Here is a 110,978-nt window from a genome sequence, read left to right on the forward strand (position 1 = left end):
TCAGCCGCACTTCGCCGCCATTGGCGTTGAATCCGCCGACCCCCTTGTTGACGGTGTTGGCCTGAAGCTCGGCATTATCCGAAAGCTTCAGCCGCGCGCGGGGTATTGCGCTGCCCTCGATAACCTCTTCCGCTGTCGGCCCGTAATCCGCGCCCAGCCGCGGCGAGGTGACGGATTCACGGCAAACCACGATCTCGGGATTGAAGGGATCGGGTTCTTCCTTCGCGCATTCGGTCGGCGTCGGCGCGAGCGGGGTAAGGTCGATGACAAGGGATCCGTCCGCGCGCTCTTCGGTCGGCAAATGCGGCTCGACGATCTCGGTGATCGGTGCATCCGGCGAAGGCGGCGGCGGTACGTCGATCAGCATTCCGCCCTCTCCTCCTAATCGAATTCGAAACCCGCAGCCTTCGCTTCGGCGATGATCTCGGCGCCGGTCTTCATCGCACTTTCCTGAGCTATATCATACCAGTCGGGTTTCTCGTCGACGAAAATCTGGTGCTTGATCGGGAAGCCTTCAGGCAGGTCGAACAGCCCTGCGAGGAACGTCCGGTTTCCCGTCGGCAGAAATATGTACCACAGGTTGCTGCCGCAGGTCTTGCAGAATGCGCGTTCGGCCCAGTCGCTCGATCGATAGGTCGCGATCGACTCCTCGCCCGCGAGGCTGAAATCCTCGCCTTCGACCCCCGCATAGAATGCCCCGCCCCAGCGCTGGCACATGTCGCAATGGCACACATCGACCTCGCGATGCATTCCGGTGACGGTGATCTGCACCGCGCCGCACAGGCAGTGCCCGGCGATCGGCTCTGCCAAGTGCGGGGCCTCACTCATAGCGGGACGCCGGGCTCGTGCTTGGACGTGCGGATCGTCAGCGAGGTCTTCACGCTTTCGACATTGGGTGCGGGCGTCAGCTTACCGGTGAGGAATTCCTGGAAGCTTTGGAGGTCCTTGCTCACGATCTTGAGGATGAAATCGATTTCGCCGTTGAGCATGTGGCATTCGCGAACCTCGGGCAGGTCCTTCATATGCTCCTCGAATTCGCGCAGCGCGCTCTCCGCCTGGCTTTTGAGGCTCACCATCGCGAAGACGGTGATGGCAAAACCCAGTTTCGAAGGATCGAGATCGGCGTGATAACCGCGGATGACCCCGTCTTCTTCGAGCCCCCGGACGCGGCGCAGGCACGGTGGCGCGGTCAACCCGACGCGCTGCGCCAGTTCGACGTTTGTCACTCGCCCTTCGGCCTGCAATTCCGCCAGCAGGCGTTTGTCGATCTCGTCCAGATTGGCCATTGGTGGTTAACTCCCCGACACATAAGCGGAAATCCTTGTTCCCGCCGCTAATGCTGTAACCCTCAAACGTAAGAACACGCCCGCAAGCATGCGCGCGATGCTAATATTATTATGTCTGACAGCAATTGTCCCGCTTTGCAACGCAGGGACACTGTTCACCTGTAACATTCTCCCCATGCTGGTAGAGCGACGATGGAGTCGGTGCGCCCGAAGGATGGTGCGCGCCCATAGGAGACCGGAACCGCGATGTTCTTCGACGACCGCCTTGCCACCGTCCTGCGCCAGCGCGCAGCGAGCGAGGCGGGCGCGCGCACGCAGTTCCGGCAGCTGCTCGACATCCTCGGCAATCGCAAATTTCCCGGGCAGGACGAACGCAGCAGCAGCCTCGTTGCCGCAGCATGGCTGCGGATGGATGCCCTGGCGGAGCAAATCCCGGTCAAGGACCGCGCAGCGATGATCCGCGAGCCCGGCTGGCGGTTTCGCAGCCCGGAGCTGGCAGCCCATCTGGCCGAACACGAACCCGACGTTGCCTCCGCCGCGCTGAACCGCGCGCAGCTGACCACCGAGGATTGGGGCGCGCTGATCCCGCGCCTGCCGGTGCGTGCCCGCGGCTTCCTGCGGCTCCGACGCGACTTGCCGGTCGATACAGAGCAGTTGCTCGAACGGCTGGGCGTCTATGATCGCGGCCTGCCCTCCCCGGCGGCGGAAAATGTGCCAGACCAGCCTGCCGTCACGCCTCCTGTCGAGGCAAAGGCCGAAGCCGAAGCTCGAGGGAGGCGCGAGACCGAGCCTCCTTCGCGTGCCGAAACGCCTTACGACCCCGACGACACCGGGCGCAGCGAAATCTCCGCGCTGGTCGAGCGGATCGCTCAGTTTCGCCGCAGCCGCGACGTTTCTGCTGCCGACGCCGAGCGCTCGCCCAAGCTGCCCTTCGGCCACCCGCATGAAGACGGCGAGCCGGGCTCCGAGCGGCGCGTCGGCGCGTTCGGTTTCGCAACCGATGCGGCGGGGCGCATCGAATGGGCCACCGGAGAGGTCGACGCGATGGTGATCGGGACCCGGCTGGCGCGCCCGCCGGTGCTGGGCGGCCATGACGACGAAAGCCCGCTCGAACGCGCCTTCGTCCGCCGCCAGCCGATCGTAAAGGCTGCGATGCATTTGCGCGGCGCCCCCGCGATCGAGGGTGAATGGCTGGTCGACGCCCAGCCGAGCTTCACCGATGACGGCAATTTCGCCGGCTATGTCGGCCGTTTCCGGCGTCCTGCCGGGACCGGCTCCGATGCCTCCAGCGCTGCTGCGCGCGAGGCCGACCGCATCCGCCAACTGCTCCACGAGCTGCGCACACCGGTCACGGCGGTGCAGGGCTATGCCGAAGTGATCCAGCAGCAATTGTTCGGGCCCGCCCCGCACGAATATCGCGCGCTCGCCGCCGCAATCGCCGCCGATGCCGCGCGCATCCTCGCCGGGTTCGAGGAACTCGACCGGCTGGCAAAGCTCGAGACCGGTGCGATCGCAATCGAAGCAGGCGAGGCCGATCTTGCAGCCATCGTGCAAGCGACGACCCGCCAGCTGGCGCAAGTGCTCGGCACGCGCAACGCGGGTATCCAGCTTGGCACAGTGCCGGAGGAACCGTTGAAGGTCGCGCTCGATCCGGCTGAAGCCGAAGGGCTGGTGTGGCGCCTGCTCGCGACGCTCGGAGGGAGTTGCGACTCCGGCGAGATGCTCGCGGCCGAAATCGAGGCGACGAAAGGCACGGTTGAATTGACCTGCGCGCTACCCGCCCAACTGCGCGCCGTGGAGGATATTTTCGCCGCCGAGGCCAAGCCGGTCGGGGCGGCGGTGCAGGCGGGCCTGTTCGGCGCCGGTTTCGCGCTGCGGCTCGCGCGGGCCGAGGCGCGTGCTGCGGGCGGTGGCCTTGATGTGGGCGATGAGGCGGTGACGCTCACCCTGCCGCTCTTGACCGGCGAAGGGGCGCTGCCTAGCCCGATGGAGCGCGAGGACCCGGGCGACGCCGCCTGAGCAACTCCGATCCGGGGGATGATCCGAAATGGCTACGGCATCGATGCTGGAACCGCCCGCCAAAGGCTCGCAAGCGAGCTTCGCAAGCGATTTCGGCCAGCGCGTGCTGCTGACGGTCGACACCGAAGAGGAATTCGACTGGGAGGGCCCCTTCACTCGTGATCGCCATGGGCTCGATCATGTTGCCGCGATCCCCCGCTTCCAGGCATTCTGCGAAGAGATCGGTGCGCATCCGGTCTACCTTGTCGACTGGCCGATCGTGCAGGACGCGCGCTCGGTCGAGATCATCGGCGATGCGGTGAAACGCGGCACGGCCGATATCGGCGTGCAACTCCACCCGTGGGTCAATCCGCCGTTCGAGGAAGAGGTTAATTCACGCAATTCCTATGCAGGAAACCTGCCGCGAGAGCTCGAGGCGGCAAAATTCAGGACACTGCGCGATGGCATAGAGCAGGCGTTCGGAAAGGCGCCGCTGATGTATCGCGCCGGTCGCTACGGCCTCGGCGAGCACACCGCTGAATTGCTCAAGGACACGGGCATCGCGATCGACACTTCGGTGCGTTCGCTGTTCGATTACAGCCCGCAGCACGGAGCCGATTACACCCACCACCCGCTCGCACCCTATTGGGTCGACGAGGACCGCAGCCTGCTCGAGCTGCCGGTCACGAGCGTCTATTGGGGCGTGCTGCGCCAACTCGGCAAGCAGATCCAGCGGCTTCAACGGCATGTGCCGACCTTCTATTCGGCGCTTTCGAAATTCAGCCTGCTCGAACGCATCGCGCTCACACCCGAAGGCGTAACCAGCGAAGAGGCGCTGCGCGGGATCGACATCGCGCTCGACGATGGCTTGCCGCTGCTGGTCTTGTCGTTCCACAGCCCGAGCCTCGCGCCCGGCTTCACGCCCTATGTAAGGACCGAAGCCGACCTGGAACGGCTCTACGAGTGGTTTCGCACCGTCTACGCCTATCTCGACCGACGCGGGGTTCGCACCGCCAGCGTCGCCGATGTCATCGCGGCGGTGGAACGCTGAATTTTCGCGGGACAGCCCCGCGCTTCGTGCTTGTGTCACGCGGTGCGCCGCTGTAGGGGCCGTGCTCGTTCGCTCGCGGATACTAATGGGCCTGTAGCTCAGCGGTTAGAGCTGGCCGCTCATAACGGCTAGGTCGCGGGTTCGAATCCTGCCGGGCCCACCACACCCGACACGGGACGCGCGCGAACGGACGAGACGAGAGTCGGGGAGTGGCGCAGCCTGGTAGCGCACCTGTTTTGGGTACAGGGGGTCGCTGGTTCGAATCCAGTCTCCCCGACCATTCGTCTCAGTTTTTCGGCACGAACCGCACTGCAGCCCCGCCCGATGACGCGAGCCCCGCTTCGAGCACCGTTGCGGCGGTCACCTCGCGTTCCTCGATCACGTAGTCGTAGGGATTGGTGTCCCAATGCGCGTTCGGGCCATCGCGATAGATCTGCGCGGTGTAGGTCACGCCGGGCGTGAGGAAGGTCAGCGGAATGTCGAGATCGCGCGGCGTCTCGTCGGTCACAGCGCCGAGGAACCACTCCTCGCTGCCGCGCTTCTGCCGCGCAATCGCGACATATTCGCCCACTTCACCCTGCAAGGCGATGCTTTCCTCCCAATCGGCGGCGACATCCTTGATGAACTGGAAGGCATCGGGCCGCGCGAGGTAGTTCTCGGGCAGGTCGGCCGCCATCTGCAGCGGCGAGTACAGCACAACGTAGAGCGCAAGCTGCTTCATCAGCGTTGTCTGCGGCCGGTTCGAGGGATCGCCGCGCTGCATGTCTTCGCGAAGCGGCGGCTTCTCGTTCGGCCTCAAATCGAAGATGCCGGGGGTGAAATCCATCGGCCCTGCGAGCATCCGCGTGAACGCCAGCGTCGATACGTGCGAGGGCGGATTGGGCGGCGAGCCCCAGGCGTTGAATTCCATCCCGCGCGCGCCTTCACGCGTCATCCAGTTGGGATAGGTGCGGCGGAGGCCTGTATCCTTCACCGGCTCGTGCGCATTGATCGATATGCCGCGCTCGGCAGCGGCCAAAACCGCACGCAGGTGATGGCCCACCATGAACTGGCTGTCGTGCCATTCATACTGCTTCACGCCATCCGCGTCGTAGCGCACGATATCGCCCGCATCGGCGACATATCCGGTCTTGACCTGCGTCACCCCGACCCGCTCGTAGAGATCGAAGGCGGCGTCCATCTGCGCTTCGTAATTGGCGACATTGCCGCTCGTTTCATGGTGGCCGATGATGCGCACGCCCTTGGACTGCGCGTAGGCGGCTAGAGCCTCGAGGTCGAAATCGGGATAGGCCTCGGTAAAGCTGAACAGCTCGCCATTGTTGAACCAGTCGCCATCCCAGCCGGTGTTCCAGCCTTCGACCAGCACGCCCGCGAAGCCGTTTTCGGCAGCGAAATCGATATAGCGCCGCGTGTCCTCGTTGTTCGCGCCGTGGATGCCGTCATTGCCCCAGGTGCGGTCGCGGATGTGCATGGCCCACCAGATGCCGACATATTTGCCCGGCTCTACCCACGAAACGTCGCCAAGCTTGTTCGGCTCGTTGAGGTTGAGGATGATATCCGAGTTGATCAGGCCGGGCGCATCGGGCGCGATCTGGATCGTGCGCCACGGCGATGTGAACGGGGCTGTGGTGTGAACCTTGATCCCGTCCGATCCGGGGCGCAGCGCGGCTTCGAAACTGCCGGGGCGCAACGCGAGCAGCGACATGCCCGAGTAATCGACCAGCGCCGCCTCGTGGATCGCGATATGAAGGCCCGACGGCTGGCGGAAGGTTACCGGCGTGTGCGCATCGTCGACCACAGCGGCGGTGCCGGTACGATAGATGTATTCGTAGCGATTGAACTGGCGGCTCGGCGTCCACCACGCCTTCGCATCGGGGCCGATATTGAACTGGGTCAGCTCGTCGGTGATCCGCAGATCGCCTTGCAGAGCGTCCTGTTCGGGAATGAAGTAACGAAAGCCCACCCCGGTATCGAACACGCGGAACCGCACATGCATGTTGCGACGCGGGCCGCTGGTCGAGATGAATGCAACTTCAAGGGCATTGTAATGGTCACGCACCAATCGACGCTCGCCCCAGGGCTGCTCCCAGACTTCATCAACCAATTCGATCTCGGTTGCCGCGCCGATCTCGAGATCGTCCTCGAAGCCGTGATGATCCGCGAACAGCAGGCCAAGGCGCGCGGCGGGCATAACGACTTCGCCGTCATAGGAGACGGTGTAGGTCGCGTGTCCGCCCTCATCCGAGACGGTGACTGTTATGCGACCATCGGGCGAACTGACATCGATCCCCTGGGCTCGCAGCGGCAGGGCGGCTGCGAGCAGCATGGCGAGCATGGCAATGGCCTTGAGCAAGCGTGTGATCATGGTTTTCTCCCGGATTTCGGTCACTCGGCTTCGCGGAAAATGCGGTAGCCCCATGGCTGGAGCGAGACGCCGTAGGCATCGCCCTCGTTCGGTCCGAAAACCGCTTCGGTCCCGTCGAGCGCATTGGTGTAGGTGCCCTCGTGCCGCGCCTTCTCGAAGGTGACGTCCTGCGCGCGCGGCGAGAGGTTGAAGATCGCGAAGACGCGATTGCTCTCCTCTCCGCGCACGAAGCTCAGCACATCGGCGGGCGCGCTGTTCGGCACATCGACATAGGGCGCGCCGTGGCGGCCGTTCCACAATGCCGGTTCCTCGGTCTTGAGTGCGATCAACGTGCGCAGCAGGCCATCATAGCGGCCCTCCTTCCACTCGATCTCGTCTTTCTCGAAGAAGGCCAGCTGTCTGTCGAGATCGGCCTCCTGCCCGTTATAGATAAGCGGCATGCCGGGGCCGACGAAGCTCAGCGCGATCGCCGCCTCATACGCAGGACCGTAAATCTCCGAGGCCACGCCGTCCCACGAATTCTGGTCGTGGTTGTCGGTGTAGTTCATGCGATATGCGGCGTGCGGCCAGCTGACCTTCTGCGTGATGTAGTAGTCGCGCATCGTGGCCGCGTTGCCCTCGCCCTCGGCAACCTGCTGCAACCTGTCCTTCCACGACCAGCCATAGGTGGCATCGAATGCCTTCGCGTGCAGATCGATTGCGTCCCACTCTGCGAGCATGAAGACCGGCTTGATAGCGTCGAGCTCGGCGCGCGCGGTCTCCCAGAAGTCGAGCGGGACATAGCCTGCGACATCGGCGCGATAACCGTCGATATCGAATTCGCGCACCCAGTAGGCGAGGCTTCCGGTCATGTATTCGCGCAGGCCCGGCTGCGAGTAATCGAAATCGACCACGTCGGACCAGTCGGTGCCCTCGGGCGGCATCATCTCGCCTTCGGGATTGCGCGAATACCACTCGGGGTGTTCCGAAACGAGCGCATTGTCCCACGCCGAATGGTTGGCGACCCAGTCGAGGATCACCTTCATGCCGAGCTCGTGCGCCCTGTCGACGAAGGCGCGGAATTCCTCCTCGGTGCCGAGATCGGGATTGACCGCGCGATAATCCTTCACCGAATAGGGACTGCCCATCCCGCCCTTGCGCTTCTCCTCGCCGATCGGGTGGATCGGCATGAGCCACACGATATCGACCCCCAATTCTGCGAGCCGCGGGAGTTGCTCCTGCGCGGCGGCGAAGGTGCCTTCGGGCGTGAACTGCCGCGTGTTCATCTGGTAGAGCACCGCATCGCGGGTCCACTCGGCATTCTCGAATTCGACGTAAGGCTGCGGCTCGTAGCTGGTTGTCGCCGGGGCGGAATCGCAGCCGGCAAGGACCATCGCCGCGCCAGCAGCGATAAGGAGTTTTGCGAGTTTCATCATTGCGTCTCCGCCAGCCGTTCCTGCATCTCTCTCACCGCGCTCGCCCCGTCGGTGACGAACAGGGTCGCGATCGCCGCCAGCACGAACGACACCCCGCCGATCGCCATCGCGTAGATCGGTTGCCCGTCGAAAAACGCGCTCAGCAGGAAACCGAGCAGCGTCGCGGCAATCAGCTGCGGCACGACGATGAAGATGTTGAAGATGCCCATGTATATGCCCATTTTCCGCGCCGGCACCGAGCCTGCGAGGATCGCGTAGGGCAGCGAAACGATCGAGGCCCAGGCAATGCCGAGCCCGATCTGCGAAACCCACAGCAGCGCCGGATCGCGGATCACGATCATCAGCGCGAAGCCGACTGCGCCGATCGCAAGGTTGAGGCTGTGCAGCATGCGCCGGTCGATCTTCGCCGCGATAAGCACGAACCCGAGTGCGGCTGCGGCCGCAAGCCCGTTGCGCACCGAACCCATCAGGCTCCACCAGTCGGCCCCGTCCTGATAGCCCTGCGTCGTCGGATCGGGAGCGGCGAAGTGGAAATCGGTGACGGCGGGCGTGCCGTAGATCCACAGCGCGAACATCGCGAACCAGCTGAAAAACTGCACCACGGCGAGCTGGCGCATGGTCCTGGGCATGGCGAACAGGTCGTTGACGACTTCCATGAAGCCGTTGTCGTCCATCTCGTTCGTCCGCAGGAAGCCCGCCGCGATCTGGATCACTCCGAATGCCGCGATTAGACCGGCGAGGACGTGAAGCTCTTTCGCCACTTCGATCTCGCCGAGCCATTCTGGGCGCGGATCGCCGCGCGCGTAGAGGATGAAGGCGGCGAATGCGGCTCCGATCACGATCCACACGAGACCGCCCATGAAGAACTGGCCTGCGAGCCGCCGGACGGTCGACACCGGTTGCGGCACGATCCCGAGCGCCTCGTGACGCGCTTTTTCGAAGGCGGCGATCTGCTCCGGGCTATACTCCTTGCTGCTGAAGACCGTCCACATTACCGCCAGCAGCAGCGCCCCACCCCCGATATAGAATGCCCATTGGACCGTTTGCGGGATCTGTCCCGCAGGCGCAGTGTTCGACAGCCCCATCCAGTTGGTCATCACCCACGGCAGCGCGCCCGCGATGACCGCGCCGATGCCGATAAAACAGCTCTGCATGGCATAGCCGCGGGTTCGCTGGCGGTCCGGAAGGTTGTCACCGACGAAAGCGCGGAACGGCTCCATCGTGATGTTGAGCGAGGCGTCCATGATCCACAGCATCCCCGCCGCCACCCACAATGCGGGCGAATTGGGCATGATGAACAGCGCGAGGCTGGCGAGGATCGCACCGATCAGGAAGTAAGGGCGGCGACGCCCGAACCTTCCCCATGTGTTGTCGGACATATGGCCGATGATCGGCTGGATGATCAGTCCGGTCATCGGTGCGGCGATCCACAGGATCGCGAGCTCGTCGACCTGCGCGCCTAGGGTCTGGAAGATGCGGCTGACATTGCCGTTCTGGAGTTCGAAGCCGATCTGGATGCCGAGGAATCCGAAACTCATGTTCCAGATCTGCATCGGGTTCATCGCCGGCTTGCGCCCGGTCAGGCTGGACGAATCCATTTGCATTGCCAAATCCCTCTCCCGCCCGTTGCGCACGCTTCCTACGTGACTTACGGGCCTCTTTCACCCTATCACAGGGCGCACCCGGCGCACTCTCCATGCGCTTCGGGCAGACAGTGTGCCTTTTCTGCAAAAATTTGCAAGAATCTTTGTGGATTGGGGAGAGCAATCGCCAAAGCATTCGTATGTTCTCCAATGAAGCCACTGATTTTACATGTCTTCATTGCAAGCGCAGGATCGATCTCTGTCGTTTACAAAGATTTGCAAAATATCGCGGATGATGGCATTCAGTTTTGCAGGAGGGGTCAATGCTGAGACGAATCTTGCTGCCTGCAGCGGCCGCCTGCATCGGCATCGCCGGTGCGGCGTGGGCGATGAAAGAACCGCCGGCTGCGGAAGAGAGCTTCCGCGACCGCGCACCCGAGGATGAGGTGGTCTATTTCGTCCTTCCCGATCGCTTCGAAAACGGCGACCCGTCGAACGACACCGGCGGGATTGCCGGTGATCGCTTGACGCACGGTTTCGACCCTTCCCACAAGGGCTTCTACCACGGCGGAGACCTGAAAGGGCTGACCGAAAAGCTCGACTACATCCAGGGCATGGGCGTCACCGCGATCTGGTTTGCGCCGATCTTCGAGAACAAGCCGGTCCAGGGGCCGGAAGGCAATGAGAGCGCGGGCTATCACGGATACTGGGTGACCGATTTCACCAGCATCGACCCGCATTTCGGCACCAACGCGGAATTCAAGGCTTTCGTCGAGGCTGCGCACGCTCGCGGGATGAAGGTCTATATGGACATCATCACCAACCACACGGCGGACGTGATCCAGTACGCCGATGGCGACTATTCCTATCGCAGACTCGCCGACTATCCCTATTCGCGCCGCGCCTCGACCGGGGAGCCGATCAATCAGGGCTTCATGGGCGACGACGTGCTGACGGTGGAGAATTTCGCGCGGCTCACATCGCCCGATTATGCCTACACCCCGGTCGTCCCCGAAGCCGAAAGACAAGTCAAAATCCCCGCCTGGCTCAACGATCCGATCTATTACCACAACCGCGGGAGCACGACTTTCAGCGGCGAGAGCAGTCGCTACGGCGACTTCGCCGGGCTCGACGATCTCTACACCGAACACCCGCGCGTGGTGGACGGCATGATCGAAATCTACGCCAGCTGGATCACCCGCTTCGGCATCGACGGCTTTCGCATCGATACCGCTAAGCACGTAAATCCCGAATTCTGGCAGAAATTCGTCCCCGCCATGCTCGAGACGGCCGAGGCCGAGGGCATTCCCAACTTCCATATCTTCGGGGAAGTCTATTCGGACAGCCCGAACAGCGGCTTTCTTGCGCAGTTCACCAACCGCGACGGATTCCCCGCCGTGCTCGATTTCGCCTTCCAGGCGGCGGTGCGCGATGTCGTCGGCGGCAACCAGCCCCCGGCGGTGCTGGTCGACATGTTCGCAGGCGACGTGAACTACGAGGGCGGCGAAGACGCTGCCCTCGCCATGCCCACCTTCCTCGGAAATCACGACATGGGTCGCTTCTCGACCCTCGTGAAATCCGCAAATCCCGGCATTTCGCAGGAAGAATTGCTGGCCCGCACCCTGCTCGGCCACGCCATGCTGATGAGCTTGCGCGGATCTCCGGTAATCTATTCGGGCAGCGAGCAGGGCTTCGTCGGCGATGGCAACGATCAGGCCGCGCGTGAGGACATGTTCCCGAGCGCGACCGCAAGCTACAACGACAACGACCTGATCGGGACTGATGCGACGACGGCGGAAGCCAATTTCGACACCGCCCACCCGATCTACATGCTGGTCCGCGACCTCGCCGCAATCCGCGCCAGACACCCTGCCTTGCGGAGCGGCAGGCAGGTCGTGCGCAGCTACAATGACACCGGACCCGGCCTCGTCAGCTTTTCGCGCTTCGATCCTGAGACCGGCGCGGAGTACCTGCTTGCATTCAACACGTCGGGCGAGAAGCTCGGGGCTTCAACCGCCATCGGCTACACTGCCCGCTCGATCGAAACCCTTCACGGCACCTGCCCGGATGCTGTTGACGCCCCGGGCAGCCTCAAGCTGCAGCTCGCACCCTTCGGCTGGTGCCTCGCCCGCCTATCAGAGACAGATAAATGAACGAGACGCTGCCGATGACCGGCAAGATGAATATTGCCGCAAACGACGACTGGTGGCGCGGCGCTGTGATCTACCAGATCTATCCGCGCAGCTTTCGTGACACCAATGGCGACGGGATCGGCGACCTGCGCGGGATCGTGAAGGGCCTCGACTATATCGCGGATCTGGGCGTCGACGGCATCTGGATTTCGCCCTTCTTCACCTCTCCGATGAAGGATTTCGGATACGACGTCGCCGACTATTGCGGGATCGATCCGAGCTTCGGCACCTTCGAGGATTTCGACGCGATCATCGCCAAGGCGCACGATCTCGGGCTGAAGGTCATCATCGATCAGGTCTATTCGCACACGTCTGACGAGCACGCGTGGTTCCATGAGAGCCGTCAGGATCGCACCAACCCCAAGGCCGACTGGTATGTCTGGGCCGATCCCAAGCCCGACGGTTCGCCCCCGTCCAACTGGCAATCGGTGTTCGGCGGCTCGGCGTGGCAATGGGACGGCCCGCGCCGCCAGTATTACCTGCACAATTTCCTGGCCTCGCAGCCGGACCTTAACGTCCATAACCGCGAGGTTCAGGACGCGCTGCTCGATGTTGCGCGGTTCTGGCTCGATCGCGGGGTGGACGGGTTCAGGCTCGATGCGCTCAATTTCTCGATGCACGATCCGCAATTGCGCGACAATCCGCCTTCGGGCGTGCCGATGGAGCGAGTCACCCGCCCCTTCGACATGCAGGACAAGGTCTACAACCAGAGCCACGCGGATATTCCGGCCTTCCTCGAACGCATCCGCGCGACGATCGACGGGTATTCGGGGCGCTTCACGGTGGCCGAGGTTGGCGGCCCCGATCCGCTTGCCGAAATGAAAGCCTTCACCGAGGACGGCAAGCGGCTCGATTCCGCGTATAATTTCGACTTTCTCTACGCCCCCGAGCTTACGGCAAACCGCGTCCGCAGCAGCCTTTCCAACTGGGACGGCACGCCCGGCGAAGGCTGGCCGAGCTGGGCGTTTTCCAACCACGATGCTCCGCGCGCGATCACCCGCTGGGCGCAAGATGGCGATGTCGACCGAATGGCACGGCTTTCGATGCTCCTGCTGCTATCGCTGAGGGGCAACCCGATCATCTATCAGGGCGAGGAACTGGGCCTGCCGCAGGGCCATGTCGCCTTCGAGGATCTGCAGGACCCCGAAGCCATCGCCAACTGGCCGCACACGCTCGGGCGCGACGGGGCCCGGACGCCGATGCCGTGGGAAGCCAACGCGCCGCAGGCGGGTTTCTCGAACGCGAACCGGACCTGGCTCAAGCTCGACGAAGCGCACAAGGAGCGGGCAATCGATCGCCAGCGGAGCGATCCCGGATCGATGGTGAGCTACACCCGCGAACTGCTGGCGCTGCGCAATTCGCTTCCCGCGCTTGTCGATGGCGCGAGCCGCTTGCTTGACACTCCCGAGGAGATCGTCGCATTCGTCCGGACATCGGATCAAGGCGATGTGCTGTGCGCATTCAATCTCGGCGAGCAGGCGATTGATTGGGCGCCGCCGGAGGAATTTGCCTCAGCCAGGATGGTTGCCGATCAGGACACCGTGAACGGCGGCAACGCGATTCGCGATCGGATCGAAGCCCGATCCGGCTATTGGGCGAAATAGGGGAACGACCGGCGGCATGCAGGGAAGCGACACCAAGGCGAAGAAGAATGCGCGGTTGGAAGACATCGCGCGCGAAGCGGGCGTGTCGATTTCCACCGTGTCGCGGGCGCTCAACGACAGCCCTGCGGTAAAGCGCCGGACCAAGCAGGAAATCTGGAAGATCGCGCGGGCGCACGATTACGATTTCCGCAGCACCATGCCCAATGGCCCGGTGGGCGCAGAAGCGACCATCGCCGTCATCGTTCCCGCCCCTCAGGCGCGCGACTCCCGCGTCGCCGACCCGTTTTTCCTCGAATTGCTGGCCGGCATCACCGAGGCCGCACGCGATCGCAACGCCGATCTCGTCATCAGCCATATCTTCCCGCGCTCGGACGAAGATCTCGAATTCGCGATGACCACCAGCCGCGCGACCGGCATGATCTTTATCGGCCAGAGTTCGCTTCACAATGCCTTCAACGCGCTTGCCGATCGCGACGACCGTTTCGTGGTCTGGGGCGCGGAATTTCCCGACGCCAAATACTGCTCGGTCGGATCGGACAATGTCGCGGGCGGGCGCCGGGCGACCTCGCACCTCCTCAGGCTGGGCCGCAAGCGCATCCTGTTCCTCGGTGACACCGAGGCTCCCGAGGCCGAGCAGCGGTTTCGCGGATACCGCCAGGCGCTGGATGAGGCCGGCGTCGCGCTCGACGACGCGCTCACGATCCCGGCGCATTTCGACGTGCAATCGGGCGAGGCCGCGACACGTTCGGCGATCAATCGCGGGATCGAATTCGACGGCATCTTTGCCGCATCCGACCTGATCGCGATCGGCGCAATCCGCGCGCTAACGCTGAGCGGCCGGTCGGTCCCCGAGGACGTCTCGGTCGTCGGGTACGACAACATTCCCGCCGCGCGGCTGGTCACCCCGCGCCTTACCACCATCGATCAGGACACCAACCTTGCCGGGCGGATGCTGGTGTCGAAGCTGATCGATACGCAGGGCGGACAGGCGACCTCGGAGCGTCTCGAAACCAGCCTGCTTATTCGGGACAGTTGCGGAGGCTGAAATGGCGCACAACGCCCGAGCCCTGAAGACAATCGCCATTGTCGGAGGCGGGAGCGCCGGATGGATGACCGCGGCGGCGCTGAGCGATGCCCTGGGCGAAAGCTGCGCTATCACACTCATCGAATCCGAAGCGATCGGCACCGTAGGGGTAGGCGAAGCGACCATCCCGCCGATCCGCCAATTCAACCAGCGGCTGGGCATCGACGAGGCGACTTTCGTCAAGGAGACTGCCGGGTCCTACAAGCTCGGCATCCAGTTCGTCGACTGGTCGCGGCTGGGGCACTCCTACTTCCATCCCTTCGGCCAATATGGCGCCGAATTCGATACCGTGCCTTTCTACCACTACTGGATGCGCGAGAAGCTCGCGGGGCGGATCGAGGGGCCGATCGACGAGTTCTCGATGTGCTGGGCGATGGCAAAGGCGGGCAAGTTCGCGCACCCGCAGGCCGATCGGCGCAGGATCCAGTCGACCTTCGATTATGCCTATCACTTCGATGCCGGGCTCTACGCCGCCTTCCTGCGCAAATACGCCGAAGCGCGCGGGGTCACGCGGATCGAGGGCCGCGTGGTCGATGCCACGCTGCGCGCCGAAGACGGCTTCATCAAGAGCGTGACGCTAGACAGCGGCGAAGAGATCGAGGCCGAATTCTTCATCGATTGCAGCGGCTTTCGCGGGCTCCTGATCGAAGACGCGCTCAAGGCCGGTTATGAAGACTGGCGCCACTGGCTGCCGTGCGACCGCGCCGTCGCGGTGCCCTGCGCCAAACAGGCGGAAATCACGCCCTACACCCGCTCGACCGCCAAGTCCGCCGGGTGGCAGTGGCGTATCCCTCTCCAGCACCGCACTGGCAACGGCTACGTCCATTGCAGCGATTTCATCGACGAATATCAGTCGACGACCGAGCTGATGACCTCGCTCGACGGCGAGGCGCTCGGCGATCCGCGCACGCTGCGCTTCGTCACCGGGCGCAGGCGCAAGTTCTGGGACAAGAACTGCGTCGCGATCGGGCTGTCGGCGGGCTTCATGGAGCCGCTGGAGTCGACCAGCCTGCATCTCATCCAGTACGGCATCCTGCGCCTGATCGCGCTGCTGCCCGACACGCAGATGTCTCCGCTGCTGGCGCGGGAGTACAATCGCCAGACCATCGCCGAATACGAGCGCATCCGCGACTTCCTGATCCTGCACTACAAGGCGACCACACGCGGCGATTCCGAGCTGTGGCGCTACTGCGCGAACATGGCGATCCCCGACAGCCTGCAATACAAGATCGACCACTTCCGCAATCACGGAATGCTGGTCGCCGACGAGCGCGAACTGTTCGCCAACCCCAGCTGGATCGCAGTCTATCTCGGCCAGGATATCGTCCCCCAGCGCGCGCCCGCGCTGGCCCAGATGCGCGACGTGGTGCCCGTTGCCGACCGCATGAGGGCGATCCGTGATGCGATGCGCGAGGCGGTGGCGGAAATGCCCGCCCACGCCGATTTCCTTGCGCGGCACTGCGCCTCTCCGCTCGCCGTCTGATAGGGCACAAAAAAAGGGCCCGCCGTTTCCGGCGAGCCCTCCTTGGAGAGTTGCGACCCAACTCTGTTAGAACGATTTCTTGACGGTGAAGTTGAATGTCCGCCCGTAAATCTCGTGGCGGCTCGGGAAGGTGCCGACTTGATTGCCCGAGGCACTGAACAAGTCGTTCTGTGTCACGAACGGTTCGTCGGTCAGGTTGAAGACCTCGAACTGGAAGCCAAGCCCTTCGAGGACCCCAGCGCCTTCCTGGAACGTGTAGCCGATCTGGGCGTCGACAATCGTCTCGCTCAGCGCATCCGCGCCGCTCAGGCTCCCGTCGAAGTTCTGAACTTCGGACAGGAAGCCGCTGCGGTAACGTGCGCTGACCTTGGCCTGCAGACCGTTCTTGTCGTAAAACAGATCGGCCGACCACACCTCTTCCGAATAACCGGGGATCGGCAGGAAATCCTCGTTCTGGTCCTGCACTTCGGCTTCTGCCAGCGTGTAGCTGAAGCTTCCGCCGAACCCGTCGAGCGCGGTGGTCAGATCGGCGAAGTCGAGCCGGAATGTCGTCTCGATCCCGTAGATCGACCCGCTGCCGAAGTTGACCGGGCCGGAAAACGATCCCGTCGACAATTCGGGTGCCGTGTTGAGGATCGAACCGAAGCCGGCATTGACGATTTGCTGCTCGAGATCGATCGTCTCATTGAAATCGATAACCCAGTCCGACAGATCCTTGTAGAAGGCGGCGATGACCAGCGCCGACCCGCGCGAAATGTACCTTTCGAACGAAAGATCGAATGCCGTTGCTTCGTAAGGTTGCAGGAACGGGTTTCCGCCACCCAGGTTGAAACAGACCACCGACGGCGGATTGAAGGCAAGCACCGTATCCGGAATCTGATCGTTGTCCGTGTCCGCGCACGCGAGCGGATTTGTCGAAATATCCTGGTTGGCTGCCAGCTGGTCGAGCCGTGCGCGAGTAATCGTCTTCGCCGCGGCAACCTTGAAGAAGGTGCCATCAGCGACCTCGAAGCTGAGGTTCAGGTTCGGCAGCCAGTCGTCGTAAGAGTCCTCGACGAAATTGACGCCGCCCCCGATCGTGCCGGTCGACGACTGCTCGGTATCGGCGTATTTCAGGCCGATATTTCCACGCAGCGGGACATCGCCCAACATCGTGTCGATATTGGCCTGAATGTAGAAATTGTGGACTTTTTCGTTGACCGTCCACTGCGTGTCGAAGGTCGCCTTTTCGACAGTGTAGGTGCCATCGGTCAGGAAACTCGAAGGATCGTAGGCGAGGATATCGTTGCCGAGATCCTTCGTATCGGTGGTGCCGACAATCGCGCTTGCGGGAAGCATGAACGCACCGTTCACGAAGGCTCCCGATTGGCGCAGGAAGCTCTCGTTCGAATCGAAATTCTTCTCGCGGTCGGTGTACAGCCAACCCACCTGGATGCTGTCTAGGAAACCGCCGTCGAATTCCCATTCGGCCTCGGCACGCAGCTGGTGCAGTTCGTCCTGGATGATCGGCTGCTTGATGAAACCGACCTGACCCCAGCCGCCCGGATCGGTGAGCAGGACGTTGGCGGGATCGGTGTAATCGAGCAGGCCGTCGATCGTGTATTCGCCGTTTTCCGGGAAGGTGAAATTCAGCGTGTCCTGCGCACCCGAGCGGGCCGGACCCGTGCCTGCGTAGCTTTCGTAGTCGATGTCGTTGCGATCGAGCTTCGAATAGCCGTAATCGACTACGAAGCTGAGATTGTCGCTCACAGCGAAATCGACGTTGATACCGGCGGCCCAGATTTCGGATTCGTTGCCTTCGGTGTCGGTCCGAAGGATCGGGACGACTGCCGAATATTGTGCGCTGTCGGCAAACGGGCCGGAGCCTTGCGCGCCGTCGAAGCTGGCGCCCGACCACGAAGCGATCGGCGTTTCCGTTCCGCGGAAAATCCCTGAATCCTTGGTGTCGCTGTAAAGACCGTCGAGCGTAATCGCGACGCGGTCGCTCGGCTCGAATTGCAGCGTGCCTGCGACCGAGACGCGTTCGAATTCGCGGCTGACCACGCCCTGGCGGGGGTTGTCTGCCGGATAGATAAGGCCGTTCGCATCGCGCGAGACCTGGAACTGGTTGGTCTTCAACTCGCGGCTGATGAACTGCGTCGGGTTCGACTGCACGGTTGCGCCGATCGCCCAGCCCAGCGTGCCAGAGGCATTCTGGTCGATGTAGGACGCGAAGAAGCGATATCCGTCGTCGGCGAAATCGGGGTTCAGGCTGCCCTGGTCGTTGAGCACGTAGCGTGCCGAGACGTTGATCGTGCGCTCATTGAAATCGAGCGGCCTCACCGTGCGCAGATCGACCGCACCGGCGATACCGGTCGCCGCGAGACGCGCGTCGGCGGTCTTGTAGACGATACCCTGCCCGATGAGTTCGGACGGGAACTGGTCGAATTCGATGCCGCGATTGTTACCGGCGGAAACGACTTCGCGGCCGTTGAGCAGCGCGAGCGAGAAATCCGGGCCGAGGCCGCGGATCGAAATCTGCTGCGAGCGACCGCGAACACGCTGCGCGGTGACGCCGGGCAGGCGAGCCAGCGAGTCTGCGATCGAGAGATCGGGCAGCTGCCCGATATCCTCGGCCGAGATCACCTCGACGATGGAATTCGCTTCGCGCTTGGCATCGAGCGATGTCTCGATCGACGCGCGGATCCCGCTGACGATGATGACGTTGCCTTCATCCTCGGCGACATCTTCGGTTTGAGTGTCCTGGGCAACGGCAGGCATCGCCGTTGCCATCATGGCCAGTCCGGTCGCCGCTCCGCAGAGCAGCCGGGCATTGGCAGAGTAACGCTTAAGTCCCATTCAGTCCTCCCCAGGCATCACGCTTGGTACGTGTTTGCAGTTTTTTTCATAGCGGAGAAAACCGATAAGGTAAATCGCCAATCTCTGACTGGCCGAACTCCCCTTAAATATCTATTTTTCCTCTACCTTTCGGCGTTCGTATGCGAATATGGGACTTGTAAGCACCGGGCCCACGCGAACTATCAACAATTTGTGGCACTCCGGTCACACTTTTGCGCTCCATATCCCGCAAAACACCCTAAATCCGGCGGAGGAGCTCTGCTAACAAATGCATTTTAACGTCTATTTTTCAGCATTTTAATGGTATCTTGTTGGCAATCGGCTGCGCACTTGATACCGTCAAAACAACACGGGAACGGAGCGCAGCAGGCGAATTTGCAAATGGGAAGCTGGGCGATTTCACCGACTGGTGCGCAGGCCGGAACCTTTTCCCAGCAAAATCATAATTTTGTCACGATCCACGACTTTCTTCAGTCGCCGGATACTGCGATGAACAGTGCTTGTTTGCAAAATTTTGCAAAGATCACGCCGCAATATCCCGGTATCCGCGCTCCGCTCGATTCGGCTGTCGCCGATGCGTGGCTGCGGCAGCTTTCGCCTTTGATGGAGGACACATTCGGCAAGGCCGGAAAAGGTTGGGCGATCCAGGCGTGGTATTCAATCGTGACGACGCCTCCTCGCGACCTCGTGCCGCTGCAGTGCTTTCCGCATGTCGACGGAACCGATCCCGACCAGCTCGCAATGATGCTTTACCTGCATCAGACCGGTCACGGCGGCACCGCGTTCTTCCGCCACCGATCGACCGGGTTCGAAGCGCTGACCGACGAAACCTATCCACGATACGCAGCCGCGCTTCAGGACGACGTCCGCAAGGCGGGCTTGCCCCCTGCCCGCTACGTCACCGACGGCGCGCCGCACTTCGAGCGGATCCATGCGACCAGCGGCGCCTTCAACCAGGCGGTGTTCTATCGCGGCAACCTGCTGCACTCCGGGATCATCGACAACGACGCCGAACTATCCGCCGATCCGCGCACCGGGCGCTTGACTATCAACGCCTTCTTCCGGCCATTGTAGCCCATGGGTGAATCCAAACTTCAGAAACTGGTGATCGTCGGAGGCGGTACCGCAGGCTGGATTGCCGCCGCCGCCTTCGCCCGGCTGCTGGGCAGGACGATCGAAATCGAGCTGGTCGAATCCGATGCGATCGGCACGGTCGGTGTCGGCGAGGCGACGATCCCGCAGATCATCCGTCTGAACGGAATCCTCGGCCTCGACGAATACGATTTCCTCAAACACACCCACGGCACGTTCAAGCTCGGTATCGAGTTCGTCGACTGGGGGCGGATAGGCTCAAGCTACCTGCACACGTTCGGGGATGCGGGCCTCAACCTCGCAGGGGTGCCATTCCACCAATACTGGAAACGCGCCTCTGCGACAGGGCATACCAAGGACCTTTGGCACTATTCGCTGCATCGTCTCGCCGCCGATCAGGCGAAATTCGGCAAGCTTGACCGCGTCGGCAGCACGGCCATGACCGGCCTCGCCTATGCCTATCACTTCGATGCCGGGCTTTATGCGAAATATCTGCGCGCTTTTGCCGAACAGCTCGGCGTCACCCGCACCGAAGGTATCGTCACATCGGTTACGCGCGATCCCGAAAGCGGCGACATCGACTCGATTACTCTCGAGGGCGAACGCGAGGTTGCGGGCGACTTCTTCATCGACTGCACCGGCTTTCGCGCCCTGCTGCTCGGCGAGGAGCTCGGCGTGGGCTATCGCGACTGGTCGAAATGGCTGCCTTGCAACAGCGCGCAAGCGGTGCCGAGCGAGCGGCTCGATACGCTGGTGCCCTATACCCGCGCGACGGCAAAGCCCTCGGGCTGGCAATGGCGCATCCCGTTGCAACACCGAACCGGCAACGGCCATGTCTATTGCAGCGGGTTCATCTCCGATGAGGAAGCCGGCCAGACCCTGCTCGCTGGGCTCGACACCAAGCCGCTCACCGATCCGCGCCCGATCCGGTTCACAACCGGTCGGCGCGAGCGCTTCTGGTCGCACAATTGCGTCGCCATCGGACTGTCGAGCGGTTTTCTCGAACCGCTGGAATCGACAAGCATCCACCTCATCCAGTCGCATGTCAGCCGCCTGATCCAGCTGTTTCCACGCGGAGGCGGCGGCAGCGCCGAGCGCGACGAATACAATCGCCGTTGCGCTCAGGAATTCGAGCAAATCCGCGACTTTCTGATCCTCCACTACAAGCAGACCGAGCGCGATGATTCCGAATTCTGGAACTATTGCAGCCACATGGATGTGCCGGACAGCGTCAGCCACAAGCAGGAGCTGTTCGCGTCGTCCGGACGCGTCGGGCGCGATGCCGACGATCTCTTCCGCGAAGCGAGCTGGGTCCAGGTGATGCTGGGCCAAGGGCTCACGCCCGCCAGCCACGATCCGATGGCCGATTCCATGTCTGACGCGCAGCTCGACGAATTCCTCGGCAACGTCCGCACGGTGATCGAAAAGGCCGTGCATCCGCTCCCCAGCCATGAGCAGTTCCTGGCGCAGCACTGCCAATCGGTGTGACCGGTTGATCGATGTTTTGGGCCTGATCGCGAAGGGTTTGCCGCCCTGCGACGTTAGGCCAACCATTGCGACCATTTGCGACACCCCTGTACGTGACACGCCGATCGTTGGGGTTCACAGTGGTTCTTAAAGGAGCAGCACAGGATTGCGCGAGATCGGCCATGAGCACGACCCACATCGCTCTCAATCGCTTCGGCTACGGGATAAGGAAGGGCAAAGTTGTCCCTGACGATCCCAAACGCTCGCTGCTGCGTGAAATGGATGCTTTCGAGGCCTCGCCCGCCGCGCTTGCCGGACGCGAGGACACATCCGACAGGGCTGGTGAAATCCTCGAGACGCTGCGCCTCCAACGGCTCGAGCGCCGAGCGATGCGCCTTCGGACGATGGCGGACGACGCAGTACAGCAGGTGTCCGAGAAACAGCTGATGGCCGCACGGGAGCGTGCCGGGCCACTGGCGGATTTGCCCGAGGACCTGCGCAACGCGTTTCTCGATGGCGGGCGCATCGTGCGCCGCGACATCGCGCTGAGGATCAACATAGCTGTCGCCAGCGATACTCCCTTTATCGAGCGGTTGGTCCACTTCTGGTCGAACCATTTCAGTGTCAGCGCACGCAAAGCCGGAACCCCGCATCAGGTCGGCAACCACGAATTTTCGGCGATTCGTCCGCGTGTGCTGGGAAAGTTCTCCGACCTGCTCAAGGCCGCCGTTCTCCATCCGGCGATGCTGATCTACCTCGACCAATTCCAGTCGATCGGACCGAATTCGATGGTCCAACGCCGCTTTCGTCGACGGGGACTCAACGAAAACCTGGCGCGCGAGATCATGGAACTGCACACGCTCGGCGTGAACGGCGGATACAGCCAGGATGACGTGACCGGGTTCGCCCGCGCGCTCACCGGCTGGTCGATCTCCGGCCTCGCCCGGCTCGATCGCATCGCGCAGCCGCAGCCGGGCGGTGCGGTGTTCGCAGTTGTCGCGCACGAGCCGGGCACCCGCACCATCCTCGGCAAGACCTATCGCAGCGAGGGCGCGCAGCAAGCCCTCGACGTGCTCGACGATCTCGCGACCCACCCTTCGACGGCCCGCTTCATTGCGACCAAACTGGCGCGACATTTCGCGGGAGACGAGCCGCCGGAAAGCCTCGTTTCGCGGCTCGAAAACGATTTCAACCGGACCGGCGGCGATCTCGCCAGCCTCACCCGAAGATTGGTCGAAGCACCCGAATGCTGGACCGTCGGACCCGTCAAATACCGCCAGCCGCAGGAATGGCTGATATCTGTGCTTCGCTTCGCCGGGGCAGGAGCTCTCGAGGATCGCCGGATTGCCAACGCGCTTAAGCAATTGGGGCAGTTGCCATGGGGAGCGCCCTCGCCCGCCGGCTACGACGATATCGAAGGCAGCTGGGCCGGACCCGATGCCTTGTTTCGCAGGGTAGATCTTGCCGAAAGGATCGCTCGTATCGTTCCGGCAGACGGGCTGTTGCAACGCGCCGAGCGGGCGTTTCCCGATGCTTTGAGCGACCACACCAGGCTCTGGCTCAGCCGGGCAGAAAGCGACGGTCAGGCGCTCGGCCTTCTGCTGGTCTCGCCTGAAATGATGCGGAGGTAACATGGCGACCAAAAGCTCCATCACCCGCCGGGCCGTGCTTGCGGGAAGTCTGGCCGGATCGATCGCGCTCGGAGCGCCCCGGCTGGCCTTCGCCAAGGGTTCGGGTACGCGGAACCTGCTGTTCGTGATCCTTCGCGGCGCGGCGGACGGCCTCGCGATGCTCGCTCCGGTCGGCGATCCGGATTTCGTCCGCCTCCGCGAACGGGCCTTGCCCGACTACGAAGGCGCGCGACGCGCCGACGGCTTCTTCGCGATACATCCCACATTGGAGAACATCGGCGCTGCCTATTCCGCGGGACAGGCGCTGTTCGTCCATGCGGCGGCCACATCCTACCGCGAACGCTCGCACTTCGATGGCCAGAACATGCTCGAGACAGGGGCCGCAGTGCCCTATGCCAAGACCGACGGGTGGCTCAATCGCCTCGTCGCCCTCAAGGCTGAAGAGACCGGGCAGGTACCGAGCGCGCTGGCGATCTCGCCGACGATGCCGCTGGTGTTGCGAGGGGAAGCGCCCGCATCGAATTATGCCCCTTCCGCCTTGCGCGGGGCGAGCGAGGATTTCCGCTCACGTGTCGGGCAACTCTACGCCGAGGATCCGCAGCTTTCCGGCCTATGGGAGCAAGCGCTCGAGACGCGCGAAATGGCCAACGACAGCGATATGCGCGGATTGCAGGATGCTCAGCGGGCGGGCGAACTGGCCGCCTCGCTGATGCGCGAAGATGCCGGGGCGCGCATCGGGGTTATCGAAATCGGCGGTTGGGACAGCCACGCCAACCAAGGGGGCATCTTCCGCCGCCAGGCAACACAGCTCGATACGCTGCTCGGGGCCTATCGCGCGGGGATGGGAGCGCGCTGGCAGGATACGATGGTTTTGGTCGCAACCGAATTCGGGCGCACGGCGCGCTTCAACGGCACCAACGGCACCGATCATGGGACCGGCGGAGCGGCAATCGTGATGGGCGGCAATGTAAGAGGAGGTAGGACGATCTCGGACTGGCCCGGACTCGCCAATCACCAGCTCTACGAGGGGCGCGACGTGAAGCCCACACTGGCCTTGCAAAGCCTGTTTGCAGGAGCCGCTGCGGAACATCTCGGGCTCGATGCGAAGCCGACGATGAAACGCCTGTTCCCCGACCATGCCGACGCGCCACTGACGGGCATCGCCCGCAGCTGACACAGCCTATTCGGCCGGCTGCGGTATCGCGTCGTCCGCTTCGATTTCCGGCTCGGCCTTGGCCTTCGCGCGGTCCAACCGGTGCAGCAGGAAAAATGTCAATGCGGCACCGACCAGCGGCAGGTAGAAATGCATCAGCCGCCACGTGCTCATCGCGGGGACGAGCACACCCATCGCCACGAAAGGCGCGAACAGCAGCAGGAAGGCCGCCTCCGCACCGCCCGCGCCGCCGGGCGTCGGGACAATCGAGCTGATCGTCTGGACGAGGTATTGCAGCAACCAGAAGAGCGCCGGTTGCCATTCCACCCCGAACGCCGCGAGCACCAGTCCGGCGATCGAGAACCGCACCACCCACTGCAGTGCGGAGAAGCCGAGGTTCACCAGCGCAACGCCCTTGCCGCGCTTGAAGACCGCCAGCCAATCCTCGGCGATCTGGAATATCCATCCTTTGACCCGCCGGGAAAACCGCCGCGCCCAGTCGCGCACGCTGTTGCCCATCAGACCGCCTGCGATCACCAGCGCAAGCACCGCCAGCGTCACCAGCACCCACAGCACGACCATGCTCGCGGTCCGTAGCGAAGCATCAAGCCTGGCGAGCAGCTCGGGATCGGAGCTGAAGAATTCGAACATCGCAAACCCGGTGATGCCGAGACAGGCGGCAAGCATACCCACCAGCAGGAAGGTGTCTTCTGCCGCCTGGAACGATATCAGCGTCACCGAGCGGCGGGAATCGACCCCCTCGCCCATCAGGAACAGCATCTTGATCGGCATGCCTCCGGTCGCCGATGGCGTCACCGAGTTGGCCACCATCGTACCTGTGATCACCTTGAGCGAGCCGCGAAAGCCGAGCTTGAGGTCGAGAAACCGCGCCCAGATCGACAGCCGCACCGAATTGGCGATCATCGGCACGAAGACCAGCGCGGCGACCAGCCACAGCATGCCCGGCTGCTTCACCTTCTCGCTGATGTCGATTCCGCCCAGCGAATAGACCAGCACCGCGACGTTCCCGAGCGCGACGATCGGAAGGATCGAAAGCGCAATCGTGAGCGTCCTGCGCGGCAGGTTGCGCAGATGATCGACCGCCGGGTCTTCCACCCGGGTCGTTTCGTTTTCGCTAGGGTTGGTTTGGGTCACGATGCGAAGCTCAAGGCGCGTTTCAATGGCTCGGCGATGGACCCATTCCGGCGCGCATCGCGTGCCTTCAACGCCTCGACATATTCGACATTAATCAGTTGTTCGAATGTTTGCTGCCAGCGGTTGTGCGAATTGGCAAGCTCGATCGAACGCTCGCGCATTCCCGCATAGTCGCCGCGCCATACCTTTACGACGTTCTGGGCCATGGCCACGCAATCGTCGACCGGGCCGAGCGCACCGGTGCCGTCGGGCACACGCTCGGGCATCGCGCCGCTGGCGACGCCGACCACCGGAAGTCCCGAAGCCTGCGCCTCGAGCACCGAAATGCCGAAAGTCTCGTCCGCCATGCCGCTGACATAGATGTCGCAGCTGGCGAGCGCCGTCGCGAGATCCTTGCGATTGGTGATGTAGCCCGGAAATGCGACCGGCAGCCCCTGCGACTGTTCGATCAGGCTTTCGCGCAGCTTGCCTTCGCCCAGCAGCACCATCCCCGCGCCCAGTTCGGGCGGCAGGTTCTTGAACATCTCGACCAGCGTGTATGCGCGTTTCTCGTTGTCCAGCCGCCCGGCATAGATCAGCAGCGGCCCCTTGCCTTCGGGCAGGCCGACCTTGCGGCGATAATCGGGATCGCGATGAGCCGGCGAAAACTGGTCGACATTCACGCCCAGGCCGAGGACGCCGGTGTTTGTCTGACCGACTTTGTTGATCATCCGCTCCGCCTCGCGGTTGAGCGTGTAGACCCGGTCGAACCGGTTGTACGTCATCCAGGCATAGAAATAGCCGACGTTCTTGAAGAAAGTCGCGGGGTAGTGGCCCGACAGATCCTTCATCACGCGGTAGATTTGCGCGTTGGGAAAATCGGTCCGGTAACCGGCTACGAGCGCAGTATCGGGATATTTCCAGCGATGCCGGATCGCCAGCCACGGCAGGACCCACGGGCACTGGCTTTCAATGATGTTCGGCATGTATTCGCGCAGCAGCTCGAACACGGCGTCGTTGCGGTTGATCCAACGGTAATTGGGGCTTCCCCACACTTGCGGCGCGCCGACCTCCGCAAAGATCGTGCGCCCTTCGACAGTGATCTTGTCTTCGGGCCCCGGCACGATCTGGAGCAGGCGGTGCCCGGTATTTTCCTGGAAAAAGCGCTTCTTTTCCTTGAGGTAGGTGGATATCCCGCCCCCGCCACTTGCCGACCAGCTTTGCGTCAGATCGCAGATCAGGGTGTTCTCGGGCAGGCTCTGCACGCCCGCCGAGGTCGTTGCCCCGGAAGCGACCGCATCGTCCATGAACGGGAGCGATGCGCCCAGAACCGCATCGTCCAATTCGGACTGCCCTTCCACGTTATCGATGGGACTGCGGTTCCGCGTCATATGAGACCACTGTTCTTTCTTAGTTGCGTCGAACACACGACCGGATCGGCGCGCGTCCCCTACAAATCGCACGCTCTGGCGTCAAATTTCCGCGGCTAGATAGGGCCGGACGCCCGAAGTTAAACCCCGGCGCCGACAAAGCGACGGATTGTCGCGTCTTACTGCTCCATCACGGGCGGCGCACTTGGAATGACCCCGCCGGTCAGGATCGAACGCGGTTCGTTGGCGAGGATTCCGACCACCATCGTCCAGACCGCGACATTTTGGCGAAGCTGCGCCTTGTCGATCTTGTCGAGCGTGTCGTCGGGGGTGTGGTGAAGGTCGAAATAGCGCGTCCCGTCCTGCTGGAGGTCGATGATTGCCGCCTTTTGGTCGCGCGCGATGTTCAGATCCGCGCCGCCGCTTGCGCGGATGGTCGAATCGGCCACGCCGAAACGGGCGATGGCCTTGGCAATCTTCGCGTGCAGGCCGGGATTGGTCTCGCGGAAATTGCTCTCGAAGCGCCAGATCCGGTCGGCTCCGAGATCGCTTTCCAGCCCGACAGCGATCGGCTCGTCGATATGGGCCGCGCTGTAGGCGATCGAGCCGTAAAGGCCGACTTCCTCGGCACCCGCCATCAGGATCCGCACGGTGCGCAGTTGCCGGCCATAGGCAGTCGCGTGTTTGGCAGCGGCAACTATGATCCCGCAGCCCGCACCGTCATCGAACGCGCCGGGGGAGTTCCACCAGCTGTCGATATGGCACGCGAGCAAAACCGGCGGCAGCTCGGGATTTCGGCCAACTATCTCGGCGACAACATTGCCGCTCTGCTGCTTGCCGATCATTCGCGGATTGAGCTCGAGCTCCAAGATCACCGGTGCATCGCCGGCGCGAGCGAACATCCTTTCCAGGTTTTCAGCGTCCGGCACGCTCAGCGCTCCCGCCGGGATCGGGTCCACGCCTTCGGGGAAGCGCGTGACTCCGGTATGCGGGTTGCGGTGATAATCGGTGCCGATCGACTTTATCACGATGCCCGCTGCGCCCTTGCTCGCCGCAATACCGGGTCCGACGAACCGTGCCCCTCCATAATAGCCGTAATGCGATCCGTCCTGCGCCGGCCGCATTTCGTGGCTGACATAAGCGATCTTGCCCGCAAGGCTGCCTGCCGGGGCCGCCTGCAGATCGTCGAGCGTCGGGAAAAACACCAGTTCCGCGGTCAGCCCGCCTGGGGGCGTCGCGGCGCTGTTGCCGAGCGGCTGTATCACGAAATCCTGCGTGAACGGCGCAGTCACCCGAGCGCGGTGGATGTCTCCAGGAACCCAGGTGTCCATCTCGAACGGCTCGACCGCGACATTCGTGAAACCGTTCGATCCAAGCCACCGGACAGCCCAGTCGCGACCGCGCTTTTCCGCCTCGGTCCCAGCCTGTCGCGGGCCGACCTCGGTGGTGATCCCCTCGACGAAATCCCATGCAACCTCGTCGCGCTCCAGTGCGGCCTCTGCCTGATCTTCCAGCGAAGGAGCGGGCGGGGGAACCGCGATGGCTGCAGTGGCCGAAAGCGAGAGCGCGGCGAGCGCGAAGACGGTCTTTTTCATAGGCAGGCAGCTAGGCAAGGGCGCCGACGCTGTAAACCGGTAATGCGGTCGGTCCGCTAGGCCGCGCTCGTAACGCGCTCTTCCAAATCGCGTCCAGAGGCATGGATCGGCTCGACACTTCTTCCACGCCTTTCACCGGCCACGACCACCCTGTCGCGGCCTGCCTCCTTGGCCTCGTACAGCGCCTGGTCGGCACGGGAGAAGGCGCGCGCATACCCCTCTCCGCGATTGATCGCCGTCACCCCGAAGCTCGCGGTCAGACGGACATCTTCGCTGATGCCTTCATGCGCCATCGCGGCCCATGACTTGCGCAAGCGCTCCGCAAGCCCCTCCGCTTCCCTCGCCGTACAATCCCAAACGAGGACGCAGAATTCTTCGCCTCCGATGCGACCGGCGTGGTCGGTGTTGCGGATCGTACGGGCGATGAGTTCCCCGAAGGTTGCGATCGCGCGATCACCGACCTGATGGCCCCAGATGTCGTTGACCTGCTTGAAATGGTCGATGTCGGCGAGGATCAGGCTCAGCGGCGTCTCGACTTCTTCGCTCTCGCCCAGCGTGCGTTCGACCCGCTCTTCGAACCCGCGACGCAAAGGAAGACCCGTCAGCGCGTCGCTTTGCGAGCGCAATTGCAGATCGCGAATCTGGTCAGAGAGGACGGCTGCGAGAACGGCAGATGCGAGCAACAGGGTCATGATCGCCGCGCTCGCCGTAAGGATCGCATAGCCGACGGACTCGCGATACTCGGTGGCCGTCATCGCACCTTCCATCATGATGACGACGACCGGTCGAACGAAGAACTGCGCAGCGATCAGCGCGAACAGCCAAACCAGCACCCGATCGACTATCGCGCGCGAGCCGGCTTGCGCAAGCAATTGCGCTGCCATTACGAACACGATGCCGCAGGCCGCATTGACCACAAACAGGCTGGCAGCGAAGCTCTCCACGCTCACGGCAATCGCGTTCAGGATGCCGACGAAGACCGCCGTTGCCAGCCAGGTCTTGAGCGGGGTCGATTTGCCCAGGCGGGTGCAGGCCGCCCACGCGAAGGAAATGCTCGCCAGCAGGCTAAATGTGTGCATGCCCACCCGCGGCAGAAGCGCCTCGGGGTTTGGCGTGAAATGGTTTATCGAAAGGCTCACGCCGATCGCCAACGGGGCGAGCACAAAGCCCAGCAGGTATCGCTTCCCACGGTCCCTCAACCACAGGATCAGCGCGCCGACCGCGAATATCAATGACATCCCGGGATTGATCAGCCCGAGCACCTGTTCCGGCACGTACGACCCCTTTGAAAATCAGGATTTTCTCGTAGCAGGGGCGGGTTAAGGCACCGCTAACCGCGACTACGGGTCCCAAGCCGCCTTGCCCTTGCCCCGCGCGCGCACTATTTGCCCTGGCAAGCAATCTCTTCCAGACTTCCGACCGACAAGGACGACCCCAAATGGCCGCGCAATACGCCTATGTCATGAAAGGCATGACCAAGAGCTTCCCCGGTGCTCCCAAGCCGGTGCTCTCGAACATCAACCTGCAATTCTACCAAGGTGCAAAGATCGGCATCGTCGGCCCCAATGGCGCGGGCAAATCGACCCTGATGAAGATCATGGCCGGGATCGACACCGATTTCTCGGGCGAGGCATGGCCGGGCGAGAACATCACCGTCGGCTACCTGCCGCAGGAGCCGGAGCTCGACACCTCGAAGACCGTGCTCGAAAACGTAAAGGACGGCGCCCGCGAAACCGCCGACCTCGTCGAACGCTACAACGCGGTCGCCGCGCAGATGGCCGAGCCCGATGCCGATTACGAGAAGCTCGGCGATGAAATGGCCGATCTTCAGACCAAGATCGACGCGGTCGATGGCTGGACGCTCGACAACCAGCTCGAAATCGCGATGGAAGCGCTGCGCTGCCCGCCTTCGGATGCCAGCGTCGAAAACCTTTCGGGCGGTGAAAAGCGCCGCGTGGCGCTCACCCGCCTGCTGATCCAGAAACCCTCCATCCTGCTGCTCGACGAGCCGACAAACCATCTCGACGCGGAATCCGTCGAATGGCTCGAAAACCACCTCAAGGAATATGCCGGCGCGGTGCTGATGATCACCCACGATCGCTATTTCCTCGACAATGTGGTGGAATGGATCCTCGAGCTCGATCGCGGCTCCTACTACCCGTATGAAGGCAACTACTCGACCTATCTCGAGAAGAAGGCCAAGCGGCTCGAGCAGGAAAGCCGCGAAGAGAGCGGCAAGCAAAAGGCGCTCAACCGCGAGCTCGAATGGATCCGGCAGACGCCCAGCGCGCGCCAGACCAAGTCGAAGGCGCGTATCCGCAAGTTCGAGGAACTGCAGGAAGCGCAGGGCAACCGCACGCCGGGCAAGGCGCAGATCGTCATCCAGGTGCCCGAGCGGCTGGGCGGCAAGGTGATCGAGGCGAAGAACATCACCAAGGCCTATGGCGACAAGCTATTGTTCGAAAACCTCTCCTTCATGCTGCCCCCGGGCGGGATCGTCGGCGTGATCGGCCCCAACGGCGCGGGCAAATCGACGCTGTTCAAGATCATCACCGGACAGGAAACCCCCGACAGCGGCACGATCGAGATCGGCGACACCGTGCGCCTCGGCTATGTCGATCAGTCGCGCGACGACCTGACGCCGACTAATAACGTGTGGGAGGAAATCTCCGACGGGCTCGATTACATGAAGGTCAACGGCCACGACATGTCGACCCGCGCCTATGTCGGCGCGTTCAACTTCAAGGGGCAGGACCAGCAGAAGAATGTCGGCAAGCTGTCCGGCGGCGAACGCAACCGCGTCCACATGGCCAAGATGCTCAAGCAGGGCGGCAACGTCCTGCTGCTCGACGAACCGACCAACGACCTCGACGTCGAAACGCTCGGTGCGCTCGAAGACGCAATCGAGAACTTCGCCGGCTGCGCCGTGGTAATCTCGCACGACCGCTTTTTCCTCGACCGCCTAGCGACGCACATCCTCGCGTTCGAGGGCAACTCGCACGTCGAGTGGTTCGAGGGCAACTTCGAGGCGTATGAGGAAGACAAGCGGCGCAGGCTTGGCGACGCGGCTGATCGGCCTACGCGGTTGGCTTATAAGAAGCTGACGCGTTGACGAAAAAGGGGCGGGTTTCCCCGCCCCTTGGTTAGGCTAAGAGCCAGATCGCGATAGCGGTCCATCGGATGACGGCTGCAATATTGACCGTAGTCTTAACTTCTACCTCGACTTGGAATTTCGGCATAACCGATCTCCCAGGCCGCGGCGCGCCGCCGACGTGAAAGGTTGACGGAATTCGCGACTACGTTTCGGATATCCTCCGTCAGTAGCTTCCGGGCTGACCACGACACACGCGTATGCTTCGGTCTGGCGGTTTGGTGCGCGGAGCCAATTCGACGGTCCACCGGACCGCTAAGGAACTGGGAATACCGCCCGCCTCTCGATCCAAAAATCGGTGGCCGTTTACCAGACGCTCCGCTTCAGACCGGATTTCTTGCTTAGACGAACTGGAACATGCTGGCAACATGAGTACAAATTGCTTGGGGATTGTTTATGGCGTCACCCCGGACTTGATCCGGGGTCCCGCTACTTGCTTGTTTGCGCAAAGTAAGAAGTAAGCGGGATCCCGGCTCGGGGGCCGGGATGACGTTGGGGAGAATTCTCACATCAATTGATCGAACCGGTCGTCCCAGCTGGGGTTGGACTTTTCGACCAACTCAATCTTCCATTCTCGCCGCCAGCGTTTGAGGCGCTTTTCGAAGGCGATTGCCTCTTCGATAGTCGCAAACCGCTCCGCCAAGACCAACCGCTTCAATTCATACTTGGCGCAGAAATCCGAACCGCGCCCCTCTCGGTGCTGCGTTACCCTCGACGCCAGGTCCGCCGTCACGCCCACGTAGATCATGCCTCGATAGCGGTCCGCCATCATGCAAACCCAACCGCCATGTGCTTCGCGATACATTTCAGATGGTTGAGGGCAAGCGGGACCCCTGGTCAAGCCCGGGGTGACGAGAACTGCGATACGTGTATCCTCCGCCCCATGTCGCAAAGCCACGCCATGACCAAAGCCGCATCGTTTCGCGTCGCTGGCGTGTTCAGCCTGCTCGCGCTTGCGCTCATGCTGATGGGGTCTGGCGTCATCCTGTCCTCCAAGGGCACGGCGGCGCAGGATCCGCTGGAGGTCTCCTCGGACCCCGCTACCTTCACCGCCATCCTCGAGGCCGCCAATCCGGCGCTGCGGACGGCGTTGTTCCTCGACGGATTGTTCGCGCTCTCCTATGCGGGCGCGGTCGTGTTCGCGGTGCTCGCCCTTTACGATCGCTGCCCGCTCGCCGCCTGGGCGAGCGGGCTCGGGATTATCGCCACCATGCTGCTCGATATCTCCGAAAACCTGATGATGATGGGCTCGCTCGGCCTTGCCGGTGCGGGGCAGGAAATCACCGGCGAGCGGATCGCGCTGCATGTGTTCGTGTCGGGCATGAAGCTGCACCTCGCGGCGTTCTCGCTCGTCGTGTTCACCTTCATTTTGCCGAAGGACGGGCTGGTCACGTGGCTGATGCGCTGGGGCGGGCGGACGATCATGCCCATCGCCGCGATCCTCTTTGTCACCGACGCTTTCGGGATGAGCGCGAACGCCTCGTTCGGCGTGTTCCTCGCGATGACCGGCGGGTTCGCGCTGCAGGCGATCCTGATGTTTCGCGAGGCGCGCGATCAGGAGCGGGCAGGGTGACCGCCACGCACTGCATCATCCATGGCAAGGTCCAGAGCGTGTTCTACCGCGACTGGACGGTCGCGACCGCGCGTTCGCTCGGCATCGCCGGCTGGGTGCGCAACCTGCCCGATGGCACGGTCGAGGCGCAGCTCGAGGGCGAACGCGAAACCATCGCCCGCATGATCGAGGCCATGCGCGGCGGCCCTCCCCGCGCCGCACCCACACACATCGACACGCGCGAAGTGCCGGGCGAAGGCTTCGACACGTTCGAGCGGCGTTGAACACGCTTTACTCGCCGTTAACCATACACGGTGCATCCCCTCTCCTCGTCAGGGGCAAGCAACCGAGGGGCACGCGTCACCGTGTGGGACGTCGCGACAATTCCGGGAGTGTTCGAGGCGGTCGGGGTCGATCCGCTCGCGGGGCTTGTCGCCGCTGCCGGAGGCGCGATCCTGCTGGCCGGGCTGCTCATGCGCCCCGCCCGCGCCCGTGGCGATGTCCGCACCGGACAGCACGCGCTTTCGGGCCTGTTTCGCCGCGATACGCTCGAAACCGAGCTTGCCGGGGTCTGCGCCCAGCGCTCGCGCCGCGACACCGTCCATAACGTTGCCAGTGTCCTGCGCGGGGCCGAGACAGATGCGCAACTGATCCGCGAAGTGCAGGTGTGGCTGGAGGGCGAAGGCTTCATCCTTCTCGATCCGCCTGCCATCAGAGGTCCGGAACCCGTCGCGACCGGGGACTACGATGAATACGAGGAAGTGCTGCTCCTCCCCGCCCCGCAAGCCAAAGCCGCCTGAGCGCTCAGGGGGAAACCCACCGGCCTTTCCACTCGCCTCCCTCGCGCTCGAATTGCGCGCGGACATGGCCGGTGTGCGCGAGGTAGAACCAGTCGAGCGCTTCGAGTTCGACCAGCAGCACTGCGAAATTGTCCCACGCGGGATGCAAGTCCTCGTCGCTTGGCTCGACGCCTTCGAATGCGGCGGGCAGCCCCGAGGTCGGCACCTGTGACACCGCGCCCGGTCCTTTGCCGAGATAACAGCGCTTGGCGAAATTGGTGCCCTTCTCCCACGCGGCCTGCGTCACCGGATCGTCGCGCAGGATGCGGCCCGTGCCGCGCACCCTGATCTGCACCTTTGCGCCTTTGTCGTAGAACAGCACCGCCATGCGCGGATCGGCTTCGATCGCGGCGACCTTGGGCGCGCGGGTGTCGGTGTGGAAGCGCAGCGTCCACGCCTCGGCGTCGAATTCGCGCAGCACCATCGTACGCGCATCGACATCGCTGGTGACGACTGCCGGGGTGTGCATCGGGACCTTGCGGTCCTTCGCCGCGCGGATCAGGCGGTTGGCGCAATCGCGGCGGACGTCTTCGAGAGTTTCGAACATGGCGGCGGCAATTGGACCTCTTGCGCGTGCCGTCAAGCCGTTAATAAAAACCGTCCTCAACATTAACGGCAGTCTAAACGACCGGTTAAGGCTCGTGACAGCGACTCGTCTCTAGAAGGTGGGGTATCAAAGCGTATCAAGACGTATCAATCATGCCGTGAGTGGTGGGGCGGCGACACAGGAGGCACTCATGAACCTATCCCTTTTGCTCAAGGGTAGTGCGCTGTCCGCCCTCGCATTCGCGTTGGCTCTGGTCGCACCGCCCGAGGAAGCGCAGGCCGCGACCGCTTCGGTCGAAGCCGGCGCCGAAAGCGATTCCGCCCAACCCGAGGGCCGCCGCGACCGACGCGGGGAGCGCCGCAGCGAACGGCGTCAGGCACGCTCGCAGAACCGTGGCCAGCGCGCACAGGCCCGTCAGGAAAGCCGCCCCCAGCGACAGCGTGCTGAGCGGCCCGCGCGGCAGCGACAGGAAACCAGGCGCGATCGCGGCCAGCGGCAGGAAGCCCGCCGTGCAGTCCAGCGCCGCGTCGAGCGCGTCGATGCTCGCGATCGCTGGCAGACCCGCGGCGAGCGCGCACGTCAGGTCGGTCGCCAGAGCGAACGCAGAGCGGATCGCGTCGACCGCCGCAGCGAACGCCGGGCCAACCAGGTCGAGCGTCGTGGCGATCGCCGCGCCGAACGCTTCGAACGCAGAGGCCGTGACGGGGTTGCCAATCGCGTCGACCGCCGCAGCGAGCGTCGGGCTGATCGCATCGAACGTCGCGGCGATCGCAATGCGAACCGTATCGAACGGCGCGGAGACCGCCGGGCCGACAGGATCCGCAATAACCGCTATGCCGACGGACGCCGCGACCGGTCCTACGGCGCCGATCGCCGGGCTGATCGTCGCCGCGACTTCCGCCGCGACCAGCGTCGCGATGGCTACCGGGACGGTCGCCGCTATCGCGACCAGCGCGGTGACCGCTATCGGGACGGCCGCCGCTATCGCGACCAGCGCTACAGCTACGGTCGCGGCTATCGGGACGGACGGCGTGATTTCCGCCGCTGGAACCGCAAGTGGCGCAACAACCACCGCTACAATTGGTCGCGCTATCGCCACGCGAACCGCAGCATCTTCCGTCTCGGCCGCTATTATGCACCTTACCGGTCGCACTATTACAGCCGGATCCGGATCGGCTTTTATCTCGATAGCCTGTTCTTCAGCTCGAGATACTGGATCAACGACCCGTGGGCCTATCGCCTGCCCGCCGTCTACGGCCCCTATCGCTGGGTCCGCTATTACGACGACGTGCTGCTGGTCGATATCTACACCGGCGAAGTGGTCGACGTGATCCACGACTTCTTCTGGTAACGAGACCGGAATCAATATCGAGGCCCCTGCCGGAGCGATCCGGCGGGGGCTTTCGTTTTGCTTTCTCCGCGCATTTGCACCGCGAGCGCGAGTTGGTAAGCAGCGCCGATGAGCAAGACCGAGACGATTCCGGACCAGGCCGCGCTGAAGCGGTTGGGCAAGAGCGTGAAGGAGCGGCTGGAGGCCGACCCGGGCGTATACCGCGTCCCCACCGATCTCGCCGATCTCTACGCCATCGGCGATTTCCTGAGCCTTTCCGAATGCGAGCGGCTGTGCACCATGATCGACGAGGTCGCGCGCCCGTCTTCGTTGCACGAGGTCGGGTACGAAACCGGCTTCCGCACTTCCTATTCGGGCGATCTCGATCCCGAAGACAGCTTCGTGCGCGGCATCTCGCGGCGGATCGACGACCTGTTGGGGATCGATTCCACTTTCGGCGAGGCGGTGCAGGGGCAACGCTATCTCCCGGGCCAGCAATTCAAGCCGCACAATGACTGGTTCTATGTCACCGAGCGATACTGGGAGCTCGAGCAAGCGCGCGGCGGGCAACGCAGCTGGACCGCCATGGCCTATCTCAACGAGGTCGAGGAAGGCGGCGGCACGCATTTCACCGAAATCGGCATCAATATCGAACCCAAGCCCGGCGTGCTGCTCGTCTGGAACAACGCCAAGCCCGACGGCAGCCCCAACCTCGACACCATGCACGCGGGCACTCCGGTGGTGAAAGGCAGCAAATACGTCATCACCAAGTGGTATCGCACGCGCACCTGGCGCTAGGGCTCAAGAACGCGCCAGAGCCTCCGCGATGAGTTTGCGGCTCGGCTCGATCCCGTAAAGCGCGATGAAGCTGCCCATGCGCGGCCCCTGCTCGCTCCCGAGCAGCGTTTCGTAGAGCGCCCGGAACCAGTCGCGCAGGTTCTCGAACCCGAATTCCTCGAGCTTGCCGATCTCGTAAACCAGCGTCTGGATATCCTCCGCGGACGTTCCCGGCTGCACTTCAGCTAGCCCGGCATCGAGCGCCTTGAGCGCCGCCACTTCGCTGCCCACCGGCGCACGCTTCTTCAGCGTCGGGGCGATGAAATCGCGGTTGTAGGCGATCGCCTTGTCGACCAGCAGGTCGAGCGCCGGGTGCGCAGCCGGATCGGCATCGTCGATATAGCTGCCGAGATAGGACCACACGGCCTCGCGCGTCGCTTCGGCACCGAGCACCCCGACGAGGTTGAGCAGCAGGCTGAACGGCACCGGCAGGCTGTCGCCCGCGCCCGGCGCCTCGGCGCCCTCGAACCCGCCATTGGAGCGGGCGAGGTGCCACACGGGATTGCCGAGCTGCTTGTCGAGCGGCTGTTCGGCCAGCCGCTCGCGGAATTGCCAGTAATCGTCGATCGCGCGCGGGATCACCCCCGCATGGAGCTGCTTGGCGCTCTTCGGGTTGGGGAAGATGTAGAAGCCAAGGCTCTGGTCGCTGCCGTATTGCAGCCATTCCTCGATCGACAGGCCGTTGCCCTTCGACTTGGAAATCTTCTCGCCCTTTTCGTCGAGGAACATCTCGTAGATCAGGCCATCGGGCTTGCGCCCCCCCAGCACCTTCACGATCTTGCCCGACTGCACTCCGCTGTCGGTCAGGTCCTTGCCGTACATCTCGTAATCGACGCCGAGCGCGTACCAGCGCATCGCCCAGTCGACCTTCCATTGCAGCTTGGACATGCCGCCCAATGCCGATTGTTCGACCTCGCTGCCGTCCTCGTCGGTAAAGCGGATGATCCCGGCCTCGGCATCGACCACCTCGACCGGAACCTGCAGCACGCGCCCGCTGATGGGCGAGACCGGGAGCACCGGCGAATAGGTCTGCCGCCTTTCCTCGCGCAAAGTCGGCAGCATGATGTCGAGAATGTCCTGGTTCTTGCGCAGCACCTGCCGCAGCGCGTCGTCGAAGCGGCCCGAATTGTACATGTCGTTCGCGGCGACGAATTCGTAATCGAATCCGAACCGGTCGAGGAATTCGCGCAGCATCGCATTGTTGTGCGCAGCAAAGCTCTCGTGCCCGGCCTCGAAGGGGTCGGGAATGCGTGACAGCGGCTTGCCGAGATGCTCGGCCAGCATGTCGGCATTCGGGACATTGTCGGGGACCTTGCGCAGCCCGTCCATATCGTCCGAGAACGCGACGAGGCGCGTCTTGCCGTCTTCGGGCTTGGCGCCAATCATCGCTTCGAACGCGCGGCGCACGAAGGTGGTGCGCAGCACTTCCTGAAACGTGCCGATATGCGGCAGGCCGCTAGGCCCGTAGCCGGTTTCGAACAGGATCGGCGAGCCATCCGGCTTTGCCCCATCGGGATAGCGCTTCAAGAGGCGCTGCGCTTCCTGGAACGGCCAGGCCTTGGAATTGCGGGCGGCGTCGATGAGATCGTTCATGGTCATGGTGGTGCGGGCTTTCGTGGATGGAAAAGGATGTTGCAAGCGTCGCGGCATTTCAGCCGAAGCGAAGTTGACAAAGGTGACACGGTGTCACCCGTGTTTTCGCACCCGTTTTCGCAGCAACATCATCATCTTAAGCCCTGAAAGTCGAAGTTGACACTTCACCGAAACAAAAACCGAAGCGTTTATCCTGGGTCCCGGTTCCCTGAATAGCGGCAACGGCCGCTGTAGGACAGGGACAATCAGAACCAAGCGCGCAGGCCCACGAGCAGTTTCAATCCGTCCGGATCCTCGCCATTCGCCCGCGCCAGATCGGCGGTGCCGAAGGTTTTCGCTTCGTATTCGACGCCGATATAGGGGGCGAATTCGCGTTCGATCTCGTAGCGCAGCCGCACGCCCGGTTCGACCTTTGTGATCCCGGCAGCAATCTCGCGCTGCGGGATATCCTGGGCGCTGGCTTCAATCTCGATCCGTGGCTGGAGGATCAGGCGCTGGGTGATCTTCTGGTCGTATTCGGCCTCGATCCGCGCGGTGAGGTCCCCCTCGTCGGACAGGAACAGCGCGCCGTCGACATGGAACATGTAGGGCGCAAGGCCCTGGACGCCGAGCACAAGATGCCCGCGCGTATCGGGTTCCGGATCGAAGCGCACGCCTGCCTGCAGGTCCCAGAACGGGCCGATCGCGCGGCTGAAGAGCGCCTGCACCTCGGCGTCTTCGAGCTCGCCCCCGAACTCGCCCTCACCCTCGGTCTTGAGCACGAAGCGATTGATGTCGCCGCCGTACCAGGCCTGCGCATCCCAGACGTAGCCGGTGTCGCCGCCATCGGTGGGCACGCGCGCCTCGAGCCGCTCGACCATCACCATGCCGGTCTTCATCCCGCCGTTTTCCTGCGCAAGTTGCCGGCGCGCCGAAGCCATCGCCTGCTCGCCCCAGATCGCGTCGGCGGCGTGGCGCGGCCCTTCGAAGGCGCGCTGCGGCACCGCGCTTTCGGGAGCGGCTCCGGGAGCGGACTTGTCGCCGCCCATGTCGTGTTCCGAATGATCCATCTGGTCGCCCATGTCCTCCATGGGCTTTGGCTCCGCCTCGTCTTTCTTTGGCGGGCACTGCTCGGGCGGCAGGTGACCCATCGCGCAATGATCCATCTCCGCCTCGGGCTGCTGCGCCTGCGGCTTGTGCGCCGAATGGTCCTGCGCAGAAAGCGGCGCTGCAATCAAAGCGGCGCCGGCAAGGAACAGGGCACGCATCACGCCTTCCCTTCGGCCGGGAACGGTCGCACGGTCACGACCTGCATCATGCCCGAATGCATGTGGTAGAGCAGATGGCAGTGAAACGCCCAGTCGCCCGGCTCATTCGCGGAGAGATCGAAGGTCGCGGTGCTTCCGGGCTGCACGACCAGAGTATGCTTCAGCGGCTGGTGCATGTGATCTGCGCCGTTGACCAGCTCGAAGAAGTGGCCGTGCAGGTGGATCGGGTGCGCCATCATCGTCTGGTTGACGAGCTTGACCCGCACGCGCTCGTCGAAGCCGAAACGGATCGGATCGTCGGTGACGGCGGTGAATTTCTTGCCGTCGAAGCTCCACATGTACCGTTCCATATTGCCGGTGAGATGGATCTCCATCTCGCGTTCGACCTCGCGGTGCGGGTTCATCTTCGCCGCCTTGAGGTCGGTGTAGCGCAGCACGCGGTGATCGACTGTGTCGAGGCCTAGGCCGGGGAAATCCATCCGGTCCATCGGCATCGGCGCGATCATGTCGACGCCCGCGCCGACCTTGACATCGTCGGGAACGAGCGACTTGTCGCGCATCGAATGGTCCATTCCGCCCATGTCGCCCATGTCATGCCCCATCGCGGCATGATCCATCATCCCCATGTCGGTCATGGTCAGCGTCGGGGTTTCGCGCAGCGCCGGCGGAGTGGCGATGTGCCCCTTGTGGCTGGTCAGGCTGGCGATCCCCATGCCCGAGCGGTCCATCGCCTCGGCAACGAGCGCGTGGCTGCCGTCACCCGGCTGCACGATTACGTCGTAGGTTTCCGCCGTGCCGATCTGGAATTCGTCGATCTCGACCGGCTCGACGTCCTTGCCGTCGGCCTGGATCACCGTCATCGGCACGCCGGGAATGCGCACGTTGAAGAAGGTCATGGCCGAGCCGTTGATGACGCGCAGGCGCACCCGCTCGCCCGGCTTGAATTCAAGCTGGAGATCGTCCGCCGGGCCGTGGCCGTTGATGAGGTAGGTGTAGGTCGAGCCGGTGACGTCCGCGATGTCGCGCGGATTCATCCGCATCTGGCCCCACATCCGGCGCATTTCGCCCGACATTTCGCCTTCGGTCGCGGTCATCATCTGGCGGTTGAAGTAATGCTCGCCGACCTTGAGCTTGCGCATGATTTCGTGCGGATGCACCGGCGTGAATTCGCTGAGCAGCACCACATAGTCGCGGTCGTAGCGCGGGTCCGGCTCGGCCGGTTCGATCACCAGCGGACCGTAATGCCCCGCCTGCTCCTGCAGGCCCGAGTGCGAATGCCACCAATATGTGCCGTGCTGGCGGATCGGGAATTCATAGGTGAAGCGCTGGCCCGGCTTGATCCCGGGAAAGCTCACGCCCGGCACACCATCGAACTGGAACGGCAGCAACAGGCCGTGCCAATGGATCGAGGAGTCCTCATCCAGGTTATTGGTGACGTGCAGGCGCACGTCCTGCCCTTCCCTGAGGCGGATCAGCGGCCCCGGAACGGTGCCATTGACCGCCATCGCGTGCCCCGAACGCGCACCAGTGGTGAAATGGTGATCGCCGATCGCAAGCTCGATATCTTCGCCCGAAAGCTCTCCGAACCCGCGCTTCGCATGGCTGAGCGACGCGCCCCTGGCCCAGGCGGGCATGGGCAGCGAGGTCGCGGCGGCGAGGCCGGCGGTGCTGGCGATGAAATGGCGGCGATTGATGGTGCGGGACATAGGGGAAATACGTTCACTTGTGCAGATCGGCTTCACCCCATATATACCCCCGCAGGGTATTTCAACAGGATCGAATGCAATGTCGGATGCAAAGACCGCAAAACTCAATCGCCTCAACCGCATCGCCGGGCAAGTGCGCGGCGTCGCGCAGATGATCGAGGACGATCGTTATTGCATGGACATCCTGCACCAGATGGCGGCGATCAAATCGGCGCTCGCCAAGGTCGAAAGCCAGGTCCTGAAGGACCACGCCGCCTGCTGCGTCAACGAAGCGATCGCCAGCGGCGACGAGGCCGAACAGCGCGCCAAGTTCGAAGAGCTGGTCGACCTGCTCGAAAAGCGTCGCTGACCGCGCTTACCCGCTAGTTTCGAGCCGGGCGATTTTGCCGCCCTTCACCGTGTATTCCGAATAGGAGCAGCACCGCTCCCCGCCATCCTCGAAGACATAGCTGACGGTGATGTACACGCGATCGCCGTTCATGCCGCTTTCGACGATCTCGACGCGCGGCGCGCCGGGCACGAAATTGTACGAATAGAGCGCGCGGATTTCCTGGCGACCGCTGGCGACGATCCCGTTGGCAACCACAGTCGCATCGGCGGTGAAGGTCGAAACGAAGCGGTCGAGATCGCCCGAACGATAGGCATCGACATGCTCCTGAACAGCGCGGGCCTTTGCAGCCTGCGCGTCGTCTTGCTGTGCGAAGACGGCGGGTGTCGCAAACAGCATCGCCGCTGCGGCGGGTATCATCGCTGAACGCACAATGTCCTCCCTTGAGGCAAGCAGCCCGGTCACGAGTAAGCATCAGACCAAAAGGTTTATTTCTCGTTCTCCCGTCAATCCAGCGGGTTGGCCGGACACGCCGCCGATGAAGCGTGAACTCGTCCCAACCGTCAATGCTCGGGAGCAATTGTATCAAGGGCAATTCGATTGCTCGCCCCATTCTTACGTATCAAAATCTGCAGATCATTCATTCATTTCGAATGAAGACCGGATTTTCTACATACGTAAAAGTATCTATGAAATTGCGGAATCATGAAGATTCATCTTTGACTCCACAATTGAGACATATTTTCATTTTCTAATAGTATTAGCGATTCGTTCGACTCGCTTTATTGCAAGTAAGGGGAATAATTATGTCTGACGCTTATGAATTCGACGACAAGGCAGTCCAGCACGCTTTGGATGCTGCTGCCGCTCATAATGAAACGATGGGCACGATGGGTTCAGATGGCACGCCCAACATCATGCATGGGGGCGAATATTCGGCACTGGCGGAGTGCATCGAAGTAACCGTTGGCGACCACAAGGTTTGCCTCAAACTGCCGCTGGGCATCGGCAAGGTCTGCATCCCGATCCCGGTTTCGGTACCGAATGGAACGCTCGCCAAGGCTTGCCTGCACATTTGCACCACGTTCGGAATACCGACCGGGGTGAAAGTGACGGTCTCCGTGGGCGGCGTCACGATCATAACCAAGAAGTTCGGCAAGTGCTGAACATGAGTTGAGGAACAGGCGGCGCGGTTTCGGCTGCGTCGCCAAACCTCCTGCGTAACTGCAGCCGACCGTTCTCCCATCGCAAGGCAATTGACCGAGCAAACCTCCCGGCCGAGCGTTTACTTTTCGTTCTCGTTTGCGCATTCCTGACAATGTGAACACCCCGCCCCAGCCCTCCACTCAACCGCTGCCCTTGCCCGCGCTCCATGCGAGCCATGGCGGCAACTGGCTGCGTCCGCCGAACGGCGAGACCGGAGCGGTATCGAAGGGCGATGCGATCATGGCCGCGGCGGATACTCCAGTGCTGCTGCTCAATGCCCCGCTGGTCGCCAACCGGCTCGGCTATCCCGACCTCTCGGGGCTCGACCTGCTCGAATTGTTCGCCTTTGTTCACCCGGCCCGCTTCTGCGTCCCGACACCCCGGGGTCTCGCTGAAGCGCTCGAGATCGACGAGCCGCAAGGCGATGAGGATGTGCCCGCTTTCCTCCAGCGCGCCGGCGGAGCGCTGGTGGCAGCCTGCGAAGACCCCGAATGGTTCGAGCGGCAAGGTGCTTGGAGCACGCTGCAATCGCTCGAACGGCTTCGCTGGCCGTGGGCCCAGGTGCTCAAACCGCACATCGCGCGGCCCGAAAAGGCGGAGAAGTGGTTGTTCGCGACGCTGCCCGAATGGGAGGAAGCGCCCGAACGCGGCCCGCCGCGACAGGTCGAACTGCCGCCCGAGGACGTGCTGGCGCAGCTCGACCACCTGACCGGCGAAGGGTCCGAAAAGCGCGAAGGCCAGCAAGCCTATGCGACCGACGCGGCGCGCATCTTTGCGCCGCGCGACAAGCGCGATCTGCCGCATATCGCGCTGGCGCAGGCCGGGACGGGGATCGGCAAGACGCTGGGCTATCTCGCGCCTGCCTCGCTGTGGGCAAGCGCTTCGGGCGGGACGGTATGGGTCTCGACCTTCACCAAGAACCTGCAACGCCAGTTGCGCGCCGAAAGCCGCCGCGCCTGGCCGCCCAAGCGCCCCGATAACACGCCGCCGGTGGTGGTGCGCAAGGGGCGCGAAAATTACCTCTGCCTGCTCAATCTCGAAGACGCGCTGCAGGGCGGGTTCGCAGGTCGCCCGGCGATCCTTGCCCACCTTGTAGCGCGCTGGGCGGCGTTCACCCGCGATGGAGACATGATCGGCGGCGACCTGCCCGGCTGGCTCGGCACGCTGTTCCGCAAGCGCGGGATCGCGGCGCTCACCGACCAGCGCGGCGAATGCATCTATGCCGGGTGCCCGCACTACCGGAAATGCTTCATCGAGCGCGCCGGACGCGATAGCGCTCAGGCTGATCTCGTCATCGCCAACCATGCTCTGGTGATGGTCAACGCCGCCCGCGGGCGCGACCATGCGCAGCGCCCCACCCGCCTGATCTTCGACGAGGGCCATCACGTGTTCGAAGCCGCGGATTCGACGTTTGCCGCGACGCTTTCGGGCCAGGAGGCGATCGAACTGCGCCGCTGGATTATCGGGCCCGAGCGCAAGAACCGCGGGCGCAGGCGCGGGCTGGCCGCGCGGCTTGCCGATGTCGCCAGTTATGACGATGAAGGCGGCGAGGCGATCGAGGATGCCTGCGAAGCGGGCACGCTGCTTCCCGGCGACGGCTGGCTTCAGCGGCTCAACGAAGGCGAGCCGCTCGGCCCCATCGAAACGCTGCTCTCCGCCGTCCGCACGGCGACCTATGCCCGCGACGAGAGCGGCGGGCAGGAGGCGGGCTACGGCATCGAGACCGAAGCTTCTGGCCTGCCCGGCGAGGTGATCGAAGCGGCCGGTGCAGCGGCGGAAGCCCTTGCCGCCATTCGCACCCCGCTGATCAAGCTCGGCGGCAGACTCGAGGCGATCATGGCCGACCCGCCCGACTGGCTCGACGGGCAGGGCCGCAACCGGATCGAGGGCGCGCGCTACTCGCTGCAATGGCGGGTGGACCTGATCGGCGCATGGGAATCGCTGCTCGCACGGCTCGGCGGACCGGCAGACCCCGAGTTTGTCGACTGGCTGGCGGTCGACCGCTCGGACGCGCGCGAATTCGACGTCGCGATCCATCGTCGCTGGCTCGATCCGATGAAGCCCTTCGCCAAGGTGGTGCTCGAACCCGCGCACGGCGTAATGCTTACCAGCGCCACGCTCACCGACCGGATCGGCGCGCAACCGGGCGATCCGTGGGAGACCGCCATCGCCCGCTCGGGCGCAGCGCATGTCGAAAGCGCACCGCGCCTCACCGCAGCGGAAAGCCCGTTCGATTACGCCAGCCGCGCCGAGGTGCTGATCGTCACCGATGTGAAGAAGGGCGATCTGCCCGGCCTGGCGGGCGCCTATGCGCGCCTGATCGAGGCAAGCGAGGGCGGCGTGCTTGGACTGTTCACCGCGATCCGCCGCCTTCGTGCGGTGCATGGCCGCATCGCCGACCGGCTCGCGCGTTCGGGCCTGCCGCTTTACGCCCAGCATGTGGACCCGATCGACACCGGCACGCTGGTCGACATCTTCCGCGACGATCCGCACGCGAGCCTGCTCGGGACCGACGCCCTGCGCGACGGGGTGGACGTGCCGGGGCGCTCGCTGCGCTGCGTCGTGCTCGAAGCCGTCCCATGGCCCCGCCCCGACATCCTCCACAAGGCGCGCCGCGCTGCTTCGGATAGCGGCAGCCAGTATGACGATCGCATCATCCGCGCGAGGCTCGCGCAGGCATTCGGGCGGCTGATCCGGGGCAAGGAGGATCACGGCCATTTCGTCGTCCTTTCCGCCGCTTTCCCCAGCCGCCTCCTGTCCGCATTTCCCGAAGGCACCGCGGTGCATCGCGTCACGCTCGACGAGGCTTTGAGCCGCGTGAAGAATGGCCTGATCGGCGAAGAGCCGACCCCGCAGGTCGAGCCGGCTGGAAACATGGCCGATGAAGGGCCAGATAGGCCGGCATGATCGAACAGGCCGATTTCCTTGTCCGGGTGCTCGCAATCGGTGCGAGCCTGTTGCTGATCGCGCAGCTGGTCGCGGGTGAAGCGCGCCCCGCAATCAAGATTCCCCTGGTCGGGCTCGTCGTCGGAGTGATCGGTTATCTCATCAATTCCTCGACCGCGATTCCCGCCTCGGAGCTCGCCGATCCGCTGATCGACCTCGTTTCGATCTCTACTCCGTTCTGGATCTGGCTGTTCGCGCGGCGGCTGTTCGAAAGCGAGCCGCCCCGCCGCATCCTGATCGGCGCGGCGGTCGCACTCACGGCCGGCTGGTTCTTCGGCAATTTCGTGCCGTCGGTCGGGCGACTCCCGTTCTATTTCATCCACATCGTCGCGCTTGCTCTGATCGCCGACCTCGTCAGGGTGGCGATGCGCGATCGGCTGGACGACCTTGTCGAGCAGCGTCGTCTCATCCGCCTGTGGTTGCCGCTGTTGGTGGCGGCGCAGGCGGCCGGGATCCTGATCTACGAATTCGCCGAAGGGCCGCGGCAGGGTTCGCCCGCAATCCAGCTGGCCAATGCGGTGCTGATCCTGCTGATCACCCTGTTCGTCGGCATGGCGCTGCTGCGTACCGAGACCGAGCTGCTGCTCGAAAGCGAAGGCGATACGGACCCGGAAGAGCCTGCCCACGCGCCCGATCTCAACCCGTCCGAACAGGTGCTCTACGACAAGCTGACGAGCGCGATGGAAGACGGTGCCTATCGCGAAACGGGGCTGACGATCGCCGCGCTCGCCGACAAGCTCGATACGCCCGAACACCGGCTGCGCGCGCTCATCAACCGGCGGCTCGGCCACCGCAACTTTTCCGCATTTCTCAACCGTTATCGCATCGCCGAAGCGCGCGAGAAACTGGCGAGCCGCGAGGATGTGGACCTGCCGGTGCTGACGATCGCGATGGACCTTGGCTACAACTCGCTGCCGACCTTCAACCGCGCCTTCCGCGCCGAAACCGGCACGACTCCCAGCGAATTCAGGAAGCAATCCTTCAACGGCGAAGCGCAGGATCGCACCGAACAGAACTGAAAAAGGCCGGTCGATTTCGAAATCGACGCACATTCTTCGCCAATGAGGCGCGAAGAATACGATAGTCGTCCAGACATGTGGCTGAAACCTCTCGGGAGCATGTAATGACGACCGCACAGACCGCCCACCAGGATACATTCAGCTACGCCATGCACATGGTGGCCGAGCATTTCATGGACGTGATGTATTTCGATCTCGGGCGCTACCTTGTCGCGGCCGGGGTGCTCAGCATCCTGCTGCTCGTCTTCGGCACCTGGGCGCGCAATCGCCGAATCCAGAAACGCAGAGCAACGCGGGCGGATTACAAGCGCGAATTCCTCTCCTCGATCCGCACGGTCTTCGTCTTCGGTGTGACCACCCTCGCCACGCTGTTGGGCCGCGAAATCGGCGTAATCCATTTCAAGCTCGATCAGGTCAGCCTGTTCACTTTCGTCTGGCAATTCGCACTGATCGTTGTGCTGCACGATGCGTGGTTTTACTGGATCCACCGCGCGATGCATTCGAAGCGGCTGTTCCGCGCAACCCATCTCCACCATCACAAGTCCCGCACGCCGACGCCTTGGGCCGCGTACAGCTTCACCACTTGGGAAGCGGTGTTCGAAGCCGCCTTTATGCCGCTGTTCCTGCTTGCCACCAGCCTGATGGGGGTCGCCTATTCGGGCCTCGCCGTGCTGTTCTTCCTCTGGCACATGATCATCCGCAATGTGATGGCGCATGCGGGCAGCGAGCTGTTTCCCGCCGGTTGGGTCGACAATCCGCTGACCGACTGGATCGCGACCACAACCCATCACGACCTGCATCACAGCGACCGTGCGAATTACGGGTTCTACTTCACGTGGTGGGATCGCTGGATGGGCACCGAGCACCCGCGCTACAAAGAAGAGTTCCGCAAGAACGCCAAGCCGTTCATCATGTTCGGATCGGCCAAACCGGCGCTCCCCGAACAGGTCTGATCCAGCTGTGCGGTTCCCCGGCGGCGCAAGATAACAAGGCTGCCGCAATTGCTTTACACACGCCGTCATATCGTGTTGTGGGGATCGGGCGCCGCGCGGCGCTCGCGATGGGACCCAGGAACAGGAGTTGGAGCGGGTGACGAAAATCCTCGGATTGCTGCGCCACGCCAAATCCGATTGGGATGACGTTTCCCAGCGCGATTTCGATCGGGGTCTCAACGAGCGCGGGCGCAAGGGGGCCGAAGTGATCGGTGATCATATCCGCGCGCATGGAATCGAATGGGACATGCTGATCGCCAGCCCGGCGGTCCGCGTCACCGCGACGCTCGAAGGCGCGGTGCCCGAGTTACAAGCGATCTTCGACAAGCGACTCTATCTCGCCAGTTCGGACACGATCCTCGAAACCATCCAGGACCATGCCGCGCAGGCCGACGAAGAACCCGAGACCATCCTGATATCGGGCCACAATCCCGGCATGCAGGAAGTGCTGCTCGACCTGGTGTCGCCTGCACGCGAGAACGAGCTGTTCCGCGAAGCCTCGATCAAGTTCCCGACCGCCGCCTTCGCGGTACTCGAATGCCGGATCGACAGCTGGGCCGGACTGAAGAATTATTGCGCCGAGGTGAAGCACTTCGCCCGCCCACGCGATCTCGATCCGGAGCTCGGACCCGAAAGCTAGTCCACGATCAGCTGGCGCGGTCCCGGACCCCGTTCGCCGAGGTGATCGTCGACATTGTAGATCGCGCATTTCTTCAGGCTCAGACAGCCGCAACCGATGCATCCGTCGAGACTGTCACGCGTGCGCTGCAATTCCTCGATGCGGCGATCGAGCGTCTTGCGGATCGTCATGCTGATCTTCTTCCAGTCGGCAGCCGTCGGTGTGCGACCGTGGGGCAGCTTGGCGAACTCGGCTTCGATCTCGCCCAGTGTCAGACCCAGTTCCTGGGCAATACGGATGAAGCTGATCCGGCGGATATCGGAGCGCAGGAAACGCCGCTGGTTGCCGCCGGTGCGCACCGGCTCGACCAGCCCCTTCTCCTCGTAAAACCGGATAGCCGACACCGAAAGCCCGGTACGGCGGGCAACGTCGCCGATGGGGATGAGGTCCGTTTTGCGCAAGGTTGCCGCCATGAAAGCGCTCCTGTCGAAATTTCTTGACCTCAAGTTAGGTTGAGATTGCACGATGCTCAAGTCCAATGATTCGCACCCATCGATTTCAAGGAGCATTCCATGTCCAGAGGCCGCATCGAACACGCCAACCTCTCCGTCACCCGGCCCGAACGTAGCGCCGAGCTGTTCAAGCAATTGTGCGGCTGGGAAGAACGCTGGCGCGGAAAGTCGCAAAACGGCGGAGACACGATCCATGTCGGCGAACCGGGCAACGGCGCGAGCTATCTCGCGCTCTATACCGGCGACCATGTGACCGGAGACTACTCCAAGGGCCAGCCGCTCAACCATGTCGGCCTGCTGGTCGACGATCTGGACGATGCAGAGAAAGTGGTCGTCGCGTCTGGACTCGAACCCTTCGGCCACGACGATTACCAGCCCGGCAAGCGGTTCTATTTCTTCGACTGGGACGGGATCGAATTCGAAGTCGTCAGCTACGAAGGAGACGCCGCATGAACGAGATCATGCCCCGCGAACCGCTGTTCGGCTCTCCTCCCAAAAGCGGCGGCAAGCGCGCTCAGAGCAGGTTTTTCTGGCTCGCCGCCCCCTTCACCCAGGGCTGGTCGGTACGATCGATATTCACCTCACCGTCCCATGCCCGGCACAGCGATTTCGCCTCCTCCGGCGATCCCGAAAGCCAGCCCTCGTAGTCCGACGGGCGGAGGAGCACCGGCATCCGGCTGTGAATGCCCTCCGCCGCCGATCCCGCACTGTCGGTCATCACCATCGAATAGCACAGGCCGAATTCGTCGCTGTCGCGCCACACGCCCGCGACCGCAAACAGCTCGGAATCGGGGAGCGAGAGCCACGTGCGGGTCTTGCTCCCTTTCGGCCCCTGCGCCTCGGCCCATGCGGAGACGGGGATCAGGCAGCGCCGTTCCTCGAAGGAATAGCGCCAGAAGAAGCTGTCGAGCTTGTCGGTTCGGGCGTTGTTCACCGGCTTGGGCTTCAGCGGCTGGCCGCTCTTGCCCTTCATCACCAGCGGGAAACCCCAGGTCATCTGCCTGAGTTCACCGCTCGCCACGACGAGGCCGGGATATCCGGGATAGACCTCTTCGCCGAAGTTCGCTCCGCCGAGCGCTTCGATCGCCTCGAACCATTTGGCGACTTCGTCCTTGCCCTTGGTCATGCGGTAGAGGTTGCACATCAGGCGTTCCCCACCACGAAGCACGCCGCCGCCATCAGCGCGCCCGCCCAACGGTTCGAACGGAAGCGTTCGAGCGGGTTGGCCGGGTCCGTCGGATCCAGCGTCGCCACCTGCCACAAGAGATGCAGCGCCACCGGCAGCAGCGCCAGCACCGCGAGCCAATCGGGCCGGTAGAGCCAGATGCCGAGCCCCCACAGGCCGATGGTGGCAATGTAGAAAAGGCCGATGCCGAGGTGATATCGCTCGCCCATCCGCAGCGCCGAGGACTTGATCCCGACCAGCGCATCGTCCTCGCGGTCCTGCAGCGCGTAGATCGTGTCGTAACCGATCACCCAGCAAATGCACCCGGCGTAGATCGCGGCCAGCGCATCCCAATTGTCGAACCGCAATTGGGTCCAGCCGACCAGCAGACCCCAATTGAACACCATGCCCAGCCACCCCTGCGGCCACCAGGTGATGCGCTTCATGAAAGGATAGGCGGCGACCAGCGCGAGGCTGGCGAGAGCGACGATCTGCGCCTCGATCCGCAATTGCAGCAGCACCACGAGGCCGACGAGGCACAGGCTGAGGAGCCACGCCCACGCGACCTTCTTCGAGACTCGCCCGCTCGCCACCGGCCGTGCGGCGGTTCGCGCAACCTTTTTGTCGAGATCGGCATCGACGATGTCGTTGTAGACGCAGCCCGCCCCGCGCATCGCTATGGCGCCCAATAGAAGCCATCCGAGCAGCGGCAACTGCCACCCTGCGCCCGTCAGCCACACGCCGAAGACGCAGGGCCAGAACAGCAGCCACCAGCCGATCGGCCGGTCGAAGCGTGCGAGTTGCGCGAGGTCGCGCGGCAATTGCGGCAGACGCGCGACCAGCCCGCGATGTTCGCTGTCGGGGACGATCTGCTCGCTCACGCCGACTCCTCGCGCCGCGCTGCACGCAAACCGATCAGTGCGAGCACCAGCATCGTCACATTGCCCGCGAAATCGAGCATCCCGATCGAACTCAGCACCGGCACTTCGTAGTGGAAGTGCCAGTTGAACCAGAAGAACGGCAGCAGCAGCACGGCAAAGACCAGAAATCCGGTCGCCGACCAGCGCACCACCAGCGCCATGGTCCCGAACAGCACCGCCTGCGCTCCGAAGCACGCAACCATGAAGCGGGTAACGAAAGTGTTTTCCGAATAGTCGGGCGTGAAGGCAAGGTCGATCACATTGCCGGGAGCAAGCAGCGCCCACCCGCCGAGGATGAGGAATACGGCGGCGATGCCGAATTGTGCGGTTCGTGCGCTCATGGCTTGCTCCCTAGCCGTGCCCGCGCCTAGTGGGAAGCCATGCCCGCTACACCCGCCTGGCCGCCCCGCAGCGCACCGCGCCTGTTTGTCGAGCAACCGCTTGGCGAGGGGATTGCCGTATCGATCGAGGGCAATGCCGCGCACTATCTCGGGCGAGTTATGCGGGTGAGCGCCGGCGATGCCGTGATCCTGTGCGACGATGTGACCGGCGAATGGGCCGCGCGTGTGGTCGACGCTGGAAAACGCTCGGTTGCGCTCGAAGTGGTCGAGAAACTCCGCAACCGCGAAAGCGTGCCCGACCTGTGGCTGTGCCCCGCCCTGCTCAAGAAGGATCGTTTCGACCTCGTACTCGAAAAGGCGACCGAACTGGGCGCGCGGCGTATCCAGCCGCTCGTCACCCGCCGCTGCGTCGCCGACAAACTCAACATGGAGCGCGCGCGCACGATCACCACCGAAGCCGCCGAGCAATGCGCGCGCACCGCGCTGCCCGAACTGGCCGAACCGGTGAAGCTCGATGCGCTGCTGCGCGATTGGCCGAGCGAGCGAGCGCTATTTTTCGCCGACGAACTCGGCGGAGAGCCTGCCGCCGCAGCTTTCGCGGCGCACACGGGTCCCGCTGCCCTGATCATCGGCCCAGAAGGCGGGTTCGACGACGCCGAGCGCGACACGATCCGCGCGCATCCGCAGTCCCGCGCCATCACGCTCGGTCCGCGCATCCTGCGCGGGGAGACCGCAGCGATTGCCGCGCTGTCGGTCTGGATGGGCACTTCCGGCGACTGGAACCCTCAAGAATGACTTCGCGAAGGCAAACGCATTTTGCGCTTCCCTCTCCGAAATCGGTTGCGTAGGGCCACCGGAATGAGCACGCGCCAATCCTCCGACGCCGACGATCCGGTTATCGAAAGCCGTGAGCAGCTGATCGCCCCCATGGCGGGCGGCGAAAAGCCGGAAAGCGCATGGCGCATCGGCACCGAGCACGAAAAGCTCGTCTACAAGAAGGAGGATCGCCGCGCGCCCTCCTATGACGAGCCTTGCGGCATCCGCGACCTGCTGATGAACCTCACCGAATTCGGTTGGGAGCCGGTCGAGGAAGGCGGGAAAGTGATCGCGATGAAGGGCGAGGACGGGACCGTCAGCCTCGAACCCGCAGGCCAGCTCGAGCTCTCGGGCGCGCCGCTCGAAAACCTGCACCAGACCTGCGCCGAAACCGGGCGGCACCTCGCGCAGGTGAAGGAAATCGGCGAGCGCTGCGGCGTCGGCTATCTCGGCCTCGGCATGTGGCCCGACAAGACCCGCGAAGAGCTGCCGATCATGCCCAAGGGCCGCTACGAGATCATGATGCGGCACATGCCGCGCGTCGGCAGTCTGGGCCTCGACATGATGCTGCGCACCTGCACGATCCAGGTGAACCTCGATTACTCGTCCGAAGCCGACATGGTGAAGAAGTTCCGCGTCGGCCTCGCACTGCAACCGCTGGCGACCGCGCTGTTTGCCAACTCGCCCTTCACCGAGGGCAAGCCCAACGGCTACCTTTCCTATCGCAGCCACATCTGGTCGGACACCGATCCGCATCGCACCGGCATGCTGCCCTTCGTGTTCGAGGACGGCTTCGGCTACGACCGCTGGGCCGAATACATGCTCGACGTGCCAATGTATTTCGTGTTCCGCGACGGAAAATACATCGACGCGGCGGGGCTCTCTTTCCGCGATTTTCTCGACGGCAAGCTCTCGGTCCTTCCCGGTGAGCGTCCGACCGCAAGCGACTGGTGGGATCACCTCTCTACTGCCTTTCCGGAGGTCCGCCTGAAAAGTTTCCTCGAAATGCGCGGCGCCGATGGCGGGCCGTGGAGCCGGATTTGCGCGCTACCGGCGCTGTGGGTCGGCCTGCTCTACGATCAGGGCGCGCTCGATGCGGCGTGGGATCTCGTCAAGGACTGGTCGATGGAAGAACGCGAGCGGCTTCGCAACGAAGTGCCCAGGCTCGCGCTCGCAACCAAATCGCCCGACGGCGGCACCTTGCAAGACCTCGGCAAGGAAGTGCTCAAGATCGCGCATCAGGGCCTCGCCTCGCGCGCACGCCTCAACGCCAGCGGCGACAACGAAACCGGCTATCTCGAAACCCTCGACGAGATCGTCAGCACCGGGAAAGTCCCCGCGCAGCGCCTGCTCGATGCCTATTACGGCGAATGGGGCGAAGACGTCACACGGGTCTACAAGTACAGTTTCTGACGGGAGGAAACCTATGCTGTTCGTACTCGCCGAAGCCCGGCTGGGAGAAGGCGCGCTCGATGCCGGACGCGAGGCGATGGCGACGATGATCGAGGCATCGCGCGCCGAGGAAGGCTGTATCGGTTATTCCTACGCGCTCGATGTACTCGATCCGAACAAGCTGATCATCGTCGAGAAATGGGTCGATAACGACGCACTCGCCTATCACTTCCAGACCCCGCACATGGCTGCGTTCCAGAAGACGCTATCCGGACTCGATATCGAGATCACCGAACTGGCGAAATATGAGGCGGATGACGGTTCGCCGGTGATGTAAGGCGTTATTCGGCGGGTTCTGCCACGCCGCCATGGCTCCCCGTCACCCGGCCTTTCAGCCTGCGCTTGAGGCGCGCGAGCGGCGCGGTGATGAGCCCGTGCTGCTCCATCCAGTCGTAGTATTCGCGATATTTCGGATCCTCGGCGAGCAGGTGCGCTTCCTCGGTCTTCGCGCGCCAATAATAGATCGCGTTGACCATCAGCAGAAAGAAGGTGTTGCGGATCATGTCCGCCGGAGACCCGCTGGTGACGAGGAACGGCATCACCGAGCACCACCAGTAGAGGTTCTTCGAAAGGTATGCCGGATGGCGGGTGTAACGGTACGGGCCGTTGGTCAGCACCCCGCGATAGGTGAGGTTCGAAAAGCGGATGCCGAACGCGACGGTCGCCCAGGCGTAGGCGGCGGTGAGCAACACCAGCCACGCGGCCCATACCCACAGCAGCGTCTCGTTGCCCGCCAGCCAGTGCCCCCAGCCCGCGACATTGCTCTCATAGCTCAATACCTGACTATTGCTGCCGATCAGCCCCCAGACGAACGGCGGGTAGCACAGCAGAGCAGCAATCCAGCCGCCGAGCAGCGGATTGCCCGAACGGATATGCGCATCGAGCGGGCGCAGGGTCACGAGGTATCCGACTGTGCCGATCTGCACGTCGATCACGAACAGCAGCGAGACCAGCAGCATCCCGATCTCGACCGGGTTGCTGACGATCGCAGACACGTCGGCCTCGACCACATAGGCGAATCCGCCCGGCAGGATCGAGATCATGAACGCGCCGAAGAAGCCCTTGATGATCCACGCGCGCCAATGCTTCTTGACCTGCTCGGCATCCCATCCGTCCTGTCCGAACAGCATCGCGCCGAAATGCCAAGACGCGTCGCGCGGTTCGATCATGTGACGGTCGAGGCAGACGACATAGGGGACGGCGAGCAGCGCGATCGGAAGCACCGCTACGGTGAGCACCTCCATCGCGAAGAGATATTGCCCGTCCCAATACCAGCGGCAAAGACCGTAAAGCGCAGCCAGGATCGCAAAGGTTGCCCACAATCCGACGATCTTGACCGCCGACACGGGCATGACGTCTTCGACCCTGCGCTTCAGCTTCCAGTCGATGCCGGTCGAGGGGCGCAGGTGCACCCGGTCGACGAGGACCGACCACACCACCATCGGACCGGCCGTGAACAGCATCGCCGCAAGCGAGGCATAGGGGCCCGACAACACGCCCCGCTCCGGCGAGAACTCGCCCGTGAAACCCAGCGTCTCGGCAATCAACGGGTAGGTCCGGCAGAACAGGATCCAGGCGAACAGGCCGAGCAGCCCGGCAAGGCCCACGCCCGCCGAAACATCGCTCTTGGGAAGCGTCGCGGCAGGGGCCGCCGCAGTGCTGTTTGCCTTTGCGCTCATTGCCCGAAGGCGCTTAGCGCAAAAGGGTTAACCGCACCGTGCCAAAGGATACCGCGTCCAGCGGCGGGACAGCGCCCCGCAACAGGTTAACGTCAACGCCAGGCGTGGATCGTCCCGCTGTCGTCGAGGACGTAGAGATGGTTGTCGGCGACGACCGGCGGCAAGCTTACCGGCTGGTCGATATCTGCGAACAGCTGCGACGATCCCTCGCCCGTGCTGATCTTCCAGACTTCGCCGCGTGAGCTTGCAACCCAAAGATGGCCGCCCGCGAGCACCGGACCGGTCCAGAAAATCGGGCCTTCGCGGTCTTTCTCGTCGCGGAACTGCTGCAACTGGGTGATCCAGCGCACCCGCCCGCTCGAACGGGCAATCGCCAGCAGGCGCGCATCGTCGGTCAGCGTGAAGATCCATTCGCCCGCGATCGCCGGGGTCGAAATGCCCGCAAGGTTGAGTTCCCAGATGCGCTGGCCGGTCACGAGTTCGTAGGCCGCCATCCGGCCGCCCTGCCCGAGCGCATAGACCCGGCCCGAATCGATGATCGGATCGGCATCGATATCGGTCAGCGATCCGACCTGCGTGGAGATATTCGTCCGCGCGAGCGCATCCGCCCACAGAGTCCGACCGTTTTCATAGCGGTAGGCGGTAAGCTCGCCGGAGGAGTAGCCCGCAATCACGGTGCCCTGTCCGGCTGCGGGCGCTGCCACCCCGAACACGCCCGACTGGGTGGTCGAGCCCGATTCGTCCCAAACCAGCGTGCCATCCGAAGCGTTGAGCGCGATGATCTGGTTGTCCTGGGTCATGACGTAGATCTGGCCGAAGGCGATGGTCGGCGAACCGCGCAGCGGCCCTGCGGGCTTCACCTTCCAGATCTGCTCACCGGTTGCGGCGACCAGCGCCTTGACTTCACCGGCGCCGTTGGTGGCGTAGAGACGGCCATTGTCGTAACTGACACCGCCACCGAAGGCGGAAGGACGCATGTCGTCTTCCATCACCGCATCCGAACGCCAGATCGTCGCGCCGGTGTTCTTGTCGAAGGCATGGATGGTGCCGTTGGAACCGACCGCGAAGAGCCTGTCTCCACCGATCACCGGAGCGGCAGCGAGGCGTTCGGAATTGCTCGCGCCTGCAACCTTCGCGCTCCACACTTTCGCGGGGTTTCCTGAAAGCGCGAGGTGACCGTAGGATTTGCTCGCCGAACCGCCGGCCTGCGCCCATTCGCCGTTCGCCTGCGCGGGCGGGAGGACGACGCTGACACCGACAAGCGCGGGATCGACCTGCGCCCCGCTTTCGATGCGCGACAGGATCGGGGTCCGCTCGCCTACCGTCGGGGTGGTCTTGTCCCCACCGGCGCATGCCGTGACCGTCGCGGCCAGCGCGCCTGCGACCAGTGCCGCTCTAATTCGGGAAAAGCTGTTCATCATCCGTCCGTCCAAATATTCAGTTCTTGCGACCCAACCCGCTTATTGCTGCGGTGCTGCGCCCGGTACCGGAGCCAACCCCGCTTCAGGGTCGATCCCCTCGTCCTCAAGCAGTTGATCGACATCCTCGATCGCGTCGACACCCAGCAAGCCAGCCATCTGGCGGGCGCGGATACGCAGCGTCTCGGGCGCCTCCTCGTCCTTCGCGATCTGGCCGAACAACGCGCCCGCCTCGGCGCGGTTGCCCGCTTCGAGATGCGCGATCGCGCTGAGTTCCGCGGCGCTGGCGAAAAAGGCATTGCCCGGAACCGCGAGGTCCTTGAGCTTCTCGATCACCTCGGCCGGCTCGCGATCGTCGAAATTGGTGGCGACCTCGCGGATCCGGGCGAGGTCGCGCAGAGCGGGCGGCGCGTCGGAGTCCGCGGCGATCTTGGCAAACATCGCGACAGCGGTCTCCGTGTCGTCCTGCTCGAGCGCAGCCGCCGCCTGCATGAAGCGCGCGGCCGTGCGGGGCCCGGCTTCCTCGGCATCGGTCAGCCCGGCAGCGGTCTCGCTCGCCTGGGCGAAATCGCCCGCCTGCGAAAAATCGAGCGAACGAACCAGCGTTTCGGACTGCGCCTCGAGATCGCCTTCGCGGTAATTGTCCCACAGCAGATAGCCGCCGAAACCCGCGAGGAGCAGGAACAGCAACGATCCGAGCGCCACGCCGTACTTCTGGAAAAACTGCGTCGTGTCGTCCTGCCGCACAGCCTCGTCGATTTCGCGCATGAGGACTTCATCCTCGGGCGCCATCTTGCTCTCGGCCGGCAGCTTGTTCGGATCGGGGTTTTTCGTACCTTTTGGGGTGAGCGCCACGGGGCTCTTTTCCTCATGCAATTTGCGTGTTTGCGGGCGTCTTTAGGCGGGCATTCGGCCTTCCGCAATGCCGCGCTCGCGCGTGCCGTGCGCCTCTCCCCGCCTGAATTGGCCGGCCCAAGTTGAATGCCGGGTTAAGCATCGCTTGGCGCGGCACCTAGGCCGGAGCGCCCCACTTTTCCCCGAGCGCGCCCGAATAGAGATCGGAATATCGCTTCACCATGGCCGAGACGTCGAACAGTCTGGTTGCCTTTTCGCGATTTTCACGGCCGATTTCTTCACGCAATTCAGGGGCTTCGGCAAGCTCGGCAAGCAATGCCCCGAGCGCGCCTGCATCGTTCGGTGTGGCAATGAAGGCGCGGTTCCTCTCAGCGACGGTCGACCGGATATCGCCGACATCGGGTGCCACGACCGGAAGGCTCGCCGCCATCGCTTCGACCAGCGACAGCGGAAACTGCTCGGACCGGGAGGACAGCGCGAAAATGTCGAACAGGCCGATCACGGCCGAAGGATCATCGATTTCCCCGGGCAGGTGAACCCGGTGGCTGATATCGTGATCGAGCGCGGCCTGCTGGATTACCGCTTTCTCCTCGCCTTCTCCAAAGATCACGAGGTGCCAGTTTTCGGGCAGGTCGCGCACCGCTTCGACCAGCAGAGGGAGCTGTTTGACCGGGCGCAGCCCCGCCAGCGTCCCCACCCAGCGCTCACTCTCGCGTTTGACCAAGCGCAGCCGCGAAGGGTCGGGCTTTCGGGCGAACGCGGTGGTATCGATGCCGTTGGGGATGCGGACGACGCGCTCGCGCGGCTGCTTCCATATATCCACCGCAATCGTCTCGAGCGTGGTGCTGGGCACGACGAGAGCGTCAGTATAGGTCAGCGCGATCCGCCGAAACCAGTTGCGCGTCCACTTGAGCTGGTCCGCCTCGTCCTCGTTGAAGCCGTCCTCGTGATGGATCAGCGGCGCGAGGCCATAATGGCGCCCGAAGATCGTATGCGCCATCACCGCGTCCATTGCGCCCCAGTTGTAGGTCAGGATGAGGTCATAGGGCTTCATCGCCTGCGCAAGGGTCGCCAGCCGCCCTGGGGTAGGACTACCCTTGAGCGAGGGAAAATTGGTGGGATAGGTTACTTTCGTTTGCGTGCGGTCGATCAGCTCGCTCGCACCCATCCGATCCGGCATGGCCGAAACGATGTGATGCGACAGTCCCTTGCCGAAGGCGTTGATCAGGCGCGCGCAGCGCACCTCTTTGCCGCCTGCCGAAAATGTCGAGTGGCAGTGCAGGATTTTCGGGGTTTCGTTCATCAGATCTCGGCCAGCAGGGCGTCGATCGCCTCGCGCGCTTCGGGTTCGTCAAGCGTCGGCGCATGGCCCACGCGCGGCACGGTCACGGTGCGCATATTGGGATTGCGCGCGCCCATCTCCTTTACCGTCTCCGGAGAGATCAGGTCGGAAAGCTCCCCGCGAACGAGCACCATCGGGACCTCGCCGAGAGCATCGAATCCCGCCCACAGGTTGGCCGGCGCGGCATTGCCCGGCTGCTTGAACGGCTCGGCGATCGCCATGTCGTAATCGTAGCTGATGCGCCCGTTCTGGCTGACGACGAGGGTGCGCTTGGCCATTTCGAGCCACTGGTCGAGATCGAAATCGGGAAACGCGCTCCCATGGACTTCCGCCAGCGACCGCGCAGCGTGAATCCAGGTCGGATAGCTGCGCCCCTGCCCGACATAGCCCGCGATCCGCTCCACGCCCGAAGTTTCGATCTCCGGCCCGATATCGTTCATCACGACGGCGACGATGCGGCCCGGCTTGGCCTGGGCGAGCAGCATTGTCATCAATCCGCCCATCGATGTCCCGATGGCGATGAAGCGCTCGATGCCCTCCTCCGCCAGCAGCTTTTCGACGTCAGCGACGTATTGCACCGGATTGTAGGTCGAGGAATCGGGAGCGTAATCGCTCATTCCGCGCCCGCGCATCTCCGGAACGATCACCCGCCGCGTTTCGCTCAGGTGGTCGGCCAGAGCAGCAAAATCGCGCGAGTTGCGGGTCAGGCCATGGAGGCACAGCACCGGCGGTCCGTCATAGCCGTCGGGTCCGGGATAGTCGCGAAAGTGCAGTTTCAGTCCGTCGGCGCTGGTCCAGGACCGGTCTTCGTAATTGGCTGCCATGTTGGGCGAAGTTCCCTCACAGAATTGTCCGGCATCCACGCTTGCGCATGCTGCCGCTTGCCCCCACTATCGCGGGATGCGCGCAGAACCGCAACCTTCCCGATACACTCCCGACACCGCGATCGACGAGCTTTCCGAGTGGCTCGGGTCTCCGGTCGAATCCGCCGATTTCCCCGATGCGAAAGTAAGGTTCCGCAACGATCGCTGGGCCGATGCCGTCGGCCTCGGCGTTCTCGATGACGATGCATGGGCGAAGCATTTCGGACGCTTCGATCCGCTCGACGACAACCTTTCTAAGCCACTCGCGCTCAAATATCACGGGCACCAGTTCCGGGTATACAATCCCGAGATTGGCGACGGACGCGGATTTCTCTTCGCCCAATTGCGAGACGGGGCGGGTCGGCTGCTCGATCTCGGCACCAAGGGTTCCGGCCAGACGCCCTACAGCCGCGCAGGCGATGGGCGGCTGACGCTGAAAGGCGCGGTGCGCGAAATCCTAGCAACCGAGATGCTCGAGGCGCTTGGTGTAAACACCTCCAAGACATTCTCCGTAATCGAAACCGGCGAGAAACTGTGGCGCGACGACGAGCCTTCGCCGACCCGCTCGGCGGTGATGGTGCGCCTGTCGCACTCGCACATCCGCATCGGCACCTTTCAGCGCCTGCTCGCGCATGAGGAAAGCGAGCACATGCAGTCGCTGGTCGAGTATTGCCTAAGGCAATTCCCCGGCCCCCGGCCGCCCGAGGATGCACCTGGCAGCGACGAACCGGCAGTTATCCTGATGCACCAGGTGGTCGAACGCCTCGCCGATCTCGCCGCGAGCTACATGGTTGCGGGCTTCGTCCACGGCGTGCTCAACACCGACAATATGAACATCACCGGCGAAAGCTTCGATTACGGGCCGTGGCGCTGGCTGCCGACCTGGGATCCGGGGTTCACCGCCGCCTATTTCGACCACGCCGGGCTCTATGCCTTCGGTCGTCAGCCCGAGGCTTTGCACTGGAATTGCGCGCAGTTTGCCGTCGCGCTGAGATTGCTGTCAGATAGCGAGCCGCTGGTGAAAGCGATGAACCGCTTCGGCCCGCTCTACATGGAGGCGGTCGCGCGCCGCTGGTGCTGGCGGCTGGGCGTGCAATCGCGCGGAACCGAGGCCGACACCGCGCTCGTTGCTGCCTGCGAAAAGGAGATGCGTGAGAGCGAGACCGGCCCCGACGCCTTCTTCTTCGCGCATCGCGGCGGGCGCGGCGATCCTGATGGCGAGCTTGGCGATGCGCTCGCCGAATACGAACCGGTCGAGAGCGCCCATCCCTATTGGGACGATCCCGAACCGCAGAGCATGCTGATCGACGAGGTCGAGGCGATCTGGTCGGCCATCGACGAGCGCGACGATTGGAAACCGCTTTTCGAGAAGGTGGAACAGTTGCGGCGCATGGGCGAGGCCCACGGCGAGCCTCCGGTCCCGGCCGGGCATTGCGGTTGAAGGCCGGATCATTCTGCGCAGCGGGCTAGATTCGTGTTTCCCCTATCTTTTCCCGAACTGTCGCATTACCGGATGTCGCGAGCGAGCGGGGGCTCCAAGCAAGAGCGCCGCCATCCGAGGAACACAAAACTGGGGGCCATGATCGAGGCGTGAGCGATACTACCCTGATTTCGTATGACCCTTCTACCGGCGAAGAATTGTGGCGCGGCCAGCACGGCGATGTCGATGCTGCCGTCAGCGCCGCCCGCCGGGCATGGCCCGCCTGGGCCGCAAAGCCGCTCGCCAACCGGATCGAAATGGTTCGCCGCTTCGCCAACGAAGTTCGCGCAGAGGCAGACGGCCTCGCCGAACTGATCGCCCGCGAAGCCGGAAAGCCGCTGTGGGAAGCGAAAACCGAAGTCGAAGCGGTCATCAACAAGGTGGAAATCTCGATCACCGCCTATGCCGAGCGGACCGGTAAGAAGAAGCTCGACAGCGCGCTCAACGGCACCGCCGCGCTGCGTCACAAGCCGCATGGCGTGATGGCGGTGTTGGGGCCCTACAACTTCCCCGCTCACTTGCCCAACGGCCACATCATCCCCGCGCTGATCGCGGGCAATGTGATCCTGTTCAAACCCTCGGAGAAAACACCGGCGGTCGGCGCGGCACTCGTGCGGTGCTTTCACAAGGCGAAATTTCCCGAAGGCGTCGTCCAGCTGGTGGTCGGCGGCCCGAATGAGGGCAAGGCGCTGGTCGCGCATCCGGGCATTGACGGCGTGCTGTTTACCGGTTCCGCGCAAGCGGGCATCGCGATCAACCGCAAGCTCGCCGCCAATCCGGGCAAGATCGTCGCGCTCGAAATGGGCGGCAACAACCCGATCGTGGTGATCGACACGCCGCTGCTCAAGGATGCAGCCGCGCTCATAATCCAGAGCGCTTTCACGACCGCAGGCCAGCGCTGCACCGCCGCGCGCCGTCTTATCGTGCTGGAGCACCTGTTCGAGCCGCTGATGAAGGAGTTGATCCCGCTGGTCCGGAAGGTCATCGTCGGCGACCCGCTCGGCGATCCGCAGCCCTTCATGGGGCCGGTGATCGACAACGACACCGCCGACCGGCTCGGTGAAAGCTTCCTCGCGCTGGTCACCGCGGGCGGCAAACCGCTGGCGCATTTGCGGCGCAACGATCCCGACAAACCGTTCCTCACTCCGGGGATCATCGACACGACCGATATCGAGGACCGCCCCGATATCGAGCTGTTCGGCCCAATCCTGCAGGTGATCCGGGTGCCCGATTTCGATGCCGCCATTGCCGAGGCGAACAATACGAGGTTCGGGCTCTCGGCCTCGCTGATCGGCGGCTCGCCCGATGACTACGCGCGTTTCTGGGCGAATATTCGCGCCGGCATCATCAACTGGAACCGCCCGACGAACGGCGCGTCTTCGGCTGCGCCCTTCGGGGGAATCGGGCTTTCGGGCAATCACCGCCCCGCCGCCTTCTACGCCGCCGATTACTGCGCCTACCCGGTGGCAAGCACCGAGCTGGGACAGCCGCGCGCCAGTATCGAGATCGGCCTCGAGGAGTAGGCGACCGAAGCGGTCGGGCCTATTTGGTCCAGTAGATCAGGTCGACAGCGCTCAATCCCGCAGGACCCGGACGTGCCTGCACCACGAGCGCTTCGGTCCCCGAGTCGCCGACAATCGCGCCCTCGGCATCGCGATAATAGGCAGGCTCCAACTGCGCGCGTCCAGCAAGCGCGTAGTGGTATTGCAGCACGTCCTCCATCCCGACCGGGATGAGATAGCGCACGACTCTCAGCGAGCATCCGGCATTCTCCACTCCCGCCGCTTGCTGGACCATTGCGTGCGGCATGATGCGAGCGGGATCGGGAAGGTCGGTCGCCCAGCGCAGGCCCGATCGAAGCTGGCCTATGCAGGCCCGGGGACCACCGACGGCATCGACCATGTCCGCGGCCGTCTCGATTGCCGCCAGTCTGGCGGGAGGATCGTCTTCCGAAGGATCCGGCAGATCGGGTATCGAGCCGCCTGCCAGCAATTCGACCCGTGCAGCATCGCGCGCCCGGTCCGCAAGCTCCCGGGTAGCGACCAGCGGCGGGAGAGCGTGATCGAATCGCACCGTCACCGCGGCGCTGGCCTCGTTGCGATGCGCGAGGTCCGGATCGCTCATCAGCGGGTCTGCCAGCGCACGGGCAAGCAGCGGGTCTGTCGCTGCAATTTCCGTTTCCGTGTCCGGCACTGGCTCCTCGCCGCACGCGGCGAGTGCGAGCAGCGCCAAGGAAGCGTAAAGCTTTCTGGAAGCGCAAAGAGGCAGGTTGCCGATCATTCCCGCCTCATGCCGCAACAAGGTTAATATCGGCCTTTCCCATTACGGTATCGCCGCACATGAAAACGCCCCCATGCCGGTGGCGTGGAGGCGCTTTCCGCGGCTGGTGGTTGCCGCGCCCGGGCCTTTGGTGGGAAGGGCCCAAGAGATTGGAGCGAGCGCGGGGAAAGGGAGGATACCCCGCGTCGCCCGAGTTGTTGGTTCATCTATACAGGCGCAAACATGAACGAACTGCAATCCGCCCGGAAAGTTGTCGTTCAGTTTCGGCGCGGATTTGAGCGCAAGAAAGCGCGCTTGCGCGGGATGGGCGCGGGGCCTAGGGGCGATGCTCCATGGCAAGCACACCCACAGCCCTCTCCCCGGCGGACAGCACCCAGCCATCGGGGCTTCCCGCCGCGCTCGGGGCCTACATCATCTGGGGATTCCTGCCGCTCTACCTGCTGCTGGTTACCGAAGTTCCGCCATTCGAGTTCGTCGGCTGGCGGATCATCTGGACGCTGCCATTCTGCCTGCTGATCGTCGCGCTGCGGAAACAATACCCGGCGCTTCGTCAGGCGATTTTCAATCCCCGGACAATGCTGGCGCTGCTAGCCAGCTCCGTGCTGATCGCGATCAACTGGTTCGTGTACATCTGGGCGATCATGGAGGGAGAGGTCTATGCGGCCAGCCTGGGCTACTACCTCAACCCGCTCCTCAACGTCCTGCTCGGCACGCTGCTGCTAGGGGAGCGGCTGTCGAAGTGGCAATGGCTCGCGGTCGCGGTTGCGGCCAGCGGCGTTGCGCTGCTGGCCGCAGGCGCGCTGACAACGCTGTGGATCAGCCTGACGCTCGCTTTCAGCTTCGGCCTTTATGGCGTTGTTCGCAAACAGGTTCCGGTCGGATCGCTACCCGGCCTTACCATCGAGAGCGCGATCCTGCTGCTTCCTGCCTGCGGGATAGCGTGGTGGTATGCGCAAAGCCCCGCAGGGCCATCCTTTGGTACCGACCTGGGCCTCAGTGCGGCGATCGCCTTTTCGGGCGTGGTCACCGCCGTTCCGCTGTTGCTGTTCGCGATCGCGGCCAAGCGGATGGACTATTCGACGCTCGGTTTCATCCAGTATCTCGCGCCGACGATCGTCTTCATTCTGGGTCTCACGGTTTTCCAGCAGGAGCTGAAACCGGTCAAGCTGGGCAGCTTCCTGCTGATCTGGATCGCGGTTGCAATCTTCGTCGGCGATCTCTGGTCGAAGCGCCGCAGGGCAAGAGTCGCCGCTTAACTGGCAATCCGCCAGCCGAGCACCTGCCCGGCGTGCCATGGCACGATCTCTTCATCGACCAGTGGCAGGCTTTCGGGCACGGGCACTTCGGCGCGTTCCAACGTGATCGTCTCTTTATTGACGGGCAGCCCGTAAAAGGCAGACCCGTGTAGCGAAGCAAATCCCTCGAATGCGTCGAGCGCGCCTTCCTCGTCGAACGCCGAGAGGTAGCTTTCGAGCGCATAGGGCGCGTTGAAAATGCCCGCGCACCCGCACGAGCTTTCCTTTGCCGATCGCAGATGCGGTGCGCTGTCGGTGCCGAGGAAGAATTTCGGATTGCCCGACGTCGCCGCCTTGCGCAGCGCCAGCCGGTGGGTCTCGCGCTTGGCCACCGGCAGGCAGTAATTGTGCGGCTGGATGCCGCCGACCAGCATCGCATTGCGATTGATGTGAAGGTGCTGCGGGGTGATCGTCGCCGCGACATTTTCGCCCTGCTCCATCACGAAGATCGCCGCATCGGCAGTGGTGATGTGCTCGAACACGACCTTGAGCTTGGGGAAGTCGCGCACGATCGCACGCATGTGCCGCTCGATGAACTCCGCCTCGCGGTCGAACACGTCGATCTGGTGGTCGGTCACCTCACCGTGGACGCAGAGCACGATCCCCTCGGCCTCCATCCGCTCGAGCACCGGGTAGATTTTAGCGACATCGCTCACACCGTGCGCAGAATTGGTGGTGGCGTTGGCGGGATAGAGTTTGGCCGCGGTGAAGACGCCCGCCGACGCCCCGCGTGCGAGATCGTCGGGATCGGTGGTGTCGGTGAGGTAGCAGGTCATCAACGGCGTGAAGCGCTCGCCTTCGGGCACGGCTGCGAGGATGCGCTCGCGATAGGCAGCAGCCATTTCGGCGGTCGTTACCGGCGGCGACAGGTTGGGCATCACGATCGCTCGGGCGAACTGGCGCGCCGTGTAGGGAACCACGCCGCGCATCACCTCGCCATCCCGGAAGTGAAGATGCCAGTCATCGGGGCGACGGATGGTGAGCATATCGGTCATGCGCGTCCCATAAGCGTGCTTTGGAGGGCTTTCCAGTCCCGCCGCATCGCCATAGAGCGCTTTCATGAGCACAATCGGATTTCTCGCCTGCGAAACGACGATGCCCTCCGCCGGCGAACGGCGCGGCGACGCATTCGAACACGACCTGATGATTGCCGCGCTCGAACCGGCATTTGCCGCCGAGGGGCTGGACCTGCAGGTGATCGACTGGGAAGCGCCGCTGGAGGCGTTCGACGGGTTCGAGCTGGTCATGCTCGGCACAGCGTGGAACTATCAGGATAAGGCGGAAGCTTTTCTGGCCCGGCTCGAGGCGCTTGCAGCGCGCGGCATCACCGTGTGCAATTCGCCCGAAGCGGTGCACTGGAACGCAACCAAAACCTATTTGCGCGAGCTCGCCGAAGGCGGCGCTGCGACCGTGCCGACACTTTGCCGCTCGGATGTCGCCCGCGCAGAGCTAGAAGAAGCTTTCGACCACTTCGACTGCGACCGCCTGGTGGTCAAACGCCAGGTCGGCGCGGGGGCGCTCGACCAGGAATTGATTGATCGCAACGCGCTGCCTCCACGCGATTGGCGCTTTGGCCATCGCGCAATGATCCAGCCGTTTCTCCCTGCAATCCGCGATGAGGGCGAACTCAGCTTCATCTTCATCGACGGCGAATTGAGCCATGCGCTGCGCAAGCTACCCGGCAAAGGCGATTATCGCATTCAGTCGCTCTATGGCGGGACCGAGAGCGTCCACGCGCCGGCCTCCGACGAGGCCGCGGCTGCTCGCGCAATCGTTGAGGCGCTGCCCTTCGATCGGCCGCTATATGCCCGCATCGACATGCTGCGCGGCGAGAGTGGTGCGCTGATGGTCATGGAAGCCGAGCTGATCGAACCCTATCTCTATCCCGAACAGGGGCCGGATCTGGGTGACCGGCTGGCCCGCGCGATAGCAACGAGAGTTTCTTCCAAATGACCGCCAATCGGCTGAAAAATCGAGCAATCATCAGAGTTTCACCGCGCAGCGGGGAGGAGGATGTCGCCGGCTTCCTGCAAGGTCTCGTCACCAACAATGTGACAGGCGACCTGCCGGTCTACGCCGCGCTGCTCACCGCGCAGGGGAAGGCGATGTTCGACTTTCTGGTCTGGCGCGACGGGGATGCCTTGCTGCTCGATTGCGAAGCCGAGGTGGCAGACGATCTCGCCAAGCGACTGTCGCTATACCGCCTGCGCCGTCAAATCGATATCGCCCGCGATGAAACGTTTGCCGCGTACTGGAATCCAGAGCCGTTCAAGGGTTCGTCACCCGATCCGCGTCTGCCGGGGCTCGGCCACCGCGCCGTGGCGCACGACAGCGGCGGCGAAGCCGGGGATGAAGCGTTCCTCGCACACCGCCTTTCGCTCGGCGTTCCCGAGGGTCGCGATGAGCTGGCTGACATCCTCTGGCTGGAGACCAACGCGGTCGAACTGAACGGGGTCAGCTTCGAGAAGGGCTGTTACATCGGTCAGGAAAACACCGCGCGGATGAACTGGCGGCAAAAGGTCAATCGGCGGCTGGTGGTGGTCCCGTTCGAACACTCGGACGAGAAACGGCGCAAGGCCGCCTATCCCGATCTCGGATTTGCGGTCGATCACCTGCGCGTGGCCGATCTCGACCCCGAAACCCTGCCTGAGTGGCAGGCCAGGGGGATTTCCGGCTAGCGCTGGTAATGTTCGGCGAGCGAGGCTTCTAGGTTCGCCGCCGCCCGTTCGCGCGCCGTATCGCGCGGCAGGCCCAGCGATTTCGCCAGCGCCGCGCCGATCAGCGCATCGCCAAGCGCCAGCAGCACGAGGCTCAGCGTGTCCTTGTGGACATGCATTGCGTCGGCATGGGTCTCGGCCTCGCCCGGCGCGATCTCGTCGACCAGTTCGTGAATGGTCGAAACGATCGGATTGAGCGCGTCCTCGTTGCCGGTCAGCAGCATCCAGCTGGTGAGTGCGCCCGCCCCTTCGCGGTCGAACGCGTCGAAGGCGAGGTCCACCACCTCGCGTGCCGAGCCAAGCCCCGCACGGCTCGCATGCACCGCTTCGATGATCGTTTCGCACACGGTCTTGGCGAGATGCTCGGCCAAGGCCTTTTGCAGTCCCGATGCCGAGCCGAAATGGTGCAGGAGGTTCGCGTGCGTGCGTCCGATGCGCCCCGCGACCGCTTTCAATGTGACCGATTGCGGTCCAGTCTCGATCAGCAGCGAACGCGCCGCTTCCAGCGCAGAGCTGCGCGATTCTTCGGGGGTCAGTCTCTTGCGGCTTGCCATGTGCTCTGCTCAGTAGGGAAAAGATGCTGCGCGAACAAGCTGGCCCCGCGCCACGCTTTAGGATGGCACGGGGCTGCTCCGATCCGACAATCGCAATTCACGCCGCATGTTGGGCGGCCATTCCAACCTGTTCCAAGAGCGAGAGCGCGTACTCGGCCGTCGGGGCCTTCTCTCCGCGCCCGCAGGAATGCCGCTCCACGACCCGTCCAGTAGGCTCGAATCCCAGTTTCTTCAGGACCTTGCCCGAGGCCGGATTGTCGAGGAAGTGGGAGGCGACGATCCGCTCGTGACCCAAAGTCCGCGCGATCTCGAGGACCGCACGGCCCGCTTCGGTGGCATAGCCCCGCCCCCAATGCTGGCGCGCAATCCAGTAACCCAGCTCGACTTCGCCGCTCTCCATCGAGTCGATCCCGATGCAGCCTACCAGAGCGGCGTCGCGGGCCCGCGTGATGAGGAAACGCGGGTGCATCGGATCGATCGGAAGCTGGACGAACTTGCGAGCATCTTCGGCACTGTAGGGCCATGGCGCGCGGGCGAGATTTCGCACCACGCCTTCATCGGCGATGCCGCCGAGGACGATATTCCAGTCCTCGGGCCAGGGGGGTCTCAACAGCAATCTTTCACTGCGATGGAACATCGAAGCTCTCCTCATCGGCCCCGCATCGCCCCGTTAGGGTTCATGCGTGACAATTGCATTGCGGCGAAAGGGTATTTCGCCGGATTGTGAGGGAGAAACGACAAGAGGGAGACGGGTCGGCCCCATCTCCCTCTTCGTCTGCCGGTTATGTAACCGGCTGGGACCGTCCCGCTTGGACGATCCCGTTATCGAACCGTCCGGTTATTCGGCTGCTTCCGCAATCGCGTCTACCGACACGTATTTGCGCGCTTGCTTGCCGGTGTGGAATCGCACAACGCCGTCTTCGAGCGCGAAGAGGGTGTGGTCCTTGCCCATGCCGACATTGGTGCCCGGATAGAACTTGGTGCCGCGCTGGCGCACGATGATGTTGCCGGCGACGACTGCTTCGCTGCCGAACTTCTTCACACCAAGACGACGACCCGCTGAGTCGCGACCGTTACGCGATGAACCGCCTGCTTTTTTATGTGCCATGGGTCCTGATCCTTACTTGTCTTCAGCCTTGGGCGCTGCCTTCTTGGCAGGAGCCTTCTTGGCCGGTGCTTTCTTCGCCGCGGGCTTCTTGTCAGCCGCCGCAGCCTTCGGAGCCGCTTTCTTGGCCGGAGCCTTCTTGGCCGGCGCCTTTTTGGCGGCAGGCTTCTTGGCCGTTTCCGCCTTGGCTTCGGTCGCTTCCTTCTTCGGAGCGGCGGCCTGCTTGGCCGGAGCCTTCTTCGCGCCGGTGCCGACATCGGTGATGCGCAGCAGGGTCATCTGCTGGCGGTGACCGGCCTTGCGACGGTAGTTGTGGCGGCGACGCTTCTTGAAAACGACGACCTTCTCGCTCTTGGCCTGGGCGATGATCTCGGCCGATACGGCTACCTTCGAAGCGTCGGCGATGTTGTCGCCTTCGCCTGCCAGCAGGACGTCATCCAGCGTGATCGTATCGCCGGCTTCGCCTGCGAGCTTTTCAACGGCAATCTTGTCTCCGGCGGCAACCCGATATTGCTTGCCACCTGTGCGCACTATCGCGAACATGGTCTGTACTCTCAATCTCTTGGCGTGTCCGAATGGATGCGAATTCCCCGCGTCAATCGAACGACATTGCGGCGCCGCCTGCAAGCAGCGCCGGAAAGATGGGTGCCGTTAAGGGAAACGCCGCTGCAAGTCAACGTTGGTTCGCGCACTATTTTGCGTTTCGGGCGACTCTTTTCAAGGTCGGACGCAATCGGCTTTGCGCTGCGAAACCATCGTGATATTCGCTTCCCAGACTATGGGACCGGCCACACCATCAATTCTTGCAGCGCTCTGCGCGGCGCTGCTGACCTCCGCTTGCGCGGGCAGCGGCGACAAGTACCCGTCGCTCGCGATCCGCGATGCCGAGCGGGTCCAGGGCCGGTTCACACCTGCACCACCATCGGATCGCGCTCCGATTCGACCCGTCGCATCCGCAAGCGAGATCGAAGCGCTGGTCGATCAGGCGCAGGCCTCGCACGCGCAATTCAGGTCTGCACAGGCGCAAGCCATGGCTCTCGTCGGCGAGGCTCGCGGACGAGGGATCGATACCAACGCACGGCAGCGGGCGCTCGTCGCACTCGCAGACCTTACCGCGTTGCACGGCGATACGGCCGTACCCATGTCGGATCTCGATATGCTGAACGCACAGGCTGCCACCTCTTTCGCCCCGACCGAAGCGATAGAAGCTGCGCGCGCTTCGATCCTCGCTCTGCTCGCCGAACAGGAAGGCGCGCTTGACGAACTCTGGAGTGAATTGTCGCGATGAACCTCACCTGCGCCAGTTGTCCCGTCAAAGACAGTGCCGCCTGCGCCGTCCTGACCGAAGAAGAGCGCGATGCCCTCGCCGCAGCAGGAAGGACGCGGGTGCTGAAACGCGGTGAAATGCTTTTCGCCGCGGGTGACGAGGACGCCGCTTGCGCCACGCTCGTCGCCGGCGCACTCAAGGTTTCCGCGATCGATCGCGACGGCAACGAGCAGATCCTCGCGCTGGTGCATCCATCGGGCTTTATCGGCGAGCTGTTTGCACCGTTTGCGCACCATGATGTCGTCGCGCTGACCGAAAGCAGCCTCTGCACATTTGCCCGCAAGGACATCGAGCGTGCGATCGAACAGTATCCGGCGCTTGCCCGCGCGCTGCTACGCCGGTCGCAAGAGGACCTTCTGGCAACGCGCAGCCTGCTTGAGCTGACGGCACAAGGCAGCGCCGAAATGCGGCTTGCTGCCCTGCTGCACGATTTCGCCGCCGCCGCGAGCCACACCAGTTGCCATCTCGCAAGCGAATTCGAACTTCCGCTCACGCGCGGCGAGATCGCGAACATGCTCGGACTTACGATCGAAACGGTCAGCCGCAAGCTCGGCGAAATCGAGGAAACCGGGGCGATAGCGCGCAAAGGAAAGCGCGGGATCGAAGTGCTCGATCCCGCGCTCCTTCAGGCCCTCTCCGGGCGCCAGGCTGCTCAAGCCTGAGACCACCCTCCCGGGCTATCGAAGCCCCTCGATCATACCAGGGCGGCGATGGTCACTGCAGCGCAGGCCCAAAGGACTACCAGCACCGGAAGGATCAGCATTTGGATTGCTGCGTCTCGGGGGGCGAGCCGTCCGGTGTGTGTCATGATGCCTTCCTGGGCGAACTTGCCCATGGTCAGCGGTTGGCTGTCGTTACCCTTGAGCCGGGTAAAAATCGCCGGGACGCCAAATCCGGCGACGATGAACACGGCGAAGATGACCATCGGGATCACCAGGCCCGGATTGCCGAACCCGGCGGCCATCAGCGCGATGAATGCGAAATAGCAGGCAACCGTCGTAGCATAGAACCCGGTCGGAATTCCGAAGCTGCGATCGACCTCCGGCGCTTTGCGCGGAGCATCGACAATGCGGGCTTCGCCGCGGCTGAGGTGATCGTGAACCAGTTTGCTCATGGGGCTTCTCCTTCGATGAAAGGAGAATTAGCCGGGCGATTCGCATCGCACCTTGATCGAAATCAAACCGGCGGAATTAGCCTGCTTTCCAGCGAGCGAGATCGCTGTGGTCCTGCTCGCGCGGTTCGATCCAGCGCCATTCGCCGTCCTTCAACTCGCGCTTCCAGAACCACGCTGCGCTTTTGAGGTGATCCATACAGAAATCGACCGCATCGATCGCGCCGCGGCGATGCTTTGCCGCCGCCGAGACACAGACGATCGGCTCGCCCGGATGCATCCGTCCTACGCGGTGAACCAGCAACAGACCCAAAATGTCGAACCGCTCGAACGCCGCGTCGGCCAGCTCGTTCATGCCCGGAAGGGTCAGCGGCTCGTAATGCGTCAGCTCGAGGGCTTCGACACCGTCCCCGCCCCGCACGTGGCCGACGAAGGTGCAGACCCCGCCCAGACCCGGATTGGCAGTGGTGAAGGAGCCCATCAGCTCGGCGGGATCGAACGATTCGAAAAGGAGGCGGATGTCCCGCATTCCGGCACCCTATCCGCCGCTGACGGGGGGTAGCAGAGCGATCTCGTCACCATCGACGGCCTGCAGAGCTGTCTTGTCGCCCAAGACCTTGCCAGCGCAGGCCACGTTCACCCGTTCGGAGTTCAATTGCTCGGCGACATCCGGACCGACCGATTCGAGCAATCCCGCCCAGTCGAGCGGCGCAGCGACTTTGCGGCCGTCTTCGCCCGCGATCTCGCGCAGTGGCCCCAGGAAGACGATCGTCACCGCCATCGCTCAACCGCCCGTCATCGACATGTGGCGCGGCTGAGCCGGTTCGGCGCCGCGCTCGTCCATCCGGAAGTGGTGCTTTTCGGGCTTGATCATCATCGCCTGCGCGAGCGCCTCGGCGAGATTGCGCTCGGGATCCCCGGATCGCAGCGCAGCGCGCAGGTCGACCCGCTCACTGCCGCCAAGACAGGGATAAAGCTGCCCGGTCGCGGTCACCCGCAGGCGGTTGCAGCCCGCACAGAAATTTCCCGTCAGCGGGGTGATCAGGCCGAGCCTGCCGCCGGTGTCGGCAATATCGACGTAGCGCGCGGGGCCGCCCGTCTTGTGGTCGCTGTCCGAAAGCGTCCAGCGTTGCTCAAGCCGCGCGCGGACGTCGCTCAGCGGCAAGAACTGGTCGAGCCGCTCTTCCTCGATATCGCCGAGCGGCATGACCTCGATCAGCGTTACATCGTGCCCCTGCGCGTGGCCCCAGGCGATTAGATCGGGCAGTTCCTCTTCGTTTACGCCCTTGAGCGCGACCGCGTTGAGCTTCACTCTCAGTCCGGCTTCTTTGGCCGCCGCAATTCCTTCGAGCACGCGCGGCAGGGCATCGCGCCTGGTCAACGCAGCGAATTTCTCCCGGTCGAGCGTGTCGAGCGAGATATTGACCCGTCGCACTCCGGCCCGCGCCAGCGAATCGGCATGCTCGGCCAGCTGCGTTGCATTGGTGGTGAGCGTCAGCTCCTCAAGACCGTTGCCGATCCGCCTTCCCAGTGCGTGGAACAGGTCGATGATATCTCTTCGCACCAGTGGCTCGCCGCCGGTAACGCGGATCTTGGTGACGCCGCGATCGATGAACCCGCAGGCGAGTTCGTACAGCTCCTCCAGCGTCAGCACTTCCTTGCGCGGGAGGAACTTCATCCGCTCGGGCATACAGTAGGTGCAACGCAAATCGCAGCGATCGGTGACCGACAAGCGCAGGTAGGAAATCGAACGCTTGAAACGATCGACCAGCGGCGCATCGGAGCCTCCGACGGTTATCAGGTCGGGCTGGCGAATATTCCCGGTGTTTACGGCGTCACTCATGCAGCGGACAATACTGGCCCGTGACGCCGGGCGCATTCCCCAAATATGCGAGCGTTTCGTCCAGGCCCTCGCCCGCTCCACCGATCACGTTGACTCTCTTGGGCGCGCTTTCGCGGGCCAGATCGCGCGCCAGAGCCCGGCGCCAATCGTCGTGGTCTCTGGGGGCTGGCGGCAAGATGATGGCGAGCGCATCGCTTTCGCCTTCGCGAAGGATGCTGCGCGCCTCGAGGAGATAGTCGGCAAAGAATGCGGCACTCGCCTCGATCGCGCTATCGGGCAACGACGTGACTGCGAGCACCCTTTGCATCAGTCGGCCGGACGCTCGCGGTGGAGGGTAATGCCGATCTTCTCATTCGCCTCGGCAATCGCGAGCTTGACGATCTTCACCGTCACCGCCTGAACCTTCGCGTCCTGCACAAACAGGCTTTCGCAGATGTGATCCGCCACCGCTTCGATCAGTTTGAAGTGAACGCCTTCGGGCAATCCTTCGGACATGGCGAATTTCAGATCCATGTAGTTCTTGCTCGCATCGAGCGGCGTATCGGGATCGTAACGGTCGGCGACGTCGTAGCGCGCCTGCACGGTTATCCGCAGCGGCTGCGGCTTGCCGGTCTCTTCCGAATAGATGCCGGTGAGAACATCGACTTCGAGATCGGCGACTTCGAGGGTGAGCGAATCGGTCATTGTTGTGGTCATCCGGGCGCGGCCTTAGCGGGGATTGCTCCATCGTGCGAAAATCGCGGTTGGCATAAGTCGCCGAGGTGCATCGTCGACCGGTTCTTCCCGCACGGCGAGATCGCCGAATTCGATCGTGCCGGGCAAGTGGCGCAGCTTTTCCTCGAGCAGTCCGGCAAGCGCGACGGCGCTCATCCGCACGGCGTATACGGTAAGGAACAGGAAAGCGCTGTCCTTGTCGAGAAGCTTTGCGCAATCCTCGATCAGTCCGGGCAGGCCCTCCTCAAGCCGCCATGTCTCGTTCTTAGGACCGCGCCCGAATTTGGGCGGGTCGAGAATGATCCCGTCATAGCGCCGCTCGCGCCGCACTTCCCGCGCGGCGAATTTCGCGGCGTCGTCGACCAGCCAGCGGATCGGGCGGTCCTCCATGCCGGATAGCGCTGCGTTCTCTCGCGCCTGCGCAACAGATTTCTTCGACGCGTCGACATGCGTCACCTTGCCGTGGCGGCTGAGCGCCAGCGTTCCGAGGCCGGTGTAGCCGAACATGTTCATTGTCTCGGCATCGTCGCGACCCGCCAGCTGTTCGCGCATCCAGTCCCACACCGGAGCCATATCGGGGAAGAATTGGAGGTGGCGGAACGGGGTCGGCTGGGCGGTAAAGCGGACCTCGTTCCATTCGAGTTCCCACCCTTGTTCGGGCAGTTCCTCCTCAAGCTGCCAGCGACCACCGCCGTCCTCATCCGAACCGGGAATAAATTCGCCGGCAGCGGACCATTGGGCAAGGCGGGGTTGCCAAAGAGCCTGCGGCTCCGGGCGGATGAAGCTGCAAGGACCGAATGCCTCGAACTTGCGCCCTGCTCCGCTGTCGAGCAGGCGATAGGAGTGGGCATCGGGCCAGCCGGTGCACTCCATCACCAGCGGTTGGGGCGCTATCACCGCCATCAACGCGCGGCGTGCTCGAGCACGAAATCGCGAGTCGCTTCGTAATCGCCGCCGATCTCGGTGAAGAACTCCTCGCGCCCGAACAGGTCGCCAACCCGTGCGGGCAGCGCCGGGCGCACGCCGATGGCGCGCTCGACCGCGTCGCGGAACTTGGCCGGATGCGCAGTGGCGAGGGTGACGATGGGAATATCCTTGGCGATCATCTCCGCCTCGCTCGCGGCAAGGCTGGCGTGGAGACCCACGCCTGTGTGCGGATCGATCACCTGCCCGGTCTCGCGATAGGCCCAGGCCAGCGCGCGCGAGGTCTCGTCCTGGTCGGCGCGCATACTGGTGAACAGCGCCGCCGCGCCCTGCGCCTGCGCGTTTGTGAGCCGCATCGCCTTCGACGCTTCGAACGCCGCCATCTGTTCGCCCAGCGCCTTCCCGTCTCGCCCGCCGACATCGAACAGCAGGCGCTCGAAATTCGAGCTGACCTGGATATCCATCGAGGGGGTGATCGTGGGCGTAACGCCGCCCGCCGAATAATCGCCTTCGGATAGTGCCCGGTGGAGGATGTCGTTGACATTGGTGGCAACGATCAGCCGCTCTATCGGCACGCCCATCTGTGCGGCGACATAACCTGCGAAGACATCGCCGAAATTGCCGGTGGGGACGCTGTAGGCGACCGTGCGGTCGGGCGCGCCGAGTTGCAGCGCCGAATAGAAATAATACACCACCTGCGCCATCAGCCGCGCCCAGTTGATCGAATTGACCGCGCCGAGCTTGAGCCTGCCGGTGACATCGGGATCGCGGAACATGCGCTTTACATGCGCCTGCGCATCGTCGAAGCTGCCGTCTATCGCGAGGTTGAAGACGTTGGCGGCGCGCACCGTGGTCATCTGGCGGCGCTGGACGTCACTCACGCGCCCCTTGGGGTGGAGCATTACGATTTCGACATTGTCGCGGCCCGCAACCGCGTTGATCGCCGCCGAGCCGGTGTCGCCGCTGGTCGCGCCCACGATCATCATTTGCTGGTCGCGGCGGGCGAGGAATGTCTCGAACAAATGCCCGAGCAATTGCAGCGCCACGTCCTTGAACGCCAGCGTCGGGCCGTGAAACAGTTCGAGCAGCCACTGCCGTTCATTCAGCTGCACCAGCGGAGTCACGGCCGCGTGCCCGAAATCGCCGTAGACCGTCGCGCATAGCGCATCGAGTTCGTCGTCGGTCAGGCTGCCCGCGACGAAGGGACGCATGATCGTAGCGGCGAGCGCGGGATACGGCTTGCCCCGCAGCGCACGGATTTCCGCTTCGCTCAGGCGCGGCCACTCGCGCGGCAGGTAGAGCCCGCCATCGCTGGCGAGGCCTGCCAGCGTAACGCCTTCGAAATCGAGCGCCGGTGCGCTGCCACGGGTGGAGATGTATTCCATTGTGCGAGCGCGAATAGCCGCGCGGGCGGCGCTCGGCAAGCGAGCGGAAATTTGCCCCGCCCTAGTCTTGCTTCCTCCACCGCGACCGCAGCGCAAACCCGTAGATCAGCAGCGCGGTCAGCGCGAAGAAGAACCACTGCCCGGCATAGGCGAGGTGGTTGTTGGGAAGGTCGCCTGGATCGGGCTTGGCGAGCGGTGCAAGTCCTGCGACGGGCTCGTGCAGCTGCACGCGTGCCCCATCCTGTCCGCCTCTGACGATCAGCCCTTCCACCACGCCACCATTCCAATCGGGGGCCTGTGGGCTCAGCGACCACCCCAGTTTAACATCGGCAGGTCCGCGTCCCGTCTGGCAGCGCGCGATATGCGCGTAGCCGGATTGGCCGCGAGCACTGCGGCCAGAAATCGCTTCTCGCGATAGTATTTCGGTGCATTCGAACGCAGTGGGATGGAAGAGATCATCTTCGCTGAACGCACCGCCCTCGTCTGCCGGAAACGGCTGCAATTCGCCGCTTTCCAGAGCCGCCGAGTATTGCTCGATCATCGCCGCCTTTTCGTCGGCCCTGCCCAATTGCCAGATGCCGAGCGCGACCATCACTGCCGCCGCGGCGAGCACGACGATCGTCGCAATGATCGGAATGCGCTTCATCGCGCGGTGTCTTTCTCATAGCGAGCATACAGCAAGAGGGTCTTGTAGAACCGAAGCGTGCCGATAACGACGACAACGGTGAGCGGCCCCCAGACGAGAAGCTGCAGCCACAGTGGCGGATCAAGCGCTACGTCGATCCCGATAGCGAGGCCAATCAGCAGCGCAGCCATCAACAGCGTCAGCAGACCTGCCAGCCTCGCGCCGCGCTCGTATTGTGTGAAGTCGAGCCCGCATTTGCGGCATTCGAACGCCACGCGTGCGGGAGCATCGAACAGGGTCGGTGCCTTACAGCGCGGGCACAAACCAGAAAGGGCAGCCTGGACAATTCCCGGCTGCCCCTTCTCGTGTGACGGACTTTCGTCCGTCGGCATCAATGGACCGGTGCGCCCCAGCCGCCCCAGATGTAGATGGCGATAAACAGGAACAGCCACACCACATCGACGAAGTGCCAGTACCACGCCGCGGCTTCGAAACCGAAGTGCTGGCGCGGGGTGAAGTGGCCGAGATAGGCGCGATAGAGGCATACGGCGAGGAAGATCGTGCCGATCAGCACGTGGAAACCGTGGAAGCCGGTCGCCATGTAGAACGCCGAGGAATAGGTGTTCTGGCCGAAGTTGAACGGCGCGACGCTGTATTCGTAAGCCTGGATCGCGCTGAACAGCACGCCGAGCGCGATGGTCGCCCACAGGCCCTGCTTAAGGCCTTCGCGATCACCGTGGATCAGTGCGTGGTGCGCCCAGGTGACCGTGGTGCCGGAGCACAGCAGGATCAGCGTGTTGAGCAGCGGCAGGCTGAACGGATCGAGCACTTCCATGCCCTCGGGCACGAGCGATGCGGCAGCACCGCTCTGGCCGAACAGGCTGGTGGTGGTCTGATCGGGCGTGCCCGCATTGCTCACTTCGAGCGCGGTCGGGAACAACGCAAAGTCGAAGAAGCTCCAGAACCAACCGACGAAGAACATCACTTCCGAAGCAATGAAAAGGATCATGCCGTAGCGCATGTGAAGCTGCACCACCGGCGTGTGATCGCCGCGCTGCGCTTCGATTACGACATTCTTGAACCACATGAAGAAAGTCGCGATGAGGCCGGCAAGACCGGCCCAGATCACGATCTTACTCGCAGCACCGAACAGGTCCGGGTAGAAACTCAGCACCATGCCGCTCGTAAAGGTGAGCGCCGAAATCGAGCCGATCAGCGGCCAGATATCGGGTTCGAGAATGTGATAATCGTGGTTTGCTTTGCCAGCCATGGTCTTGCTTTCCCGTCCCTTAGGATGCGTGGTCAGTCTGTGTAAGCGTTACGAGCCTGTCTCTACGGGCTCTTTCGCGCGGTGAAAAGTGTAACTCAGGGTGATCTGTTCGACGTCGGCCATGAACTCGTCTTCGAGGATCGCCGGGTCGACAAAATAGAGCACGGGCATGTTGACTTCCTGCCCGGGCTCAAGCGTCTGCTCGGTGAAGCAGAAGCACTGGATCTTCTGGAAGTACTTGCCCGCCTGCGCCGGTTCGACGTTGAAAGTCGCGGTGCCGGTGATCGCTTCCTTGCTGTCGTTGCGAGCGACGTAGGTCGCAAGGTCGCGTTGGCCGATCCGCACGGTATCGGTCGCCTGCGCGGGCCGGAAGCTCCACGGCACGTCGCGCGCGGTCGAGGCGTCGAAACGGATCGAAATCTGCCTGTTCACCCCGGCTGCGGCGGCCCGGCTTGCGTCGGCTTCGCTTGCCACCTGCGTGGTCCCGCCAAAACCGGTCACGCGGCAGAACAGGTCGTAGAGCGGCACGGCGGCATAGCCGAGGCCGAGCATCGCGAGTGCGCCGAGAATTGCCAGCGCGCCGGTGCGCAGGTTGCGGTTGTCGAGGGTTGCGTCAGCTGCCGCCATGTCAGCCTCCGATCCGCGCGATGGTGATCATGTAGAACAGGATCACGAAGAACAGCAGCGTTCCGCCTAGCACGTAGTTGCGCGCCTTCTGACGGCGTTTGATTTCGGCTTCTTCTTCGGGCGTCATGCGAACATGCCCCCCGAGATCAGGCCACCCTTCGCCAGCAGCCGGTCGGCAACCAGCGCCCCGAACAGGATGAAGAGATAGTAGATGCTGAATTTGAACAGCGTCTTTTCCGGCTTGAGCGGATCGGCACCCGAACGGTTCTCGGACAGCACCGGAACCGCAAGCGCGAGGAACAGCAGCGAGAGCGCCACCGCGACCGAGCCATAGACCCAGCTCGTACCGCCGATCAGCCAAGGCGCAATCGCGATCGGCGCGAGGAGGACCGTGTAGAGCATGATCTGGCGACGGGTCACACGCTCGCCCGCGACCACCGGCAGCATCGGGATGCCGACCTTGGCGTAGTCCGACTTCACGAACAGCGCGAGCGCCCAGAAATGCGGCGGCGTCCAGAAAAAGATGATGGCGAACAGCAGCACCGGCATCAGCGTAATTTCGCCGGTGACGGCGATCCAGCCAATGAACGGCGGGAACGCGCCTGCGCCGCCGCCGATCACGATGTTCTGCGGCGTGCGCGGCTTGAGCCACATCGTGTAGATAACCGCGTAGTAGATGATCGCGCCGAGCAGGCTGAGCGCGGCCAGCCAGTGCACCGCAACGCCCATGATCCCGACAGATACGGCCGAAAGGAAGATGCCGAAATCGCGCGCGTCCTCGCGGCGCAGGCGGCCGGTCGGCAGCGGGCGATTGGCGGTCCGCTTCATCCCTGCGTCGAGATCGGCTTCCCACCAGTGATTGAGCGCCGCCGAACCGCCTGCCCCCATCGCGATCGCGAGGATGGCGGTGAAGCCGAGCACCGGATGAATGCTGCCCGGAGCCGCCAGCAACCCGCAGATGCCGGTGAAGATCACCAGCGTCATCACGCGCGGCTTGGTCAGCGTGAAGAAATCACGCCAATCGGCCGGCATCGTTTGCGGTCTGGCAGTCGGGGTTAAAAGCGTATCCATTCGGTGTTTCGTAGCGGTCTTCTATTCGAAAGAGAGCGCGCCGATTGCAGCGCGCCCTCCCCTTGTTTGGTTAGCAGGAGGGCAGACCGGAGGTCCGCCCGTCCCTGCAATGCACGATCAGGCCGTAGCCGGCTTCTCTCCGCGCGGCGTGTGATCGTGATAGTCGTGATGATCCTCGATCACCGGTAGCGTTTCGAACTGGTGGAACGGCGGCGGGCTCGTCAGCGTCCATTCGAGCGTGGTCGCGCCTTCGCCCCACGGATTGTTCCCGGCTTTCTTGCCCGCCAGGAACGCGTAGGCGATGTTGACGAAGAACAGCACCATCGAAGCGCCCATGATCAGGTAGCCGTAGGAGCTGATTTCGTTCCAGAAGGCGAACGCTTCGGGATAGTCCGGATAGCGTCGCGGCATACCGTTCATGCCCAGGAAGTGCTGCGGGAAGAAGATCACGTTCACGCCGATGAAGAAGCCCCAGAAGTGGAGGTGCGACAGCAGCTCGGAGTGCATCTTGCCGCTCATCTTCGGGAACCAGTAGTAGAAGCCCGCGAACATCGAGAACACCGCGCCCATCGACAGGACGTAGTGGAAGTGCGCCACAACGTAATAGGTGTCGTGGAGGTTGTCGTCGATGCCGCCATTGGCCAGCACGACACCGGTCACGCCGCCTACCGTGAACAGGAAAATGAAGCCCATCGCCCAGACCATCGGCGATTTGAATTCCATCGATCCGCCCCACATCGTCGCGATCCAGCTGAAAATCTTCACGCCGGTCGGCACCGCGATGACCATGGTCGCAGCGGTGAAGTACATCTTCGTGTTCACGTCGAGGCCTACGGTGTACATGTGGTGCGCCCACACGATGAAGCCGACGACGCCGATCGCGACCATCGCGTAGGCCATGCCGAGGTAACCGAACACCGGCTTGCGGCTGAAGGTCGCGACGATCTGCGAGATCATGCCGAAGCCCGGCAGGATCATGATGTACACTTCGGGATGGCCGAAGAACCAGAACAGGTGCTGATACAGAACGGGGTCCCCGCCACCGGCCGGATCGAAGAAGGTCGTGCCGAAGTTACGGTCGGTCAGCAGCATGGTGATTGCGGCGGCCAGAACCGGCAGCGCGAGCAGCAGCAGGAATGCCGTGACCAGCACCGACCACACGAACAGCGGCATCTTGTGCAGGGTCATACCCGGCGCGCGCATGTTGAAGATGGTGGTGATGAAGTTGGTCGCACCCAGGATCGAGCCAGCGCCCGCAAGATGGAGCGAGAAAATCGCGAAGTCGACCGCCGGACCGACCGAACCCGAGGTCGAGAGCGGTGCGTAGACCGTCCAGCCGACGCCCGCGCCCGGTCCCGTGCCGCCCGGCACGAACAGCGAGAACAGCAGGCTGAAGAAACCGGCGACGGTCAGCCAGAACGAGATGTTGTTCATGCGCGGGAACGCCATGTCCGGCGCGCCGATCATCAGCGGGACGAACCAGTTACCGAAACCGCCGATCATCGCCGGCATAACCATGAAGAACACCATGATCAGGCCGTGCGCGGTGATGAACACGTTCCACATGTGGAGCGCGGTGTTGATGTCCTCCGCACCGCCCATGAACCCGGCCCACCATTGCAGGTACTGGATGCCCGGCTCGGCGAGCTCGAGACGCATGATGCCCGAGATCGCGCCGCCGACGATCCCCGCGATAATCGCGAAGATCAGGTAGAGCGTGCCGATGTCCTTGTGGTTGGTCGACATGAACCACCGGGCGAAGAAGCCCGGCTTGTGGTCCGCATGATCGTGGCCGTGATCCCCGCCATGTCCGGCGGCAGGAGCAAAGTTATCAGCGGTGGTTGCCATCGTTTAAGTCTCTCGGGTTCGTTTTTATCGTATTCGGTTCGTATCGTGCGCGATCAGGCAGCGGGCTCTGGTTCCGCTTGTTCTTCGGCAGGAGCCTCTTCGGCTGCCTCCTCCGCTCCGGGCAGCGTGCCACCCTGCGCAAGCACCCACGCCTCGAATTCCTCCATCGGCAGCGCTTCGACCGCGATCGGCATGTAAGCGTGGCGTGCACCGCACAGCTCGGAGCACTGGCCGTAATACACGCCCGGCTCCTCGATCGTCAGCAGCTTCTCGTTGAGGCGCCCGGGGACAGCGTCCATCTTGAACCACAGCGACGGCACCGCAAAAGCGTGGATCACGTCGGCTCCGGTCGTCTGGATACGCAACGGAACGCCGGCGGGAACAACCATGCGGTTGTCGACCGCCAGCTGCGCAGGCTCGCCGTTGGAGATCGCGTCGGCATCGGAAAGCATGTTCGAAATGATCTCGATCTCGCCGTGGTCGGGATAGGTGTAGCCCCAATACCACTGGTAACCGGTCGCCTTGATCGTGATCGCATCCTCGGGCGGCGTTTCGTACTGCCGCGCAAGCAGCGTGATCGAAGGGACCGCGATAATGACTAGGATGATAACCGGGACGATCGTCCAGATCACTTCAATCAGCGTGTTGTGGGTCGTCTTCGACGGAACGGGATTGGCGCGGCGGTTGTACCGGACGATCACCCACAGAAGCAGGGCGAGCACAAACAGGCTGATGATCGTGATGACCGGCAGCAGGATGTAGTTGTGCATGCCAAGCGCGTACGCACCGTCGTCCGTATATTGGTCCTGAAAGGTCATGCTGGCGAGCATGTCGTCGCGGGGATCGGTGGGCATGCCCTTGCCTTCGGTCGGCGCCATGGGCGTGTAGGCGGCAGTCGCTTCAGCCGGCTCGGTCTCGCCGGCGGGAACTTCGAGAGGCTCCGCACTGGCCGGGACTTCCGCGCCCACCACTTCCTGCGCAAACGCAGCCTGAGGCGCCATCACGGCGAGAGCCGCTGCCAGAAGTGCCATCAGTCCAAACTTCATACGGGTATGCATGTGACCCATCATAAATGTGTCCAAATCGCTTTCGATTTCAATCCCATGCTGTCCTCTTGCCGACCTGATGCGGGTCGTTTCGGACAGCGCCAATGCCGACACTGGTGTCAGCTTTGCGTGCCTATTAGCCGTGCTTGCCGAGTGCCTCAAGCGCTTCTAGGGAGAAATTTATGCAATGCTGCGTGTGACGCGCGCAAGGGCCCTTCATTTTACGCAATTTTCCGGAATCCGCTCCGCCATGAATGCAACTGCCATATCGACCTTCACGCAAGACCAGGTTCTGGAAGAGTTTCGCGCAAGCGGTGCCCTGCTCGAAGGGCATTTCAAACTCTCTTCGGGCAAGCACAGCGGGCATTACCTTCAGTGCGCGCGAGTGCTGATGAACCCGGAGCGCGCCGAAAGGCTGGCACGGGCCATGGTGGCGGGCATCCCGACGGATATCCTCGAACAGATCGACGTGGTCGTCTCACCTGCAATGGGCGGCATCATCATCGGCCAGGAAGCCGCCCGCGTGCTGAACAAGGACGCGATGTTCCTCGAACGGCCCGATGGCGTGTTCCACCTGCGGCGCGGATTCGCGCTCGAGCCGGAAGCCAAGGTCCTGATGGTGGAAGACGTGGTGACCACCGGACTTTCCAGCCGCGAGGCGATCGAGGCGGTGGCTCGCGAAGGCGGCGAAGTCGTCGCCGAATGTGCCCTGATCGACCGTTCGGTAGGCACCGTCGACCTCGGCGTGCCGTTCTACCCGCTCGCCGCGTTCGACTTCCCCACCTATGCCCAAGACGAGGTCCCCGCCGAATTGGCCGCCATCGCGATCACCAAGCCGGGCAGCCGGAAGGAGTAACCGATGAGCACATCTCTCCACCCCCACCCCTTGCGGCTCGGCGTAAACATCGATCACGTCGCGACCATCCGTAACGCGCGCGGCGGGGATCATCCCGATCCCGTGCGGGCGGCGGAGATTGTCGCGCGTTGCGGGGGCGACGGAATCACCGCGCACCTGCGCGAAGACCGGCGCCACATCCGCGACGAGGACCTCGCGCGCATCCAGGCGGCAACCAATTTGCCGCTCAATCTCGAGATGGCAGCAACGCCGGAAATGCTCGAGATCGCGCTCCGCCATGCGCCGCACGCCGCCTGCATCGTCCCCGAAAAGCGCGAGGAGCGGACCACCGAAGGCGGGCTCGACGCGGCGGGCCTGCACAACACCCTCGTCCCGATCGTCGACGAGTTGAAGGGCGCAGGCATCCGCGTATCGCTGTTCATCGAGGCGACCGAGCGACAGCTCGACGCGGCGCTCAAGCTAGGTGTGCCGGTAGTCGAGTTCCACACCGGCGAATACGCCCACGCGATCCTCGATGGCGATGCCGAGCGGACTTCGAGCGAACTGAAGCGCATCGCCGACATGGCCGCGCTTGCCGCGAAGAACGGGATCGAACCGCATGCCGGCCACGGGCTGACTTACGAGAATGTCCAGCCGATCGCGGCCATCCCGCAACTCGCGGAGCTCAATATCGGGCACTACCTCATCGGCGAGGCGGTATTCACCGGCCTCGAGGCTGCGGTGCTCAAGATGCGCGACCTGATGGACGACGCGCGCTAGGATGGACAGCAGCCCGATGGACACCGGCCAAGCCCCCGATCTCGCGCCCGAACAGAAGCGCTGGGCGTTTTTCGCCTCTACGCTGTTCCTGACTGCAGTCGGGTTCCTCGGCTACGCGCTTGCCGAGGGCGCAATGATAACCTTCGCGATAGGCTGGGTGGCATTGCAGTTTTTCGGTTTCGCCGGTGCGCTCAAATTCGGCAAGGGCGACTTTGCGCATCCATTGTTCAAGAGCCAGGTCTTCCTCCACGTCATCGCGGTAATGTTGCTCATGGCTCTCATATTCAGGGGACCCGCATGATCATCGGCCTGGGTTCGGACCTGTGCAATATCGAGCGCATCCAGAATTCGCTCGACCGTTTCGGCGAGCGGTTCGAGCACCGCGTGTTCACCGATATCGAACGCGCCAAGGCCCGGCGACGCCCGTTCACCATCGCCGGCACCTACGCCAAACGCTTTGCTGCCAAAGAGGCGTTCAGCAAGGCCGTCGGCACCGGATTCCGGCGCGGCGTGTTCATGAAGGATATCGGCGTCATCAACGCCCCTTCCGGCGCGCCCACGCTGGCGCTCAGCGGAGGGGCGGCATTGCGGCTTGAAGAATTGCTTCCATCCGGCCATGAGGCATTCATCCACCTGACCCTAACCGACGATCACCCCTGGGCGCAGGCCTTCGTCATCATCGAAGCGCATGCGCGCTAGAGCCGCTTACTCCCTCTCGAAGACAAGCAGACCGTGAACCAGACCGACAACACCTCGACCGAAACGCCGGCCACTGCCGGCAAGTCTCCTGCGCAAACCGCGCAGATCGAGGCAGACGCTGCGGAGGCGAAGGGCGAGGAAGAAGAAAAGATCAACTGGCTGGCCGAATTGCGCGGCCTCGCCATCATGCTGCTGGCGGTGCTCGCATTTCACAGCCTCGTCGCCAAGCCGTTCTACATTCCCTCGACCTCGATGATGCCGGGCCTTTGGGTCGGCGACCGGCTGGTGGTCAGCAAGTATCCCTATGGCTGGTCGTGGGCTTCGGCGAGTTTCCACCTGCTCCCGCGCGGCGAATGGCGGGTCTGGCCCGCAACACCCGAATACGGCGATGTCGTGATCCCGGTCCACCCAACCCGCGACGAGGATTACATAAAGCGCGTCGTCGCATTGCCCGGCGATACGATCGAAGTGCGCGACGGGCGGATCATCCTCAACGGCACGCCGGTCAAGCGTGAGCAGGTTCCCGACGTACGCATCCCGTTCGAACCCGAACTGATGTGCCAGAGCTATGCCGGGCCGCGACCCTGCCTCGAAAGCTTCGAGCCCTACCGCCGGACCGGCGAAGACGGGCGGGACTACTTCGAAGTCGAAACCTACCGCGAAACGCTGCCCAACGGCGCGACCTATCTGGTGATCGATCACCGAAACCAGCCGCTCGACAATTACGGCCCCTACGCCGTGGCCGAAGGCGAAGTTTTCGTGATGGGCGACAATCGCGACGAAAGCGCCGACAGCCGAGCAGCAGCCGAAGAGCGCGGACTGGGCGGAGGTATTCCGATGGAGAATATCGGCGGCCGCGCGGAGTTCATCACCTTCTCGCTCGACGGTTCGACCACCTGGAACCCGGCATCGTGGTTCTCGAGCCTGCGCGGCGATCGCGCCTGGACGACCCTGCGCCCGCCGATCGCGGAACAACCCGAAACCACAGATTGATCCCTCTGGAAACCTGACCGCCATGGCCAAGAAATTCCTCTATTTCATCGCGATCTGCATCGTCATCTTTCTCGTGGGGCGGATCGGTTACGAGATGTTCCAGGACGAGCTGGCTGAATTCGCGTTTGTGCCCTCCACCGAGTTCACCCCGACCGAACCGCTGGCGGTCAACGCGTATCAGGACCCGGGCCTGTGGTATTCCCGCCCGGGCATCGGGGTGAACGATCCGGCCCGCTGGCAGCCCGCCTATGCGCCGATGAGCAAGACCCAACTGGATAACCTCGCAGGCCTCATCGAAGGGCGTGCCGAAGCGGCAACGGGCGAGGACGCAGACGAAACGCAAACCCCCGATTTCGCGGTCTTCTTCGTCCATCCGACCAGCTATTTGAGCCGCGACAACTGGAATGCCCCGATCGGCGAAGAGGAGGCCGAACGCATCGCCCGCACCTACCTGCGCGGCATGGCAAGCCCGTTCAACAAGGCGAGCGAGATCTGGGCTCCGCGCTATCGTCAGGCGACGATGGGTGCGTTTCTCACCGACGAACCCGAAGGCCAGAAGGCGATCGACGCGGCCTATTCCGACGTGCTCGAAGCCTATCGCTATTTCCTCAGCTCGCTCGACGAAGATACGCCGATTGTGCTCGCCGGGCATAGCCAGGGGGCGCTGCACCTGATCCGGCTGCTCAAGGATGAAGTTAAAGGCTCGCCCGTGGCGGAACGGCTGGTCGCTGCTTACATCATCGGCTGGCCGATCTCGGTCGAACACGATGTTCCCGCGATGGGCTTCGGTGCCTGCACCACCGCCGAGGAGACCGGATGCATCCTGTCGTGGTCGAGTTTCGCCGAACCCGCCGATCCCTCGCGAGTGATCGAAACCTATGCCAATTCGACCGCTTTCGACGGCGAAAAGCGCGGCGACAGCACCATCCTTTGCACCAACCCGCTCACCGGAACGCGCGGGGGCTCCGCACCCGAAAGTGCCAACATCGGAACGCTCGTGCCTGAAGACAGCATGGAGAATGGCGAACTGGTGCCCGGCGCGGTACCGGCCCGCTGCGACGAGCGCGGGCTGCTGCTGATCGGCGCCCCGCCCGAGATGGGATCGTACGTGCTGCCGGGGAACAATTATCATGTTTACGATATCCCGCTGTTCTGGGCGAACACGCAGGCGGATGTGGTGCGGCGCGTGCAGGCATGGGAACCGGCAAGCTGATTACCGAAAGCGCCGCCGAATTCGGCGAAGAGCTGCCCGATGGCGGAGTGTTGCTCGGGCTCGATCTCGGCACCAAAACCATCGGCACGGCGACCTGCGACGCAGGCTGGCGTTTCGCGACCAACGGCAAGACGCTGGGGCGCGGCAAATGGACCCGCGACAAGGCGGTGCTGGCCGAGTTGATCGGCGCGCGCGAAATCAAGGGCATCGTGCTCGGCCTGCCGCGCAACATGGACGGCAGCGAAGGCCCCCGCGCGCAGGCCAGCCGCGCCTTTGCCCGCAACTGCGCGGAAGCCTTCGAATTGCCGGTGCTGCTGTGGGATGAGCGATGGTCGACCCAGAGCGCCGAGGCTGCGCTTGTCGGACAGGATATGAGCCGCGCCAAACGCGCCAAGGCGATCGACAGCCACGCGGCGGCGGTGATCCTTCAAGGCGCGATCGACCGGCTTGCAGGCGGCGTAATCTAACCCGTCAAGGCAGCCCTGCGGCGGGTCGCCACCGCGGCGACCATCAGGCTGCCCGAACTCTCACCTTTGCGCCACAACGAGTCTTCACTCACCGGGTCTCCGGCCTGCGCTGCTCTCGCCTCGAAGCTCGCCAGCCGCAACCGCTCGCTCGGGTGGGTGCGCCCGACCCAGTCGGCGAAGTCGAGCGCATTCTCAGCCCCGCTTGCCACCGCCACGCGCAGGAAGGCTTCGGTCGCGTTCGGACTGAGCACGCGGCTCACTTCGCAGCGCTCCAGGTCAAAGCCGTATTGGTCGTACCAGCACTGCGCCGGGTCGAGATGCATCACGTTGAGCGAAACCGACAGGCTCTCGGCAGGCAATTGCGAATGCACATCGACATTCGCACGGTAGAGCATCAACTTCCCCTCGCTCAGCGCGGACCGCTCGACGAACCGCAGCGATGCGGGTTCACCCGCATAGCCGGCCACGGATCCGTAGTCGTACTCGAAATAGTCGCTGCGGTATCCCGGCCCGAGATAACCGCTCGTCAAGAACGAGAAGTTATGGTCGTGCGGAACGCCGTAGACGAAACTCGATGCCCCGCTGGTGCGAAAACACAGGTCGTGCTCGGCCGGCCAGATATTCGCCCGCAGAAAGACATTGCCTCTCACCGGGCTGAGAACGATTGCCTGCGGACCGAAACCGCTATCCACTTCGCCCTCGGTTCGGCCCGCCAGCCGGTCGATCAGCAGCTCCGCGAGGAATGTTCGGTTGTTTGTGAGCCGCTCCAGCCAGACAGCCGCCTCGATGGTGCTTTGAGGATCGCGCGGATCGAATTCGAGTTCCGCCAGAGCCTCGGCGCATTCGCCAAGCGAGCACGATTGGCGGGTGGAATTTTCGATAACGTCCGGCATTACGCGGCCTCCTTGCGATGCCGAGCAAGCTGCGGGTACGAGGCGACGAGTTGCCGCTCCAGACTGGATGCGGCGCGTGCCAGCCCCTCGTCGCCATTCGATCGGATTGTCCACAGCAAACGCATGCCGCGGACCGGATCGAGCGCGAGCGCCTGCCGCGCCGCTTCCCAGCGGACATCGCAATCTTCGCAGGCATCGAGCGCGCGCTGTTCTATGGCGCTCAGGGCAGTCGCCTCGCCCATCGCTCCGAGCACGGCGAGCGCCATAACTTTCTGGCTCGCACGCTTGTCGCCGCTGGTGGTTGCGAGCAGCGTGCCGTCGGCAAGGCTGAATTCGCGCGACGGCGCTGGCCGCTCGGGCGACCGGACAAGCTGGAGCAGCAAGAGGACGTCATCGACCGCTGCGATCTGACGGGCGGTCCCGGAGCCGGAAAGGGCGATGCAGTCACCTTCGCTCCAGTCGGTCTCGATTGTCTCGATCTCCGTAGCGCCCGTCGCGACGACCCGACGACGATGGATCGTTCCGCGAGCCGCGCCCGCCAGCACCAGCTCATGGCACTCACGGTCGGAGAACAAGACGCTGGCGGGGCCAGTTGCGGGCCGAGCGGCGCGGCGCTCGTAGGCGACGAGATTCAGCGAGGCGGCACCGGACCGCAGCAATTGCACGCTCGTGAAGCCGTCGGCACACCGGTAGACATGCGGCACTTCGCCCAGCGGCTCTGTTTCGAGCGCTTCTAGGAATGCCCCGATCCAGGCCTGGGCGAGCGAACGCCCCGTGGCCTGCTCCGTAATGGTCGCGCACAGGCGGGAGCAGTCGCCCAGGGGCGCCGCCTCCCCATACCGGTCGATTTCGGTAGCGAGTTCCTCGACCTCGGTCTTGCCCCGCCATGCAACGCTCGCCTCGCGCATTCTGGCCTGCACGCGGCGCTGCGCGAGCCTGTCGCTCCGCAACGCCGCAATGTCGGGATGCACATGCATCGGCTTGCACCCGCCTCAGGCGAGGATGGCCATTGAGCCTGTGTCGTAGACATAGACCATGACGGAGACGACGGAATCCTCGTAGGTCGCCCCCAGCTGCGTGGCGGAACCGAAGAGTCCCTGTGCGGTTTCGAGGCCCGGAAGCGATGCAAGATCGATTTTTGGAAGGTCCATTGCTGTTTCCCTTTTTGGAAGCGCAGCGGCGGAATTGCCGACCACGCAAACGGGAGACTGGCCGAGCCACGATCGCGCGAGAAATTAAATGATTGTAATGCAAGCCGCAGGATTCCAAGGGTCCGGGGCATGAGCAGCCCCCTCCCCCCGTTCGATCCCAGCGAGGCAGCGAAGTTTTTCTTTCGCCATGGCCACTCGGGCTGGCTTGGTCTCAGATACTCCGATCATGCCGACAACTGGGTCGAGCTCGAGCTTCCCTGGCGCGAGGGCCTGCTGGGGGAGGCCGACCGGCATGTGCTTGCCTCGGGACCGATCATCAGCCTGATGGACATGGCGAGCGGGATGTCGATCTGGCAGGCAAAGGGCACCTTCACTCCCATCGCGACGCTCGATCTGCGGGTGGATTACCAACGCCCGGCCCGCGAGCGCAGCGCCGTCTGGGGCCGGGTCGAATGCTACCGGATCACCCGCTCGGCCGCGTTCGTGCGCGGGATCGCACACGACGGCGACCGGAACGATCCGGTCGCCAATGTCGCCGGCGTGTTCATGACGATCGACCGCGATCCGAGGCAGGGGAAAGTTCCTTCGGACAGCGACGGAGAAGGCAGCCAGGCGGGGACCGGCGATGCATGATCTCGAATTGCCCGCCTATGCGCGCGCCCTCGGCATCAGCGTTTCCGGCGAAGAGGACGGCGTACCGATCCTGACGGTCGAATTCGGCCCTGCGGTCGAGGGGCGCCCGCAGCACTACCATGGCGGAGCGACAGCCGGCTTGCTGGAAAACGCAGGCTATGCGGCGCTGCGGGCACGCCTGATCGACGAAGGCCGCGAGGCGCAATTGAAGCCGGTCAACATCACGGTCCAGTACCTGTCGGCGGGCAAGGCGCAGCCGAGCTTCGCCAAGGGCCGGATCACCCGTCTCGGTCGGCGCAATGCCAATATCGCGGTCGAAGCCTGGCAAAAGGATCGCGACCGTCCGATTGCGACCGCGATCATGAACATCCTTATGGCCTGACGATTATCGTTCCGCTTCGCGCGGTTCGATCGCCAACCCGTTTTCATCGAGCCGGAATTCAAGCGGGAGCCCTTCGACTTCGGTGTTGAGGATCACGCCGTCGCCTTCGAAGCGGATCGTCGAGCCATTCTCGTCGAGCGGGATTTCCTGGCCTTCCTCGATATCGAAAGGCTGGACAGGGCCTTCGGGATCGGGCGATGCGCTCGGCTTGGGTGCGGGCAGTGCCAGTGCGCTGCGCATGAAATCCTTCCAGATGCGTGCGGGAAGGCCACCGCCTGTCACCCCGTTCAGAGGCGAATTGTCGTCATTGCCGACCCACACGCCGACCACCAGATCGCCGGCGTAGCCGACGAACAGCGCGTCGCGATAATTCTGGGTCGTGCCGGTCTTGCCGTAATTGGCGATCGGGAGCGTGGCCGCCCTTCCCGTTCCGCGATTGATCGCCGCCCGCAGCATCTGTTCAAGATCGGCGTGCGCGCGGCTCGATACGCTGTCCTCCGAGGTGGTAAGCCACTCCCACCAGCCCTGCTCCTCCTTGGGAAAGGCGTATGGCTTTACCGGGAAGGAATTCGCCGCAACGCCGGCATAGGCCGATGTCAGTTCGAGCAAGGTCATGCTCGATGTGCCGAGCGCCATGCTTGGATCGCCTTCGGGCAAGGGCGATGTCACGCCGAGCGATCGCGCGGTGCGGATGACGTTCTCGCTGCCGACCTCGTTGAACAGCCGCACTGCGGCGACGTTGCTGGAGGAGGCGAAAGCGTCCTCGAGCGTGATCGTGTCCGAATAGCGTTCGCGCGCATTCTTCGGGCGGTAGCTTCCGTTTTCGATAGCGGTGTTGGCGATGGTGTCATCCGGCTCCCATCCGGCCTCGAGCGCGGCGAGATAGACGAACAGCTTGAAGGTGGAACCGGGCTGCCTGCGGGCCTGCGTCGCGCGGTTGAACGGCGAGGCTGCGTAGTTCTTCCCGCCGACCATCGCCACGACCTCGCCGCTCGGGCGCATGGCGACCAGTGCGACCTGCGCATCGCCCAGCGCCGCGCGGCTCGTCACCCGGCCAGCAAGCGCCTGCAACCGGGCGTCTAGTGTGGTTTCGATGACCTGGCTCGAATAGCTCGTTTCCATGCCCTCGCGCGCCATCGGCAGCGCCCAGTCGGCGAAATAGGTGCCGGTCGGAAGATCGTCGCGGGTGCGCACATCGAGCCGCGGGGCGGGGAGCGCATCGGCTTCGGCTTGCGTCAGGTAGCCGACATCGACCATCGCTCCGACCACCAGGTCCATGCGCGCCTTGGCGCGGTCATAGTGCCGGGTCGGATTGTAGCGCGACGGTGCCTGCAACAGGCCCGCAAGCATCGCCGCCTGCTCGGGCCGGAGGTTTTCCGGCTGGCGGTAGAAATAGTGCAGGCTCGCCGCGCGCAGGCCGTACTGGTTGTCGCCGAAATAGGCGTTGGAAAGGTAACGCTCGAGGATCTCGTCCTTGGTCAGCCAGCTTTCGAGCCAGAACGCGATTAGCGCCTCGCGTGCCTTGCGGGTCAGCGTCTGGTCGGGAGTGAGAAAAGTGAACTTGGCGAGCTGCTGGGTGATCGTGCTGCCACCGCCAACGCCCGTCCATGCCGCACGTGCGATACCGCGAGGATCGACGCCCCAGTGCGAATAGAACCGCCGGTCCTCGATCGCGATGAAAGCTTCGACAACGTGCGGTGGAAGGTCGGCGACCTTGACCGGCTCGGCCACCACCGCACCGCTGCGCGCAATCGGAGTTCCGTCGCTGGCAAGCAGCGTAACCTGTGGCGGGGCGATCGGCTCGAGGCTCTTGGAAAGCGGCGCAGTGATGGCCAGCCACGCGACCAAAGCGATAAAGAGCATGATGATCGCCGCGACGAGGCGCACAGCCCACCAGCGCTTTCGGCGACCGCGATAATGCGCGGGCCTCCACCATGGAAGGCGCCGCCGTTCCTCGCGATCGATATGCGTATCAAGCTGCGAAAGCCGTTGATCCCAGGTTCCGAAATCCGGCGATGTGCGCGGTTGCCGAACCGGCTCGAAGTCGTCATCCGGATCATAGGGGCGTTGCGATTCGTAGAGCGCATAGAAGCCGCTCTCGCCGTTGCGGGCGTGATCCCCATCGGGACGCTTCAGGAATCGCGAGAACAGGCCCATGCAGGCTGTGTTATCAGACTATAACACCTGAACGCAAGCCGAACTGGCGGCCCGGACTCAGGTGCCCTGCGCCGCGCTTTCGGGCAGGTCTTCGTCGAACACGCGCTGGTAGTATTCGCTGACCAGCGTGCGCTCGGCCTCGTCGCATTTGTTGAGGAACGACAGGCGGAAGGCAAACCCGACCGAATTGAAGATCGCCGCATTCTGCGCCCAGGTGATGACAGTCCTCGGGCTCATCACGGTCGAGATATCGCCGTTCATGAAGCCCTGCCGGGTGAGGTCTGCGACCTTGACCATGTCGGCGATCAACTTGTCGTCGGTCTCGGGCGACTTCGATTTGACGATCGCCTGCTCGGTCTCCGCAGGCAGATAATTGAGCGCGACGACGATGTTCCAGCGGTCCATCTGCGCCTGGTTGATGGCTTGCGTGCCGTGATACAGGCCGCTGGTGTCGCCGAGGCCGACCGTGTTGGTCGTCGCAAACAGGCGGAACCACGGATTGGGCGTGATAACCCGGTTCTGGTCGAGCAGCGTCAGCCGGCCGTCGAATTCGAGCACCCGCTGGATCACGAACATCACGTCCGGGCGGCCCGCATCGTATTCGTCGAAGGTAAGCGCGACCGGGTGCTGCAACGCCCACGGCAGGATGCCTTCCTTAAACTCGGTAACCTGCAACCCGTCCTTGAGCACGATGGCATCGCGTCCGACCAGATCGATACGGCTGATATGCGCATCGAGGTTCACGCGAATGCTCGGCCAGTTGAGGCGCGCGGCGACCTGTTCGACGTGAGTCGACTTACCGGTGCCGTGATAGCCTTGTATCATCACACGGCGATTGTGCGCGAAGCCTGCCAGAATCGCGAGCGTCGTGTCCGGATCGAACACATAGCTCTTGTCGATATCCGGCACGTGGTCGTCGCGCACACTGAAGGACGGAACCTGCCAATCGACATCGATGCCGAAAGTGTCGCGGACATCGACCGTGCTATCGGGCGATTCGAGGACGGTCTGGTTGGAGGGGTTGAATGATTTGTCTGTCATGTCGTTCATCGGGGACACGGGTTAGAGGGCGATTGACGACCCTGCAAGCCGAACCGTCTAGCAAATTTGCGGAGACCCGGTGGAACCGGTGTGGTTCATTGCGCGGGAACCCGGAGATCCGACAGATGACCGCGCTTGATCCAGAGGCGCGCTCCGTTCTGTCCCGCCTTCACTGCAAGCGACTTGCCTGCGGGCCATCGTAGCCAGTCGCTGCGCCCGAGAGCTTCGCCATCATGCTCGATCTCGCCGGTCAGGACGAGGATTTCGATTCCACCCTTATCCGCCAGAGTATATTCGGAGCCCGGCTGCCAGTCTTCGATAGAAACATGCTCGTAATCGCGCGCGGCAAGCACGGCACTGCGCACGCCGGGACGCTCCGGCAGCGGTTTGGTTTCGAGACTGCCCAGATCGACAGCGAATTGCTCGGTGTCGCCGTCCTGAAACTGCCAGAGCTTTACAAAGATGGTGCAGCCTGGCCCCGAACGCGGGACGTGATGGGTTCCGATCGGATTGCGAACATAGGTCCCGGCCGGATAGTCGCCATGCTCGTCCTGGAATACACCGTCGAGCACGATGAATTCCTCGCCGCCCGAATGGGTGTGTTCGGAGAACGAAGACCCTTCGGCATAGCGTACAATGCTGGTCGCCCGAGCGACTTCCTCGCCGATGCGATCGAGCATGCGCCGGTCCACCCCCGCCATTGGCGAAGGTGTCCAATCGAGTTGGTCCGTCCGGACTACCACGGGCTCATCGAAACGCGCGTTGATCTCCATGCGCAACACATGGGAACGATCGCGTGACAATTAAGGCGCATGGCGCTCGAATTATTCGATTTCAGTGATTACATTGACCTCATGGCCGATCCGATCGAAACCCTGCGCATGAAACTTGTCGAGCAGGTGCGCGGCGTTTTCAACGATACTTCGAACGGCCAAAAACCGGTGCCCCCATCGGACGAGGCGCTGTTCGAGCGCGATACGCCGATCCGCATGGTCCACGCCGATCTCGTGGGCATGATGACCGGAGGCATCCGCGGGCTGTTGCTGCAGATGCTCCACCCGCATGCGCTGCAGGGCGTGCTCGACCATTCCAACTTCCGCGAGGACATGCATGGGCGGTTGCGTCGCACGGCGCGGTTCATTGCGGTCACGACATTCGGCCACCGCGACGAGGCGATGAAAGCCATCGAGCGGGTCAACCGTATTCACGCCAAGGTCGGCGGAACCCTGCCCGATGGCGCGCCTTACAACGCGACCAATCCGCGCACTCTTGCGTGGGTGCATGTCACCGAAGCGCAAAGCTTCCTCGCGGGATATCTGCGCCATGTCCGTCCTGACATGCCCTATGCCGACCGCGACGAATACTATCGCCAGTTCGCGGTGATCGCCCGCGCACTCGGGGCCGACCCGGTGCCCGAAACCGTGAATGAGGCCGACGCGATCTTCCGAGAACTTCGTCACGACCTGAAGACCTCGCCCGCAGCGCGCGAGGTCGCGCAGCTGGTGCTGAGCCAGCGCCCCAAGGGCACGCCGCCCGCGCTCCAGACCATGATCGGGGCAGAGGCAGTGGCAATGCTGCCCGACTGGGCACGCTCGATGCTGCGGCTACAGCGGCCGGTGTTGACCGCTCTCCCCGCGCGCGCGGCGACCTGGGGCGTCGGCCGCACGCTCCGCTGGGCGTTTCGCCAGAATTGACGCGCCTTCGCCACATTCGCGCGGCAAAAGGCAAGACGGATTGGGAGGAGAAAGCCAATGTATGTGATGGGAGCCGTGTTGGCCGTGCCCGAGGATCGCAGGGACGAATACCTCGAAATGGCGCGCTGGATGGGAGACATGTTTCGCGAATTCGGTGCGCTGGAAGTGACCGAGAACTGGGAGAATGACGTGCCCGATGGCGAGCACACCGACTTCCGCCGCGCGGTTGCTGCCAAGCCGGGCGAGAAAATCGTCTTCTCTTGGATCGTCTGGCCCGACAAGGAGACGCACGACTCCGCGCACGAGAAGATGATGCAGGACGAACGGATGCAGGAAATGCCTTCCGACATGCCCTTCGACGGCAAGCGCATGATCTTCGGCACGTTCGACAATATCTACGCCAACGGACGTTGAGGGAGGACGCAGCATGGCCGAATTCACATTCTACACGGTGGCGATGAGCCGCGGGCAGATCTCGCGCTGGGCGCTGCACGAAGCGGGTGCAGATTACGATCACGTGGTCATGGACTGGGATACGCGGCCCCAAGAGTTCCGGGACATCAATCCGATGAACAAGGTCCCCGCACTGGTCCATCATCTCGGGGGCAAGGATCTGGTCGTTACCGAAGCGGCGGCGATCAACCACTACCTCGCCGAAACCCATCCCGATGTCGGACTGCTGCCCGAAGCGGAGGAGATGGCGCCCTATTTCCGCTGGCTGTTCTTCGCGGCCGGTCCGCTCGAGCAAGCCGTGGTCGGCAAGGCGATGGGATGGGAAGTGCCCGCCGACAAGACCGGCATGGCCGGGTTCGGCTCGCTCGAACTGGCTCTCGGGGCGATCGAAAGATGGCTGAAAGCAAATGATTTCGTGGCCGGCAACAGGTTCACGATGGCCGATACCTATGTCGGCAGCCAGTTCATCTGGGGCCTTCGCTTCGGCTCGATTCCCGAAACGCCGACATTCAGGGCCTATGTCGACCGGCTGACAGCACGCCCCGCCTACGCCGCGGCAAACGCCATCGATGCACGGCTGATCGAGGCAGCACAAGCTTAAGCGATCGCCCTGCTCTTGCGCAGCAGCTGATAGGCTTCGACGACCTTGTTCAGGCGCGCCTCGTGCCGGCGATCGCCGCCGTTCCGGTCGGGGTGGTATCGCCTGACGAGTTCGGAATATCGCCGCCTCAATCGCCGTTTGTCGGTGTTGCTGCCCAAGCCCATCGTCTCCAGAGCTTCCGCCTCCTCGCGCGAGAAACGTCCGTCCATCGCCATCCGCGCGGTCCGCTCGGCGCGGGTGCGAATGCCGTTCGCTCGGGCCGAGATCGCATCGAGCGGATCGTCGAAATCGCTCCAGCGCGGCATCCCGTCGATCACGGCGCGCGGCGAAAAGGCCGGGCTTTCGGTGCGCCATCCGCTGGCGGGCGATTGCGCGGCAAGGATTTCCTCGGCGCTCATCCCTTCAAACCAGTCATACCCGGCATTAAATTCGCGCACGTGATCAAGGCAGAACCAGCGCCACTCGCCCGGCCCGTCGAACCCGCTGGGGCGATAGCCCGGCGCGCGGAATTCGCCCGCTTCGCGGCAGGTCGGGTGTTCGCAGACCCGCTCGTCGGTTTCATGACGGCCATGGAACTTGGTGGAAGCCATAAGGGTTGAGAATGGTGACTGAAACCGCGATTGCCAACATTGCAAAAAGGGAAAGAGTCTGAATGACCGGAACAATCGCAGAGGAAATGGAGCGGCTGCTGACCGAGCGTTTTGCGCCGACCAAGCTCGACATCATCAACGACAGCGCGCACCACGCCGGCCATTCGGGCGACGACGGATCGGGCGAGTCGCATTTCACCGTGGTGATCGAGGCCGCCGAATTCTCCGACATGAACCGCCTTGCGCGGCAGCGCGCGGTAATCGCGGCGCTGGGAGATATCGTCGGCGAGCGCGTCCACGCGGTCGCGATCAAGGCCAGCGCACCGGCCTGATGGTCGAACTCAACCCCACCCTGCGCCTGCGCCGTTCGTCCCGCATCATCGTGCTCGACCCGCAGCCGCGCGCGCTGATGTTTCGGTTCGACATTGCGGGTCGCCAGCCATTCTGGGCAACCGCCGGCGGAGAATGCGATCCGGGCGAAAGTTTCGAGGACGCCGCGCGCCGAGAGCTGTTCGAGGAGACAGGGATCAAGGCCGATCCCGGGTGCCAGATTGCCCGAACCACACCCGAATTCGTCACTCCCGAAGGCGAACCGGTGCAGGCCGACGAACGCTATTTCATCATCCGCGTGAACGAAACGCAGATCGACACAACCCGCCACACCGCGCTCGAACAACAGGTCATGACGGAGCACCGCTGGTTCGCGCTCGGCGAGCTTTCGAGCTGGCATGAGACCCTCTTTCCCGAGAACCTCGCACGAATGATCGAAAGGCATGCCCAATGATCACGCAGACCATCACTCCCGTAACGCACGATCTCGGCCAGTTCGAGGTGCGCCGCGTCCTTCCATCGCGCGAGCGCACGATGGTCGGTCCGTTTATCTTCGTCGACGAATTCGGCCCCGGCGAACTGAGCGGCGACGGCATGGCAGTCCGCCCGCATCCGCATATCAACCTCGCGACCGTCACCTGGCTGTTCGAGGGCGCAATCGACCACCGCGACAGCCTTGGCAGCTATGCGACAATCCGCCCCGGACAGGTCAACCTGATGACTGCGGGCAAAGGCATCGTTCACTCGGAGCGCAGCCCCATGGGCGAACTTGCGACCAATCCCGGCATGTTCGGAATGCAGACCTGGCTCGCGCTGCCCGACGGGCAGGAAGAGATCGATCCGGCTTTCGAGGCGGTCACCGACCTCCCTGTCATTGAGGACCGGTGCGCCAAGGCCTGGGTCATCATGGGAGAATTGTGGGGCAAGCGAGCGCCGACCACGACCTACGCCGACACGATCTACGCAGAAATCGTGCTCGCCGCGACCGGGGCCCTGCCGCTCGATGCGGGCGCCGACGAGCGCGCGGTGATGCTGGTGAGCGGCGAGGCGAGCGTCGATGGCATCGCGCTCGAACTTTATAAGCTCGCCGTGCTCGCACCGGGCAAGACCATGACCCTTTCGAGCGAACGCGGCGGTCGCGTGATGTTGCTCGGCGGGGAGGCGTTCGCGACGAAACGGCACGTTTTCTGGAATTTCGTCAGCTCCGATCGCGACCGCATCGTGCAGGCAAAGGAAGACTGGCAGCAGGGCCGTTTCCCGATCGTCCCGGGGGACGAGGAGGAATTTATTCCCTTGCCCGACAAGCCCAAGACCGTCAGCTATCCCTGAGACGGAATTTGGGGAGAGAGACATGGATTACACAGGCAAGACCGTCTGGATCACCGGCGCGTCTTCGGGTATCGGCGCTGCGCTGGCGCGCGATGCAGCTTCGCGCGGCGCAAATGTGGTGCTTTCCGGGCGCGACGAGGCGCGGCTCGCGGAAGTCGCAGCCGATTGCGGCGAGACCCTGATCCTTCCCTTCGACGTACGCGACGACGCGGCCCTCGCCGATGCCACGGCCAAAGCGATCGCGTGGAAGGGAGGCGTGGATCTGGCTTTCGCCAACGCCGGCGTATCGCAGCGCAGCCGCGCGCTCAAAACGGACATGCAGGTCTATCGCGATATCATCGATATCGACCTCACCGCGCAGATCGCTTTCTCCCAAGGGCTGATCGGCCATATGGTCGAGCGCGGCTCGGGCGGTCTCGCATTCATCTCTTCGATCGCGGGCAAGGTCGGCGTGCCGATGCGCACTGCCTATTGCGCGGTCAAATTCGGCCTTGCAGGTTACGGTGATTCGCTGCGCGCCGAGCTCTCACAGTCCGGTGTCAGCGTACATGTCATCTATCCCGGCTCGGTTGCGACCGATGTCGCACGCAACGCTCTGGTTGGCGACGGTACGAAGAGAGGACGATCGGACAAGGTGATCGACGAGGGCATCCCGGTCGCCGATGCCGCCAAAACGATGCTCGACGCAATCGCCGCGGACGAACGCGAGATCATCGTTGCGCGGGGCATGGAAGAACAAATGGGTGAAATGCGGCGCACGCCCGATGCGCTGTTCGAACAGGTCGCCGCGATGGTCGCGGCGGGCTACATGGAAAAGATGGAAGAGAAAGATTGAGCCGAATGGAACAGAAGCGCATCGAACTGGCCAACGGAATCCATCTCGATGTGGTCGATGAAGGCCCAACCGATGCCCCTGTGCTGATCTTCCTACACGGCTTTCCCGAAAGCCACCGCACGTGGCGGCACCAGATCCCGCATTTTTCGGGCGTGTTTCGTTGCATCGCGCCAGACATGCGCGGCTATCGTGGATCGTCGAAGCCGCAGGACGTGGACGCTTACACGCCAGACAAGCTGATTGGCGACGTGTTCCTGCTGGCCGATGCGCTCGGGATCTCCAAATTCACAATCGTCGGACACGACTGGGGCGGAGCCATCGCCTGGGGCGTTGCCTTGGCAGGCCAGCATTCGCGGGTCGAGCGGGCGGTTCTGGCCAACGCGCCACACCCGGCAATCTTCCCGAAACTGCTTTACACCAGCCAGAGCCAGCGCGCGGCGAGCCAGTATATGCGCGGCTTTCGCGACAGGGCGAACGATGCGCTGGTCAGGGAACGCGGCCTGACCGGCATTCTCCTGAAGGAAGTCCGGTGGGATCGACCCGGCGCTATGGAGCCCGAAGAACGCGAAGCGTTGCTGCAAGACTGGCAAGACCGCGACGCCGCGTTCGGAATGCTGAACTATTATCGCGCAAGCCCTGTCGACGTGCCGCCGATGGACGCACCATTCGAAATCCCCGATGACTATTCTCCTCCGGACCTGCCCAAGCTGACCATCCCGACACTCGTCATTTGGGCGATGGATGATATCGCCTTGCCCCCGGAAAATCTCGAGGGAATGGATGAACTGGTAGACCCGCTCACCATCGTGCAGGTCCCCGATTGCGGCCATTTCGTCCCTTGGGAGGCCCCCGATGCGTTCAACGCCGCGATGGAGAAGTTCCTCAACGGCTAGTCCGAAGGCTTAACCGCCGATCCACTCGACCCATGCACCGTGAGGATGCGCGAAACTGAGCAGCGTCGTTTCACCGTCGCGGTCGCCGCCATTCCAGTATCGCACCTTGAGTTCATGCCGGAAGGTGTCGGGATCGGTTTCGAGCGCAACCCAGGCGAGCGGCCGCACGGACGTCGCGGCGTTCCCCGCCAGTTCCATCGCCTCGGTGATGGCCTGCTGCGTTGCGGGTGGCATGTATTGCCACATGATCGAATGGAACATCGCGCGCGTCGTCCCCTCGGACTGAGGCTGCGCGAGGAATTGAGAAACGAAACCGCCCGCATCCTGCTTCACGAGGTCGGGTGGATCGTCGCCGGCAAGTTGGATTGCCGCGTCGATCCGCGCCATTCGACCGGGCGCATCCGGCCAGACATAGCTCTTCAATTTGAGCGCACTTGCGGGGTCCGAGAGGTCGATCGGAGCGACATCGCAGCCTTTCACGGAGACAATCTCGAAATCTGCCGGAGGCGCCGGCGGTGAAGCGTCGCCCCGCCATTCGGGCTCGATCCGCATCGGCGAAGCTGGCGGACCAACCTCGGTTTCGCCCAGCTTGAAACGATAGCGATCCAGCATCGTGTTGACCCCGGCGCTCGCGCCCAGTTCGAACAGCTCGAACTTCGGCGCCACCCGCTGCGCGAGCCACAACAAACCCGCCATGATGCTCGCGGCGCGACCGGCTTCGTTGGTTTGCGGCGGCCCGTCGAGCCACGGAAGCAGAAGATGGTCGTAAGTTTCGACCAGTTCGCACACCAGCTTGTCGACCTGCCCCTGGTCGCTGATTTGTCCGGAATAGACCCGCGCGAGCCGGTCGTCTTCGCCCGACAAAAGCAAGTGATGCAATCCGCCCGTCATCCGTAGCGGCATCGCATCCTTCAGTGTGAGCCCTTCCCACGCGGCAATTCGCCGGCCGGTGGCCGTGTCGCTTTCGCGCACTTTGGCGAGCGCGCGGATCACCCGGGCGGTGCACGGCGCGCCGTTTTCCTCGGCATGGGTCGCCTGCCAGTCTAGCGCCCTGGTAAACTCTTCGATCGCCATGATGTTGTCGCCCGTCATCAAGTCCCCTTTTCATTGCCCTTTCACCGCCGAGTGCCTATTTGCCGCCCGCAATGACCACCGACCAGGCCAATGAAACATTCGGGCAGCTGACCTTCGCTGTCCCCAAGGGACGCATTCTCGACGAAGCGCTGCCTGTGATGGCGCGCGCGGGCGTGGTGCCCGAAGAGGCGTTTCACGACAAGGCCAACCGCTCGCTTTCGTTCGACACGACCCGCGACGACATGCGGCTGATCCGCGTGCGCGCGTTCGACGTGGCAACCTTCGTGGCGCATGGCGCGGCGCAAATCGGGATCGTCGGCTCGGACGTCATCGAGGAATTCGACTACGCCGATCTCTATGCGCCGGTCGATCTCGATATCGGCCACTGCCGGCTTTCGGTCGCGCGTCTGAAAGACGATACCGAGAAACGCTCCGGGGTCAGCCACCTGCGGGTCGCTACGAAGTACCCAAACCTCACGCGCAGGCATTTCGAGGCAGCGGGCATCCAGGCCGAATGCGTAAAGCTGAACGGCGCGATGGAACTCGCACCCTCACTCGGGCTTGCTCGGCAGATCGTCGATCTCGTTTCGACGGGCACAACCTTGAAGCAAAACGGTTTGGTCGAGGTGAGCCGTATCATCGACATTTCCGCCCGCCTGATCGTCAACCGCGCGGCGCTCAAGCAGGACCCGCGCGTAGCCGAATTGGTCGCAGCGTTCCGGGCCGATGCCGAAGCGCGGGCAAGGGACGCGGCGTAATGCAGACGCTTACGAGCCTCGACCCCGATTTCGAAAAGGACTTCTCTCGTCTGGTCAATGCGCGGCGCGAGTCCGATGTCGATGTCGCGGGACGGGTGACGGGCATCCTGAACGAAGTGAAGAACCGCGGCGACGATGCACTGGTCGAATACAGTCAGCGCTTCGATGATTACACGCTCGCAGCGGAGAGCGATTGGGTCATCACGCCCGAAAGCTGCAAGCAGGCGTATGACGAGTTGGGGGCCGAGTTGCGCGATGCGCTGGAACTCGCGGCAGACCGCATCCGCGCGTATCATCAGGCGCAGCTTCCCGAGGATCGCGACTACACCGACGATGCGGGAGTACGCCTCGGCGCGATCTGGCGTCCGGTCGATGCCGCAGGGCTTTACGTGCCCGGAGGCCGCGCGGCATATCCCTCCTCGCTGCTGATGAACGCTATCCCCGCCAGGGTGGCGGGAGTCGAGCGACTGGTGGTCGTGACACCGACACCCAAGGGCAATTCCAACCCGCTGGTGCTCGCTGCGGCGCATATTGCCGGTGTCGACGAGATCTGGCGCGTCGGCGGAGCGCAAGCGATCGGCGCGCTCGCCTATGGCACAGAGCGGATCAGGTCGGTCGATGTCATCACCGGCCCGGGTAACGCCTATGTCGCCGAGGCCAAGCGCCAGCTGTTCGGCGTGGTCGGGATCGATATGGTCGCAGGTCCTTCCGAAATCCTCGTGATCGCCGATGGCAAGAACGATCCCGACTGGATCGCCGCCGACCTGCTCTCTCAGGCCGAACACGATCCGACCTCGCAATCGATCCTGATCACAGACGATGCCGGGTTCGGCGCTCTGGTCAGCGATTGCATCGATCTGCAATTGAGCCAACTCGCTACCGGCAAGGTCGCCAAGGCCAGCTGGGACGCCCACGGAGCCATCATCGTGGTCAACGACCTCGAAGCCGAAGCGCCCGCGCTCGCCAACCGTCTCGCCGCCGAGCATATCGAACTCGCGGTCGACGATCCCGAACCGTTCCTCCGCTCGGTCCGCCATGCAGGCAGCGTCTTCCTCGGTCGGATGACCCCTGAAGCGGTCGGCGATTATGTCGCGGGGCCGAACCACGTCTTGCCGACCGGCCGGCGCGCGCGGTTCTCGAGCGGCTTGTCGGTGCTCGACTTCATGAAACGCACCAGCTTCCTTGGCCTCGACGAGACATCCTTCCCCAAGATCGGACCGGCGGCCGCAGCGCTCGCGCATGCGGAGGGCCTGCCCGCACATGCCAAATCCGTAGAGCTTCGCATCAAATGAACAGCCCCGCCCGATCCCAGGCCCGCTCGACCGCGCGCCTTGCCGCCGTCCAGGCATTGTACCAGCAGCAAATGGAGGGCACTGCGCTCAACAAGCTGCTGAATGAATTTCACCAGCATCGCCTCGGCCGCGAGGTGGATGACGAGGACCACGAAGGCGAAGTCTTCGCAGATGCCGAAGTCGACTTCTTCGACGACATCGTGCGCGGCGTCGACGCGCGGCGCGACGAAATCGACGCCCTGCTGGTTGCCAAACTGGCGCAGGGCTGGACGCTCGCACGGCTCGACAAGACCATGCTGCAGGTACTGCGCGGCGGAACCTACGAATTGATCGCGCGTGCCGATGTCCCGACCGCAACGGCAATCAGCGAATATGTCGATGTCGCCAAGGCGTTCTTCGACGATCGCGAGGCGAAGTTCGTCAACGGCATTCTCGATGCCGTGTCCAGGGATGTGCGCTCCTGAGTTCGCGCGTGGCCCTCGCACGTGTTAGGGCCTGAATTATGATGACCGAACGCGAGTTTCTGGCGGCACTTCGAACCTTGCCGCTGCACACAGGCTCGCGCGGGCTCGAGGATGACTGCGCGCTGATCGAGATCGGCGGAGAAACGCTCGTCTTCAATCATGACATGATGGCCGAAGACACGCATTTCCGGCGGAACGCGGACCTTGCCGACGTCGCCTGGAAGCTGGTGGCGATCAACCTTTCCGATCTGGCATCCAAAGGGGCGAAACCAGTCGGGGTTCTGCTGGGCCATTCGCTTGGCGGCAACGACCAGCGATTTGTCGAAGGGCTACGCGAAGTGCTCGCGGCCTACGACGTGCCGCTGATGGGAGGCGACACGATCGCCGCGACCGGCGCGAGCACATACAGCCTGACAGCCATCGGAAAAGCGACCTCCGCGCCGGTACCGTCACGCGGCGGGGCGGAGGCAGGCCACTCGGTTTTCGCAACCGGCTCTTTCGGACGCGCCATGCTCGGTTTCGAAGGCGATCCCGCCCACGTCGCAGCCTTCAATCGCCCTCGACCGCGGATCGAAGAGGGCCTCGCACTGGCCTCTCTGGTCGGCGGCATGATGGACGTATCCGACGGATTGCTGCTCGATGCCTTCCGCATGGCGCAGGCAAGCAAGGTGACGATCGCCATCGAAAGCGCGGCCGTTCCCGTGGCCGCGCCGGACCGCAGGACCGAGTGCATGCAATGGGGCGACGACTACGAGTTGCTCTTTACGCTTCCGGACGGGATCGTTCCTCCGGTCGAGGCGACTATGATCGGAACGGTCGAACCGCAAGGCTTCGTCCCGCTCTTCGTCGATGGGGAGCCGGTCGCTAACCCCGAAGGCCTTGGCTACCAGCACGGTTGAGCGCGCCATAGCGCAGATACCCTCCCGAAAATTGGTGAAACGGGCGTTTCACCGCCTGTTTCGGGCTTGTCAGTCGCCCTCAAGCCCCTATGACTGTGCGCCCTTGCGCCGCAAAACATAAGCGGGATCTTAAACAGGCGCATTTCCCAAACATTTTTCCGCGTCACGAGAGGGGATAATTCGTGAACCTTATTCTTATTTCTATCGGGCTGGGACTGCTCGCCGTGATCTACGGCGTGGTCACCCGCGCCCAGGTGCTCGCGCAGAGCACCGGCAACGCCAAGATGCAGGAAATCGCCGGCGCCATTCAGGAGGGCGCGCAGGCTTACCTCAAGCGCCAGTACACCACCATCGCCATCGTCGGCGTGGTCGTCGCGATCATCGTCGCGGTCTTCCTCGGCGTTGTTCCGGCGGTTGGCTTCGTGCTTGGCGCGGTGCTGTCGGGCGTCGCGGGCTTCATCGGCATGAACATCTCGGTGCAGTCGAACGTGCGCACTGCGGCAGCGGCTGAAAAAGGCCTGCAGGAAGGCCTCACTCTGGCGTTTCGCGCGGGCGCGATCACCGGCATGCTGGTGGCCGGACTCGCGCTGCTCGCCATTGCCGTGTTCTTCTACGTCATGGTCGGTCCGATGGGCCTCACCGCCAGCGACCGCACCGTAATCGACGGCCTCGTCGGCCTCGCCTTCGGCGCTTCGCTTATCTCGATCTTCGCGCGTCTGGGCGGCGGTATCTTTACCAAGGCCGCAGACGTCGGCGCCGACCTCGTCGGCAAGGTCGAGGCGGGCATCCCCGAAGACGACCCCCGCAACCCCGCCACCATCGCCGACAATGTGGGCGACAACGTGGGTGACTGTGCGGGCATGGCCGCCGACCTGTTCGAGACTTATGTCGTGACCGTCGGTGCCACCATGGTGCTGACCGCTCTGCTGCTGACCTCGCTCGACGCGCTGCTGCTGCCGCTGATGGCGCTGCCGCTGCTGATCGGCGGGGCGTGCATCGTGACCTCGATCATCGGCACTTACTTCGTCCGCCTTGGTGGCGGCACGAACGTGATGGGCGCAATGTACAAGGGCTTCCTTGTCACCGCTATCCTCGCGATCCCGCTGATCTACCTCGTCACGCAATATGCGCTCGGCACTGTGGGCACGGACATGAACACCGTAATCAACCCGGGCCTCGGCATGGTCGAGTTTACCGGCATGGACCTGTTCCTGTGCTCGCTGATCGGTCTCGCGCTGACGGGCATCATCATCTGGATCACCGAGTACTACACCGGCACGGGTTTCCGCCCGGTGCGCTCGATCGCCAAAGCTTCGGAAACGGGCCACGGCACCAACGTGATCCAGGGCCTCGCCATCAGCCTTGAATCGACAGCGCTGCCGACACTGGTCATTATCGCCGCCATCATCGGCGCATACCAGCTGGCCGGCCTGCTCGGCCTCGCTTTCGGTGCGACCGCGATGCTGGCGCTGGCCGGTATGGTCGTCGCCCTCGACGCCTATGGCCCGGTGACCGATAACGCCGGCGGCATCGCCGAAATGGCGGGTCTCGACGAGAGCGTGCGTGAGAAGACCGATCTGCTCGACGCGGTCGGCAACACCACCAAGGCCGTGACCAAGGGTTATGCGATCGGTTCGGCCGGCCTTGCCGCGCTGGTGCTGTTCGCCGCTTACACCACCGACCTCCGGGTGTTCTTCCCGACCTTCCTCGACGGTGATCTTACCAACGGCGAAGTCTCGTTCAGTCTCGAGAACCCCTATGTGATCGTCGGCCTGCTACTCGGCGCGCTGCTCCCGTACCTGTTCGGTGCGATGGGCATGACCGCCGTGGGCCGCGCCGCCGGTGACGTGGTGAAGGACGTGCGCGAGCAGTTCGCGGGTGACCCGGGCATCATGGAAGGCACCAGCAAGCCTAACTATGCCCGCACGGTCGACCTCGTGACCAAGGCCGCGATCAAGGAAATGATCGTCCCGTCGCTGCTTCCGGTGCTCGCTCCGGTGGTGGTGTATTTCGGCATCTTCTTCATTGCGGGCCAGGCCAACGCCTTTGCCGCACTCGGCGCACTGCTGCTCGGCGTGATCGTCGGCGGCCTGTTCGTCGCGCTTTCCATGACCGCCGGTGGCGGCGCGTGGGACAATGCGAAGAAGTACATCGAAGACGGCAATCACGGCGGCAAGGGCTCGGAAGCTCACAAGGCTGCCGTGACCGGCGACACCGTGGGCGATCCTTACAAGGACACTGCGGGACCGGCCGTGAACCCGATGATCAAGATCACCAACATCGTGGCGCTGCTGCTGCTCGCCGCGCTGGCTGGCGGGGCGCATTGATTTTGAGGAAGGCGGCCCATCCGGGCCGCCTCCTCCTCGCTTCGCTGCGGGCGGGCAGTCGCCCTTGCGGTTGCTGAAGCAACCGGGATCAATAAGACCACTCAATTGATTTGACCCCGTCCGGAGCGATCCGGGCGGGGTTAATCTTTGGGCTTTACAGAGGCAGCCCAGCCACCCGCGCCCTCCACCCTTCCGCCCGGATGGTATCCAGGTAGGCTCCGGGCGGAAGGGTGGAGGGCGCGGGTGGCTTGGTAACCTTTCACGAATGCACGTCCAGATTTTGGACAGCGCCCGCACGGCAGAAGCATTGTTAACCGGGCAATGGCATGTGCTCTCATGGCGCGCGACCCTGTGCGCTGCAGGAGGGCAAATGCGATGGATCTGGCGGGAACGCCCGACCTGAAAAAACTGACCGAGCGCGCGGATGGCGAGATCGGCCTGCCCGCGAGCATACGCGCGCTCACCGTGGCCGAGGCGAAAGACCCCGAATTCCTGGCCGCGTGGACGAAGCTCGCCGATCGGGCGAGCGAACCCAATCCCTTCTACGAACCCTGGTTTCTGCTTCCTTCGCTCGAAGCCTTTGCGCGTAGCGATCGACGCATCGCCCTCATCGCCTGCTGCGGAGATGGCGCGCTGACCGGGCTGATACCCGTTGGACGCACGCGCAACTATTACGGACATCCCGTGCCAAATGTCGCCGGGTGGCTCCACGACAACGCCTTCTACGGCGCGCCGCTGGTCGAAGCCGGGCATGAGCTTCGATTCTGGACGACGCTGCTTGAACATCTCGATCGGGAACCCGGCCTCGCCCTCTTCCTCCATCTCGCACATCTCGATGCCGATGGACCGCTCAACGTCGCGCTCGAAGCTGTCCTCCACGGCTCGGGACGCGAACATGCGATCGCGCATCGGCTCGATCGTGCAATGCTGCGCTCGCCGCTGTCACCTGCCGACTATCTCGCGCAGTCGCTCAGCAAGAAGCACAGCAAGGAATTGCGCCGCCAGCGCCGCCGCCTGGCGGAACAAGGCGAGCTGACGCTGGAGCGCCGCGACGATGCCTTCGCGCTGGACGAGTGGATTGCCGAGTTTCTCGCGCTCGAAGCGGCCGGGTGGAAGGGGGAAGCCGCCTCATCGCTCGCCGATACCACCGAAACGCGCAGTTTCTTCACCGGTGTCATGCGGGGTGCGGCCAAGGCCGGAAAGCTCGACCGGCTGGCTCTCAGGCTCGACCGAAAACCGATCGCCATGCTCGCAAGCTTTGTCGCATCGCCGGGCTGCTACAGCTTCAAGACCGCCTTCGACGAGAGCTACGCCGCGCATTCGCCCGGCATGCAGTTGCAGATCGAGAACCTCGCCACTCTCGATCGGCCGGGCATCGCCTGGTCGGACAGCTGCGCCGCCGAAGGACATCCCATGATCGACCGGCTCTGGACCGAACGCCGCACGCTGGTCAGCCGAAATATCGCTATCGGAGGATCGCTGCGCCGCGCTGCGTTCCGCCAGCTTACGGCCCTCGCAACTCGCCGGAGAAGCCAATCATGAACGCCCCTACCCACCACTGGGAGGCCAAATCTGCGCCGTGCACTTTCGGTCCTGACTCGCGCGACAGTTTCGGACGGCATTACCCGGAGCAGCCGCACACCTTGCGCCACGGTCTCGATCGGCACCCCTTGCTCGAAATCGGCGCATTGGCCGACCTCGCGGAGCAGCTTCCGGAAACGAGCGTCGAATACAATCGTGGCGATCTTCCGATCGGCATCGATGGAAAGCCCGAGGCCACCGGGCTGGCAATCGGCGACACGATCCGCCGGGTGCACGAGACCAATAGCTGGGCGGCGCTGAAAAACGTCGAGCAAGTTCCGGCCTACCGCGCCCTGCTGACCGACCTGCTCGGCGAGTTGCGGGCGGAAATCGAGGCCGCGACGGGCGAACTGCTGACGCCTCAGGCGTTCATCTTCATCTCGAGCCCAAACGCCGTCACACCCTACCACTTCGACCCTGAGTACAACATCCTGCTCCAGATCGCAGGTTCGAAGGTGATGACCCAGTTCCCCGCCGGGGATCCGCGCTTCGCACCCGACGCGATGCACGAAAGCTATCACATGGGCGGGCCGCGCGAACTGCGCTGGGACGATGCTTTCGCCGAAGAGGGGACCCGCTTCGCGCTCGGATCCGGCGATGCCCTCTACGTGCCGGTCATGGCTCCACACTTCGTCGAGAATGGGCCGGAAAGTTCGATCTCGCTGTCGATCACCTGGCGCAGCGAATGGAGCTATGCCGAGGCGGGGGCGCGGTGTTTCAACGCGCTGCTGCGGCGTGCCGGCATAGTGCCTAAGCCCCCGCGCCGCTGGCCGGGCGACAACCGCCCCAAGGATATCGGCTTCCGCGCCTATCGCCGCGTGTTTGGTGCGCCAGCACCCCATGGGCATCCATGAACGCTCCTTTTGCCATCGCTGAGGCCAGTGCGGCCGACCTCACTGGAACTGCCGATCTTCCGCAGCGCGGTTTTTTCCGCTCGGCGTGGTTCCGCTCGGGCAAAGAGCCTGCCTGCAAAGTGGTAACGGCTCGCAATGCTCATGGAGTTCCGCTCGCCACTTTCCCACTGCGTCGCAAGCCAATCGGGCCACTCGCTATCAATGAGGTTGCCGGAGCCTACTGGCCGTTTCGCGGCGTCCCCGTCGATGCCTCCTGCGGCGCGAACGAATTGACCGATGCGATGCGCCAATCCGCTGTCGCGCGGGAACTCGGCAAAGTCTGGCGGCTCGGCCCGGTGATCGAGGACGACCTCTCGCTCAAGACATTGATCGCAGCCGCGCAATCGTCGGGATGGAGCGTCCTCAAGCGCCCGGTCGGCTCGATCTTTGCGCTCGATCTCGAAACCCTCACCGCCAGCGGCACCTGGCCGTCGACCAAGGGCCAGCAGAAGGACCGCTGGCGCGTCCGCCAGCTCGAAAAGACCGGACCGGTCGCCATCACGCGCTTTACCGGCTTGGACTGGACTGCCGAAACCCGCGACGCCATTGCGACGGTGGAGGCCAATTCGTGGGTCGGCCAACTCTATGAAGGTGGCGATACCAAATTCCTGAACCCCGAACTGCGCGCCTATTGGGAAGGCATCGCCGCTGATCCGGCAATCGCCGCGATGATCCGCGGCAGCCTGCTCACTGTCGGCGAAGCCCCTGCAGCCTTTACTTTCGGCCTCGATTGCGGCGACACGCGCTATCTGATCGCCAACAATTTCGACCAACGCTTCAACAAGCACTCTCCGGGCCGCGTCCTGCTTTACGACGACTTCACCCATGCCGCCTCGCGCGGGATCGCACGCATCGACTGGGGTATCGGCGATGGCGGGTACAA

The 110,978-nt window shown here is 63.5% G+C and carries 114 protein-coding genes and 2 tRNA genes (2 of these 116 running past the window's edge); 60 read left to right on the forward strand and 56 right to left on the reverse strand.

The genetic code is table 11. The features are described 5' to 3' along the window. The 3 genes in view from ACI5KX_RS11100 to ACI5KX_RS11110 are tightly spaced (at most 14 nt apart) and all read right to left on the reverse strand, a layout consistent with a single transcriptional unit that may run on beyond the window. Positions 1–367: the 5' portion of a hypothetical protein gene (locus tag ACI5KX_RS11100; protein WP_406810720.1), read on the reverse strand. 14 nt of this gene lie to the left of the window's left edge; the window shows 367 of its 381 coding nt (coding positions 1–367); its start codon is at positions 365–367; its stop codon lies off the left edge, out of view. Positions 368–381: 14 nt separating this feature from the next. Further along, positions 382–828 (reverse strand): GFA family protein, encoded by a 447-nt coding sequence (locus ACI5KX_RS11105; protein ID WP_406810721.1) that lies wholly within the window; start codon positions 826–828, stop codon positions 382–384. After that, positions 825–1,286 (reverse strand): Lrp/AsnC family transcriptional regulator, encoded by a 462-nt coding sequence (locus tag ACI5KX_RS11110; protein WP_406810722.1) that lies wholly within the window; start codon positions 1,284–1,286, stop codon positions 825–827. Before ACI5KX_RS11110 ends, ACI5KX_RS11105 begins: the two co-directional genes overlap by 4 nt. Positions 1,287–1,532: 246 nt before the next feature. Between ACI5KX_RS11110 and ACI5KX_RS11115 the strand changes: the two genes are divergently transcribed. The 4 genes from ACI5KX_RS11115 to ACI5KX_RS11130 all read left to right on the forward strand — a co-directional run bounded on the left by ACI5KX_RS11115 (position 1,533) and on the right by ACI5KX_RS11130 (position 4,615). After that, positions 1,533–3,305, forward strand: a complete 1,773-nt coding sequence (locus ACI5KX_RS11115) for a histidine kinase dimerization/phospho-acceptor domain-containing protein (RefSeq protein ID WP_406810723.1) — start codon at positions 1,533–1,535, stop codon at positions 3,303–3,305. A gap of 28 nt (positions 3,306–3,333) precedes the next feature. Continuing rightward, complete coding sequence (locus ACI5KX_RS11120) at positions 3,334–4,335, forward strand: polysaccharide deacetylase family protein (protein WP_406810724.1); 1,002 nt, start codon at positions 3,334–3,336, stop codon at positions 4,333–4,335. A gap of 87 nt (positions 4,336–4,422) precedes the next feature. Then, positions 4,423–4,498, forward strand: a tRNA-Ile gene (locus ACI5KX_RS11125). Between the two features lie 40 nt (positions 4,499–4,538). Next, positions 4,539–4,615 (forward strand) — tRNA-Pro (locus ACI5KX_RS11130). 6 nt (positions 4,616–4,621) lie between these two features. Here the strand turns inward: ACI5KX_RS11130 and ACI5KX_RS11135 are convergent. From ACI5KX_RS11135 to ACI5KX_RS11145, 3 genes are read right to left on the reverse strand one after another with little or no spacing between them, the layout of a single operon-like run. Then, positions 4,622–6,700, reverse strand: a complete 2,079-nt coding sequence (locus tag ACI5KX_RS11135; protein ID WP_406810725.1) for a glycoside hydrolase family 97 protein — start codon at positions 6,698–6,700, stop codon at positions 4,622–4,624. 20 nt (positions 6,701–6,720) lie between these two features. Next, positions 6,721–8,112, reverse strand: a complete 1,392-nt coding sequence (locus tag ACI5KX_RS11140; RefSeq protein WP_406810726.1) for an alpha-amylase family glycosyl hydrolase — start codon at positions 8,110–8,112, stop codon at positions 6,721–6,723. After that, entirely contained in the window at positions 8,112–9,719 is a 1,608-nt protein-coding gene (locus ACI5KX_RS11145) for an MFS transporter (protein WP_406810727.1), read from the reverse strand. Before ACI5KX_RS11145 ends, ACI5KX_RS11140 begins: the two co-directional genes overlap by 1 nt. Before the next feature lie 302 nt (positions 9,720–10,021). Between ACI5KX_RS11145 and ACI5KX_RS11150 the strand changes: the two genes are divergently transcribed. From ACI5KX_RS11150 to ACI5KX_RS11165, 4 genes are read left to right on the forward strand one after another with little or no spacing between them, the layout of a single operon-like run. Continuing rightward, positions 10,022–11,851, forward strand: a complete 1,830-nt coding sequence (locus tag ACI5KX_RS11150; protein ID WP_406810728.1) for an alpha-amylase family glycosyl hydrolase — start codon at positions 10,022–10,024, stop codon at positions 11,849–11,851. Continuing rightward, entirely contained in the window at positions 11,848–13,494 is a 1,647-nt protein-coding gene (locus tag ACI5KX_RS11155) for an alpha-amylase family glycosyl hydrolase (protein ID WP_406810730.1), read from the forward strand. The genes ACI5KX_RS11150 and ACI5KX_RS11155 overlap by 4 nt, the downstream gene beginning before the upstream one ends. A 16-nt stretch (positions 13,495–13,510) precedes the next feature. Further along, positions 13,511–14,539 carry a LacI family DNA-binding transcriptional regulator gene (locus ACI5KX_RS11160; protein WP_406810731.1) on the forward strand — a complete coding sequence of 343 codons (1,029 nt, stop codon included), beginning with the start codon at positions 13,511–13,513 and terminating at the stop codon, positions 14,537–14,539. A 1-nt stretch (position 14,540) separates the two neighbouring features. Further along, the gene (locus ACI5KX_RS11165; protein WP_406810732.1) at positions 14,541–16,061 is read left to right on the forward strand and encodes a tryptophan halogenase family protein; all 1,521 of its coding nucleotides are present in this window, start codon (positions 14,541–14,543) and stop codon (positions 16,059–16,061) included. A 66-nt stretch (positions 16,062–16,127) separates the two neighbouring features. Here ACI5KX_RS11165 and ACI5KX_RS11170 read toward each other — a convergent pair whose 3' ends face one another. Then, on the reverse strand, positions 16,128–18,899 hold the full coding sequence (locus ACI5KX_RS11170; RefSeq protein ID WP_406810733.1) for a TonB-dependent receptor: 2,772 nt from the start codon (positions 18,897–18,899) through the stop codon (positions 16,128–16,130). A gap of 381 nt (positions 18,900–19,280) precedes the next feature. On the opposite strand from ACI5KX_RS11170, the gene ACI5KX_RS11175 reads away from it, so the two are divergent. The 4 genes from ACI5KX_RS11175 to ACI5KX_RS11190 all read left to right on the forward strand — a co-directional run bounded on the left by ACI5KX_RS11175 (position 19,281) and on the right by ACI5KX_RS11190 (position 24,263). Next, the gene (locus ACI5KX_RS11175) at positions 19,281–19,973 is read left to right on the forward strand and encodes a DUF6445 family protein (RefSeq protein WP_406810734.1); all 693 of its coding nucleotides are present in this window, start codon (positions 19,281–19,283) and stop codon (positions 19,971–19,973) included. A gap of 3 nt (positions 19,974–19,976) precedes the next feature. Continuing rightward, a complete protein-coding gene (locus ACI5KX_RS11180; protein WP_406810735.1) occupies positions 19,977–21,479 on the forward strand; it encodes a tryptophan halogenase family protein in 1,503 nt (500 codons plus the stop codon). Between the two features lie 161 nt (positions 21,480–21,640). After that, on the forward strand, positions 21,641–23,089 hold the full coding sequence (locus tag ACI5KX_RS11185; protein WP_406810736.1) for a DUF1800 family protein: 1,449 nt from the start codon (positions 21,641–21,643) through the stop codon (positions 23,087–23,089). A 1-nt stretch (position 23,090) separates the two neighbouring features. Beyond that, the gene (locus ACI5KX_RS11190) at positions 23,091–24,263 is read left to right on the forward strand and encodes a DUF1501 domain-containing protein (protein ID WP_406810737.1); all 1,173 of its coding nucleotides are present in this window, start codon (positions 23,091–23,093) and stop codon (positions 24,261–24,263) included. Positions 24,264–24,269: 6 nt separating this feature from the next. Here ACI5KX_RS11190 and ACI5KX_RS11195 read toward each other — a convergent pair whose 3' ends face one another. The 4 genes from ACI5KX_RS11195 to ACI5KX_RS11210 form a co-directional block, all read right to left on the reverse strand. Further along, the gene (locus ACI5KX_RS11195) at positions 24,270–25,397 is read right to left on the reverse strand and encodes a YbhN family protein (protein WP_406810738.1); all 1,128 of its coding nucleotides are present in this window, start codon (positions 25,395–25,397) and stop codon (positions 24,270–24,272) included. Beyond that, entirely contained in the window at positions 25,394–26,767 is a 1,374-nt protein-coding gene (locus ACI5KX_RS11200) for a glycosyltransferase (protein WP_406810739.1), read from the reverse strand. The genes ACI5KX_RS11195 and ACI5KX_RS11200 overlap by 4 nt, the downstream gene beginning before the upstream one ends. A 158-nt stretch (positions 26,768–26,925) precedes the next feature. Next, positions 26,926–28,341 carry a M28 family peptidase gene (locus ACI5KX_RS11205; protein WP_406810740.1) on the reverse strand — a complete coding sequence of 472 codons (1,416 nt, stop codon included), beginning with the start codon at positions 28,339–28,341 and terminating at the stop codon, positions 26,926–26,928. 56 nt (positions 28,342–28,397) lie between these two features. Next, the gene (locus tag ACI5KX_RS11210; RefSeq protein WP_406810741.1) at positions 28,398–29,615 is read right to left on the reverse strand and encodes a diguanylate cyclase; all 1,218 of its coding nucleotides are present in this window, start codon (positions 29,613–29,615) and stop codon (positions 28,398–28,400) included. Between the two features lie 164 nt (positions 29,616–29,779). On the opposite strand from ACI5KX_RS11210, the gene ettA reads away from it, so the two are divergent. Continuing rightward, a complete protein-coding gene (gene ettA, locus ACI5KX_RS11215; protein ID WP_406810742.1) occupies positions 29,780–31,453 on the forward strand; it encodes an energy-dependent translational throttle protein EttA in 1,674 nt (557 codons plus the stop codon). A gap of 544 nt (positions 31,454–31,997) precedes the next feature. Here the strand turns inward: ettA and ACI5KX_RS11220 are convergent. Next, positions 31,998–32,297, reverse strand: coding sequence for a GIY-YIG nuclease family protein (locus ACI5KX_RS11220; RefSeq protein ID WP_406810743.1), 300 nt, complete (start codon positions 32,295–32,297; stop codon positions 31,998–32,000). Between the two features lie 96 nt (positions 32,298–32,393). Between ACI5KX_RS11220 and ACI5KX_RS11225 the strand changes: the two genes are divergently transcribed. The 3 genes from ACI5KX_RS11225 to ACI5KX_RS11235 all read left to right on the forward strand — a co-directional run bounded on the left by ACI5KX_RS11225 (position 32,394) and on the right by ACI5KX_RS11235 (position 33,844). Continuing rightward, entirely contained in the window at positions 32,394–33,065 is a 672-nt protein-coding gene (locus tag ACI5KX_RS11225) for a hypothetical protein (protein WP_406810744.1), read from the forward strand. Next, a complete protein-coding gene (locus tag ACI5KX_RS11230; protein WP_406810745.1) occupies positions 33,062–33,328 on the forward strand; it encodes an acylphosphatase in 267 nt (88 codons plus the stop codon). Before ACI5KX_RS11225 ends, ACI5KX_RS11230 begins: the two co-directional genes overlap by 4 nt. A gap of 81 nt (positions 33,329–33,409) precedes the next feature. Further along, positions 33,410–33,844, forward strand: coding sequence for a hypothetical protein (locus tag ACI5KX_RS11235; RefSeq protein WP_406810746.1), 435 nt, complete (start codon positions 33,410–33,412; stop codon positions 33,842–33,844). A gap of 4 nt (positions 33,845–33,848) precedes the next feature. On the opposite strand, the gene ACI5KX_RS11240 is transcribed toward ACI5KX_RS11235, so the two are convergent. Beyond that, positions 33,849–34,430: a pyridoxamine 5'-phosphate oxidase family protein gene (locus ACI5KX_RS11240; RefSeq protein WP_406810747.1), complete on the reverse strand. Its 582-nt coding sequence runs from the start codon at positions 34,428–34,430 to the stop codon at positions 33,849–33,851. Positions 34,431–34,620: 190 nt separating this feature from the next. Between ACI5KX_RS11240 and ACI5KX_RS11245 the strand changes: the two genes are divergently transcribed. After that, positions 34,621–35,781: an RcnB family protein gene (locus tag ACI5KX_RS11245; protein ID WP_406810748.1), complete on the forward strand. Its 1,161-nt coding sequence runs from the start codon at positions 34,621–34,623 to the stop codon at positions 35,779–35,781. Between the two features lie 108 nt (positions 35,782–35,889). Continuing rightward, positions 35,890–36,558 (forward strand): prolyl hydroxylase family protein, encoded by a 669-nt coding sequence (locus ACI5KX_RS11250; protein WP_406810749.1) that lies wholly within the window; start codon positions 35,890–35,892, stop codon positions 36,556–36,558. 3 nt (positions 36,559–36,561) lie between these two features. Here the strand turns inward: ACI5KX_RS11250 and ACI5KX_RS11255 are convergent, their stop codons facing one another. The 3 genes from ACI5KX_RS11255 to ACI5KX_RS11265 form a co-directional block, all read right to left on the reverse strand. Then, entirely contained in the window at positions 36,562–38,196 is a 1,635-nt protein-coding gene (locus ACI5KX_RS11255) for a lysine--tRNA ligase (protein WP_406810750.1), read from the reverse strand. 239 nt (positions 38,197–38,435) lie between these two features. Then, positions 38,436–39,437: a copper resistance protein B gene (locus tag ACI5KX_RS11260; protein WP_406810751.1), complete on the reverse strand. Its 1,002-nt coding sequence runs from the start codon at positions 39,435–39,437 to the stop codon at positions 38,436–38,438. Beyond that, on the reverse strand, positions 39,437–41,143 hold the full coding sequence (locus tag ACI5KX_RS11265; protein WP_406810752.1) for a copper resistance system multicopper oxidase: 1,707 nt from the start codon (positions 41,141–41,143) through the stop codon (positions 39,437–39,439). Before ACI5KX_RS11265 ends, ACI5KX_RS11260 begins: the two co-directional genes overlap by 1 nt. A gap of 79 nt (positions 41,144–41,222) precedes the next feature. Between ACI5KX_RS11265 and ACI5KX_RS11270 the strand changes: the two genes are divergently transcribed. After that, the gene (locus ACI5KX_RS11270; protein WP_406810753.1) at positions 41,223–41,492 is read left to right on the forward strand and encodes a metal-sensitive transcriptional regulator; all 270 of its coding nucleotides are present in this window, start codon (positions 41,223–41,225) and stop codon (positions 41,490–41,492) included. A 6-nt stretch (positions 41,493–41,498) separates the two neighbouring features. On the opposite strand, the gene ACI5KX_RS11275 is transcribed toward ACI5KX_RS11270, so the two are convergent. Continuing rightward, positions 41,499–41,903 (reverse strand): nuclear transport factor 2 family protein, encoded by a 405-nt coding sequence (locus ACI5KX_RS11275; RefSeq protein ID WP_406810754.1) that lies wholly within the window; start codon positions 41,901–41,903, stop codon positions 41,499–41,501. A 374-nt stretch (positions 41,904–42,277) separates the two neighbouring features. Here ACI5KX_RS11275 and ACI5KX_RS11280 point away from each other — a divergent pair, with 374 nt between their 5' ends. The 5 genes from ACI5KX_RS11280 (at position 42,278) to ACI5KX_RS11300 (ending at position 48,274) form a co-directional block, all read left to right on the forward strand. Continuing rightward, the gene (locus ACI5KX_RS11280; RefSeq protein WP_406810755.1) at positions 42,278–42,637 is read left to right on the forward strand and encodes a hypothetical protein; all 360 of its coding nucleotides are present in this window, start codon (positions 42,278–42,280) and stop codon (positions 42,635–42,637) included. Positions 42,638–42,917: 280 nt separating this feature from the next. After that, complete coding sequence (locus ACI5KX_RS11285; protein WP_406811364.1) at positions 42,918–45,584, forward strand: ATP-dependent DNA helicase; 2,667 nt, start codon at positions 42,918–42,920, stop codon at positions 45,582–45,584. After that, on the forward strand, positions 45,581–46,642 hold the full coding sequence (locus ACI5KX_RS11290; RefSeq protein WP_406810756.1) for a helix-turn-helix domain-containing protein: 1,062 nt from the start codon (positions 45,581–45,583) through the stop codon (positions 46,640–46,642). Before ACI5KX_RS11285 ends, ACI5KX_RS11290 begins: the two co-directional genes overlap by 4 nt. A 104-nt stretch (positions 46,643–46,746) precedes the next feature. Continuing rightward, positions 46,747–47,595 carry a sterol desaturase family protein gene (locus tag ACI5KX_RS11295; RefSeq protein ID WP_406810757.1) on the forward strand — a complete coding sequence of 283 codons (849 nt, stop codon included), beginning with the start codon at positions 46,747–46,749 and terminating at the stop codon, positions 47,593–47,595. A gap of 136 nt (positions 47,596–47,731) precedes the next feature. Continuing rightward, positions 47,732–48,274, forward strand: coding sequence for a SixA phosphatase family protein (locus ACI5KX_RS11300; protein ID WP_406810758.1), 543 nt, complete (start codon positions 47,732–47,734; stop codon positions 48,272–48,274). Here the strand turns inward: ACI5KX_RS11300 and soxR are convergent. Beyond that, positions 48,271–48,726 (reverse strand): redox-sensitive transcriptional activator SoxR, encoded by a 456-nt coding sequence (soxR, locus tag ACI5KX_RS11305; protein ID WP_406810759.1) that lies wholly within the window; start codon positions 48,724–48,726, stop codon positions 48,271–48,273. The genes ACI5KX_RS11300 and soxR overlap by 4 nt on opposite strands. A 99-nt stretch (positions 48,727–48,825) precedes the next feature. Here soxR and ACI5KX_RS11310 point away from each other — a divergent pair, with 99 nt between their 5' ends. Next, positions 48,826–49,218: a VOC family protein gene (locus ACI5KX_RS11310; RefSeq protein ID WP_406810760.1), complete on the forward strand. Its 393-nt coding sequence runs from the start codon at positions 48,826–48,828 to the stop codon at positions 49,216–49,218. Positions 49,219–49,279: 61 nt separating this feature from the next. Here ACI5KX_RS11310 and ACI5KX_RS11315 read toward each other — a convergent pair whose 3' ends face one another. From ACI5KX_RS11315 to ACI5KX_RS11325, 3 genes are read right to left on the reverse strand one after another with little or no spacing between them, the layout of a single operon-like run. After that, complete coding sequence (locus ACI5KX_RS11315; protein ID WP_406810761.1) at positions 49,280–49,909, reverse strand: SOS response-associated peptidase; 630 nt, start codon at positions 49,907–49,909, stop codon at positions 49,280–49,282. Further along, positions 49,909–50,811, reverse strand: coding sequence for a 4-hydroxybenzoate octaprenyltransferase (gene ubiA / locus ACI5KX_RS11320; protein WP_406810762.1), 903 nt, complete (start codon positions 50,809–50,811; stop codon positions 49,909–49,911). The genes ACI5KX_RS11315 and ubiA overlap by 1 nt, the downstream gene beginning before the upstream one ends. Next, on the reverse strand, positions 50,808–51,191 hold the full coding sequence (locus ACI5KX_RS11325; protein ID WP_406810763.1) for a hypothetical protein: 384 nt from the start codon (positions 51,189–51,191) through the stop codon (positions 50,808–50,810). Before ACI5KX_RS11325 ends, ubiA begins: the two co-directional genes overlap by 4 nt. Positions 51,192–51,230: 39 nt before the next feature. On the opposite strand from ACI5KX_RS11325, the gene ACI5KX_RS11330 reads away from it, so the two are divergent. The 3 genes from ACI5KX_RS11330 to ACI5KX_RS11340 all read left to right on the forward strand — a co-directional run bounded on the left by ACI5KX_RS11330 (position 51,231) and on the right by ACI5KX_RS11340 (position 53,736). Next, positions 51,231–51,986 (forward strand): 16S rRNA (uracil(1498)-N(3))-methyltransferase, encoded by a 756-nt coding sequence (locus tag ACI5KX_RS11330; RefSeq protein ID WP_406810764.1) that lies wholly within the window; start codon positions 51,231–51,233, stop codon positions 51,984–51,986. Positions 51,987–52,049: 63 nt separating this feature from the next. Then, positions 52,050–53,420 carry a glutamate--cysteine ligase gene (locus tag ACI5KX_RS11335; protein WP_406810765.1) on the forward strand — a complete coding sequence of 457 codons (1,371 nt, stop codon included), beginning with the start codon at positions 52,050–52,052 and terminating at the stop codon, positions 53,418–53,420. A 13-nt stretch (positions 53,421–53,433) separates the two neighbouring features. Next, positions 53,434–53,736, forward strand: a complete 303-nt coding sequence (locus ACI5KX_RS11340) for a putative quinol monooxygenase (protein ID WP_406810766.1) — start codon at positions 53,434–53,436, stop codon at positions 53,734–53,736. Between the two features lie 4 nt (positions 53,737–53,740). Here ACI5KX_RS11340 and ACI5KX_RS11345 read toward each other — a convergent pair whose 3' ends face one another. From ACI5KX_RS11345 to ACI5KX_RS11365, 5 genes are all read right to left on the reverse strand, one after another. Then, positions 53,741–55,138, reverse strand: coding sequence for a methyltransferase family protein (locus tag ACI5KX_RS11345; RefSeq protein ID WP_406810767.1), 1,398 nt, complete (start codon positions 55,136–55,138; stop codon positions 53,741–53,743). Between the two features lie 92 nt (positions 55,139–55,230). Next, on the reverse strand, positions 55,231–56,556 hold the full coding sequence (locus ACI5KX_RS11350; RefSeq protein ID WP_406810768.1) for a PQQ-binding-like beta-propeller repeat protein: 1,326 nt from the start codon (positions 56,554–56,556) through the stop codon (positions 55,231–55,233). Between the two features lie 42 nt (positions 56,557–56,598). Beyond that, positions 56,599–57,411 (reverse strand): tetratricopeptide repeat protein, encoded by an 813-nt coding sequence (locus ACI5KX_RS11355; protein WP_406810769.1) that lies wholly within the window; start codon positions 57,409–57,411, stop codon positions 56,599–56,601. Between the two features lie 157 nt (positions 57,412–57,568). After that, positions 57,569–58,714: a glycosyltransferase family 4 protein gene (locus tag ACI5KX_RS11360; RefSeq protein WP_406810770.1), complete on the reverse strand. Its 1,146-nt coding sequence runs from the start codon at positions 58,712–58,714 to the stop codon at positions 57,569–57,571. Beyond that, complete coding sequence (locus ACI5KX_RS11365) at positions 58,714–59,577, reverse strand: alpha/beta fold hydrolase (protein WP_406810771.1); 864 nt, start codon at positions 59,575–59,577, stop codon at positions 58,714–58,716. Before ACI5KX_RS11365 ends, ACI5KX_RS11360 begins: the two co-directional genes overlap by 1 nt. Positions 59,578–59,653: 76 nt before the next feature. Here ACI5KX_RS11365 and ACI5KX_RS11370 point away from each other — a divergent pair, with 76 nt between their 5' ends. Beyond that, positions 59,654–61,057, forward strand: coding sequence for a protein adenylyltransferase SelO family protein (locus ACI5KX_RS11370; RefSeq protein ID WP_406810772.1), 1,404 nt, complete (start codon positions 59,654–59,656; stop codon positions 61,055–61,057). Between the two features lie 149 nt (positions 61,058–61,206). After that, complete coding sequence (gene astD / locus ACI5KX_RS11375) at positions 61,207–62,619, forward strand: succinylglutamate-semialdehyde dehydrogenase (RefSeq protein WP_406810773.1); 1,413 nt, start codon at positions 61,207–61,209, stop codon at positions 62,617–62,619. A gap of 19 nt (positions 62,620–62,638) precedes the next feature. Here astD and ACI5KX_RS11380 read toward each other — a convergent pair whose 3' ends face one another. After that, entirely contained in the window at positions 62,639–63,328 is a 690-nt protein-coding gene (locus tag ACI5KX_RS11380) for a hypothetical protein (protein WP_406810774.1), read from the reverse strand. Positions 63,329–63,708: 380 nt separating this feature from the next. On the opposite strand from ACI5KX_RS11380, the gene rarD reads away from it, so the two are divergent. Then, positions 63,709–64,632, forward strand: coding sequence for an EamA family transporter RarD (gene rarD / locus ACI5KX_RS11385; protein ID WP_406810775.1), 924 nt, complete (start codon positions 63,709–63,711; stop codon positions 64,630–64,632). Here the strand turns inward: rarD and pyrC are convergent. Beyond that, positions 64,629–65,666: a dihydroorotase gene (gene pyrC / locus ACI5KX_RS11390; RefSeq protein WP_406810776.1), complete on the reverse strand. Its 1,038-nt coding sequence runs from the start codon at positions 65,664–65,666 to the stop codon at positions 64,629–64,631. The two genes, rarD and pyrC, sit on opposite strands and share 4 nt — an antisense overlap. A 64-nt stretch (positions 65,667–65,730) precedes the next feature. Between pyrC and ACI5KX_RS11395 the strand changes: the two genes are divergently transcribed. Both ACI5KX_RS11395 and ACI5KX_RS11400 read left to right on the forward strand, forming a co-directional pair. Continuing rightward, positions 65,731–66,624, forward strand: a complete 894-nt coding sequence (locus ACI5KX_RS11395) for a RimK family alpha-L-glutamate ligase (protein WP_406810777.1) — start codon at positions 65,731–65,733, stop codon at positions 66,622–66,624. Next, a complete protein-coding gene (locus ACI5KX_RS11400) occupies positions 66,621–67,349 on the forward strand; it encodes a YgfZ/GcvT domain-containing protein (protein ID WP_406810778.1) in 729 nt (242 codons plus the stop codon). Before ACI5KX_RS11395 ends, ACI5KX_RS11400 begins: the two co-directional genes overlap by 4 nt. On the opposite strand, the gene ACI5KX_RS11405 is transcribed toward ACI5KX_RS11400, so the two are convergent. The 4 genes from ACI5KX_RS11405 to rplU form a co-directional block, all read right to left on the reverse strand. Then, entirely contained in the window at positions 67,346–67,942 is a 597-nt protein-coding gene (locus tag ACI5KX_RS11405; protein ID WP_406810779.1) for a TetR/AcrR family transcriptional regulator, read from the reverse strand. The two genes, ACI5KX_RS11400 and ACI5KX_RS11405, sit on opposite strands and share 4 nt — an antisense overlap. A 97-nt stretch (positions 67,943–68,039) precedes the next feature. Next, positions 68,040–68,579, reverse strand: a complete 540-nt coding sequence (locus ACI5KX_RS11410; protein ID WP_406810780.1) for a GNAT family N-acetyltransferase — start codon at positions 68,577–68,579, stop codon at positions 68,040–68,042. A gap of 201 nt (positions 68,580–68,780) precedes the next feature. Continuing rightward, positions 68,781–69,050: a 50S ribosomal protein L27 gene (rpmA, locus tag ACI5KX_RS11415; RefSeq protein ID WP_406810781.1), complete on the reverse strand. Its 270-nt coding sequence runs from the start codon at positions 69,048–69,050 to the stop codon at positions 68,781–68,783. A 12-nt stretch (positions 69,051–69,062) separates the two neighbouring features. Beyond that, positions 69,063–69,590: a 50S ribosomal protein L21 gene (gene rplU / locus ACI5KX_RS11420; RefSeq protein WP_406810782.1), complete on the reverse strand. Its 528-nt coding sequence runs from the start codon at positions 69,588–69,590 to the stop codon at positions 69,063–69,065. Positions 69,591–69,825: 235 nt separating this feature from the next. On the opposite strand from rplU, the gene ACI5KX_RS11425 reads away from it, so the two are divergent. Together ACI5KX_RS11425 and ACI5KX_RS11430 are read left to right on the forward strand one after the other, a co-directional pair. Continuing rightward, positions 69,826–70,335: a hypothetical protein gene (locus ACI5KX_RS11425; protein ID WP_406810783.1), complete on the forward strand. Its 510-nt coding sequence runs from the start codon at positions 69,826–69,828 to the stop codon at positions 70,333–70,335. Further along, positions 70,332–71,036, forward strand: coding sequence for a Crp/Fnr family transcriptional regulator (locus ACI5KX_RS11430; protein WP_406810784.1), 705 nt, complete (start codon positions 70,332–70,334; stop codon positions 71,034–71,036). Before ACI5KX_RS11425 ends, ACI5KX_RS11430 begins: the two co-directional genes overlap by 4 nt. 32 nt (positions 71,037–71,068) lie before the next feature. On the opposite strand, the gene ACI5KX_RS11435 is transcribed toward ACI5KX_RS11430, so the two are convergent. The 16 genes from ACI5KX_RS11435 to coxB form a co-directional block, all read right to left on the reverse strand. Beyond that, entirely contained in the window at positions 71,069–71,488 is a 420-nt protein-coding gene (locus ACI5KX_RS11435) for a hypothetical protein (protein WP_406810785.1), read from the reverse strand. Positions 71,489–71,564: 76 nt separating this feature from the next. Next, positions 71,565–72,014 carry a molybdenum cofactor biosynthesis protein MoaE gene (locus ACI5KX_RS11440; protein WP_406810786.1) on the reverse strand — a complete coding sequence of 150 codons (450 nt, stop codon included), beginning with the start codon at positions 72,012–72,014 and terminating at the stop codon, positions 71,565–71,567. A gap of 9 nt (positions 72,015–72,023) precedes the next feature. Continuing rightward, a complete protein-coding gene (locus ACI5KX_RS11445) occupies positions 72,024–72,266 on the reverse strand; it encodes a MoaD/ThiS family protein (protein ID WP_406810787.1) in 243 nt (80 codons plus the stop codon). 3 nt (positions 72,267–72,269) lie between these two features. Next, positions 72,270–73,328: a GTP 3',8-cyclase MoaA gene (gene moaA / locus ACI5KX_RS11450; protein ID WP_406810788.1), complete on the reverse strand. Its 1,059-nt coding sequence runs from the start codon at positions 73,326–73,328 to the stop codon at positions 72,270–72,272. Next, complete coding sequence (locus tag ACI5KX_RS11455) at positions 73,321–73,635, reverse strand: Rossmann fold domain-containing protein (RefSeq protein ID WP_406810789.1); 315 nt, start codon at positions 73,633–73,635, stop codon at positions 73,321–73,323. Before ACI5KX_RS11455 ends, moaA begins: the two co-directional genes overlap by 8 nt. Beyond that, positions 73,635–74,012, reverse strand: coding sequence for a dihydroneopterin aldolase (locus ACI5KX_RS11460; protein ID WP_406811365.1), 378 nt, complete (start codon positions 74,010–74,012; stop codon positions 73,635–73,637). Before ACI5KX_RS11460 ends, ACI5KX_RS11455 begins: the two co-directional genes overlap by 1 nt. Positions 74,013–74,036: 24 nt before the next feature. Next, on the reverse strand, positions 74,037–74,945 hold the full coding sequence (locus ACI5KX_RS11465) for a class I SAM-dependent methyltransferase (RefSeq protein ID WP_406810790.1): 909 nt from the start codon (positions 74,943–74,945) through the stop codon (positions 74,037–74,039). Beyond that, on the reverse strand, positions 74,945–76,351 hold the full coding sequence (gene thrC / locus ACI5KX_RS11470) for a threonine synthase (protein ID WP_406810791.1): 1,407 nt from the start codon (positions 76,349–76,351) through the stop codon (positions 74,945–74,947). The genes ACI5KX_RS11465 and thrC overlap by 1 nt, the downstream gene beginning before the upstream one ends. A gap of 61 nt (positions 76,352–76,412) precedes the next feature. Further along, the gene (locus ACI5KX_RS11475) at positions 76,413–76,997 is read right to left on the reverse strand and encodes an SURF1 family cytochrome oxidase biogenesis protein (protein ID WP_406810792.1); all 585 of its coding nucleotides are present in this window, start codon (positions 76,995–76,997) and stop codon (positions 76,413–76,415) included. Next, positions 76,994–77,368 (reverse strand): DUF983 domain-containing protein, encoded by a 375-nt coding sequence (locus tag ACI5KX_RS11480; RefSeq protein WP_406810793.1) that lies wholly within the window; start codon positions 77,366–77,368, stop codon positions 76,994–76,996. Before ACI5KX_RS11480 ends, ACI5KX_RS11475 begins: the two co-directional genes overlap by 4 nt. Then, positions 77,368–78,246 (reverse strand): cytochrome c oxidase subunit 3, encoded by an 879-nt coding sequence (locus tag ACI5KX_RS11485; RefSeq protein WP_406810794.1) that lies wholly within the window; start codon positions 78,244–78,246, stop codon positions 77,368–77,370. Before ACI5KX_RS11485 ends, ACI5KX_RS11480 begins: the two co-directional genes overlap by 1 nt. A 48-nt stretch (positions 78,247–78,294) precedes the next feature. Continuing rightward, positions 78,295–78,873, reverse strand: coding sequence for a cytochrome c oxidase assembly protein (locus tag ACI5KX_RS11490; protein ID WP_406810795.1), 579 nt, complete (start codon positions 78,871–78,873; stop codon positions 78,295–78,297). A gap of 1 nt (position 78,874) precedes the next feature. After that, positions 78,875–79,000: a hypothetical protein gene (locus tag ACI5KX_RS11495; protein WP_406810796.1), complete on the reverse strand. Its 126-nt coding sequence runs from the start codon at positions 78,998–79,000 to the stop codon at positions 78,875–78,877. Next, a complete protein-coding gene (locus ACI5KX_RS11500) occupies positions 78,997–79,944 on the reverse strand; it encodes a heme o synthase (protein ID WP_406810797.1) in 948 nt (315 codons plus the stop codon). Before ACI5KX_RS11500 ends, ACI5KX_RS11495 begins: the two co-directional genes overlap by 4 nt. 117 nt (positions 79,945–80,061) lie before the next feature. Beyond that, positions 80,062–81,792 carry a cytochrome c oxidase subunit I gene (gene ctaD, locus ACI5KX_RS11505; RefSeq protein ID WP_406810798.1) on the reverse strand — a complete coding sequence of 577 codons (1,731 nt, stop codon included), beginning with the start codon at positions 81,790–81,792 and terminating at the stop codon, positions 80,062–80,064. A 53-nt stretch (positions 81,793–81,845) separates the two neighbouring features. Then, a complete protein-coding gene (coxB, locus tag ACI5KX_RS11510; RefSeq protein ID WP_406810799.1) occupies positions 81,846–82,850 on the reverse strand; it encodes a cytochrome c oxidase subunit II in 1,005 nt (334 codons plus the stop codon). A 238-nt stretch (positions 82,851–83,088) separates the two neighbouring features. Between coxB and pyrE the strand changes: the two genes are divergently transcribed. The 7 genes from pyrE (at position 83,089) to ruvX (ending at position 87,825) form a co-directional block, all read left to right on the forward strand. Next, on the forward strand, positions 83,089–83,694 hold the full coding sequence (pyrE, locus tag ACI5KX_RS11515; RefSeq protein ID WP_406810800.1) for an orotate phosphoribosyltransferase: 606 nt from the start codon (positions 83,089–83,091) through the stop codon (positions 83,692–83,694). 3 nt (positions 83,695–83,697) lie between these two features. Further along, complete coding sequence (locus tag ACI5KX_RS11520; RefSeq protein ID WP_406810801.1) at positions 83,698–84,453, forward strand: pyridoxine 5'-phosphate synthase; 756 nt, start codon at positions 83,698–83,700, stop codon at positions 84,451–84,453. A gap of 16 nt (positions 84,454–84,469) precedes the next feature. Beyond that, a complete protein-coding gene (locus ACI5KX_RS11525; protein ID WP_406810802.1) occupies positions 84,470–84,754 on the forward strand; it encodes a pyridoxal phosphate biosynthetic protein in 285 nt (94 codons plus the stop codon). Continuing rightward, the gene (gene acpS, locus ACI5KX_RS11530) at positions 84,751–85,152 is read left to right on the forward strand and encodes a holo-ACP synthase (RefSeq protein ID WP_406810803.1); all 402 of its coding nucleotides are present in this window, start codon (positions 84,751–84,753) and stop codon (positions 85,150–85,152) included. The genes ACI5KX_RS11525 and acpS overlap by 4 nt, the downstream gene beginning before the upstream one ends. Positions 85,153–85,257: 105 nt before the next feature. Next, positions 85,258–86,145 carry a signal peptidase I gene (gene lepB / locus ACI5KX_RS11535; protein WP_406811366.1) on the forward strand — a complete coding sequence of 296 codons (888 nt, stop codon included), beginning with the start codon at positions 85,258–85,260 and terminating at the stop codon, positions 86,143–86,145. Between the two features lie 22 nt (positions 86,146–86,167). Next, on the forward strand, positions 86,168–87,358 hold the full coding sequence (locus ACI5KX_RS11540) for a DUF3089 domain-containing protein (RefSeq protein ID WP_406810804.1): 1,191 nt from the start codon (positions 86,168–86,170) through the stop codon (positions 87,356–87,358). Then, positions 87,340–87,825, forward strand: coding sequence for a Holliday junction resolvase RuvX (ruvX, locus tag ACI5KX_RS11545; RefSeq protein WP_406810805.1), 486 nt, complete (start codon positions 87,340–87,342; stop codon positions 87,823–87,825). The genes ACI5KX_RS11540 and ruvX overlap by 19 nt, the downstream gene beginning before the upstream one ends. On the opposite strand, the gene ACI5KX_RS11550 is transcribed toward ruvX, so the two are convergent. Genes ACI5KX_RS11550 through ACI5KX_RS11560 form a run of 3 tightly spaced genes read right to left on the reverse strand, consistent with a single transcriptional unit; the run spans position 87,822 to position 89,869 of the window. Further along, positions 87,822–88,718, reverse strand: a complete 897-nt coding sequence (locus ACI5KX_RS11550) for a transposase (protein WP_406810806.1) — start codon at positions 88,716–88,718, stop codon at positions 87,822–87,824. The genes ruvX and ACI5KX_RS11550 overlap by 4 nt on opposite strands. Next, positions 88,718–89,695: a hypothetical protein gene (locus ACI5KX_RS11555; protein WP_406810807.1), complete on the reverse strand. Its 978-nt coding sequence runs from the start codon at positions 89,693–89,695 to the stop codon at positions 88,718–88,720. Before ACI5KX_RS11555 ends, ACI5KX_RS11550 begins: the two co-directional genes overlap by 1 nt. Positions 89,696–89,710: 15 nt before the next feature. Continuing rightward, entirely contained in the window at positions 89,711–89,869 is a 159-nt protein-coding gene (locus tag ACI5KX_RS11560; protein ID WP_406810808.1) for a hypothetical protein, read from the reverse strand. A gap of 129 nt (positions 89,870–89,998) precedes the next feature. Between ACI5KX_RS11560 and ACI5KX_RS11565 the strand changes: the two genes are divergently transcribed. Continuing rightward, positions 89,999–90,502 carry a PaaI family thioesterase gene (locus tag ACI5KX_RS11565; RefSeq protein WP_406810809.1) on the forward strand — a complete coding sequence of 168 codons (504 nt, stop codon included), beginning with the start codon at positions 89,999–90,001 and terminating at the stop codon, positions 90,500–90,502. Beyond that, positions 90,495–90,884: a PaaI family thioesterase gene (locus ACI5KX_RS11570; RefSeq protein ID WP_406810810.1), complete on the forward strand. Its 390-nt coding sequence runs from the start codon at positions 90,495–90,497 to the stop codon at positions 90,882–90,884. The genes ACI5KX_RS11565 and ACI5KX_RS11570 overlap by 8 nt, the downstream gene beginning before the upstream one ends. A 3-nt stretch (positions 90,885–90,887) precedes the next feature. Here the strand turns inward: ACI5KX_RS11570 and ACI5KX_RS11575 are convergent, their stop codons facing one another. From ACI5KX_RS11575 to ACI5KX_RS11585, 3 genes are all read right to left on the reverse strand, one after another. Further along, on the reverse strand, positions 90,888–93,041 hold the full coding sequence (locus tag ACI5KX_RS11575; protein ID WP_406810811.1) for a transglycosylase domain-containing protein: 2,154 nt from the start codon (positions 93,039–93,041) through the stop codon (positions 90,888–90,890). A gap of 57 nt (positions 93,042–93,098) precedes the next feature. Further along, positions 93,099–94,091, reverse strand: a complete 993-nt coding sequence (gene cobS / locus ACI5KX_RS11580; protein WP_406810812.1) for a cobaltochelatase subunit CobS — start codon at positions 94,089–94,091, stop codon at positions 93,099–93,101. 86 nt (positions 94,092–94,177) lie between these two features. Continuing rightward, positions 94,178–94,855, reverse strand: a complete 678-nt coding sequence (locus tag ACI5KX_RS11585) for a cupin domain-containing protein (protein WP_406810813.1) — start codon at positions 94,853–94,855, stop codon at positions 94,178–94,180. An 81-nt stretch (positions 94,856–94,936) separates the two neighbouring features. Between ACI5KX_RS11585 and ACI5KX_RS11590 the strand changes: the two genes are divergently transcribed. Genes ACI5KX_RS11590 through ACI5KX_RS11600 form a run of 3 tightly spaced genes read left to right on the forward strand, consistent with a single transcriptional unit; the run spans position 94,937 to position 96,830 of the window. After that, the gene (locus ACI5KX_RS11590; RefSeq protein ID WP_406810814.1) at positions 94,937–95,776 is read left to right on the forward strand and encodes an oxygenase MpaB family protein; all 840 of its coding nucleotides are present in this window, start codon (positions 94,937–94,939) and stop codon (positions 95,774–95,776) included. Positions 95,777–95,833: 57 nt separating this feature from the next. Then, a complete protein-coding gene (locus ACI5KX_RS11595; RefSeq protein ID WP_406810815.1) occupies positions 95,834–96,190 on the forward strand; it encodes a DUF1428 domain-containing protein in 357 nt (118 codons plus the stop codon). A 13-nt stretch (positions 96,191–96,203) separates the two neighbouring features. After that, the gene (locus ACI5KX_RS11600; RefSeq protein WP_406810816.1) at positions 96,204–96,830 is read left to right on the forward strand and encodes a glutathione S-transferase family protein; all 627 of its coding nucleotides are present in this window, start codon (positions 96,204–96,206) and stop codon (positions 96,828–96,830) included. Here ACI5KX_RS11600 and ACI5KX_RS11605 read toward each other — a convergent pair. Next, a complete protein-coding gene (locus ACI5KX_RS11605) occupies positions 96,827–97,420 on the reverse strand; it encodes a J domain-containing protein (RefSeq protein ID WP_406810817.1) in 594 nt (197 codons plus the stop codon). The two genes, ACI5KX_RS11600 and ACI5KX_RS11605, sit on opposite strands and share 4 nt — an antisense overlap. A 62-nt stretch (positions 97,421–97,482) precedes the next feature. On the opposite strand from ACI5KX_RS11605, the gene ACI5KX_RS11610 reads away from it, so the two are divergent. From ACI5KX_RS11610 to ACI5KX_RS11630, 5 genes are read left to right on the forward strand one after another with little or no spacing between them, the layout of a single operon-like run. Further along, positions 97,483–97,752 (forward strand): BolA family protein, encoded by a 270-nt coding sequence (locus tag ACI5KX_RS11610; RefSeq protein ID WP_406810818.1) that lies wholly within the window; start codon positions 97,483–97,485, stop codon positions 97,750–97,752. Next, entirely contained in the window at positions 97,752–98,204 is a 453-nt protein-coding gene (locus ACI5KX_RS11615) for an NUDIX hydrolase (RefSeq protein ID WP_406810819.1), read from the forward strand. The genes ACI5KX_RS11610 and ACI5KX_RS11615 overlap by 1 nt, the downstream gene beginning before the upstream one ends. Then, on the forward strand, positions 98,201–99,079 hold the full coding sequence (locus tag ACI5KX_RS11620) for a pirin family protein (RefSeq protein ID WP_406810820.1): 879 nt from the start codon (positions 98,201–98,203) through the stop codon (positions 99,077–99,079). The genes ACI5KX_RS11615 and ACI5KX_RS11620 overlap by 4 nt, the downstream gene beginning before the upstream one ends. A gap of 22 nt (positions 99,080–99,101) precedes the next feature. Then, a complete protein-coding gene (locus tag ACI5KX_RS11625) occupies positions 99,102–99,914 on the forward strand; it encodes an SDR family NAD(P)-dependent oxidoreductase (protein WP_406810821.1) in 813 nt (270 codons plus the stop codon). Between the two features lie 5 nt (positions 99,915–99,919). Further along, positions 99,920–100,807 carry an alpha/beta fold hydrolase gene (locus ACI5KX_RS11630; protein ID WP_406810822.1) on the forward strand — a complete coding sequence of 296 codons (888 nt, stop codon included), beginning with the start codon at positions 99,920–99,922 and terminating at the stop codon, positions 100,805–100,807. A gap of 9 nt (positions 100,808–100,816) precedes the next feature. Here the strand turns inward: ACI5KX_RS11630 and ACI5KX_RS11635 are convergent, their stop codons facing one another. Continuing rightward, positions 100,817–101,899, reverse strand: coding sequence for a DUF2332 domain-containing protein (locus ACI5KX_RS11635; RefSeq protein WP_406810823.1), 1,083 nt, complete (start codon positions 101,897–101,899; stop codon positions 100,817–100,819). Positions 101,900–101,952: 53 nt separating this feature from the next. Here ACI5KX_RS11635 and hisG point away from each other — a divergent pair, with 53 nt between their 5' ends. The 8 genes from hisG to ACI5KX_RS11675 all read left to right on the forward strand — a co-directional run. Beyond that, on the forward strand, positions 101,953–102,639 hold the full coding sequence (gene hisG / locus ACI5KX_RS11640; protein WP_406810824.1) for an ATP phosphoribosyltransferase: 687 nt from the start codon (positions 101,953–101,955) through the stop codon (positions 102,637–102,639). Next, on the forward strand, positions 102,639–103,931 hold the full coding sequence (hisD, locus tag ACI5KX_RS11645) for a histidinol dehydrogenase (protein WP_406810825.1): 1,293 nt from the start codon (positions 102,639–102,641) through the stop codon (positions 103,929–103,931). The genes hisG and hisD overlap by 1 nt, the downstream gene beginning before the upstream one ends. Next, complete coding sequence (nusB, locus tag ACI5KX_RS11650) at positions 103,928–104,395, forward strand: transcription antitermination factor NusB (RefSeq protein ID WP_406810826.1); 468 nt, start codon at positions 103,928–103,930, stop codon at positions 104,393–104,395. Before hisD ends, nusB begins: the two co-directional genes overlap by 4 nt. Before the next feature lie 38 nt (positions 104,396–104,433). Continuing rightward, on the forward strand, positions 104,434–105,294 hold the full coding sequence (gene thiL / locus ACI5KX_RS11655; RefSeq protein ID WP_406810827.1) for a thiamine-phosphate kinase: 861 nt from the start codon (positions 104,434–104,436) through the stop codon (positions 105,292–105,294). Between the two features lie 182 nt (positions 105,295–105,476). Next, entirely contained in the window at positions 105,477–107,621 is a 2,145-nt protein-coding gene (locus tag ACI5KX_RS11660) for a sodium-translocating pyrophosphatase (RefSeq protein WP_406810828.1), read from the forward strand. 375 nt (positions 107,622–107,996) lie between these two features. Next, complete coding sequence (locus ACI5KX_RS11665; protein WP_406810829.1) at positions 107,997–109,163, forward strand: GNAT family N-acetyltransferase; 1,167 nt, start codon at positions 107,997–107,999, stop codon at positions 109,161–109,163. Beyond that, positions 109,160–110,056 (forward strand): transcriptional regulator, encoded by an 897-nt coding sequence (locus ACI5KX_RS11670; protein ID WP_406810830.1) that lies wholly within the window; start codon positions 109,160–109,162, stop codon positions 110,054–110,056. Before ACI5KX_RS11665 ends, ACI5KX_RS11670 begins: the two co-directional genes overlap by 4 nt. Further along, on the forward strand, positions 110,053–110,978 hold the 5' portion of the coding sequence (locus ACI5KX_RS11675; protein ID WP_406810831.1) for a GNAT family N-acetyltransferase. The gene runs 100 nt beyond the window's last position; the window shows 926 of its 1,026 coding nt (coding positions 1–926); its start codon is at positions 110,053–110,055; its stop codon lies off the right edge, out of view. Before ACI5KX_RS11670 ends, ACI5KX_RS11675 begins: the two co-directional genes overlap by 4 nt.

The organism is Erythrobacter sp. GH1-10 (genome assembly GCF_045363165.1).
GTDB lineage: Bacteria > Pseudomonadota > Alphaproteobacteria > Sphingomonadales > Sphingomonadaceae > Erythrobacter.

Coding starts and splice junctions, on each gene's coding strand:
- ACI5KX_RS11115 (WP_406810723.1), top strand. CDS start 1,533: ATGTTCTTCGACGACCGCCTTGCCACCGTCCTGCGCCAGCGCGCAGCG.
- rpmA (WP_406810781.1), bottom strand. CDS start 69,050: ATGGCACATAAAAAAGCAGGCGGTTCATCGCGTAACGGTCGCGACTCA.
- ACI5KX_RS11620 (WP_406810820.1), top strand. CDS start 98,201: ATGATCACGCAGACCATCACTCCCGTAACGCACGATCTCGGCCAGTTC.
- ACI5KX_RS11665 (WP_406810829.1), top strand. CDS start 107,997: ATGGATCTGGCGGGAACGCCCGACCTGAAAAAACTGACCGAGCGCGCG.
- ACI5KX_RS11360 (WP_406810770.1), bottom strand. CDS start 58,714: ATGAACGAAACCCCGAAAATCCTGCACTGCCACTCGACATTTTCGGCA.
- ACI5KX_RS11585 (WP_406810813.1), bottom strand. CDS start 94,855: ATGGAGATCAACGCGCGTTTCGATGAGCCCGTGGTAGTCCGGACGGAC.
- ACI5KX_RS11170 (WP_406810733.1), bottom strand. CDS start 18,899: ATGGGACTTAAGCGTTACTCTGCCAATGCCCGGCTGCTCTGCGGAGCG.
- nusB (WP_406810826.1), top strand. CDS start 103,928: ATGAACAGCCCCGCCCGATCCCAGGCCCGCTCGACCGCGCGCCTTGCC.
- ACI5KX_RS11315 (WP_406810761.1), bottom strand. CDS start 49,909: ATGTGCAACCTCTACCGCATGACCAAGGGCAAGGACGAAGTCGCCAAA.
- ACI5KX_RS11520 (WP_406810801.1), top strand. CDS start 83,698: ATGAGCACATCTCTCCACCCCCACCCCTTGCGGCTCGGCGTAAACATC.
- ACI5KX_RS11615 (WP_406810819.1), top strand. CDS start 97,752: ATGGTCGAACTCAACCCCACCCTGCGCCTGCGCCGTTCGTCCCGCATC.
- ACI5KX_RS11185 (WP_406810736.1), top strand. CDS start 21,641: ATGAGCACGACCCACATCGCTCTCAATCGCTTCGGCTACGGGATAAGG.
- ACI5KX_RS11120 (WP_406810724.1), top strand. CDS start 3,334: ATGGCTACGGCATCGATGCTGGAACCGCCCGCCAAAGGCTCGCAAGCG.
- ACI5KX_RS11280 (WP_406810755.1), top strand. CDS start 42,278: ATGTCTGACGCTTATGAATTCGACGACAAGGCAGTCCAGCACGCTTTG.
- ACI5KX_RS11635 (WP_406810823.1), bottom strand. CDS start 101,899: ATGACGGGCGACAACATCATGGCGATCGAAGAGTTTACCAGGGCGCTA.
- cobS (WP_406810812.1), bottom strand. CDS start 94,091: ATGAACGACATGACAGACAAATCATTCAACCCCTCCAACCAGACCGTC.
- ACI5KX_RS11110 (WP_406810722.1), bottom strand. CDS start 1,286: ATGGCCAATCTGGACGAGATCGACAAACGCCTGCTGGCGGAATTGCAG.
- rplU (WP_406810782.1), bottom strand. CDS start 69,590: ATGTTCGCGATAGTGCGCACAGGTGGCAAGCAATATCGGGTTGCCGCC.
- ACI5KX_RS11540 (WP_406810804.1), top strand. CDS start 86,168: ATGGCCAAGAAATTCCTCTATTTCATCGCGATCTGCATCGTCATCTTT.
- coxB (WP_406810799.1), bottom strand. CDS start 82,850: ATGCATACCCGTATGAAGTTTGGACTGATGGCACTTCTGGCAGCGGCT.
- ACI5KX_RS11175 (WP_406810734.1), top strand. CDS start 19,281: ATGGGAAGCTGGGCGATTTCACCGACTGGTGCGCAGGCCGGAACCTTT.
- ACI5KX_RS11245 (WP_406810748.1), top strand. CDS start 34,621: ATGAACCTATCCCTTTTGCTCAAGGGTAGTGCGCTGTCCGCCCTCGCA.
- ACI5KX_RS11430 (WP_406810784.1), top strand. CDS start 70,332: ATGAACCTCACCTGCGCCAGTTGTCCCGTCAAAGACAGTGCCGCCTGC.
- ACI5KX_RS11595 (WP_406810815.1), top strand. CDS start 95,834: ATGTATGTGATGGGAGCCGTGTTGGCCGTGCCCGAGGATCGCAGGGAC.
- ACI5KX_RS11485 (WP_406810794.1), bottom strand. CDS start 78,246: ATGGCTGGCAAAGCAAACCACGATTATCACATTCTCGAACCCGATATC.
- ACI5KX_RS11480 (WP_406810793.1), bottom strand. CDS start 77,368: ATGCCGACGGACGAAAGTCCGTCACACGAGAAGGGGCAGCCGGGAATT.
- hisG (WP_406810824.1), top strand. CDS start 101,953: ATGACCACCGACCAGGCCAATGAAACATTCGGGCAGCTGACCTTCGCT.
- ACI5KX_RS11150 (WP_406810728.1), top strand. CDS start 10,022: ATGCTGAGACGAATCTTGCTGCCTGCAGCGGCCGCCTGCATCGGCATC.
- ACI5KX_RS11590 (WP_406810814.1), top strand. CDS start 94,937: ATGGCCGATCCGATCGAAACCCTGCGCATGAAACTTGTCGAGCAGGTG.
- ACI5KX_RS11550 (WP_406810806.1), bottom strand. CDS start 88,718: ATGCCGGACGTTATCGAAAATTCCACCCGCCAATCGTGCTCGCTTGGC.
- ACI5KX_RS11135 (WP_406810725.1), bottom strand. CDS start 6,700: ATGATCACACGCTTGCTCAAGGCCATTGCCATGCTCGCCATGCTGCTC.
- ACI5KX_RS11425 (WP_406810783.1), top strand. CDS start 69,826: ATGGGACCGGCCACACCATCAATTCTTGCAGCGCTCTGCGCGGCGCTG.
- ACI5KX_RS11180 (WP_406810735.1), top strand. CDS start 19,977: ATGGGTGAATCCAAACTTCAGAAACTGGTGATCGTCGGAGGCGGTACC.
- ACI5KX_RS11240 (WP_406810747.1), bottom strand. CDS start 34,430: ATGTTCGAAACTCTCGAAGACGTCCGCCGCGATTGCGCCAACCGCCTG.
- ACI5KX_RS11575 (WP_406810811.1), bottom strand. CDS start 93,041: ATGGGCCTGTTCTCGCGATTCCTGAAGCGTCCCGATGGGGATCACGCC.
- ACI5KX_RS11475 (WP_406810792.1), bottom strand. CDS start 76,997: ATGAAGCGCATTCCGATCATTGCGACGATCGTCGTGCTCGCCGCGGCG.
- ACI5KX_RS11410 (WP_406810780.1), bottom strand. CDS start 68,579: ATGTTCCATCGCAGTGAAAGATTGCTGTTGAGACCCCCCTGGCCCGAG.
- ruvX (WP_406810805.1), top strand. CDS start 87,340: ATGGGAACCGGCAAGCTGATTACCGAAAGCGCCGCCGAATTCGGCGAA.
- ACI5KX_RS11220 (WP_406810743.1), bottom strand. CDS start 32,297: ATGTATCGCGAAGCACATGGCGGTTGGGTTTGCATGATGGCGGACCGC.
- ACI5KX_RS11465 (WP_406810790.1), bottom strand. CDS start 74,945: ATGGCGGTGATAGCGCCCCAACCGCTGGTGATGGAGTGCACCGGCTGG.
- ACI5KX_RS11255 (WP_406810750.1), bottom strand. CDS start 38,196: ATGACCATGAACGATCTCATCGACGCCGCCCGCAATTCCAAGGCCTGG.
- ACI5KX_RS11600 (WP_406810816.1), top strand. CDS start 96,204: ATGGCCGAATTCACATTCTACACGGTGGCGATGAGCCGCGGGCAGATC.
- ACI5KX_RS11350 (WP_406810768.1), bottom strand. CDS start 56,556: ATGAACAGCTTTTCCCGAATTAGAGCGGCACTGGTCGCAGGCGCGCTG.
- ACI5KX_RS11460 (WP_406811365.1), bottom strand. CDS start 74,012: ATGACCGATTCGCTCACCCTCGAAGTCGCCGATCTCGAAGTCGATGTT.
- ACI5KX_RS11435 (WP_406810785.1), bottom strand. CDS start 71,488: ATGAGCAAACTGGTTCACGATCACCTCAGCCGCGGCGAAGCCCGCATT.
- ACI5KX_RS11145 (WP_406810727.1), bottom strand. CDS start 9,719: ATGCAAATGGATTCGTCCAGCCTGACCGGGCGCAAGCCGGCGATGAAC.
- ACI5KX_RS11370 (WP_406810772.1), top strand. CDS start 59,654: ATGCGCGCAGAACCGCAACCTTCCCGATACACTCCCGACACCGCGATC.
- ACI5KX_RS11290 (WP_406810756.1), top strand. CDS start 45,581: ATGATCGAACAGGCCGATTTCCTTGTCCGGGTGCTCGCAATCGGTGCG.
- ACI5KX_RS11330 (WP_406810764.1), top strand. CDS start 51,231: ATGCCCGCTACACCCGCCTGGCCGCCCCGCAGCGCACCGCGCCTGTTT.
- soxR (WP_406810759.1), bottom strand. CDS start 48,726: ATGGCGGCAACCTTGCGCAAAACGGACCTCATCCCCATCGGCGACGTT.
- ACI5KX_RS11605 (WP_406810817.1), bottom strand. CDS start 97,420: ATGGCTTCCACCAAGTTCCATGGCCGTCATGAAACCGACGAGCGGGTC.
- ACI5KX_RS11490 (WP_406810795.1), bottom strand. CDS start 78,873: ATGGCGGCAGCTGACGCAACCCTCGACAACCGCAACCTGCGCACCGGC.
- ACI5KX_RS11155 (WP_406810730.1), top strand. CDS start 11,848: ATGAACGAGACGCTGCCGATGACCGGCAAGATGAATATTGCCGCAAAC.
- ACI5KX_RS11500 (WP_406810797.1), bottom strand. CDS start 79,944: ATGGATACGCTTTTAACCCCGACTGCCAGACCGCAAACGATGCCGGCC.
- ACI5KX_RS11630 (WP_406810822.1), top strand. CDS start 99,920: ATGGAACAGAAGCGCATCGAACTGGCCAACGGAATCCATCTCGATGTG.
- ACI5KX_RS11400 (WP_406810778.1), top strand. CDS start 66,621: ATGACCGCCAATCGGCTGAAAAATCGAGCAATCATCAGAGTTTCACCG.
- ACI5KX_RS11495 (WP_406810796.1), bottom strand. CDS start 79,000: ATGACGCCCGAAGAAGAAGCCGAAATCAAACGCCGTCAGAAGGCGCGC.
- ACI5KX_RS11395 (WP_406810777.1), top strand. CDS start 65,731: ATGAGCACAATCGGATTTCTCGCCTGCGAAACGACGATGCCCTCCGCC.
- ACI5KX_RS11570 (WP_406810810.1), top strand. CDS start 90,495: ATGCATGATCTCGAATTGCCCGCCTATGCGCGCGCCCTCGGCATCAGC.
- ACI5KX_RS11440 (WP_406810786.1), bottom strand. CDS start 72,014: ATGCGGGACATCCGCCTCCTTTTCGAATCGTTCGATCCCGCCGAGCTG.
- ACI5KX_RS11555 (WP_406810807.1), bottom strand. CDS start 89,695: ATGCATGTGCATCCCGACATTGCGGCGTTGCGGAGCGACAGGCTCGCG.
- ACI5KX_RS11525 (WP_406810802.1), top strand. CDS start 84,470: ATGGACACCGGCCAAGCCCCCGATCTCGCGCCCGAACAGAAGCGCTGG.
- ACI5KX_RS11565 (WP_406810809.1), top strand. CDS start 89,999: ATGAGCAGCCCCCTCCCCCCGTTCGATCCCAGCGAGGCAGCGAAGTTT.
- ettA (WP_406810742.1), top strand. CDS start 29,780: ATGGCCGCGCAATACGCCTATGTCATGAAAGGCATGACCAAGAGCTTC.
- ACI5KX_RS11260 (WP_406810751.1), bottom strand. CDS start 39,437: ATGCGTGCCCTGTTCCTTGCCGGCGCCGCTTTGATTGCAGCGCCGCTT.
- moaA (WP_406810788.1), bottom strand. CDS start 73,328: ATGAGTGACGCCGTAAACACCGGGAATATTCGCCAGCCCGACCTGATA.
- hisD (WP_406810825.1), top strand. CDS start 102,639: ATGCAGACGCTTACGAGCCTCGACCCCGATTTCGAAAAGGACTTCTCT.
- thiL (WP_406810827.1), top strand. CDS start 104,434: ATGATGACCGAACGCGAGTTTCTGGCGGCACTTCGAACCTTGCCGCTG.
- ACI5KX_RS11560 (WP_406810808.1), bottom strand. CDS start 89,869: ATGGACCTTCCAAAAATCGATCTTGCATCGCTTCCGGGCCTCGAAACC.
- ACI5KX_RS11270 (WP_406810753.1), top strand. CDS start 41,223: ATGTCGGATGCAAAGACCGCAAAACTCAATCGCCTCAACCGCATCGCC.
- ACI5KX_RS11190 (WP_406810737.1), top strand. CDS start 23,091: ATGGCGACCAAAAGCTCCATCACCCGCCGGGCCGTGCTTGCGGGAAGT.
- ACI5KX_RS11325 (WP_406810763.1), bottom strand. CDS start 51,191: ATGAGCGCACGAACCGCACAATTCGGCATCGCCGCCGTATTCCTCATC.
- ACI5KX_RS11310 (WP_406810760.1), top strand. CDS start 48,826: ATGTCCAGAGGCCGCATCGAACACGCCAACCTCTCCGTCACCCGGCCC.
- ACI5KX_RS11205 (WP_406810740.1), bottom strand. CDS start 28,341: ATGAAAAAGACCGTCTTCGCGCTCGCCGCGCTCTCGCTTTCGGCCACT.
- ACI5KX_RS11445 (WP_406810787.1), bottom strand. CDS start 72,266: ATGGCGGTGACGATCGTCTTCCTGGGGCCACTGCGCGAGATCGCGGGC.
- ACI5KX_RS11610 (WP_406810818.1), top strand. CDS start 97,483: ATGACCGGAACAATCGCAGAGGAAATGGAGCGGCTGCTGACCGAGCGT.
- ACI5KX_RS11285 (WP_406811364.1), top strand. CDS start 42,918: ATGGCCGCGGCGGATACTCCAGTGCTGCTGCTCAATGCCCCGCTGGTC.
- ACI5KX_RS11345 (WP_406810767.1), bottom strand. CDS start 55,138: ATGAGCGCAAAGGCAAACAGCACTGCGGCGGCCCCTGCCGCGACGCTT.
- ACI5KX_RS11140 (WP_406810726.1), bottom strand. CDS start 8,112: ATGAAACTCGCAAAACTCCTTATCGCTGCTGGCGCGGCGATGGTCCTT.
- ACI5KX_RS11455 (WP_406810789.1), bottom strand. CDS start 73,635: ATGCAAAGGGTGCTCGCAGTCACGTCGTTGCCCGATAGCGCGATCGAG.
- ACI5KX_RS11250 (WP_406810749.1), top strand. CDS start 35,890: ATGAGCAAGACCGAGACGATTCCGGACCAGGCCGCGCTGAAGCGGTTG.
- thrC (WP_406810791.1), bottom strand. CDS start 76,351: ATGGAATACATCTCCACCCGTGGCAGCGCACCGGCGCTCGATTTCGAA.
- ACI5KX_RS11365 (WP_406810771.1), bottom strand. CDS start 59,577: ATGGCAGCCAATTACGAAGACCGGTCCTGGACCAGCGCCGACGGACTG.
- pyrC (WP_406810776.1), bottom strand. CDS start 65,666: ATGACCGATATGCTCACCATCCGTCGCCCCGATGACTGGCATCTTCAC.
- ACI5KX_RS11105 (WP_406810721.1), bottom strand. CDS start 828: ATGAGTGAGGCCCCGCACTTGGCAGAGCCGATCGCCGGGCACTGCCTG.
- ACI5KX_RS11165 (WP_406810732.1), top strand. CDS start 14,541: ATGGCGCACAACGCCCGAGCCCTGAAGACAATCGCCATTGTCGGAGGC.
- ACI5KX_RS11200 (WP_406810739.1), bottom strand. CDS start 26,767: ATGACGCGGAACCGCAGTCCCATCGATAACGTGGAAGGGCAGTCCGAA.
- ctaD (WP_406810798.1), bottom strand. CDS start 81,792: ATGGCAACCACCGCTGATAACTTTGCTCCTGCCGCCGGACATGGCGGG.
- ACI5KX_RS11670 (WP_406810830.1), top strand. CDS start 109,160: ATGAACGCCCCTACCCACCACTGGGAGGCCAAATCTGCGCCGTGCACT.
- ACI5KX_RS11335 (WP_406810765.1), top strand. CDS start 52,050: ATGAGCACGCGCCAATCCTCCGACGCCGACGATCCGGTTATCGAAAGC.
- pyrE (WP_406810800.1), top strand. CDS start 83,089: ATGAATGCAACTGCCATATCGACCTTCACGCAAGACCAGGTTCTGGAA.
- ACI5KX_RS11160 (WP_406810731.1), top strand. CDS start 13,511: ATGCAGGGAAGCGACACCAAGGCGAAGAAGAATGCGCGGTTGGAAGAC.
- rarD (WP_406810775.1), top strand. CDS start 63,709: ATGGCAAGCACACCCACAGCCCTCTCCCCGGCGGACAGCACCCAGCCA.
- ACI5KX_RS11225 (WP_406810744.1), top strand. CDS start 32,394: ATGACCAAAGCCGCATCGTTTCGCGTCGCTGGCGTGTTCAGCCTGCTC.
- ACI5KX_RS11625 (WP_406810821.1), top strand. CDS start 99,102: ATGGATTACACAGGCAAGACCGTCTGGATCACCGGCGCGTCTTCGGGT.
- acpS (WP_406810803.1), top strand. CDS start 84,751: ATGATCATCGGCCTGGGTTCGGACCTGTGCAATATCGAGCGCATCCAG.
- ACI5KX_RS11340 (WP_406810766.1), top strand. CDS start 53,434: ATGCTGTTCGTACTCGCCGAAGCCCGGCTGGGAGAAGGCGCGCTCGAT.
- ACI5KX_RS11295 (WP_406810757.1), top strand. CDS start 46,747: ATGACGACCGCACAGACCGCCCACCAGGATACATTCAGCTACGCCATG.
- ACI5KX_RS11265 (WP_406810752.1), bottom strand. CDS start 41,143: ATGTCCCGCACCATCAATCGCCGCCATTTCATCGCCAGCACCGCCGGC.
- ACI5KX_RS11405 (WP_406810779.1), bottom strand. CDS start 67,942: ATGGCAAGCCGCAAGAGACTGACCCCCGAAGAATCGCGCAGCTCTGCG.